The organism is Micromonospora sp. GCM10011542 (genome assembly GCF_042650685.1).
Classification (GTDB): Bacteria; Actinomycetota; Actinomycetes; order Mycobacteriales; family Micromonosporaceae; genus Micromonospora.
Genome location: NZ_JBHSBO010000033.1, coordinates 1 through 99,138, shown reverse-complemented (window position 1 = coordinate 99,138; position 99,138 = coordinate 1). Strand labels below are relative to the sequence as shown.

Genomic DNA, 99,138 nt, shown 5'->3' with positions numbered 1-99,138 from the left:
AGACCGACAGGCCGGACGGCGTGTCAACCAACACCGTGAACGTTCGTGGTCACGGCACTAGCGCTGTGATCAGACTCGCCGTCGCGGCGACTGCGCTGGCGTCTGAGGACCATCCTTCGGGACAGGCGCAGCTTGAATGCTGACTTCTGTAGACCGACTGAGCCACCCGGTCGGTAACGCGGCGTAACGAGCGACGTTCGATACAGAGCGCCGCCTGGTTACCGGATCTGCCGAGATGTGCGCACCCGATCACGGCGGCAGCGATGCCGACGACAGCGCGTGCGGGCCGTGGCGCACCCGGTCGCCGGGCTCGCCCTCTGGTCATTGGGTCTTCGTGGCACCATGTTGCGCTATGGATCATCAGGGGCAGTTTCGTCGTGCAGCGCTCGCGTTGGGCATCCCGGACGACGAGGTCAGCCGGTTCATCCAGCACCTCCGTTTGTCGATCCGGTTGAGCGGGGGATCCGGCGGTGTTCCGGTCGGGCAGTTCGGTGGGTTGCCCCGGCTGCCGGTGGGCATGGACTGGCCGTCCGACGGGGTCAGTCCGTTGCCGTTCATCTTCTCGGTCGACTGTGCGGCGCTGCCAAGAGTCGACGGCTTCGGCCTGCCGGCGGACGGCTCGCTGCTGTTCTTCCTAAACCACGAGCAGGCCGCTGCCACCGGGGAGCGAAGGTACGGGCGAGTCGTGTATGTGCCGGCCGGTACCGATACCGAGGTGGCGACAGGATCCACCGACGACGCGTTCGTCGGCGAGCAGTACGACGTCGGCGCCACGCTGCGCGCGGATTTCCCCGATTGGTTCGGGGCGGACGACGAGGACGAGGAGGACGAGGACGAGGACGACCTGTCGCCCTTCCAGCAGCAGTTGGCCCGTGACCTCGAGCGTGACCTGCCGCACCTGGACGAACTCTGTGCTCTGGCCAACGATCTCTGGCCGCCTGACAACGGGTACGCCAGCGCCTATATCGGCGGGTATGCCGACGAGGAGGTAATCAAGAGTATTGCGGAGCAGACCCTCGCGTGGCGCGAGAAGACCGGCGAGATCGTCATCCCGGTCGCGAAATGGTATTCCCATGTGGAGAAGGAGACGCACCGGCTGACGAGTGAGTGGGTGTCGCTCGCCCACTTTCCCGTAGACAACGAGCTCTATTACCGGAGTGACGGGAGTTTCGTGATCCGTCACGACGACCTGGCCGCTGGTCGGCTGGACGAGGCGCTTTCGGTGGCTGAGTTGATCCCATAGAACACCGGCGGCGTCAAGATCACTTTAGCGGTGGGTGGCGCACTCGGCCGTGAGGACAGCCGTGCAGGGGGCCGTCATGACGTGTATGGACTGCAGGGTTGAACATCCTGGAGCCATGCGGGACGCATCCCCCAAGAGTCCGTCGGCGTGCTGCCCCATTCGCACGCCGGTCCCGCGAGGTGATCGATCTCTAGAGGCGAGTTGTCAGGATCAGCCGCATACAGTTCCAGATCCTCGGCGTAGCGGACAAGCAGCTGTGTCCAGGAGGGAGCCAGCACGTCCCACGAGGCGCATTCGACATCAACCCGAACCACCTGTCCGGGCGTTCCCCCCGGTGCCGGATCAAAGTCGAGCAGCCACTGCACGTCGCCATTCATGTCGCCCACGACCACTGCGCCCGGCGAACCGATGATCGGTCGCACCGGTCCGTTCAGGCAGAGATGTTCGCCTCGGTCGACCAGGTATGCCCAGACTTGAGGATCGTCCCAGTCCGGCTCCGGATGATAGTTGTCGCGCCACATCCGGGTCATCTCGATGATCTTGTTGGTGTCGCAGAGGTAAGTCATCGGTACCGGGCTGGGCTCAGGGGGCGGCAGTATCGGGCCAGGGTCGGTTCCGTTGTGGATGCGGAGACTGGCGCGGAAATCCTGCGGCAGTAGCACGGCCAAGGCGGCCTCCACCGCATCGATTGCCTGTACCGGGGCCGGCGCTGCGAGCTGCCGTAGGGAAGCCGGCAGGATGCGACTCAGGCCAGCCTCGATTCGCGCCCACGCTTCGGCAACGCGCTTGTCGACGTCGACTCCAGTGTCAGTCACGACGCAGACTCTAGACATCGCCACCGCAGGCGCAACTGCCTCATCTGCCGCCGACCGTGCGCTAGGTTCTCTCGCCGTCGCCCGACGGGTTGCGCCACGCGCTCGTGCCGGTGTGCGGATACCGCAGCAACGGGAAGGCGCGACGTCGGTGTGCATCCGGCCGTCGTGCACCATGCTGCCTGTGCGTATCGAGCGTCTGAGCTTTTTCGTGGAGTCTGTCGGGGCCGCCGCTGAAGGCTGGCGTCTGGAGGGTGAGCCGGGGTATCACCCACGGCACTGGGCTCGTCCTGGAGACCGCTTCGATCGTGCATGCGACGAACACGGCACACAGGAGCGGGACGTGGACCTGGTCGTGGTGGAACTCAGCGAGTCTCACGCCATCGTCACCGGTTCCGGCGGCGACCAACTCCGACCCGACGACATCCTCTCCGGAGAACGCGTAGCTGAGCATGAGGACCCCCGGCTGTCGAGAGATCGCAGCACCGGGACTGACGTGACCGAGGCCCTAGCCGGGCTTCTGGGTTTACCGGCGCTTGAAACTGCAGCCGGGGGCGGATTCGACTGGTCACCTGTCGAGGCGGAGCTGGGCGTCACACTTCCGAAGGACTACAAGCGGTTCACCGACGCTTACGGTGCCGGCCTCGTTGACGGTCACGTCACCGTGTGCGCCCCCGACGAACCGCGCGACTGGGCAGACCTGGTGCAGCACAACGCCTGGGCCCACGAGTGCGTTCGCTTGGACTTCGGAGGACCCGACAACGCCTCCGGGGGCTGGCACCTGGGTGACTCGTCGCAGTGGGAACCGCAGCGCGACGACGTCCCATCCTGGTTCCATCCCGGTGACAACCTCATCTCGTGGGGACACACCGGCCACGGCGACCTGCTCTTCTGGCACGTCAAGCCTGGCGCGGCTCCCGAGGACTGGCCGGTGGTGTTCAAGGAGGAAGGGCCGTATTGGGAGCAGTACCAGGCCGGCTTCTCCGCGGCCCTCGTCGGCTTACTGACGGGCGAGATTCAGTCCGATTACCTGAGCCGTTGGTTTGGAGGGCCCCACTCCTACACGCCCTGAAGCGAGCCGTCGGACCATGTCAGGCATCCGGGCGAGGAGCGGATCAAGTCGGCCTGCCCGCTGTTCGACTGGTGTGTCAAGCCGCATCTCGACTCCCCGTCCTTCCCCAACCGGGACGAGGCATGGGCGGACCGGCTGGCGGCGAGCGCGGACTTCCCGCTCTACCTGCTCGACGACGACTCCGCAATCCGGGTCCGCGGCGACAAGATGGACGTCGTCTCGACCGGGCGCTGGCGGCTGTTCGGGCGATGACGGGCCCGAGCCTGCCGCGCGAAAGTCGGAGGACACCCGCGGTCGCCTACGGGAGGATGGCGGCATGACGATGCACGCCGACCAGCTCCACGTCGACGCGCAGACCGTCCGCCGGCTGGTCGAGGTGCAGTTCCCTCAGTGGCGCGGACTGCCGATCACCGAGCTGCGCACGCCCGGGACCGTGAACGCGATCTTCCGGATCGGCGACGACCTGGCCGCCCGCTTCCCGCTGGCAACCCGGCGCAGGCCCGCGCGTCGCTGGCGGCAGAGGCCGAGGCCGCGCGTGAACTGGCCCACGCCGCCACCGTGCCCACCCCGGAGCCGGTGGCGTTCGGGGAGCCGGGCGCGGGCTATCCGCTGCCGTGGAGCGTCCAGACCTGGCTGCCCGGCCACGACGCGACGGTCGAGGACCCCGCAGGGTCGAACGCGTTCGCCCATGACCTGGCCGAGCTCATCGCCGGGATGCGCGCCGACGACACCCGCGGGCGACGCTTCGACGGCGTCGGTCGCGGCGGGCACCTCCCGGACCACGACGAGTGGCTCGAGACCTGCTTCCGGCAGAGCGAGGACCTGCTCGACGTACCCCTCCTGCGGCGGATCTGGGCGGAGCTTCGGACGCTGCCCGAGGTCGACGAGGACGCGATGTGCCACCGCGACCTCATCCCGCCCAACGTCCTCGTCGAGGACGGCCGTCTCGTCGGCCTCCTGGACGGCGGCGGCTTCGGTCCGGCGGACCCGGCGCTCGACCTCGTGGCGGCCTGGCACCTCCTCGACGAGACCCAGCGCGGCATCCTCCGCCGCGAGCTCGGATGCGGCGACGTCCAGTGGGGGCGCGGGATGGCTTGGGCGTTCCAGCAGGCGATGGGGCTGGTCTGGTACTACCTCGACTCCAACCCGACGATGAGCCGGTGGGGCAGGCGCACCCTGGACCGCATCGTCGACGCCTGGGCCGCCCGAGCGAGCACGATTCCCCTGGAGGCTGACCGAGTTCGGTGAGTGTGTGAACGCACGCATCTGCCGCGATCCGCACGATACGCAGGGTTACTTGACCGCTCGCGGCTTGCGGTGCTGCTCTGCAGACGACCGGATGTCGATCGGGTGCCGTGACGCGGGTGCTTTTCCGGCGAACGCAGAGGCGGTCTCGACCGCACGCATGAGCTGACGTCCGGCCCAGATGTGCGCCCTGCCGATGGGCTGACCGGCGGGCGCGGTGCCTCAAGCCATCGCGGGAAGGATGACCCGTTCCAGCACCGTGAGCGGGGTCCGCCACTGGTCGGGTTCGTCGTAGTTGCCGGCGGTGATGGCCGCGGTGAGGTCCAGGTGGGGCAGGACGAACAGGCGCTGGCCGCCGTTGCCCATGCCGGCCAGCAGCCGATGGCCCTCGATGGATTCGATGTACCACTGGTAGCCGTACTGCGCGCCCCAGCTGGTCTGCAGGCGTGGCTGGAGCATCATGCGGATCCAGTCGGCGGGGACGACCCGCTGACCGTCCCAGGTTCCCTCGGCCAGCACCAGCTCGCCGAGCCTGGCCAGGTCGCGCGGCGCGAGTCGCAGCCCGGACGCGGCGGAGGCCACTCCGTCCGCGCCAGTCATCCACTCGAAGCTGCCGATGCCCAGCGGCGCGAACAGCACGGCCTGCGCGTACTGCGGCAGCGACTGCCCGGTGCCGTCGGCGATCAGTCGGCCGAGCAGAGCCGTGGCGCCGCCGCAGTAGGTCCATTGGGTGCCGGGCGGCTCGAGGATCGGCCGCTCCAGGATGTACCGGTATCGGTCCGGTGCCAGCTCCATCGCGATCTCGGCGTTGGCTGGGCTGTTGTACGGGAGATCTTCGCGCCACTCCACGCCCAACGCCATTGTCAGCGCGTGCTCGACGGTGAGCCGGGCACGCCGGGCGTCGGCCGCCAGGTCGGGGTACTGCGGGAACCGCTGCAGGAGCGGCTCCGCTGGCGGCGGGACCAGTCCTTCGCCGAGCGCGATGCCGTACAACAGGACGGTCACGCTCTTGGTGACGGACCGGATGTCGTGCAGGACCCCGGGCCCGAACTCGACGACGCCCAGCGAGTCGCCCCAGGCGAAATCTTCGCCGGCCCTGTAGTACTCCAGCACGGTGTGACCACCGCGAACCGCCGCGACGGCGTGCAGACCGCCGACCTGGCCAGCTTGGAGTATCTGGTCGAGACGGTCACGCAAGTGCGTCGTCATGAGCACTCCGAGGGGGCGATGTCGGCCAGCGGAACAACACGCTCGTTATAGCGGAATTTTCGCTTCTGAAGCGACCCGGTTGGGAGGAGGCCCAGCCCGGCCCGCGCAGCTGGACCGCTGCAGCCATGATTCAGTCGTGAGACGGCCACACGCTGGCATAGAGCCTCGACGTCGACGTCCAGGACGTGCCGGCCCATTTGATGAGATCGCTGTCGACGGTGCGCGGGGTGGGAGCAGCACAACCCGCCACACCCAGCGGGAGCTGCGGCCGCGCATCCGCATCTGCCGCCGATCGAGTCCCCTGCGAATCCGCCGCACACAGCCGATGACCGCGAGCGCACTACTCACATCGGCCGGCCGAGCACCTGCCATCCGCGCCGTAGCCAAGGCTCCGTCCCTTGCCGGAGCAGCTCCGCGCAATGCTGCGCCGTGGTCCTGGCAAGCTCGGCGTCGTTCGGGTTCATCCAGCCGTTCCGGCAGGCGTCGTCGTACTCGTCCCAGTCCTCGATCTCGACTCGTCCGTCCGGCTCGTGACACACCGGGTCGAGCTCAAGGTCGACGTACTGCCAGCCGGCCTCGGTGATCTCCGGTGGGAGACATACATCGACCTCCAGTCGTCGATCGGTGAGATCACCGACCCACCACGCGACCCACGGCCGATCCGCTGCCAGCAACACCACAACGGGCACGGACAAGGTGCCGCGGTCGTGCGGGGCGCCCCATGCCGAACCGACCGGACCTCGCAGCCACGTCCCGTCACGATCCTGCCCGACGCGCTGCAGGTCGTACCAGAAGACGCCACCGGGGCGCTTGATCTTGAAAAGACGTACGGTCTCGACGGCCGCGCTGTCGTTCACGTGAGCAGCCTAGGGAGAGACGGAGCGGCCGGCACCTCTGAGGGGTTGTGTGGCGGTCAGCGGACGGCGTCGGTGAGTCGGGTGGCGAGGTCGCGGATGTGTGCGACCAGTTCGGGTGGTTCGTGGATCTGGAAGCGGAAGCCGAGCAGTGCGACGTAGATGGCGAGTTCGTCGAGGGAGTTGGATCCGGTGTGCAGTAGGCAGGTGTGCGGGTCGACGGCTTCGATGACACCGACTGTGGGCGGGATCCGTTCGGCGGCGGTCGTGGCTGGCACGTGCAGGGTGATCCGAGCCTGGTAGCGGTAGGGGGCGGTGGAGACGCCGTGGGTGAGGTAGCCGGCGAGGTTGACGTCGGGTGCCGGTCGGGGGGTGAAGCGAGGGCCGGTCGGGATGCGGGGATGGATTCGGTCGACCCGGTAGGTGCGCCAGTCGCGCCGGTCGGTGTCCCAGCCGACCAGGTACCAGCGCCGGCCGGTGTGGACCAGCCGGTGAGGTTCGGTGTCGCGTACCGAGTCGGTGCCGTCGTGGCTGCGGTAGTCGAAACGGAACCGCTGGTGGTCGCGGCAGACGGCGGCGAGGACGGTCAGCACGTCCGGGTCCACGGTAGGGCCGGCGGCGGGGACCGTGACGGTGACCGAGTGCAGCAGGTTGACCCGGTGGCGTACGCGCGACGGCAGTACCCGTTCGAGCTTGGCCAGCGCGCGTAGCGAGGTTTCCTCGATGCCGGTGACCGTGCCGCTGGCGGCGGTACGTAGCCCGATGGCGATGGCGACGGCCTCATCGTCGTCGAGCAGCAGCGGCGGGAGCTTCGTTCCGGCGCCGAGCCGGTAGCCGGCCGCGCCGGGGGTGGCGTGCACCGGGTAGCCGAGGTCGCGCAGTTTCTGGATGTCACGCCGCACGGTCCGCACGTCGACATCAAGGCGCTGCCCAAGCTCTGCGCCGGTCCAATCACGCGGGGTTTGCAGCAGCCCGAGAAGCCGCAGCAGTCGGGCGGAGGTTTCCAACATGCCCCAAGTTTGCCAGCGAGCTAGGGCCAGACCTGTCCTAGCTCGCCCGTAGCGTGATCTTCATGAGCGAACAGATCACCCCGTTCCGGATCGAGATCCCTCAGGGCCGTCTCGATGACCTGCGCCACCGGCTCACCCACACCCGTTGGCCGGACGAGCTGCCCGGCGCCGGCTGGGAGGCCGGAGTGCCGCTGGACTACCTGAAAGACCTGGCCGACTACTGGCAAACCAAGTACGACTGGCGCCCCCACGAGGCACGGCTGAACGAATTCCCCCAGTTCACCACCGTCATCGACGGGCAGCAGGTGCACTTCCTGCACGTGCGTTCACCCGAGCCGGAAGCACTGCCGCTCATCCTCACCCACGGCTGGCCCGGCTCGATCGTGGAGTTCATGAAGATCATCGGGCCGCTGACCGATCCCGCCCGACACGGCGGCGACCCCGCCGACGCCTTCCACGTCGTGGCCCCGTCACTGCCCGGCTTCGGCTTTTCCAGCCCGCTCGCCGCCCCGGGCTGGGACACCAGCCGAGTGGCCCGCGCCTGGGCCGAACTGATGAACCGCCTCGGCTACCACCGCTACGGCGCGCAGGGCGGGGACACCGGAGCGATCGTCTCCCCCGAGCTCGGCCGCATCGATCCCGATCACGTGATCGGCGTGCACGTCAACAACCTGGGCACCTTCCCCTCCGGCGATCCGGCCGAGCTGGTCGGCCTCACCGAGGCCGACCAGGCCCGCCTCGCGCTCATGACGACCTGGGGCCGGGACATGTCCGGGTACGCGATCGTCCAGTCGACCCGGCCGCAGACGATCTCCTACGCCCTCACGGACTCACCGGTCGGCCAGCTCGCGTGGATCGTCGAGAAGTTCAAGGAATGGACAGACCCGAGCGCCGGCCTACCCGAAGACGTCATCGACCGCGACCTGATCCTCACCGACGTCTCGGTGTACTGGCTGACCGGCACCGCCGGATCCGCCGCCCGCATCTACTACGAAGGCGCCCGCACCTGGGGCCAGGCCCAGGCGCGCTCATCGGTACCGACCGGGGTAGCGGTGTTCCCCAACGACCTCACCATCCGGCCCCTCGCCGAACGCGACCACAACGTGGTGCACTGGACCGAGTTCAACCGCGGCGGGCACTTCGCCGCCATGGAAGCACCCGACCTCCTGATCGGCGACGTGCGGGAGTTCTTCCGCCAGTTCCGCTGACGGCACCGAGGAGGTCGAGGTTGGCTGTGGCCAACCTTGACCTCCTCCGCCGCAGCGCCCACACGAACCACGACACCGAGAGACTTGCTGCATGACCAACCGTTCCATCGTTGTGCCGCGGCTGTCCTGGCCCGATGTGTGGGGCCGGCGGCTCGACCGGCACGGGCTGTCCGCTCCGCTACGCGACGGCAGACCCGCCGATGCTGTTGCCGCCATGTGCGGCGCGCACGCTCAAGTGCTTCCCGCCGCTGAGGTGTCCATCGGGCTGCGCGTAGCCGGTGCCACCCGCAACGACATCCGCAACGCGTTGTGGAACGAACGCGGCCTGGTCAAGACATTCGGCCCGCGCGGTACCGTACACCTGCTACCGATGCGTGACCTAACACTGTGGACCGGCGCGCTCGGCGCGCTCGGCGCGCTGCCACCACCTTCGAACAGCATGCCCGCCAACGCACGGCTGACCGCAGAACAGACCGACGAGGTCGTCGCGGCCATCGCGGAAGCACTGGCCGACGCGGAACTGACCATCGACGAACTCACCGCTGCGGTGGTCGCCCGCACCGGCTCCTGGGCCGCCGACCCGGTCGTGCCGGCGTTCGGGGGCATGTGGCCGCGCTGGCGGCAGGCGATGCACCTTGCCGCACACCGCGGGGCACTCTGTTTCGGCCCGAACCGTGGCCGGAAGGTCACCTACACCAGCCCGCAACGGTGGCTGCCCGGGCTCCAGCCTGCCCCGGCACCCGACGCCCTCGCCGGCCTGGTCCGGCGCTACCTGCACGCGTACGGGCCGGCCACGCCGCAGCAGTTCGCGCAGTGGCTGTCCACGCCTCGCCGCTGGGCGACCCAGTTGTTCAACTCCCTCGCGGAGGAACTGCAACAGGTCGACGTCGCCGGCACGGTCGCCTGGGTCTCGGCCGGCGACACCGCGCCGGCACCCGTGCCACCGTACGGAGTGCGGCTACTGCCGTACTTCGACGCCTACACCGTCGGCTGCCACCCGCGCGAGCAGCTCTTCCCCGGACCTGCCGCGCAACGCGCGCTCTCCGGTGGCCAGGCCGGCAACTTTCCGGTACTGCTCATCGACGGCATCATTGCCGGGATCTGGCACTACCGCCGCTCCGGACGCAAGCTGCACATCACGGTCGAGCCGCCTACCCCGCTCACCCTCGCCGATCGTCGGGATCTCGACGACCAGGTGGAACGTATCGGGGCGATCCTGGAGGGCAGACCACAGCTGACCATCGGCACGGTGACCGTAGGCAGCCACGCCTAACCACGCCAACGCCAGCCGATACTGGGCACATCCGATCGCCGCGGGCCGGGAATTGTTCGATGCGGCTCGGGAGGCCGGTGACCCGGACGTGGGCAGTCACGGGAAGGCGGACATGGCCCAGGCCGAGGCGCGGACTTCGGGCGACGGGCGTACGTCTGCGACGTTGACGCCCGCCTCTGGGGCAGTCGCGGAACGTCGACCACGCTCGGTGCGCCGCCTGCTGGGCGGTCGATCGGTAAGTGCGTGGCGTGCTGTTGCGCGTGTTGGGACACTGCGGCGGTGACCGGCGCTGCACTGCCTCAACTGCTTCGACCTCGTGCCCTGCGGCCCGGGGAGCTCGTCGTCATCGCATCGCTGTCCGGGCCGCTGCACGCCGTCTACGAGCCCGACCTCGATCGCGCGGTGGTCGTGCTCGAACGGATGGGCTTCCGCGTGCGTCGGGCACCGCTCCTCGAAGCGGGGCGGCACCACTGGTGGAGCGCGGATACGCCGGCGGAGATCGCCACGGAGTTCAATGCTCTGCTGCGTGATCCTGAGGTGCGCGCCATCATCGCGCATGACGGCGGGCAGACGGCGCTGGGCTACCTCGACCTGATCGACTTCGAGGCGGTCGCTGCCGACCCCAAACCGATCCTCGGCTACAGCGACATCTCACTGCTGCATCTGGTGCTCTACGCGCGCACGGGTCTGGTCGGGTTCCATGCCGACCTGGCCACGCCGGGACTCGGCGGGGCGTGGCAGGCCGCGCCGGCAGCGCGCCGAGCGGAACTGGAAAGGCTCTACTCGACGTTGCTGACCGGTACGGAGGCGATCGGGGCGCTGCCCGCCACCCCGTCGTGGGAGTGCTGGCGTGCCGGTCGTACCGAAGGCCGGCTGATCGGCGGGGTGATCAATCGCATCGTGCTGGCGCAGGCGACGCCGTACGCGCTGCCGCTCGAATCGTTCGACGGCGCGGTGCTGTTCTGGGAGGAGATGGGCGGCCAAGCCTCGTACGTGTGGAGCTATCTGCACGTGCTGCGGCACTGCGGCATCCTCGATCGGATCTCCGGCATGGTCGTCGGCGTCCCGTACGCGATCGACGGGCTCGGGGCGCCCGACTCATCCCCGACCCTGCCCGAGATGGTCCTCGACGTGCTCGGCGATCGCGACATCCCGGTCCTGGGCAACGTCGAGTTCGGACACGCCGGCCCGAATCTGCCGATGCCGGTCGGCATCCGCGTCGGCCTCGATGCGCGACAGCGGACGCTGTCGCTGCTCGAACCGGCGGTACGGTCGCACACCGCAACGGGACCGGTCGGCTGAGCAGCGCGGGTCCGGTGAGTGCCAAGGCACGGCCTGCGGTGTCCGCGCGGCCCTGCTGGGGTCTGTAGCGTCGCGGACCAGGATCATTCGGTGAACACAGGGGGTCGTGTGGCCGAGGCGGCGGACAGTCCGTTCGACCAGTGCCTGCAGGAGCTGACGGCCGGTGAACGATCGTCTGGCCGCACTTCGTGAGAGGTGCTACCGGCTCGCGAACCACCTGCGCGCTGAGCTTCGTCGCCCCTGAGTTGCTGGGCCGTCCGGGCGTGGCAGGGCCGTCAAGTGACGTCCGGGTGCGACCGGTCGCCCGTACCGCGATTGGCCAGGTGGCCCGCGCTCACCCGGCGCCGGCCGGCGTGGCGCGCCTGGCGTCGCTGGTCGGCCTGATTCGACGACCGGCCACCGCCTCGCCCGACGGATGCCGTCGCCCATGGGAGACGGCCGTCGCTGTTGCGTCTCGACCATGATCACCGATTCATGGATGTAACGCTGTCGCATCCCGAGGAGAGGTCTCATGTCGATCGCTCGAAAACTCGCCGGCACCGCCCTGGCCGCCGCGCTCGTCGTCGTCGGCGCCGCGACACCCGCCCAGGCAGCCGTCACCGATCCGTTGTACGACAAGCAGTGGGGCCTGCGGCAGATCCACGCCGAGCAGGCCTGGGCGACCAGCACGGGTGCCGGTGTGGTGATCGCGGTCGTGGACACCGGTGTCGACCTCAACCACCCGGATCTGGCGTCCAAGCTCGTGCCCGGCGCGACCTTCGTCGACTGTGGCTCCATCTCCTGCGGCAACGGCGACTGGCGGGGCCCGAACGGCCAGCCCGACGCCAGCGACGAGCACGGCACGCACGTCGCGGGCATCGCGGCCGCCGCCACCAGCAACGGGGTCGGCGTCGCGGGAGTCGCTCCCGCCGCGCAGATCATGCCGATCAAGGTGCTGGAGGCGGGCAGCGGCAGCTTCGCCGACATCGCCGCGGGCATTCGCTACGCGGCCGACCACGGTGCCAAGGTGATCAACCTCAGCCTCGGTGCGCTGCCGGGATCCCAGGCACTCACCCTCACCGGCCTGGAGTCGGCGGCGACGGAGGCGATCGCGTATGCGCAGGCGAAGGGCGTCGCGGTCATCGCCGCCGCCGGCAACGAGACGGCACCGCTCTGCGACACCCCGGCCTGGGAACCGGGCGCTCTCTGCGTCGCCGCCACCGACCGGAATGAGGCGAAGCCGTGGTATTCCAACCTTGGCGTGAAAGCTGACCTGAAGGCGGTTGCCGCCCCCGGTGGGGCCGGCCTCGTCAATTGCGACGACGACGTGTGGTCCAGCGTCCCGGTGGGCGCCGGCACGGCCACCTGCGGGCAGGGCGACTACGACGCCTACGCCGGCACGTCGATGGCCACCCCCTACGTGGCGGGAGTCGCGGCCCTGCTCTTCGCCCAGCAGCGCAGCCTCGACAACGTTTACTCGGTCCTGATGGCGACCGCCCGCACCCCGGTCGTCGGCCTGCGCGGTGTCTACACGCCGGTCTACGGCTGGGGCATCGTCGACGCCCAGGCCGCCGTGACGGCCCCCCGCACCTGACGCCGACCCGGACGTACCGGCTGCGGCTCACCCCGTAACAGCATTTCGATCATCAGCGCCTGTCCCTTGAGAGAGGTCGGCGTAGGCCACCTCCATGGCGGGCGGGACCCCGACCCCCGGTCCCGCCCGCTATGGCACGGCCGACGCCGGGACGACCCGGGCCGCGACGGACGGACCGGGCCGGAGGCACAAGGTGAATAGGAAGGTTTCTCCCACTCGGCTCTGAACCGTTGCAATCGGCGGGAGGCGCTGGTTTACTCCACAACCGTGTCGAAACACGAGATAACCGATAGGTCGGATAGATCGTGAAACACCAAGCTGTGGCAATGCACTCGATGGACGGCGATCCCGCGACGTGGCGACAACGGTTGGCCAGATGGCTCGACCCCGGCGTCGCGCAGCGGGCGGTAATTGAGGCGCCTGAGCCGACCCCACCGGACCCGTCGCCACGGCCGGAGCGTGTGGACAGCCTGTGGCCGGCGATCTGCGAACAGTTCGCGCTGCGCATCCTCGCCTCGGCGTACCAGATGGGCAGCCACCTCGAGGTCGTCGAAGCCGACGAGCAGAACCCGGAGCGGCTCGAACGGCTCTACCGCATCGACCACGCGAACACCCGTATCCGCCGCCATGCCGAGAACCTGCAGGTTCTCCTCGGCCGGCGGGTCGAGGACGCCGACCGGCAGACGGTCTCACTGGTGGACGTGGTGCGGGCCGCCACGTCGGCCACCGAGCACTACCCGCGCATCCAGGTCCGACATGTGGTGGACCTCGGGGTTGTGGAGTTCGCCGCCGACGACGTGATCCGCGTGCTGACTGAGCTGCTGGACAACGCGACCCGCTTCTCGCCGCCCAGCTCGCCGGTGATCGTGTCCGCCTTCATCACCGAGGACGGCAGCGTGCTGCTGCGTGTCGAGGACGCCGGCGTCGGTGTCCGACCCGACCAGCTCGCGGGACTCAACGCCATGCTGGCCGGCGCCGCACCCGCACCCGTCGCAGACAATCCCGCCGCGCATCTGGGCCTTGTCGTCGTCTCGTACCTGGCCCGCGCCCATCACCTGAGGGTCGCTCTCACCAACCGGCCCTCGGGCGGCACGACCGCGACCGTGCTGGTGCCCGCGCCGCTGCTGTGCGAGATGGCGCCCGCACCGCAGGCGCGACCCGCGCCGCCACCGCCGTCGCAGCGACCGGCCGGGACGACCTCCCGCCCGCCGACGCAGGGCCGAGCCCGGCAGGGAAGTGGGCCGCCGGGGGCGCCCTTCGGCGCACATGGTCCCACCTCGCGCCTGACACTGGTCCACGGCCAGCCGACCGGCGACGGCTCCCGTGCCGCAGCGCCCCAGCCGGTGGCCAGCGGCGGCGGCCTGCCCCGTCGGGTACGCGAGAGCGTGCGCGCCGGTGGCCGCCCCGGCGGCGGAGACCAGCCGCGGAACGCCGATCCGGCACCAGGGCACCGATCCTCGTCGGATCGGGACACGTGGCCGGACGAGACGGCGGCCTTCGCCGCCGGCATCACCGACGCACAGGCACCTCCAACCGTGAAACCCGAAGGACACCTGCCATGACTCACCCCAGCAGCGGTAACGGGGGACCGCACGCGGCAGCCTCCGGGCACCAGGACTTCGGGTGGCTGGTGCGCCAGTTCGCCGACGACGTGCCAGGCGTGACCCACGCCCTCATCGTGTCGCTCGACGGTCTGCAGCTCGCCGCATCCCGCGAGGTCTCCCGCGACCTGGGCGACCAACTCGCCGCCCTGACCGCGGGACTGCTCAGCATGGCCGACCGCAGCGCGGACCTGCTCGACCTCGGCGCGTCCGAGTACCTGACCGTCCGGCTGCCGCGCGGACACCTCATGTTCATGCGGGTCGGCGAGTCCGCCGGCCTCACCGTGGCCGCTGCCGCCGGCTGCGACCTGCGGGTCGTCTCGTATCACATGACGCAGTTCGTCAGCGCCGTCGGGCACGTCCTGACCCCGCAGGTCCGCCACGACCTGCACCGTCTCACCGTCAGCCAACCACCCCGCTGAGTGGCCAGAGCCAAGGGAGCGAACGTGCCCACCACCTACTGGAAGGTGCGGCCCTATGTGTTGACCGGGGGACGCACACGCACCCGACAACACCTGCTGGTGCACACGCTGGTGTCGGTGCCGTTCTACGACGCGGTCTTCGCCTCGGGCCTGCTGCCCGAGGCGCGCTCGCTGTACGAGCAGGCCCGGCAGACCAGGTCCGTGGCGGAGCTGTCGGCGGTCTGCGGTGTGTCGCTGGGCGTGACGCGCGTCGTGGTCGACGACCTGGCCGCCACCGACCGGCTGCAGATCCACGCCGGCAGCTACACCTCCCCCTTTGATCTTCACCTCCTGGAGAGACTGCGCGATGGCCTCCGCCAGCTTGCCTGACAGCCCCCTGCTGACCTCCGCGAAGATCGTCATCGCCGGTGGCTTCGGCGTCGGCAAGACCACCTGCGTCCAGTCCATCTCCGAGATTCCCCCGATCAACACCGAGGCGTGGATGACGGCGGCGAGCGAGACGGTGGACCGGCTGGACCCCGGGATCGACAAGACGACCACGACCGTGGCCATGGACTTCGGTCGGCTGACGATCGGCTCGGACCTGGTGCTGTACCTGTTCGGCACACCCGGGCAGCCACGGTTCTGGCCGATGTGGGACGACCTGTGCCGAGGTGCCGTCGGGGCGCTCGTCCTGGCCGACACCCGGAACCTGGAGGCGTCGTTCCCCGCGGTCAACTACTTCGAGCAGGACAGCGACGTGCCGTTCGTGGTCTGCGTCAACCTCTTCGACGGGATGCTGACGCACGACCTCGAGGACGTCCGCGCCGCCCTCACGCTGTCCGCCGACGTTCCGCTGATCGCCTGCGACGTACGCGACCCGGCGTCGGTGGCGAGGGCCCTGTTGGCCGTCGTCGAACACACCATGACCCGTACCGCCGGTTTGGTCCCGGGCGCGCTCGCGCTCCGGTAGCTCACTCACCTGGAGGCATCAGTTGCGGAAGATTCTGATCGTCGGGGCCGGCCAGTCCGGCTTGCAACTCGGACTGAGTCTGCTCGCCGAGGGATACGACGTGACGATCATGTCGGCCCGTACACCGGATGAGATCCGTCGGGGCTGGGTGATGAGCACCCAGGCCATGTTCGCCGCGGCGCTGGACACCGAGCGCCAGTACGGGCTGGACCTCTGGCAGGAGCAGGCACCACGCGTCGAGGGGCTGCACGTGTCCCTGTCCGCCCCACCCGGCGAGCGTGCCCTGCGCATCCCGTGCCCGCTGGATCGTCCGGCGCAGAGCACCGACCAGCGCCTGAAGATGGCCGCCTGGCTGGAGTTGTTCGAGCAGCGCGGTGGCACCGTGCACTACCAGGGTGTGACGACCGCGGACCTGGACGGCCTGACCAGGCTCGGCCGTTACGACCTGACCATCGTCGCCGCCGGCAAGGGCGACCTGGTGGGCGTCTTCGACCGGGACGCGCAGCGCTCGAAGTACACCGCGCCCCAGCGGGGACTCGCCGTCGCCTACGTGCACGGCATGTCACCGGATCCGCTGTGGCCGGTCCCACACGTCAGCTTCAACGCGGTGCCGGGGCTCGGGGAGCTGTTCGTCATCCCCGCGCTGACCCTGTCCGGGCCCTGCGAGATTCTCTTCTGGGAAGCGGTCCCCGACGGCCCGCTCGACCTGTGGAAGGACCGCCTTGACCCGGCCGAGCACCTCAAGCTGACCCTGGATCTGGCGCGGCGGTACACGCCATGGATCTACGACCGGTGCGCCGACGTCGAGTTGACCGACGGCCGAGCCACGTTGTCGGGCCGATACACGCCGACCGTGCGCCAACCTGTGGCGGAGCTGCCCTCGGGCGGTGTCGTCCTCGGCATGGCCGACGTCGTCGTCGCCAACGACCCGATCACCGGCCAGGGCAGCAACACCGCCGCGAAGTGTGCGTACTCCTACCTGGGCTCGATCGTGGAGCGCGGTGACCAGCCGTTCGACCAGGAGTGGATGCGCCAGACGTTCGAACGGTTCTGGGAGGGCGCCGGGCGGGCCGTCACCGCCTGGACAAATGCCATGCTCCAGCCGCTGCCTCCACACGTGCAGCAGATCCTCGGCGCCGCCTCCATGAACCCGACCATCGCCCGCCGGTTCGCCAATGGCTTCTCCGACCCCAACGACTTCCAGAACTGGTTCATGACACCCGACGCCGCGGAGCACTATCTGGCCTCGGTCGCTGCCAGCTGATCCGTCACGGGGGCGGCCCTTCCCCGCTGCGCCGGCACGGGCGCGGTCACGGATGCGTACGGCGCGTTCGGAGCCGCGCGGGAATGAGGGGACGGCGAGCGCATCCCGGCATGGCTAGAAGCGGGCGAGTTTGGTGGGGTTGAGCACGATCAATACTCGTGCGATCCCGTCGGGGGAGGCATCGATCGTGCACAGCGCCACCGCCGACCCTGCCCGGCGGGCGAGGACGGCCTCCTGGCCGTTGGCCTCGGTGAAGTCCAGCGAGACCTGCGCGCCGAACTTCGCCGCGAGGCCGACGAGGTAACGGGCGACCTTGGTCCGGCCGGTGACCGGCACCCGGGCCGCGCTGACGGTGCCGCCGCCGTCGGCGTAGGAGACGACATCTTCCGCCAGCAGGTCCTCCAGTTGGCCGAGGTCACCGGAGCGTGCGGCGGCGAGGAAGGAGTGGAGCAGGCGACCGTGGTCGGCGGGGGCGACCGGCGCGTGCCGTTCCTCCGCGAGATGGGCGCGCGCCCGGCGCCCGAGTTGCCGCGCGTACGCCTCGGTGATGTCGAGGACCTCGGCGATCTGCCGGAACGGGTAGTCGAAGGCCTCGCGGAGCACGTACACGGCGCGCTCGATGGGGTTCAGACGTTGCAGCAGGAGCAGCAACGCGAGTCCCAGCGCTTCGCCCTGCTCGGCTCGGATCGCCGGGTCGGCGGAGGTCTGGATGGGCTCGGGCAGCCACGAGCCGACGTAGGACTCTCGACGGGCGCGAGCCGAGGTCGCCGCGTTGAGGGCGAGCCGGGTCGTCGTGGTGACGAGGAACGCCGTCACGTCCCGTACCGCGCTCCGGTCCGTCTGCTGCCACCGCAGCCAGGTGTCCTGGACGATGTCCTCGGCGTCGTGGACGCTGCCGAGCATCCGGTAGGCGATGCCGAACAGCCGGGGCCGGACGGCGTCGAAGGCCCGTACGGCATCCGTCGAGGCCTCGTGGTCGAGCATGACGTCTCTTTCCTCCCGTTGGCTGCCGCCCGTCCCCGTTGCCGGGTTCCGCTGTCCACCTGGTTGCGGTGCGCCGGTTGCCGCCCGAGGGCCGGCATACCCGTTCTGTGATCCGAATCGCTGCGGCGCGCGGTGCGGGGGCCCGTTCGGTTGTCACGAATCCCCGGGCCACCTGGTCCTTGATGGCGAACCCGCGAGAGATCCGGAATTGTCGGAAAGGCGGCCCACCATGACCACCAGCGAGCGAAAGCAGTCGAGCCCACTCGATCAGATCCCGGACCGCGACCCCGAGGAGACCGCCGAGTGGGCCGCCTCCCTCGACGCCGTCACCGCGGCGGCCGGGCCGCACCGCGCCTCGTACCTCCTGCGCCGAACTCTCGAACACGCCGAGGGCTCCGGCCTCGCGCTGCCGAAGCTGCTCGAGACCGAGTACGTCAACACCATCCCGACCGGCGCGGAGCCCGAGTTCCCGGGCGACGAGGAGACGGAACGGCGCATCACGGCCTGGAACCGCTGGAACGCCGCCGCCATGGTCACCCGTGGCAGCCGCTACGGCCTGGGCGGCCACATCGCCACCTACGCCTCCGCCGCCTGGCTCTACGAGACCGGCTTCCAGCACTTCTTCCGGGGCAAGGAGGCCGACGGCTCCGGTGACCAGCTCTACCTCCAGGGCCACGCCGCTCCCGGCATCTACGCCCGCGCCTTCCTCGACGGACGGCTCACCGAGGGCCACCTCGACCGGTTCCGGCAGGAGGCCGGCGGCGACGGGCTGCCCTCCTACCCGCACCCGCGCCGGCTGCCGTGGCTCTGGGAGTTCCCCACCGTGTCGATGGGCCTGGGCCCGCTGTCCGCGATCTACCAGGCGCGGTTCAACCGCTACCTGCAGCACCGTGGCATCAAGGACACCTCGGCCTCACGGGTGTGGGCGTTCCTCGGCGACGGCGAGATGGACGAGCCCGAGTCGACCGCCGCGCTCGCCCTCGCCGCTCGCGAAGGCCTGGACAACCTCACTTTTGTGATCAACTGCAACCTGCAGCGGCTCGACGGACCTGTGCGCGCCAACTTCAAGATCGTCCAGGAGCTGGAGGCCCAGTTCCGCGCGGCGGGCTGGAACGTCGTCAAGTCGCTCTGGGGCTCGGCCTGGGACGACCTGTTCGCGCTCGACACCACCGGTGCGCTCGTACGCCGACTGCGGGAGGTTCCCGACGGGCAGTTCCAGACGTACGCGGCCCGTGATGTCGCCTACATCCGCGAGCACTTCTTCGGAGCCGATCCCGCGCTCGCCGAGATGGCGAAGGTGCTGACCGACGCGAAGATCGCCGAGTGCTTCCGCGCCTCACGGGCGGGCCACGAACCCCGCAAGGTGTACGCCGCCTACCGGGCCGCGGTCGAGCACCGGGGCGCACCGACGGTGATCCTCGCCCAGACGGTGAAGGGGTACACGCTCGGCCCCAACTTCGAGTCGCGCAACGCCAACCACCAGATGAAGAAGCTGACCGGCAACGAGTTCCGCGCGTTGCGCGACCTGCTCGAACTCCCCATCCCCGACAGCAGGCTCGACGGTGACGTGGTGCCGTACGTCCACCCCGGCGCGGACTCGCCGGAGGTCCGTTACCTGCACGAGCGCAGGGCCGCGCTCGGCGGCCCCGCCCCGGCTCGCCGGGTCCACCCGGTGGTGCTGCCCGCGCCGTCCGCCAAGCCCTTCGAGGCCCTGGCCAAGGGGTCCGGCAACCAGGAGATCGCGACGACTATGGCCTTCGTCCGCCTGGTCAAGGACCTGATGCGGGACCAGGAGACCGGCCGGCGCTGGGTGCCGATCGTCCCGGATGAGGCGCGCACCTTCGGCATGGAGTCGCTCTTTCCCACCGCCGGGATCTACTCGCCGCACGGCCAGACGTACGACCCGGTCGACCGCGACACGCTCCTGTACTACAAGGAGGCCACGAACGGCCAGATCCTCAACGAGGGCATCACCGAGGCCGGATCGATGGCCGACTTCACCGCCGCCGCCACGTCGTACGCCACCCACGGCGAGCCGATGATCCCCTTCTACATCTTCTATTCGATGTTCGGCTGGCAGCGGACGGCCGACCAGATGTGGGCGCTCGCCGACCAGCTCGGCCGCGGTTTCCTCATCGGCGCCACCGCCGGCCGTACCACGATGACCGGCGAGGGCCTGCAACACGCGGACGGCCATTCCCACCTGATCGCTTCGACCAACCCCGCGGCCATCGCCTACGACCCGGCCTTCGCGTACGAGATCGCCGTGATCGTCCGCGACGGTCTGCGCCGGATGTACGGGCCGGATGCGGAGAACATCTTCTACTACCTGACCGTCTACAACGAGGCGAAGGTCCAACCGCCCATGCCGCCGGGCGCGGCCGTCGAGGAGGGCATCCTCAAGGGCCTGTACCGGTTCCAGGAAGCCGATGCCGAGGCGTTGGCGGCGGACGCCCCGCGTCTGCAACTCCTCGCCTCCGGCACCGCCATCCACTGGGCACTGGAAGCCCAGCGGCTCCTCGCCACCGACTGGGGCGTGGCGGCCGACGTGTGGTCCGCCACCTCCTGGAGCGAGCTGCGCCGCGACGCTCTGGACTGTGACGCCGCGCAGCTCAAGGGCGAGGACCGGATTCCGTACGTCACCCGGGTGCTGGACGGCGCCCCCGGCCCGGTGCTCGCCGTCAGCGACTGGATGCGGGCGGTCCCGGATCAGATCAGCCAGTGGGTGCCGCAGGACTGGCACTCGATCGGCACGGACGGCTTCGGCCTCTCCGACACCCGCGAGGCCGTCCGTCGCCACTTCGGGGTCGACCCCCGGTCGGTCGTGGTCGCGGCCCTCGCAGCCCTGGCCCGGCGCGGCGAGGTCAAGCCCGAGATTGTTCAGGAGGCGCGCGATCGCTACGGGATGACCGACAACGACTGACCCCTGCGGTCCGGGGACCGAACTGGTCCCCGGACCGCCGTCACGTCAGAGCGTGAGCGGGCTCCACGTGTGACCGCCGTCGACGGTGCGGTACACGGCGGCTCCCGACCATGCCGGCCCACCCCAGACCACCACGCCGTGCGCGGCGTCCTGGAAGTCCAGGTCGAGCATCGGAAGCTGCGCGTCGAAGATCGCCAGGGGCGACTCCCACGTGACGCCGTTGTCGAAGCTGGCGTGCAACCAGCTCGCACCCCCACCGACACCGGCCACGACGGCGGAACCGGTCGAGGCCGTCGCGAACCCGGTGGTGATCCCCGGGTACGGCGCCTGGCCCAGCACGACGGGCGCAGCGCCGCCTGTCGACTCGACCAGCAGCTTCTGCATGTTGCCGCGCTCCGCGTTGAAGCTGCACATGCCCTCGACGTCATCGGGCGTGGTGCTGCTCAGCCGTACCGCGGTGCCCGCCGAGCAGACCGGCTGCGTCTCGGTCCAGTCGCTGCCGTTGGCCGTCGACCACTGCCGGAGCGACGTGTGGATCACGCCGAGGGCGACGTGGGCGGCCGAACCGTTGGTGGTGATGTCCCACCCGCCGCTGCCCGGCACCGCGACGCCGGCAACCGGCTGCCAGTTGTCCTCGCCGAGGGGCGACGAGTAGAGCTGGGTGGTCATGGCGCCTCTGGCCCCGTAGGTGACGATCGCATAGGCGTACCGGTCGGTCGACGCCAGCTTGGAGATGCTGGCCGAGCCGGCGGCGCCGGGCAGCCGCACGCGTTGCCACGTGCCGGCACCGTCGTGCGTGGCCAGGAGTACCCCGCTGTCGGTGGCCCACCCGTCGAGCTTGTTGGCGAAGTGGATCTTCGTCTGGTCGGGGGTGGACGACACCCGTGGCGCGGTGCGCTGCTGCCAGGTCCGCGCGTCGTCGGAGGTGCTGACCAGGGTCGGGCACGAACCGGCGCGGCACGACGCGAAGCCCAGCACCCAGCCGTCGGTGGGACTGGTCCACGACGTGGACGTGGGAGCGAAGCCGGCCGGCACGCCGGTGGTGGCCACCGTGGTCGTGCTGGCCGCCGGCGCACCGTCGGTCGTGCTCGCCGAGGCGCCCGACGGCGCCACCAGCACGGCGAGGGTCGCCGCCGCGCCGGCGAACACGGACCACCGGGAGTACGACGACCTGCTGGTCAGGGGTGCGCCAGCGCTGGCGGTGTCTCTCATGCTCTCTCCACCCTTGTCGATCACATCGGTGCGGGACACGGTCATCCGTGAAGGGAACTGTCACCCGTCGAGGTGGGCAACGGTGGGGAACTGGCGCTTTGGCGCCATGGCGCATCCCGGCCACACTGCCAAGCGACCCACGAGCATCCGACCAGGAGCCTCGCGAGGCGGCCGGAGTCGGTTTCCCCTCCGGTGGTGAGGTGCTCCGGCTGGTTTCTGGTCGCGTAGATAGCGTCTCGCGCGTCAATTTCGTTTCATTGCCCCAGACCAGGATCGCCCTGCGAAACCTCTGTCGGACAATCGCAGCGATTCAACCAGCAGAATCAACGCCGACCCGCACTTCAGAGGTACACACAAATGTGTCCGGCAACGGCTTGCTCCGATATGGATGCAGGTCTAGCATCGCGCCTAGACGATCTTGAATGGGGGCGGAAATGCGGATCGCTAAACGTATGAAAGCGGGGCTGGTCGCGACGCTGACACCGATTGTGGTGCTCGGCGTCGTCGCGCAACCCGCGCGGGCGGACTCGCCCGCGCCGCCGATCACGTCCTATGAGGGCGATCCCGGCCGGCTCGGTGACCCGGCGAGCTGGCGTACCCCGGAGTTCAACCGGGACGCCGGCCTGGTGTCGATGGGAGCGGAGTTCGCCTACGCCGCCGGCTACTCCGGCACGGGAATGAACGTCGGCGTCGTCGACTCGGGCGTCTTCGCCGGGCACGTCCGGGAGCACGGCAGCCTCGCGACGAACTACGCGATCGGCGACCGCTACTTGTCCGTGGAAACCCAGGGTGGCGAGACCGGCCCCACGTCGGGGTTCTACGACCCGGCGTTCAACGACAGCCATGGCACGCACGTCACCGGGACCATCGGTGCGAGCCGCGACGGCGTCGGCGAGACGCAACCCTCCGGACCCGCCGCCAACATGCACGGCGTCGCGTTCAACAGCAACGTGTACATGGGCAACACCCACAAGACGGACGGCGTGCTCTACGGTCTCCTGCCGGCGACCGCGACCGCCGCTCAGCGGCCGGACGACGCCTACCTCGCCAACGTCTACCGGGCCGTGAATGCGGCCCAGACGGCGAACGGCAAGCCCATCAGGATCATCACCAGCAGTTGGGGTAGCCAGCCCAACACCGAGAACTACAACACGTATGACGCGCCGCCCGGCAGCCCGGCGGGCTTCGGTCTGAACACGGCGTGGCGCCTCTGGTCCACCCCGGACGGCGTCGTCGACGCGAACGGCGCGACCGTCCGCTGGCTGAACGGCGCCCTCGACACCGCGCGCACCGGCACCGTCATCCAGTTCACCGCCGGTAACAGCGGCTACGTGAACCCGTCGCCGCGAGGCGCCGCGCCGTACTTCCTGCCCGACCTGGAGGGCCGCTGGTACACGACGTCGGGGATCAACCCCTCGCTGGGGCGTACGTTCAACCCTGACGGCTCGGTCCTGGTCCCCGGCCAGCAGGCGTTCAACCAGTGCGGTGTGGCGAAGTGGTCCTGCGTGACGGCGCCGAGCAACGGCATCAACAGCACCACCGTGTCGGTCGTCAACGGCGTGCCGCAGGCCCGCTACGGGAGCTCGTCGGGAACGTCGATGGCCGGGCCGCACTCGGCGGCCGCCCTGTCGCTGATCATGCAGCGCTTCCCGTACATGACGAACGAGCAGGCGCTCTACACGATGTTCACCACCGGCCGGCAGAACAACACGATCAACGACGCGGCCGGCATTGCCGTGCAGAACCCCACCCGCGGCCAGATCGTGCAGGTTCCCGACAACCGCAACGGCTGGCACACGGTCAGCCTGCGCGAGGCCATGAAGGGCCCGGGCCAGCTGCTGGGGCCGTTCGTGGCCGACCTGCGGGGACAGAACGACGTCTGGTCGAACGACATCTCCGACGTCGCGATCCGGGCACGCCAGCAGGAGGACGCCGCCGAGGCGGCCGCCTGGGAGGCGACCAAGGTCGCCAAGGGATGGACGCAGGGCCTGCCGGCCGACGCGAGCGACGTCGACAAGTCGGACTTCGCCATCGGGACCCGCCGCGAGCAGGCCCGCACGGCACGCGCCTACGAGGGCAGCCTCACGAAGCAGGGCGACGGCACGCTGTTCCTCACCGGCTCCAACACCTGGCACGGGACGAGCACCGTCCAGGCCGGCAAGCTGTCGATCGCCGGCGCGCACACCAGTTCGATCGACGTCCGCGGCGGCACGCTCGGCGGCAGCGGCAGCGTGGGGGACAGCGTCACCGTCACCAGCGGCGTGCTGCAGCCCGGCCTGTCGTCCGAGGAGGCGGAGCACATCACCGACGTGCCCGCCACCGCCGGCAAGATCTTGAACGTCGGCGGGAACGTGAACATCGGCCGGGAAGGTCGCCTCGCCGTGACCATCTCGGGCGACCACGACTACACCAGCGTCCGGGCCGCGGGCCAGCTGGCGCTGGCCGGTGAGCTGGACCTGGACGTACGCGGATCGCTGACCCCGGGCACCGTGTTGACGATCATGAGCGGCAGTTCGGTCAGCGGCAGCTTCCACGCGCTGCCCGAGAACCGGGTCCTGAACGCGGGCGGCCGCCTGTTCCGGGTGTCCTACCAGAACAACAGCGTGACGCTGACGGTCCTGCGGGCACTGCCGCAGGAGAAGTAGTCAGGAGAGGGGATTGTGGGCCGCGACGCCGGGATCGGTGTCGCGGCCCACCTGTCCGCGGCACGTGTCCTGCCTTCGGTCCTACCGGCAGGCGTACGACACTAGAGTGACTGGTGTGCGGATCCGGATCGACGGCACCGACCTCCCGGGGCGGCGCGCCGGCGCGGATGCCGACGCGCTGCGGCTGCGCAACGTGCACGTCGGGGTCCAGTGCAAGGCCGACGTGGTCGACCAGGTGCCGGCCGACGCGGCGCGGGCGACGTGGAGCTTCGAGGTGTCCAGCCGGGAGATCGACGGGATGCTGGATGTCGGCGGACCGTGGGTGCACGGGCGCCCCGGAGCACGGTTCCTGTACCTGAGCTGGGGCGCGGTGACCGATGACGGCTTCGCGATGTTCAGACGGGCGAAGTTGATGTTCACTGATATTCCGACCGAACTGCTCCGCGCCGCACACGAGGACACCGGGATGCTGGTCGGCCGGCTCGGGTTGACCGATGCCGCCGGCGGGCCCCTGTGCGCTCGGGTCCGCCCTCCCGCGATCGCCTGGACGGTGGAGTGATCGCGCGTGTCGACGGGCGCTGTCGCGAACCGGTGAAGCTCCTATTCGTTGGAACCAGCCGTCGCCTCTGCGCTTCCGGAAGGCGGCGCGGGTGGGTGGTCGACGGGGTTGAGCTGCTCTGCGGTACGGGCGAACGCTCGGATCAGCTCGGTTTCGTTGCCGGTACGCCAGATGAGGCCCCATCGGGCCGGCGCGGCGTCACGGATCGGCACGTAGGCGATGTCGGGCCGCGCGTAGTAGCGGGCGGCCTGGGCGTGGACGGGTGAGACCGCCTCGCCGGTAACGAGGATCGGGATCATTTCTTGGAAGTTGGACACGGACGGGCCGATCCGGATCGGATGTCCGCTGGGGGTCCGTAGGGGCACCAGGATCTCTCGCCAGTAGTCGGGCCGGGCACCACCCATGACGGTTTCGTTCGCGAGATCGTCGTAGGTGACCGAGTCGCGACTGGCCAGGGGATGACTCGCCCCGACGGCCAGCACGATGGGTTCGGTGTAGATGACCGGGCCGACGGTGAGGTCCGGTTCCTTGACGGGGAGCCAGACGATCTGGATGTCGACGCCCCCGGCTCGCAGCCGTCCGAAGGGGTCGCCGAAGTCGATGTGCCGGAGCTGGACCTCGCATTCGGGATGGCTTTCGGCGAACGCGTCGAACAGCGCGCGGAAGTCGTGGAGATTGACGGCGATGGAGCCGAGGCGCAACACTCCGGTCTTGCCCCGAGCGGCGAGTCGTGCCCGGTCCATGCCGTCGTGCAGGCCGCGGTACATGGGCTGGATGTCGTCGAAAAGCTGTCGGCCGATCGGTGTCAGCGTCACCTGACGGTTGCTGCGCTCGAACAGAGCAGCCCCGATGCTGCGTTCCTGCTTCTTGATGGCCTGACTGACGCGGGCCTGGGTGACATGGAGCCGTTCGGCGGTCCTGGTGAAGTGCAGTTCCTCCGCCAGCGTGAGGAAGATTTCGATGTCCCGGAGCTCCACCGCTGCTGCCCGTTCATGTATTAGCGGAATGTTATGGCACGTTACCAGAGGTGACCTTGAAGCCCGGGACGCCTCCGAGCAGGCTTGGGCAGGCCGGACCGAGGAACAGTCCGGCCCTCAACCAAGGAGATGGTCGTGCGTAAGCTCGTGTACTACATCGCTGCCACCCTGGACGGCTTCATCGCCGGGCCGGACGGCGCGGACCCTACCGGCCCCGGCGGGTTCTGGCCGATCCCGGACGACTACCTGCACCACCTCATCGCCGAGTTCCCGGAGACACTGCCGGGCCCGGCCCGGCAGGCGTTCGGCATCACCGCCGAGGGCGCCCGGTTCGACACCGTGCTGGAGGGCCGCCGATCCTATGAGGTGGGGTTGGCGGCCGGCGTGACCGATGCCTACCCGCACCTGCGCCATCTGGTGTTCTCGCGCACCCTGGGCACGAGTCCGGATCCCGCCGTCGAGGTCATCTCCGAGGATCCCATCGCCACCGTGCGCGAGCTCAAGCGGCACGACGGCCGGGACGTCTGGGTGATTGGCGGCGGCGCGCTGGCTGGCGCCCTCTACCCGGAGATCGACAGGCTGATCATCAAGCTCGCTCCGTTGACCATCGGTGCCGGCATCCCGCTCTTCGGTCGCGACGCCGTCTTCACGCCGCGCAGCTGGCAGCTGACCGAGCACACCGTCCTGGACAGCGGCGCGCTCTTCCTCACCTACACCCGCACGCGCGCCGATCAGGAGTCAGCATGACCAGCAGCGCCACCGCTCCCGACGGCGTCACCATCCGCCCCGTCAATGGGCCCGACGAGATCGATCTGTTCAACAGCCTGCCGTACACCATCAATCACGAACTCGCGGACGATCTCGCCGAGCACCGGCGCCGACCGGAGTGGATGTGGATGGCGCTGCACGGTGACCGCCTGCTGGCCAGGGTCGCCTGGTGGGCCCGCAGCGGCGACAGCACCCCGCTGCTGCTGGACATCCTCGACCTCGACGACAATGCCGAGGACCTCACCGACGTCGCACAAGCGTTGTACGAGACGGCGGCGGCCACGGTCGTACCGTCCGGTGCCACCCCACCCGAGTACGGCCGCTTCATTCCGGCGGACTGGCGGGAGGACCCGGTCACCTACCGGGCGGTGCGATCCAGGATGGCCGTCCTCGAGAACACCGGCGCCAGGCTGACCGTCGAACGGCTGCGCCTGGAATGGCGCTCCGGCGCGGGTCAGCCCGCGCCGGATTCGCGCCTGACCTTCCACCCGGCAGACGACACCGACCACCTGATCGCGCTGATGACGAGCGCCCTGGACGGCACCCTGGACGCGCACAGCCGCACCGACCTGGCGCGGATGTCCGCCCACGAGGCCGCTGTGAAGCACTACGAGGAGGAACTCGCCACCTACTCCAGTCCCCGCTCCTGGTGGCGGATCGCCAAACTGGGCGACAGCGGCGAAGCGGTCGGGTTCATCGTCCCGGCCCGCAACGCCTACCACCCGGTGATCGCCTACCTCGGCGTCGTCCCCGAGCACCGCGGCCACGGCTACGTCCACGGTCTCCTCGCCGAAGGCACCCGCATCCTGGCCGACGAGCACGTCACACACATCCGTGCCGCCACCGACCTGGGCAACGCCCCCATGGCGAGCGCCTTCGCCCGCGCCGGCTACGTCAACTTCGAGCGCGCCATCAACATGGCCTGGCACTGAGCAGATCGACCCGGGGAGAACCTGCGCGTCAGCGCTGGCCGGTTGGACTGCCCCCACCTTCCCGAAATCGGTCTCATGCTCCGATTTCAGGGCATACCGTCATCGTGGCGGTCGCGCACCGCCCGGCCGCTGTTCGGTGGCCGCCGGGTGGTCGCGCTCCGCGTGGACGTCCGGGCCGACGAGCAGAGCGGAAGGGACGCACGTGGACCGTGTCGACGGGGTACTCCTGCCGGAACTGGACGGGTCGGAGCCGAGCGTGGCGCTGCCCCGAACGCTGGGCTGGCTGAGTCTCGCGCTCGGCATCGGCGCGCTGGCCGAGCCGGGACCGCTGGCCCGGCTCACCGGGGTCGACGACGACCCGAGGTCCTGGGCCGTCATCCGGGGCGTCGGCGCGCGCGAGTTGGGGCACGCCGCCAGCCTGATCGCCGGGCGGCGTCCCGGCCGCTGGGCGTGGACCCGGGTGGCCGGCGACGCGATGGACCTGACCCTGCTCGGCCAGGCGCTGACCGACCGGTGCGGTGAGCGGCGCCGGCGGGTCGCCCTGACCACCGCCGCCATCGCCGGCATCACCGCGCTCGACCTGGCCGTCGCGATCGGCGCCACCCGCGCCCGCCGGGCCCGGGAGCGCATGATCCGGATCAGCATCGGGGTGACCGTCAACCGCTCGCCGGCCGAGGCGTACCGGTTCTGGCGCGACGTGGAGAACCTGCCCCGATTCATGTCGCACCTGGAGTCGGTGCGGGCCGACGACCTGCGCCGCTCGCACTGGATCGCGCGCGGGCCGGCCGGCCGGCGGATCGAGTGGCAGGCCGAGATCCTCGACGACCAGCCCAACCGGTCGATCGCCTGGCGGTCGGTGCCGGGCGCGCGGGTGCCGAACGCCGGCCGGGTCCGCTTCGATCCGGCGCCCGGCGACCGGGGGACCGAGGTACGCGTGCAACTCGGCTACGCGCCGCCCGCCGGGAAGCTCGGCCGCGCGGTGGCCAAGCTCTTCGGCGAGGAACCCGAGCAGCAGGTACGCGACGACCTGCGCCGGTTCAAGCAGGTGCTGGAGACCGGCGAGGTGGTCCGCTCCGAGGGCAGCCCGAACGGCATCTCCGTGCACCAGCAGGTCATGCAGCGCCCGGCCCAGCCGCTGCCGACCGCCCGCCGCTGACCGTCCCCCGACTCCGAAAAGGATTGACCATGAAGGCCACCGCCTGGATGGGCACCGACCGCGTCAAGGTCATCAACGTGCCCGAGCCGACGATCATGAACGCCCGGGACGCGATCGTGAAGATCTCCACCACCGCGATCTGCGGCTCGGACCTGCACCTCTACCACGGCTACGTCCCGGCCATGCGCAAGGGCGACATCCTCGGGCACGAGTTCATGGGCGAGGTGGTCGAGGTCGGCCCACAGGTGCGCAACCTGCGCGTGGGCGACCGGGTGGTGGTGCCCTTCCCGATCGCCTGCGGGCACTGCAATTCCTGCCAACGCGGGCTCTACTCGGTGTGCGAGAACTCCAACCCCAACGCTGGTGTCGCCGAGAAGATCATGGGGCACTCGCCGGCTGGCATCTTCGGCTACTCCCACCTGCTCGGCGGCTATGCCGGCGGTCAGGCCGAGTACGCGCGGGTGCCCTTCGCCGACGTCGGCCCGATCAAGGTGCCCCACGAGGTGCCCGACGACCAGGCCGTCATGCTCGCCGACGTCTTCCCGACCGCCTGGATGGGCGCCGAGATGTGCGACATCAAGCGCGGCGACGTCATCGCCATCTGGGGTGCGGGCCCCGTCGGGCTGCTCGCCGCCGCGAGCGCCCGGCTGCTCGGCGCCGAACGGGTGATCGTCATCGACCGGTACCCGTACCGGCTGCGGCTGGCCCGGGAGCACGCCGGGGCGGAGACGATCAACTACGAGGACACCGACGTGCTGGACACGCTCAACGAGCTCACCGCCGGCCGCGGCCCGGACGCCTGCATCGACGCGGTCGGCCTGGAGAGCCACCACGGCAACGCCGCCATGTACGCGTACGACCGGGGGAAGCAGGCGGTACGGGTGGAGACCGAGCGGCCATTCGCGCTGCGCCAGGCGATCCTGGCCTGCCGCAGCGGCGGGGTCGTGTCGGTGATCGGCGCGTACGGCGGGTTCGTCGACAAGTTCCCGATGGGCGCGTTCATGAACCGGTCACTGATCATGCGGACCGGGCAGTGCCACGTGCAGCGCTACACCCGGCCGCTGCTGGAGCGCATCCAGCGCGGCGAGATCGACCCCAGCTTCATCGTCAGCCACCGCATGCCGCTCAAGGACGCCCCGAAGGGCTACAAGATCTTCCAGAAGAAGCAGGACGACTGCACCAAGGTCCTGCTCAAGGTGTGACCCGGCGGCATGGAGGTGGCCGGGGCACCGAGTACCACGCGGCGCCTTTGGAGCTGATGTCGTAAACGCATCGGCTGCCGCACCCGCCCAGTCAGCGGGACCGTCCGGGCGGGCCGGGGCGGCTAGCGTGTCGGCAATGGAGAGCGGTGGCGTGCCGGGCGTGGTGCATGAGGCGGACGGTCTCACCATCCGGCTGCGGCCGGTCGCCGAGACCGACCTGGAGATGTTCCGACGGTTCTGCACCGAGCCGGGCCTCATCGGGCTCGACTGGGCGGGCTTCCGGGACGCGGCGGCGCCCGCTCGGCGGTACGCCGTCGACGGCTACCTCGGCGAGGACGACGGCCGGCTCATCGTCGAGGTCGACGATCCGCAGCCCGTCGCCGCCGGCCTGGTCAGCTACCGGGCCGGGGTCTACGGCGGGACGGCGAAGTACTGGGAGATCGGGGTCGCACTACTACCGGAGTGCCGAGGGCGGGGGATCGGTTGGCGCGCCCAGGCGCTGCTCTGCGACTACCTGTTCGCGCACACTCCGGCGCAGCGGATCCAGGCCGGCACGCACCCGGAGAACGTCGCCGAGCAGCGCGCGCTGGAGAAGGCCGGCTTCCAGCTCGAGGGGGTCGTGCGGGCGTGCGAGTTCCGGGCCGGCCGCTGGCGCGACGGATACCTCTACAGCCGGCTGCGCGACGACCCGTCACCCTGGGCCCGCCCGAGGGAGTGATGGTGGGTCAGGGGATGGGCCACTCGTGCACAGGCCGGTTGCTGTGCATGAGCGTCACGTAGTGCCGGACCACCTCGCGCAGCGCCGCCGGGCGGTCCAGGTGGTCGGCGGACTCCAACCGGTGCAGCGTCTCCACCTGCCAGCTCGCGCCGTTGCGGCCGGTCAGGCAGCGCTGCTCGATGATGCCGAGCAGCCGGTCGCGCTCGTCCGGATGCAGGCCCCACCGGTCCAGCCCGTGGTGCGCCAGCGGCAGCAGCCGACGCAACACCAGCTCGGTCACCGGCAGGTAGCCCAGGCCCGGCCAGAAGACCTGAGCCTCGATGCCGTACCGGGCGCAGCTGTTGAAGTTCTCCTCGGCCGCGCTGAACGACATCTGCGACCACAGTGGCCGATCCGACTCGGCCAGCGCCCGGACCAGCCCGAAGTAGAACGCCCCATTGGCGACGGTGTCCAGCACCGTCGGCCCGGCGGGCAGCACCCGGTTCTCCACCCGAAGGTGCGGCCGGCCGCGCGACACGTCGTACACCGGACGGTTCCACCGGTAGACGGTGCCGTTGTGCAGCCGCAGCTCGGCGAGCCTCGGCACCTCGCCGGCCGCGAGGGTCTGCGCCGGGTCCTCCGGGTCGCAGACCGGCAGCAGCGCCGGGAAGTAGCGCACGTTCTCCTCGAACAGGTCGAACACGCTGGTGATCCAGCGTTCGCCGAACCAGACGCGCGGGCGTACCCCCTGGGCCTTGATCTCCTCCGACCGGGTGTCGGTGGCTTGCTGGAACAGCGGGATGCGGGTCTCGCGCCACAGCTCCCGGCCGAAGAACAGCGGCGCGTTGGCGCCGACCGCCACCTGGATGCCGGCGATGGCCTGCGCGGCGTTCCAGTAGTCGGCGAACTGGGCCGGGCTGACCTGCAGGTGGAACTGGGTGCTGGTGCAGGCCGCCTCCGGGGTGATGGTGTCGGCGGTGGTGGCGAGCCGCTCGATCCCGTTGATGGCGATCCGCAGGTCCTCACCGCGGGCGGCGAAGATCTGCTCGTTGAGCAGCGCGTAGCGCGGATTCGCCGAGAGCGTCCCGGCGGTCAGGTGCTCCGGGCGCAGCGTCGGCAGAATGCCGATCATGACCATGTGCGCGCCGATCTTGCGGGCCTTCTCCTCGGCCGCGTTGAGGCTGGCCCGTACGTGGTCCTCGAACTCCGCGGTGCCGGTGCCGGTCAGCCGCCGGGGCGCCACGTTGATCTCCACGTTGAACTGGCCCAGCTCGGTCTGGAAACTCGGGTCGGCGATCGCCGCGAGGACGTCGGAGTTGCGCATCGCCGGCATCGACTCCTCGTCGACGAGGTTCAGCTCGATCTCCAGCCCGGTCATCGGCCGGTCGATGTCGAACCGCGCCTCGCGCAGCATCTCGGCGAAGACGTCCAGGCAGCTGCGGACCTTGTCCCGGTAGCGGGCCCGGTCCTCACGGCTGAAGGTCCGTACGCCGACATCCTCGCCCATGGTCACCACCCTGTCACCGCTGGTCCCCCTAACCTCGCACGTGTCAGGCGGGCGGGGAAGACCCAATGGTCCCTTCCTACCCAGCCGCGGGCCCGGTGACCCTCGTCGCGTCCCGCGTACTTTGCGCCGTCGCGGGCGGGCCGCACCGCTAGCATTGCCGCCCGAGAGGTGGTGGCGGTGGATATGCGCGAGAAGGTGACCCGGCTGTTCGTGGCGGCGGCGATCGCCGAGGCGTGCTCCTGGCTGGCCCTGCTGGTCGGCATGGTGGTGAAGTACGGTCCGCCGGGAAACGAACTCGGCGTCAAGATCTTCGGCCCGATCCACGGCGGGCTGTTCATCGCCTACGTGCTGCTGGTGCTGGCAGTCGCCCGGCTGCACCGGTGGAGCCTGCCGGCCACCGTGGTGGCGCTGGCCTGCGCGGTGCCGCCGTTCGCCACCCTGGCCTACGAGCGTTGGGCCCGCCGTCGCGGGATGCTGGGCGCCACCCGGCGACAGGTCCGCGAGCCCGCCCCGGTCGGCTGAGCCACCGCCGGGCGGGCCGTACGTCGCGAGCCGTCAGCCGGCCAGGAAGTCGGCCAGGATCGCGGTGAGCGCCTCCGGCGCCTCCTCGGCCATGTGGTGACCCGAGTCGACCGAGGCGACGCGTACGTCGTCGGCCCACTCCCGCCAGATCGCCGCCGGGTCGCCGTACAGGTCGACCATGTCGTCGCGCTCGGAGTACGCGAACAGCACCGGACAGTCGATCCGCCGCCCGGCCGCGCGGTCCGCGTCGTCGGCCGCCCGGTCCGGGCCCAATCCGGCCCGGTAGTCCTCGCACATCGCGTGCACCGTTGCCGGGTCGTGGATGGCCCGGTGGTAGTCGGCGTACGCCTCCTCGCCCATCTCGGCGGGGGAGCCGCCGTACCAGGCGTCCGGATCGGCGTTGATCACCCGCTCCGCCGGCTTGCCGGTCTGACCGAGGAAGAACCAGTGCCACCAGCGGGCGGCGAACCGGGCGTCGCAGCGGGCCAGCGCCGCACCGATCGGCACCCCGTCGAGCACACCGAGCCGGCTGACCCGCTCCGGGTGGTCCAGTGCCGTGCGCATCGCCGCGTACGCGCCGCGGTCGTGGCCGATCACCGCCGCCCGCCGGTGCCCGAGCGCGTCGAGCAGCGCCACGACGTCACGAGCCATCGCCCGCTTGGCGTACCCCGAGTGGTCGGCGGTCTCCGGCGGCTTCGTCGAGCCGCCGTAGCCGCGCAGGTCCGGGCAGATGACGGTGTGCCGCTCGGCGAGCAGCGGCGCAACCCGGTGCCAGGTGGCATGGGTACGGGGATGGCCGTGCAGCAGCACCACCGGCGGGCCGGACCCGCCGTGGCGCACGCGCAGGCGTACCGGGCCGACGTCGATCTGTTCATGGGTGAATCCGGGAAACATGCCCGAGCCGGTGCCCACCGTGCCCGGGCGGGAAACGCGGGCCGACCGCTCAGGTGAGCGCGGAGCAGGCCGCCACGCCGGTGAGCAGCAGCGCGCCCAGCACGGCCTGGAGCAGCAGCGGCGGCCCGAGGTGCGACCAGAGTGTCGCCGTACGCGGAGTGAGCAGCTGACCGGTGGTCAGGTTGACGATCCGCTCGATGCGCGGCGGCAGCTCGGGGTCACGCTGCGGGCGCAGGGTGAGCTGCACGTGGTCGGCCGGGTGCAGGGCGCTCTGCGGAAGGTGGCCGTGCAGCTCGACCTCGCAGAGCCGGCCGGCGGCGTCCCGCAGGCGCAGCGGGGTGACCAGGTACTCCGGGCCCTGCTTGAGCTCCTTCCAGCGTCGACGGGCGCCGCCACCGCCGCCGGGCAGCAGCGAGCGCAGCAGCACCATGAGCAGCCCCGCCACCCCGGCCGCGGCCAGCACCGCCACCAGCACCGGCTGGCCGATCCGCACCTCCCGGGAGTAGCCGTCGACGAGCCGGACCACCCGCCCGGTGACGATCCGCTCCGTCGGATGCACGATCCGTCGGGTGTCGAGGCCGCCGTCCATCATCACCACCCAGAGTCCGGTTGCTGTCACCGATCGTATCGGCGTCCCCGGTTGAACGACGTGAATGAAACCTGGTCACGGGCTCATGGCCGCGAGGTGACAACCCGGGCGACCCGGGTATGCGGAGGGCCGAGCTGGAAAGGGGTCGAGCATGCAGCTGTCCTTCCTGCGCCCGCTCTACGACCGACCCGGGCCGTGGTGCTCGGTGTACGTGGACGCCTCCGCGAACACGGAGGACGCCCATCCGGCACTGGACCTGCGCTGGCGCGCTCTACAAGGCCAACTGACCGACCAGGGGGCCGACGAGGCGACCGTCGCCGCGCTGGACCGGGTGGTCCGCGGGCACGATCCGAAGGTGGGGGGCTACGGGCTGGCGCTCTTCGCGACCCGTGGCCGGGTGGTGCTCTCGGAGTTCCTCTCCGCGGCGCCGCTGCGGGATCTGGCCCACTACGGCCCGCTGCCGCACGTGATGCCGCTGTTGGCACAGCGCGGCGAGCAGGTGGCCTGGGTGCGGGTGCTGGCCAACCGCCTCGGCGCGGACGCCATCGCCATCAGCGCCGGCGGAGTTCCCCGACGCGCGCACGTCGTCGGCCGTGAGGACTTCCAGCTGCGCCGGGTGCAGCCCGGCGGCTGGTCCCAGTCGAAGTACCAGAAGTCCGCCATGGAGGCCTGGCACACCAACGGCGGCAACGTCGCCGCGGCGACCGTCGAGCTGGCCGAGAAGGTCGGCGCGGAGGTGGTGGTGATCGCCGGTGACGTCCGGGCCACCGGCGTGGTGGCCGCCCAGATGCCGGAGCGCTGGCAGGACGTGATGGTGCGGACCGACGCCGGTTCACGGGGCGACGGCTCCGACAACACGTTGCTGGACGACCTGACCGTGCAGACCATCGCCGAGGTCGCCGACCAGCGGATCAGCGCCAAGCTGGACCTGTTCGGCATGCAGGAGGACGTCGGCGCCGGGCTGGACGCGGTCGTCTCCGCCCTGCAGCGCAATCAGGTGGACACCATGCTGATAGTGGACGACCCGTCGGCCAACGGCGAGCTCTGGATCGGCCCCGAGCCGACCCAGATCGCCACCGACCCCGGGCAGCTGGCCGCGATGTCGGTGCCCGACCCGCAGCGGGTCCGTGCGGACGCGGCGTTGGTGCGGGCGCTGGTGGGCACCGATGCCGAACTCACCGTCCTCGGCCCGGACGAGGCGCCCGACCTCACCGACGGCGTCGGCGCGGTGCTCCGCTACACCGACGCGAGCACCCCGGGGCGCGGCAATGGCTGAGCGGATCGGCGCCGACGTGGTGGTGGACCGGCTACGCGCCTGGCGGGTGCCGCGCGCGTTCGGCTACCCGGGCGAGGCGATCGCCCCGCTGGTCGAGGCGTTGGACCGGGCGGGCGGCGACCCGGCGTTCATCCCGGCGCGGCACGAGGAGACTGCCTCCTTCATGGCCACCGGGCACGCCAAGTTCACCGGCGGCATCGGGGTCTGCCTGGCCACCCAGGGGCCGAGCGCGGTGCAACTGCTCAACGGCCTGTACGACGCGAAGCTGGACAGCAAGCCGGTAGTGGCGATCGTCGGGGAGGACATCTCCGGCCCGCTCGGCGGCGCCCACCAGGAGATCGGGCTGAGCCGGCTCTTCGGCGACGTGTGCAACCAGTTCGTCCAGTACGCGCGCAGCGCCGAGCAATTGCCGACGTTGCTGGACCAGGCGTTCCGGACCGCGGCGGCGACTCGCAGCCCGACCTGCGTGGTGCTGCCCCGGCACGTGCAGGAGACCCGGGTGCCCGACCTGCAACCGCAGGCCGCCGGGGTGCTCTCCGCGACGCCCGGCGAACCGCTGGCCCGGGTGCTGCCGCACGAGGCCGACCTGGCCGCCGCCGCGCAGGTGCTGGGCAGTTCCCAGCGCACCGCGATCCTGGTGGGCCAGGGCGGTCGGGACGCCGCCGAGGAGATCATCGCGTTGGCCGACCGGCTCGGGGCGGGGGTGGCCACCTCGCTGCTGGGCAAGCCGGTGCTCGACGAGCGGCTGCCGTTCCACACCGGCGTGCTCGGCGAAGTCGGCACCCCGGCCGCCGCCCAGCTGATGGGCGGCTGCGACACCCTGCTCATGATCGGCACCAACGACCCGTGGACGGGCTACTTCCCGATGCCGGGGCAGGTGCGCACGGTGCAGATCGACATCGACGGCCGCCGGATCGGGACCCGGTACCCGGTCGACGTGCCGCTGGTCGGTGACGCCGCCGAGACGGTACGGGCGCTGCTGGGCCGGGTACCGGACCGGCCTAACCGGCAGTGGCGGGCCACGGTGGAGAACTCCGTCGACCGGTGGCGGATGGCCGCCGTCGAGCGTGCCTCCGCGCCGGCCGAGCCGGTGAATCCGCAGCTCGTCCTTCAGGAGCTGTCCAACCGGTTGCCGCGCAACGGCGCGGTGGCGGTCGACGTGGGGTCGGTCATCTACTGGTACGCCCGGCACCTGGAACTGCCGCTCGGGGTGAACGCCCAGCTCTGCGGCACGCTCGGGTCGATGGGCTGCGCCCTGCCGTACGCGGTGGCCGCCAAGCTCGACGCTCCCGACCGGCCGGTGATCGCGCTGATGGGGGACGGCGCCATGCAGCTCAACGGGCTCGCCGAGCTGATCACGGTGTCCCACCACTGGCAGAAGTGGGCCGATCCGCGGCTGGTGGTGCTGGTGCTCAACAACCGGGACCAGTCCGGAATGGGTGGCGGCCGGCAGCCGTCGAGTGACCCCGCCGCGCGCCGCCCCGACGTGCCGTACGCCGGCTGGGCCCGGCTGCTCGGGCTGCACGGCGTGCGGGTGGACCGCCCGGAGCTGGTCGGCGCGGCCTGGGACGAGGCGCTCGCCGCGGACCGCCCGTGCGTGGTGGAGGCCGTGGTCGACGCGGCGGTGTCGCTGTCGCCGCCGGAGCCCGCCTTCGCCGACCTGCGGTCGGTCTTCGACCACGGGGAGGCCGCCCGGCGGGTGCGCGAGCAGGTGGAGGTGACCGTGGCCGCCGAGGACCTCGTTTAGCTGGTCCCGGCCAGGGCATGAGAAGTCGGCCAACGACGCTGGAGGTCACATGCCCGATCCCACCGACCGCCGGTACGGTCCCGCGCCCCTTCCGCAGCCGCGCGGCCCGCTCTCCGCAGCGGTGGTGGCGGCGCTGCGACAGCCGCCGCACGACCTGCCGGCCGAGCTCGGTGCCGACCTGGACCCGGTGGACCCGCTGACCGACGAGGACCTCCAGCTCACCCTGTTCCTCTGCTACGAGCTGCACTACCGCGGCTGGCACGGGGTGGACGAGGCCTGGGAGTGGCAGCCGTCGCTGCTGGCGCTGCGGGCCCGCGCCGAGGCGCCGTTCGAGGCGTCCCTGCGCGAGTTGGTCGGCCCGCTGCCGGCGGTGCCACCCGGCGGCGTGCCGGCCGGCCTGGCCGAGGTGGTCGCCGCCGACGAGGGCCCGTCGCTCTCCAGTGCGCTGCAACGGCGCGCCGACCTGGCCCAGTTCCGCGAGTTCCTCACCCACCGGTCGGTGTACCACCTGCGCGAGGCGGACCCGCACAGCTGGGCGCTGCCCCGCCTCGGGGGCCCCGCCAAGGCCGCCCTCGTGGAGATCCAGGCCGACGAGTACGGCAACGGCCGGCTGGACCGGATGCACTGTGAGCTGTTCCGGCGCACGCTGGACCGGCTGGGCCTGGACACCGGCTACGGCGCCTACCTGGACGCGGTGCCCGCGGTGACCCTGGCCGTCAACAACGTGATGTCGCTGTTCGGCATGCACCGACGGCTGCGGGGCGCGCTGCTCGGCCACCTGGCCGCCTACGAGATGACCTCGTCGTTGCCGAACCGCCGCTACGGCAACGGGCTGCGCCGGCTCGGCCTGGACGAGGTGGCGACCGGCTTCTACGACGAGCACGTGGAGGCCGACGCGGTGCACGAGCAGATCGCCGCGCACGACCTGTGCGGCGGCCTGGTCCGGGTGGAGCCGCAGCTGGCCGGGGACGTGTTCTTCGGTGCGGCGGCCGCGCTCGCGGTGGACCGGCTGTTCGCCGGGCACCTGCTGGACAGCTGGGCGGCCGGGCGCAGCTCCCTGCGCGACCCTTCGCCGCCGGCGCTGAGCCGGTCGGTGCCGGCCGGCCCGTCCGCGCCCGCCACCGTACGGGGCCTGCCAGCAGTCGCTTGAGCCCGGGCACCCGACGCACCGCGGCGGGCCGAAGATCGGGCGATGCCCTCAGCCCTGTCGGCTGGTACCGGCGCGGAAGTTGATCGCCTTGTGCGTACCGTCGCAGAACGGCTTGAGCGCCGACTTGCCGCACCGGCACAGCGCGACCGTGCCCCGGCGCCCGTCGATCCGCTCGCCGTCGGGGGTGACCAGCTCGAAGTCGCCGCGGACGAGCAGCGGCCCGTCCTGGTACGGGGTGATCGTGGCGGCGGCCTCGTTGGTCCTCTCGCTACGCATGGACCCGGAAATGCCCGCCCTGGCACGGGCGAAACCCGATCACCTCCGCCGCCCACTGCGGCATCGTCGCCGAACGCCGCTGATGACCGGCGCACCCCGCTGACCTGCGGGATTGGTGCCGCCGGGTGGGGATGCCCCGTTTGAACCCCATCGGGACGGGAAGCCGGGCCGCGTGGTGAGCGAACGAGGCAAGGTGGGGCCGGTGCACAAGGTGCACGAGGGGCCGACGGCCGAGGGCGCCGGTCTGGCCGGCGACCGGGTCGTGGCGGTGGGCAGCGCCGCCCGGATTCTGGTCGCCGCCACCGCCCGCGCGCTACGCGGGGAGGACTGCGCCGACCTGGGGCACTCCGGGCCGGTGTCGCGCTTCCCGGGGGCCCCGGAACCGGTGCGGCGCGCCGCGGCCACTCGGGCCGCCGGCCGGGTCGCCCTCACCGTGGCCCAGGCCGGTGAGGTGGACGCCGCGCGGGTCGCCCGCTGGTTCGCCGACCAGTACCCCCGCCAGCGCTACCCCGGGGTGGTGCTCGGCTCCCCGCACGGCGCGGCGGCGCACCTGGCGGTGGCCCTCGGCGTGCCGTGGCTGCCCGCCGGCTTCGAGATGAGCGTGCACTGGACCGACGGCGCGGTGGACCGTCCGGGGGCGGCGCTGGAGCACGGGGCCGCGCTCGCCGCCCCGCTGCTCGCCGCCAACGCCGACGTGCACCTGCGTCAGGTGCACTGCCCGGCCAGCCGTGGTCCGCTGTCGGCGGTGACGGTCTCGCTGACCGCCCGCTGGCGGACCCTGCCGGCGGCGTACGCGCGGTTCCTGGCCGAGCGGCTGGCTCCCGGCGCCCCGGTGCTGCTGCTGCGCGACGCGCGGACCTGGCCGGTGCTCGACGGCGGTCAGGGGCACAGCTTCCAGGTGGGCTGCCCGGGCAGCGGGCTCGACCCGGTGGACTTCGACCCGGACAGCCACGCGCTGCGGCAGGTGCTGCGCTCCGCCGGCGGGGACGACACCTGCTGGGAGCCGCCGGAGGTCTCCGCCGCGTCGGGCAGCGCCGAGCACGGCGTGGAGTCCGGTTTCGAACTCGCCGCGCGGGACTTCTCGACCCGCCAGGGTCACCCGTTGCACCGGGTGCTGGTCCCGCGCCCGGCCGCGCTGAGCGCGGCGGTCGCCGACCTGTACCGGCGTTGGCTGCGCGGCGCCGGCAAGACCGGTGACCGGTTGGTGGTCGAGTGTGGCCGGCTGCTCGATCCGTGGCAGGTGGTGCGGGCGGGGATGGTGCCGTACTGGTGTGAGAACGCCACCCGGCGCAGCGTCGACGAGGCGGAGTGGTGGCTGGCCGGCAGCGAGCCGTTCAGCTCGGTGGACGTGCTGCCCGAGCCGCCGGGGATGCGCTCGCCGGCCCTGGCCGGGCTGCCGCAGTGGCTGGCGGTGGCCGGGTTCGGCCGGCGGCGTCGGGCGCTGGACCGCGCCTCCGCCCGGGGGTACCCGGTCACATCGGTGCCCACCCGCCGGGCCACCGAGGTGCTCCGGGCCCAGCCGTACGACCTGCCCGTGCCGCCTGCGTTGGGAGTCACCGAGGCGCTGACCGTACTCCGCGACAGTGCCACCTACCAGGGACTTCTCGTCTCCTGAGGCGGAGGCGGCGAAACATCCTCGCGAACCCGCAGTCCCGTGATTGAGTACCTACGGAGCGGGAACATCGCTGGCTGCGACGGCTTGAACACGCTGCGCAGAAGCGTTGTCGCCCGCTGGCATCCCAGTCACTGACCCATTTCCGGCCCGGTGCGTTGCTCGACCATGCGCACGACCGGTTTCCCAATCCGGGCGGGGGACCTTCCTGAGGGAGGCGCGGATGTTCGGACAGACCACCACGACCACACCACCACCCACCGATCGGGGCCTTGAGGATCTCGACGCTGCGGCGTTGGCGTACGCGGCCCGGATCGAGGGCCTGCCACCCGAGCGGCGGCAGGAGGCGCGTGACGATCTGGTGCGCTTCGCGCTGCCGTTCGCCGGCCGGCTGGCTCGCCGGTACCGGGGGCGGGGAGAGCCGTTGGAGGATCTGGAGCAGGTCGCCCGCCTGGGCCTGGTCAACGCGGTCGACCGGTACGACCCGGAACGGGGCTCGTTCACCGCGTACGCCGCGATCACCATCGTGGGCGAGATCAAACGGCACTTCCGCGACCGCACCTGGGGGGTGCACGTACCCCGCCGGCTGCGCGACCTGATCCTCGAGGTCGGGCAGGCCACCTCGGCGCTGACCAGCGAGCTGTCCCGGGCGCCGACGGTCGCGGAGTTGGCCGCGCGGCTGGAGACGCCGGAGGAGGAGATCCTGGCCGCGCTGGAGTCGGCGGCTGGGTACAGCCCGGCGTCGCTGAACGCCCCGGTGGGTGGCGAGAGTTCCGCCGAGTTCGGTGACCTGGTGGGCGAGTCGGACAACGCGCTGGAGTCGGTCGACGACCGGGTCACCGTCAGCGGCCTGCTGCACCGCCTGCCCTGGCGGGAGCGGCGGATCCTGGCCATGCGCTTCTATGGCAACCAGACCCAGGCGGAGATCGCCGCCCGCTTCGGCATCTCGCAGATGCACGTCTCCCGGCTGCTGTCCCGGGCGCTGACCTGGCTGCGTCAGGCCATGCTGGCCGACGCGCCGCCGCCCTGGCAGAACGGCGCCGCCGAGCCGGACCCGGGCAAGACCCGGATCTCGGTGAAGCAGAACGGCGACCGGGTGGTGGTCGAGGTGGGCGGGGAGGTCGACCGGGACGGCGCGGACCAGCTGCGCCGGGCGATGCTGGAGGCCGTCACCGGCCAGCCCAGCGAGGTGATCGTGGACCTGGTCGGCGCGGGCGGCTTCGACGCCGGTGGGATCGCCGCCCTGTTGGCCGGCCGGGAGGCGGCGGCCCGGACCGGGGTGCCGCTGCGGTTGACCCGGGTGCAGCCGGCGGTGCGCCGGTCGCTCACCGCCGCCGGCCTCGCTCCGGCCCGGGAGTAGGGCGGACCGGCCCGGCCGCGGGCCGAGGACATGAGGGGCGGGGCCGGCACCTGAAGAAGGTGCCGGTCCCGCCCGCGTACCTCGTCAGTGTTCGTCGCGGTCGCCCTCGCTGTGCGGGTGCCGCCAGCGCTCGTGCGGTTTCGGCCCTTCCTCGCGGTCCTCAGGTGCGTCGCTCTGTTCGAAGCTCGGACGACGGACGCCCTCGGGCTCCGGCACCTCCACCGGCCGGGCGCCGGACTCGGCCGCAGGCTGGAACGCCGTGGCCTCGCGGGCGCCGTGTGCGCCCTCGGCGGCGGGTGACTCCGGTGCGCGGTGCTCCACGTGCAACTCCTCGGTGAAATGCTGCGGTGGCTTGGTGGTGCGCTGTGGCAGGTCCCGGCCCAGGTCGGCGACGAGCGGGCCGTACTTGAGGTCGAACGCCGGGCGCTCGGAGCGGATCCGGGGCATCCGGTCGAAGTTGCGCAGCGGCGGCGGGCAGGTGGTGGCCCATTCGAGCGAGTTGCCGAAGCCCCACGGGTCGTCCACATTCACCATCGCCCCGTACCGCCAGGACTTCCAGGCGTTGTAGATGAAGAACAGTGTGGACAGGCCGAGGATGAACGCGAAGATGCTGGAGATGGTGTTCAGTACGGTGAAGCCGTCGGTGGGCAGGTAGTCGGCGTACCGGCGGGGCATCCCCTCGCTGCCCAGCCAGTGGTGCACCAGGAAGGTGCCGTGGAAGCCGATGAACATGGTCCAGAAGTGCGCCTTGCCGAGCCGGTCGTCGAGCAGCCGGCCGGTCATCTTCGGCCACCAGAAGTAGTAGCCGGCGAAGAGTGCGAACACCACAGTCCCGAACACCACGTAGTGGAAGTGCGCCACCACGAAGTAGGTGTCGTGGGTGTGGAAGTCGGCCGGCGGGCTGGCCAGCAGCACCCCGGTGAGCCCGCCGAGCAGGAAGGTCACCAGGAAGCCGATGGCGAACAGCATCGGTGTCTCGAAGGTGAGCTGCCCCTTCCACATGGTGCCGATCCAGTTGAAGAACTTCACCCCCGTGGGCACCGCGATGAGGTAGCTCGTGATGCTGAAGAACGGCAGCAGCACCTGGCCGGTGGTGAACATGTGGTGCGCCCACACGGTCATCGACAGCACGGTGATCGCGACGGTGGCAAGCACGATCCCGGTGTAGCCGAAGAGCGGCTTGCGGGCGAAGACCGGGATGACCTCGGTGACGATGCCGAAGAACGGCAGCGCGATGATGTAGACCTCGGGATGGCCGAAGAACCAGAACAGGTGCTGCCAGAGCATCGGCCCACCGGTCGCCGGGTCGTACACGTGCGCGTTGAGCAGCCGGTCGGCCATCAGGGCCAGCAGCGCCGCGGCCAGCAGCGGGAAGACGAAGATCACCAGCACGCTGGTGAAGAGCATGTTCCAGGTGAAGATCGGCATCCGGAACATGGTCATCCCGGGCGCGCGCAGAGTGAGGATCGTGGTGATCAGGTTCACCGCGCCGAGGATGGTGCCCAGCCCGGAGATGACCAGGCCGACCACCCACATGTTCGCGCCCACCCCCGGTGAGTGCTCCACCGAGCTCAGCGGGACGTACGCGGTCCAGCCGAAGTCCGCCGAGCCTTGCGGCGTGAGGAACCCGCCGACCACCATCAGGCCGCCGAACAGGTACAGCCAGTAGGCCAGCGCGTTGAGCCGGGGGAACGACACGTCCGGCGCGCCGATCTGGATCGGCACGATGAAGTTGGCGAACCCGAACGCCGCCGGGGTGGCGAACAGCAGCAGCATCACCGCGCCGTGCGAGGTGAACAGCTGGTTGTACTGCTCAGAGGAGAGGATCTGCAGTCCCGGCCGGGCCAACTCGGCCCGGATCAGCATCGCCTCCAGCCCGGCCAGCAGGAAGAAGCCGAACGAGGTGAGCAGATAGAGCACACCGATCTGCTTGTGGTCGGTGGTGGCCAGGAACTTGATCAGAGAATTCCCGGGGACCGGCGTACGTAGTGGCCCGGGGTAGCCTCCGAACCGGGCCGGTGCCAGGATCGCCGGGCCGCGGTCGCGACCGGGTTCCGTGGTTACCCGCTTGGGCATGTCTTCTCACCCCGTCGTGACGACAGAAAGGACGGGCGTGCCTACCCGACCCTCTGCCCATGTAACCAGGCCGAAGCGGTAATTTCGGTCAGAACGACGGTACCGGCGCGACGACTCAGGTCGCGGGCAGCATGGCCCAGACGGCCTTGCCGTCGCCGGCCGCCACGCTGCCCCAGCGCTGCGCCAGCTCGCGGACCAGCAGCAACCCCCGCCCACCCTCGGCGCGCGGGTCGGCGTCGCGGGCCCGCGCGGCCGCCGGGCTGCCGTCCACCACGGCGAGGTGTAGGTACGGCCGGCGCAGGGTCAACGTGACCTGCATCGGCGTGCGGGCGTGCCGGACCACGTTGCCGACCAGCTCACTGAGCACCAGCGACGCCGGCCCGGCAGCCTCCGGCAGGTTCCACCGGGCGCACGCGTCGCCGACCAGCTCGCGGGCCCGCCGGCAGGCCTCGGCCACCGGCTCCAGCCGGGTGCGCAGCCGGGGAACGCAGGCCGCGCCCGCCGTCCGGGTCGCCTCGGCGCAGTCCGGACGCACCGGCAGCACCCGGCAGGCGGTCGACTCGGCCAGCCAGCGGGCGGCGGCCGGTCCCGGGGCGCAGAGCACCACCGGCACGGCCGGCCACTCCTCGGCCCGGCGGGCCGTCGCGGCGAAGACCGACAGGGCCAGGCGGTCGCGGACCGTGACGTCGGCCAGGTCCACCACGAGCGCCTCCGGCTGGTTCGCCAGCGCGCCGTCCAGCGCCTGGTGCACCGAGCGCATGGTGCCCAGGTCCAGCGCGCCGGTGAGCCGGACGACCGCCACCGGCGCCGCGGTGCGCAGCTCGCAGGTGATCCGGCTGGACATCGAAACCTCGCTTCGCTGCTGGGTCGGGACCTGCCAACTACCCGAGCCCCAGCCTGGTCAAACCGGACCGACGGGACGTGCCGTCACGTCAGCGTCGCGCCCGCCCGGTCAGCGCGCCCAGCCCGATCATGCCGAGCCCGAGCCCGAGGTGCAGCCAGTCGTCCGCGTCGTTGACGGGAAGCACGTTGGCGCCGCTGGCGTGGTCCACCGCCAGCCCGTAGAGCCAGAGGACCAGGTAGACCGCACCGCCGCCGATCAGGTAGGCGCGCGCCCCGGTCACCGTCCGGGCCAGCGCCAGGCCGGCCACCCCGAACAGCAGGTGCAGCAGGTTGTGCAGCACCGACACCTGGAAGACCCCGAAGAGGTACGCGCCGGAGCCGTGCCCCGCGAAGCCCAGGTCGCCGGTGCCGCTGGTGATCCCGGGTACGAAGCCGAGCACGCCGACCAGCAGGAACAGCACCGCCACGGCGCTGGCCGCCCGACGTACCGGCGCCTTGCCTTCGGCCGGGTTGTGCCGGGCGCGGGCGTGCGCCATCGGTCCGACCATCACCGACTCCTTGCTGCGCGGCGGGCGTGAGCACCGCCGCGTTCCCGCCGCCGACGGGGGCAAACCCGGCGGCGGCGCGGCCGGATCACACCGGTTGCAGGCGCGGCGCGGCGGCCAGCTTGCGGACCCGCTCGTACAGCTCGACGTAGCGCTCGGCCATCACGGCCGGGGTGAACCGGGTCGCGGCCACCGCCCGGCACTCGTCCGGCTCGAGCAGCCCCGCCGCCAGGACCAACTCGCCCAGCTCCTGCTCGTCGTCGGTGAGCAGGCCGGTGCGGCCGTGCTCGATCAGCTCCGGCAGGCAGCCCCGGGCGGTCGCCACCACCGGCGTGCCCAGCGCCAGGGACTCGACCACGGCCGTGCCGCCCGGCTCCTCCCAGCGCAGCGGGAACAGCGAGGCGCGAGCGCCGGCGAGCAGGTCGTCGCGCTCCTGGCCGGCGACCGTGCCCACCCAGCGGACCAGGTCACCGTCGACGTGCGGGGCCACCTCGTCGAGGAAGAACCGCACGTCCGGGTTCTGCCGGGCGTCATCGCCAGCGGCGGCCAGGTCGGCCGGGCGATGGTACGGGCCGACCGGCCCGGCCAGCACCAGCGGGAAACCGATCTGGTGGGCGAGTCGCACGCCGACGTCCTGCCCCTTGCCCGGGTTGATCCGGCCGAGGATGAGCAGATAGTCGCCCTTGTCCGGGCGGGGGCGCCGGTCGGCGTCCACAGCCAGGGGGGTGGACAGGTGCACGTGGCCCACCGAGTGGTCGCGCAGCGCCTGTGGGGCGCGGGCGAGCTGCGAGGCGGAGACCCCGTTGACCCGGACCCGGTCGCCGCCGTCCAGGGTGCCGTAGAGCGCGGGGTGCTTGGCCAGGTCCCAGTGCAGGGTGTGCAGCGTCGGCGGCCCGGCCGGTCCCATCGCGGTGAGGGTGGCCAGACCGACGGCCTCGACGTGGTCGTGCACCAGGTCGATGTCGTCGCGGGCGTGCAGCTCGCGGACCACTCCGGCCAGGTGCGCCTGGGCGATGCCGCAGACCTGGTTGTACGGCCGCTGCAGGGCGGCGAACTGGCCGTCGGGGAAGACCGAGACCAGCTCCTCCACCGGCAGGTCGCTGGTGCCCACCGAGGCGAGCACCACCCGTACGCCGAGCCGGCGCAGCTCCGGGACCAGCGTGGCGATCACGTTCTCGATCCCGCCGTAGCCCGGTGGCGGCACGGACAGCCACGGGCCGGCGTTCATCAGCACGGTCAGGCTCATCGCGCCCGCCCCATCCGGGCGCTCACGCCGCCGCCACCCGTCGGCGCGGCACCCGGTGCCGCAGCTCGGCCAGCGGGGGGCGCTCCTCGATCGACACGTCGCTGACCACGATCTCGCGGTCCAGGTTGGGCAGCGCCTCGGAGCCGCCGCGGCGGAACTGGGTCAGCAGCGGATCGGGTGAGGTGCCGGGGCTCGCCCAGCCGCGCCGTTGCAGCCGCGACCAGGCGGTCAGCATGATCTGCGCGGACATCCGGCCCAGCGCCGCGGTGTCCTGGTGGCGGTGCTTGCGCTCGCCGAGGTCGACCTGGGCGAGGGCGTCCAGGCCGACGAGGTCGAGCAGGTCGATCAGCATCGCGGTCTCCACCCCGTACCCGGAGACGAACGGCACCTGGGCGAGCACCTCGCGGCGGCCGGCGTACTCGCCGGCCAGCGGCTGCACGAAGCCGGCCAGCTCGGGCCAGAAGAGGTTGAGCAGGGGGCGGGCCATCAGCTCGGTCACCCGGCCGCCACCGTCCTGCTCGACGCTGGACGGGCCGACCAGCGGCCGGTGGTAGAAGCCCTTGACGAAGTCGACCGAGGGGTCGGTCAGCAGCGGGCCGAGCAGCCCGGTGACGAAGTGCGGACGGAACTCCCGCAGGTCGGCGTCGATGAACGCGACCACGTCGCCCTCGGCCGCGGCGAGGCCGGCCCAGAGCGCGTCGCCCTTGCCGGTCAGCCGGGGCAGCCCCCGGGTCATCGCGTCCTGGCTGACCACCTCGGCGCCGGCGGCCCGGGCCACCTGGGCGGTGCGGTCGGTCGACCTGGAGTCGACGACGATGAGCTCGTCCACCAGGGTGACCCGTTCCATCAGGTGTTCGCGGATGGTCGACACGATCGCGCCGACGGTGGCTTCCTCGTTGTGAGCCGGCAGCACCACGCTGACCCGGCTGTCTCCCTTGGCGCGCAGCAGCCGCCGGGCCGGCCAGTCCGCCGAGGACGTGGTCCGGTAGGTGGCCCACGCCTCCACCACCGGTGACACGGTCGTTGTCGAATCCCGCACGGGCACCCCTCCGCTTCCATGGTGGAAAAACCGGAGAGAGTAGTTCCCACTCCCCGCCACCCGCTAACCGTTCCCAGGGCAACAGCTTGATCACAAGGGTGACGCCCCCCGGTTCCCGGGGGATGAACGTTTGATTGCGCACACCCTGGGGGACAGCTTCCGTCACAGTCGAAACGTTCTCAGAGGGGTTGTTGCATGCGCAGGTGCCGGGTGGGACTGGTGGGAGCCGGCGGGGTGGCACAGCGGCACGCCCGCGTGCTGACCGGGTTCGACGACGTGGAGCTGCTCGGGGTCACCGACGTGGCACCCGAGGCGGCGGCCGCGCTGACCACGTCGTCCGGTGGGCGGGTCTTCGCCGACGTCGCCGAGCTGCTGGAGGCCGGACCGGACGCGGTGTACGTCTGCGTGCCGCCGTTCGCTCACGGCCCGGCCGAGGAGGCGGTGATCGCCGCCGGCGTGCCGATGTTCGTGGAGAAGCCGGTCGCCGTCGACCTGGCCACCGCCGAGCGGATCGCCGACCTGGTCGCCCGGCGCGGGCTGCTCACCGCGGTGGGGCACCACTGGCGCTACCTGAGCGTGATCGAGCCGGTCCGCGAGCTGCTGGCCGGCCGGCCGATCCGGATGGTCGGCGGCGCCTGGCTGGACAAGGTGCCCCCGGTGGCCTGGTGGGCCCGGCGGGAGCACTCCGGCGGACCGGTGGTCGAGCAGGCCGCCCACGTGCTGGACCTGATCCGGGCGCTGGTCGGCGAGGCCACCGAGGTGACCGCGTACGGCAACGGCACGCCACCGGCGGTGGACGGCGCCGACATCGACTCGGTGACCACCGCCACGCTGCGCTTCGCCGGCGGCGCGGTGGGCACGCTCAGCGCCGCCTGCGTGCTGGGCTGGAAGCACCGCGCCGGGCTGGAGATCCTCGCCGACGGCCTGGCCCTGTCGCTGACCGAGGACGGCGTGGTGATCTGTGACGCCGATGGTGAGCGGCGGATCGCCGCCGACCCGGAGGCGGCCCGGGTGGCCGTGGACCGGGCCTTCATCGACGCGGTACGCGGTATCGGCGACGACGTGCGCGTCCCGTACGCCGAGGCGCTGGGCACCCAGCGGCTGGCCCTCGCGGTCGCCGACTCGGCCCGCACCGGACGTACCGTGCGGCTTACCGCGCCGGCCGCGGCGCCGCTGCTCAGCAGCGGGGTGACCGTCGATGCGTGACCGGGTGGTGGTGGTCTCCGGCCCGGGCCGGGTGGAGCTGACCGAGCAGGACGCGGCGCCGCTGCGGCCCGGCGCCTTCCGGGTCCAGACGCTGTTCAGCGGCGTCTCCGCCGGCACCGAGCTGAGCTTCGTCAAGGGCACCAACCCCTACCTCAACGTCACCTGGAACGCCGACCTTGGGCTCTTCCAGCCGGGCGCGGCGAGCACCCCGTACCCGGTGACCCGGCTGGGCTACATGCAGGTCGGCCGGGTGGTGGAGAGCGACACCCCGGCGGTGCCGGTCGGCGCGGTCGGTGCGATGACCTACGGGCACCGCACCGGCTGGGTGGCCGACCCGGTGGCGGAGCGGTTCGTCCCGCTGCCCGACGACCTCGACCCGCTGCTCGGCGTGTACGTCGCCCACATGGGCCCGATCTGCGCCAACGGGCTGCTGCACGCCGCTGCCGACCTGCACGGCCCGGACGTCCGCGCCCTGGGCGACGGGGTACGCGGACGCCGGGTCGCGGTGGTCGGCAGCGGGGTGGTGGCCCTGCTCACCGCGCTGCTCGCCCGGCGACACGGCGCCGCCTCGGTGGTCGTGCTCGACCCCACCCCCCAGCGCCGCGAGGTTGCCGAGGCGCTCGGCCTGGAGACCCTCGACCCGGACGCCGACGACCCGGCGGTGGTGCTCAAGACCCGCTGGGCGCACAGCGCCGGCGACCGGGGGGCCGACGTGGTGTTCCAGTGCCGCGGCCAGGCGTGGGCCCTGCACCTCGCGCTGCGGCTGCTGCGCCCCCAGGGCACCGTGATCGACCTGGCCTTCTACCAGGACGGAGCGGATGCGGTGCGGCTCGGCGAGGAGTTCCACCACAACGGCCTGTCGCTGCGCTGCGCGCAGATCGGCCGGGTGCCCCGCGGGCTCGCCCCGACCTGGGACCGGGAGCGACTCTCCGCCGAGACCATCGACCTGCTGCGGGCGTACGGCGACGTGATCCGCAAGCACCTGGTGTCGGCGGTGGTGCCGTTCGACGAGGCGCCCGCCCTCCTCACCGACCTGGCCGAACGCCGCCGCCAGGAACTCCAGGTGGTGCTGGCCTGCTGAGCACGCCACCGGACGGGTGACCGGGCCGACTACCGTTCCCCGCATGAGCACCCGTGAGGACCGGCCGGTCGGCCTGGCCGCCCTGCTGCCGTACCTGCGCGCCCACCGCGGCACCCTCGCCGTGGTGGGCGCGCTCTCGCTGGCCGGGGCGGCGGCGTCGCTGGCGCAGCCGCTGCTCACCCGCGCGGTGCTCGACCGGGTGAGCACAGCCCAGGGGGTGTCGAGGCTGGTGGCGGTGCTGGTCGCCCTGGTGGTGGTCAGCGCGGCGATCGGTGGGTTGCGCGACTACCTGCTGCAACGCACCGCCGAGGGCCTGGTGCTGGGCACCCGGCGCCGGCTGGCCGGGCACCTGCTGCGGCTGCCGATCGCCGAGTACGACCGCCGGCGCACCGGCGACCTGCTCTCCCGGGTGGGCTCGGACACCACCCTGCTGCGCGCGGTGGTCACCTCCGGGCTCTTCGAGACCGTCACCGGGGCGGTCATGGTGCTCGGCGCCGGCACCGCGATGGTGCTGCTCGACCCGCTGCTGTTCGGCGTCACCCTGCTCGGGGTGGCCCTCGGGCTGGGCTTCGCGGCGACCTTCGCCCGGCGGGTCCGGGCCCTCGCCCGGGCCGCGCAGGAGCGGATCGGCGAGATGACCTCCGCGGTCGAGCGGGCCATCTCGTCGGCCCGGACCATCCGGGCCAGCCGGGCCGAGACCCGCGAGGCGGAGACGGTCACCGGCAGCGCCCGGGCGGCGTACGACGCGGGGCTGCGGGTGGCCCGGGTGCAGGCGGTGGTCGGACCGACCGGCACGGTCACCGTGCAGGGTGCGTTCCTGCTGGTACTGGGCATCGGCGGGGCCCGGGTGGCCGCCGGGGCGATCACCGTCGGCGACCTGGTGGCCTTCGTCATGTACCTGTTCTTCCTGGCCCTGCCGCTCGGGCAGGCGCTGCACGCGTACGCCCAGTTGCAGACCGGCCTGGGCGCGCTGCAACGGATCGAGGAGATCCTCGGCGTACCGGCGGAGGGCGTGGACGACCGGTCGGCGCCGGCCGCCGCCACGGCCACCCCGCGCCATCCCACCCCGATGATCGAATTCGACCGGGTGGCGTTCGGCTACCCGGGCGGCCGGCCGGTGCTGCACGAGGTCAGCTTCGCGGTGCCGGAAGGCACCCGTACCGCCCTGGTCGGCCCCTCCGGCGCCGGCAAGTCGACGCTGCTGGCCCTGGTCGAGCGCTTCTACGAGGTCACCGCCGGAGCGGTGCGGGTGGCCGGGACCGACGTGCGAGACCTGCCCCGCGACGCGCTGCGCGCCCGGCTCGGCTACGTCGAGCAGGAGGCGCCGGTGCTGGCCGGCACCCTGCGGGAGAACCTGCTGATCACCGCACCGGCCGCCACCGACGACCAGTTGCGCACCGTGCTGGACGAGGTCAACCTCGCCCACCTGGCCGAGCGCGCCCCCGAGGGCCTGGACGTGCAGGTGGGGGAGGGCGGGGTGCTGCTCTCCGGCGGCGAACGGCAGCGGCTGGCGATCGCCCGGGCGCTGCTGGCCGGTCCTCCGGTGCTGCTGCTCGACGAGCCGACCAGCAACCTCGACGCGCGCAACGAGGCCGCGCTGCGCCGAGCCATCGACGCGGTGGCCGTCCGCCGGACCCTGTTGATCGTGGCGCACCGGCTCGCCACCGTGGTCGACGCCGACCAGATCGTGGTCCTCGACGGCGGCCGGGTGGTCGCCGTCGGCACCCACGACGAGCTGACCGCCAGCGACCCGCTCTACCGCGAGCTGGCCACCCACCAGCTGCTGGTCGGCTGACCCTCCGATATTCCCGGTCGACATGCCGGCGCCTGGCCGGCGGCCGGGCCGCGCAAGCCGGCTCGAATCGCGTACCGTTGCCGCTCATGGGTGTGTCGCAACGGTTCAAGAGCAGGTTCCGGCGTTTCCTCGAGCGCCCGGGCACGACCGTGGAACTGGCTCCGCTGGAGAAGCTGCTGCCGGCGATCGAGGCGCGCGGGGACGACCTCGCCGCGCTCGACGACGCCGAGCTGACCGAGGCCGCCGGCACCGCCACCGGCTACGAGGAGATCTGCGCGATCGGCCGCGAGGCCGCCCGCCGCGGTCTCGACCAGCGGCCGTACGACGTGCAGCTGCTCGGCGCGATGGCGCTGCTTTCCGGCAAGGTCGCCGAGATGGCCACCGGTGAGGGCAAGACCCTGACCGCGACGATCGCCGCGTACGGGCACGTCCGGCTCGGAAACGGCCCGGTGCACGTGCTCACCGTCAACGACTACCTGGCCCGCCGTGACGCCCAGTGGATGGAGCCGGTCTACACCCTGCTCGGGCTGACCGTGGGCTGGGTCAACGAGGCCTCCACGCCCCAGGAGCGGCGCGACGCGTACGGCTGCGACGTCACCTACGTCTCGGTCAGCGAGGCGGGCTTCGACTACCTGCGCGACCAGTTGGTCACCGACGTGGAGGACCGCGTCCAGCCGCCGCTGGCCACCGCGATCGTGGACGAGGCCGACTCCATCATGATCGACGAGGCCCGGGTGCCGATGGTGCTCGCCGGCGCCGTCGCGGGCGAGCAGGACCCGGTGCACGCCGCCGCCGCGCTGGTGCGCGGGCTGCGCAGCGGCCGGCACTACACCGTCGCCGAGGACGGGCGCAACGTGGCGTTCACCGCCGCCGGCCTGGCCGCCGTCGAGGCCAAGCTCGGCATCGACCTGTACGACGAGGAGCACGTCGCGCAGCTCTCCGCGGTCAACGTGGCGCTGCACGCCCACGCCCTGCTGCACCGCGACGTGGACTACATCGTCCGCGACGGCTCGGTCGAGCTGATCGACGAGATGCGCGGCCGGGTGGCCCAGCGCCGTCGCTGGCCGGACGGGCTCCAGGCGGCGGTGGAGGCCAAGGAGGGCCTGGACGCCACCGCCGAGGGTGAGGTGCTGGGCACCATCGCCATGCAGGCGTACATCGCGCTCTACCCGAAGGTCTGCGGGATGACCGCGACCGCAGTGCTGGTCGGCGACCAGCTGCGCGAGTTCTTCGGCCTCGAGGTGGCGGTGATCCCACCGAACACCCCCTGCGTGCGCGAGGACGAGCCGGACCGCATCTACGCCACCCGGGCCGAGAAGGAGGAGGCGCTGATCGACGAGATCAAGCGCAACCACGAGCGCGGGCGCCCGGTGCTGGTCGGCACGCTGGACGTCAAGGAGTCCGAGGGGCTGGCCGCCGGCCTGAACGCGGCCGGGGTGCCCTGCGTGGTGCTCAACGCCAAGAACGACGACGAGGAAGCGTCGATCATCGCCGAGGCCGGCGCGTACGGCGCGGTGACCGTCTCCACCCAGATGGCCGGTCGGGGCGTGGACATCCGCCTCGGCGGCAGCGACCAGACCGACCGGGACCGGGTGGCCGAGCTGGGCGGCCTCTACGTGATCGGCAGCGGCCGGCACGACAGCCGCCGGGTCGACGACCAGCTGCGCGGTCGCGCCGGCCGGCAGGGCGACCCCGGTGGCTCGGTCTTCTTCGTCAGCCTGGAGGACGACCTGGTGGTGCTGCACGCCGCCGACGCGGTGCCGCCGTCGCCGCGGATGAACGCCGACGGCCTGGTCACCGACGACGAGGTCGTCTACGCCGTGGAGCACGCACAGCGGGTGGCCGAGGGCGTCAACCACGAGATCCACCGCAACACCTGGCGCTACAGCGTGGTGATCGAGCAGCAGCGCAAGGCCCTCGCCGAGCGGCGGGAGCGGCTGCTGACCAGCGACGTGGCGGCGCTGATGCTGCTGGACCGGGTGCCGGAGAAGGCCGGGGAGATGGACGAGGACCTGCTCGCCCGGGTGGCCCGGTCGATCGCGCTCTACCACCTCGACCGGCTGTGGGCGGAGCACCTCGCCGAGCTGTCCGAGGTCCGCGAGGGCGTGCACCTGCGCGCGCTGGGCCGGCTCGACCCGCTCGACGAGTTCCACCGGGCCGCCGTGCCGGCGTTCAACAACCTGGTCCCGGAGATCGAGGCGCGCACCATCGCCACCTTCACCGAGACCGAATTTGACGAGGACTGGCAGTCGGACGACGGCGCCCTGGTCCGGCCCACCGCCACCTGGACGTACCTGGTGCACGACAACCCGTTCGGCTCCGAGCTGGACCGGTTGATCGCCTCGGTCGGACGGCGGCTCAGCGGCGCCTCCCGCTGACCCGTCCGGGCCGACGCCTTCGGGGTCCGTGCCACGCGCCCACGCGCTGCACGGAACCCGATTTACCCCGTTTCGACCCGGGTTCGTGGGGGTAGTAGGCCGGGTCCGGGGAAGCGGGAGAGAGCAGACGATGACACAGGTGACGGCACCGGCCGAGCGCGCGCCGGGGCGTACGGGGGCTGCGGACCGGTGAATCTGGACATGCGGGAGCCGATGGTGGAAAGCGTCGGCGTCCTGGAGACGGCCGCGCTGTTGCGGGAGTTGACCGCCGGCCTCATCGCAGTGACCGACTTCGATCACGGCCTGCAGGCGCTGGTCCGGATCACCCGGGACGCGGTGGCCGGGGTGCACGGTTGCGGCTTCACCGCCCTGCGCGCCGGCGAACCGGCCAGCGTGGCCGCCTCCGACCCGCGGCTGGCCGGCCTCGACGATCTGCGGCACGGGCCGGACTCTCCGGCGATGAGCGCGATCCGGCGGCGGGAGATGATCCTCTCCGCCGACCTGGCCGGCGAGGTGCGCTGGCCGGCGTGGACGGCGCGGGCCCGCGACCTCGGCGTGCACGGGGTGATCTCCGCGCCGGTGGACATCGACGACCAGGTGATCGGCGCGATCAACCTGTACGCCGGTGCGTCGGACCTGCTCACCCCCCGGCACCAGCTCACCGCGATGCTGCTGGCCGAACACGCCGGTCTGCTGCTCGCCGCCGTCCGCGACCGGGCCCGGCAGGCCACCCAGGCCGGCGAGCGGGACGCCGCCCTGCTGCACGACGGAGTGGTGGGGCAGGCCGTCGGCGTGATCATGACGCAGCGCGGGTGCCCGCCGGCGGAGGCCCTGGAGGTGCTGCGCAGCGCCGCGTCGTCGCTGGACATCCCGCTGCGCGAGGTGGCCGAGCGGCTGGTGCGCACGGTCTCCCGCCAACGCGACTCCTGACGCCGGCCGCTATCCGCTGGCCGGGTCATGATCGCCGCCGTGTCGAGGCATAGGGATGCCGACACGCCCGAGTCCAACCCCTCTGACCTGGATGCCGTCGCCGGCCGCCCGTTCTCGCGGCGGTCGGCGACTCGGGCGGTGTCGTTTCGCCCCGCCGCCGCCCGGGTAGCACCCTGAGCTCGTGAGCTGCGCCGACCCGAGGGAGGACCGATGCAGAGCCGACTGCGGGTGCAGGGGCAACCGATCCAACCGATGCTGGTGACCTTCCCGTACGGACTCTTCGTCAGCGCCACCGTCTTCGACCTGGCCGACGTCGCCGGCGGGCCGGCCTTCCTCGGCGAGGTGGGCTACTGGACGGCGGTGGCCGCCCTGGTCGCCGCCGCGCTGACCGTCGTGGCCGGGATGGTGGACCTGTGGGACGTACCCGGCGACCGGACCCGGCGCACCGCGGTCGCCTTCAATCTGGTGAACACGCTGATGGCCGGCATGTTCCTGCTCGCCTGCCTGATCCGGGCGGACTCCCCGCAACGCGGCGCCTCGGCCGCCATGCTGATCACCGAACTGGTCGCGCTCGCGGTGGGCGGGCTCGGCGTGCGACTGGGTGCCCGCCTGATGCGCCAGTTCGACAAGGGACGGGCCGAGGCGGGCAGCTTCGACGCCCTCGGCGGCGTCGCCACCTCCACCGCCGAGGTCGTCCGCCCCGGCCCCTGAGCCGTCCGGCCACCCACCGCAAATGCTTTGCCGTCCGGCGGGTGGCCGGACAGGCTGGCCGTCGTGGACAGTGAGCGTGACGCCGAGGACCTGATCGCCGAGGGCGCCGCGGCGTCGGTCGACGGCTGGGGTTTCGACTGGCTGGCCGGGCGGGCCACCGAGGAGCGCCCACCCTGGGGGTACGCGCGCCTGCTCGCCGCGCGGATGGCCGACGCCGACGCGGCGCTGGACGTGGACACCGGCGGCGGTGAGGTGCTCGCCGAGGTGCCCAGGCCGCCCCGGCTGCTGGTGGCCACCGAGGGCTGGCCGCCCAACGTGCTCGTCGCCCGGCGCACCCTGGGCCGCCTCGGCGCGACCGTGGTCGCGGTCACGCCGGACGCGCCACTGCCCTTCCGCGACGCTTCCTTCGACCTGGTGGTCAGCCGGCATCCGGTCCGCACCGACTGGGCGGAGACCGCCCGGGTGCTGCGCCCTGGCGGGACGTACCTGTCCCAGCAGATCGGGCCGGGCACCATGCGGGAGCTGAGCGAGGCGATCCTCGGCCCGCTGCCCGCGCCGGCCGAGCGGCACCCGGAGCAGGCGGTGGCCGCCGCGCGGGCCGCCGGGCTGCGGGTGGTCGACCTGCGCCCGGCCACCCTGCGGGCGGTCTTCCACGATGTCGGGGCGGTGGTCTGGTTCCTGCGCAAGGTGGTCTGGACGGTGCCCGGCTTCACCGTGCGGCGCTACCGCCCGCAACTGCTCGCCCTGCATCACCGCATCCGCGCCGAGGGCCCCTTCGTGGCGTACGCCCGACGCTTCCTGATCGAGGCCCACCGCCCCTGACCGTCGCCGACGTCAGTGGGGGTGGGACCGGTGGTGGGTGGCCAGGACGTCGGCGCCGAAGTCGCTGGCGGGGCGGCGCAGCACGGTGTGGGCGTGGTTGCCGTCGTCGGTGGTGTTGTCGTACTCGATCAGCAGGTCGTCGCCCTGCACCCGGTAGTAGTGCCGCTGCCCCGCCCGGGTGGGGCCAGCCCAGGCGAAGTGCAGCTGGCCGCCGTCGAGCCGGCGTGCCTCCCGGATCGCCAGCTCCGGGGGCAGCCGGTCCAGGTAGAGCGCGACGAGGTGGTCGAGCAGCGCCCGGCCGGTGGGTCCGAGCCGGTCCGCGGGTACGCCGAGCGGCTCCAGCGGCGCGTCCACCCGGGCCCGGGTGGCGCTGATGATGTCCCCGGGCGCCTCGTCGGCGATGATCGCCGCGGCCCGCCCGGCCGGGTCCATCGCGTCGAGCAGGGCCCGGGCCAGGTCCTCCTCCACGCCGAGTGGCCGGGAGACGGGACGGCCGGCGTACCGGACCGCGGCCGGGTTGGCGCCGAAGAAGATCGGGGCGGGGGAGACCTGGTCGTCCACCACGGTCATGCTGACCGACAAGTGGTGTCCCTCCAGGCGCCACGCCCACCGGTCGTCGCGCCCCGGGTCGCCGAAGACGCTGACCCAGTAGTCGCCGCTGTGCCGGCCGCGCCGCCACCCCTCGGCCCGGTCGAGCACCTCCTCGAGCGCGACGATCGCCATCGCCTGTGCGTACGCCGGCGGGCTGAGCGCGGTGGCCAGCAGCCGGTGCGCGGCCTTGCGCCCGGCGACGTCCAGCTCGGCCAGGCAGGCGCCGGGCCGGGGGCGGGGCCGGTACTCCAGCCAGCGCCGGGCCGCCTCGTCGTCGAATTCGTGGGTCGCGCGGTCGCGCGCCGCCGGGTCCAGCGCGGCCAGCAGCGCGGTGCCGGCGGCGCGCATCTGCTCGGGCAGGGGATCTTCCACCGACCCTGTATACCGGCCCGGCGGTGCCCGCGTCAGTCGGTGCGCGGCAGTGCGGTCCTCTCGGGCACGCCCGTCCGCGTCCTGATAGGTTGCTCGGCCGGCGCGAGGGGAGGTCCGATGGACGAGACGGTGTACGTGGGCAACGCCGGCGTCGACGGGGCCACCAACGCGGGGTGGCTGCTGGGGCACTTCGCGCCGCCGGGGGAGATCCGGCACAGCACCGACGTCGAGGTGAAGTGGGGCGTGCACCGGCCCGGCGAGGCTCGTTCGCGGTGGGCGACGGGGGAGCGCCGCACCACGCTGCTCGTGCTGGTGCACGGTCTCTTCCGCGTCGAGCTGCCGGACCGGACGGTACGGCTGGCCGCGCCGGGCGACTACGTGGTGTGGGCCCGCGGTGTGGACCACTCGTGGTACGCCGAGCACGAGTCGGTGGTGCTGACCGTGCGCTGGCCGTCGGTGCCCGGCTACCGGGTCGACCCTCCGGTGCTGCGCTGAGCCACCCGTCCGGCCGCGCCTGGCGTCCCGAGGCGTGGAATTACCTACTAAACCCATAGGCTTTACCGGCTAGAGTGGGGCATCCGCCGAACGACCCGCTACGGACTCGTCGACGGGCGGCTGCGCATCGCCGAGGTCGCCGAGGCGTGGACCGTACCCGCTGACGGCGGTGTGCTCGGCGCGGCGGACCCGGCTGCGGGGGCGCCGCGCCGACGCCTTCCGGACCGGGGCCCGGTGCCGGGACACGTACGTTCCAGTTGGGAGCGTGCCCGCACCGCCACCCGGTCGCGTGAATCGGGCTCATTCCGCTCATCGATTCCGCCGCGGCGGTCAAGGTGAACCGGGCGGGCACCCCCCGTATCGGGTCATCTTCACGGCTCTGCTGTAATCATCAGGCTTCGTACGCAGAGCGAGCACTTGGCTCCGATGTGTTCGTCAATTGTCACATTCATGCAACGCAGCCGCCCCTTGACCCTCGCACACGTGCCGGGAAGCATCGATGAAGCGGCGTCCCGGGCCGTGGGGAGTCACCCGGACCAGCCAAGGAGGACCATGTCGGTCAGCCCCGCCTCGTCGCGCGCCGGATGGCATACGTCCCAACCCGCGGTCCCCGGTCGACCCCCAGGCGGCCAGCGCCGCCCGGCGAACACCGCCACCGCCGTGTTCACCGTGACGCTCTCCATCCCGTTGGCGTGTGAGGAGTCGCTGACCCCGCCGGCCCGCCGCCTCCTCGAGGCCGCCCGCGAGATGCTGGAGCGCGGCGAGGCGGTCGTCGCCACCACCGTCCCCGCCGAACGCCGCCCCGACCCGGTGCCGGCCGGCCGTACGCCGGCACGGGCGCTGAGCCCCACCATCCCCGCTCTGCACATCCTCGCGTCGTCCCGGTCGGTGCTGCGCGACGGCGAGCCGCTGCCGCTGACCCGACTGGAGTTCGACCTGCTGCTGCACCTGGTCGCCCACCCCCGGCGGGTGTTCACCCGGCTGCAACTGCTCAACGCCGTGTGGGGCTACGAGCACGCCGGCGTCCGCACCGTCGACGTGCACGTCCGCCGGCTGCGCGGCAAGGTCGGCGTGGACGTCCCACTCGTCACCACCGTCTACGGAGTGGGCTACCGCCTCGCCGACGACGCCCGCGTCACCATTGACCGCACCGGCTGACCCGCCGACGAGATCGCGGCGGGGCAGGATGGTCCGGTGCGGATCCGACCCATCACCCCCGAACTCCTCGTCACCGAACTGACCGGTCGGCTGGCCGACGGCGCCGCCCGGGCCGGCGCCGACGGCGGGCGGTTGCGGGTGGGGGTGGACGGCGCGCCCGCCGCCGGCCCGGACGAGCTGGCCGCCGCGCTCGTCGACCCGCTGCGCGCCGCGGGCCGTCCGGTGCTGCACGTACGCGCCGCCGACTTCCTGCGGCCCGCGTCGCTGCGCTTCGAGCACGGACGCACCAACCCCGACTCCTACTACGAGGGCTGGGTGGACGAGGCCGGGCTGCGCCGCGAGGTCCTCGACCCGGCCGGTCGCGGCGGCTCCGGGCTGCTGCTGCCCTCGCTGTGGGACGCCGCCGCCGACCGGGCCAGCCGGGCTCGTCACGTCGACCTGCCGACCGGTGGCGTGGTGCTGGTCAGCGGCGCGCTGCTGCTCGGCGGCGGGCTGCCCTTCGACGTCAGCGTCCACGTGGAGCTCTCCCCGGCGGCGTTGCGCCGGCGCACCGACCCGGGGCAAGAGTGGACCCTGCCGGCCTTCGACCGCTACGCCGAGGAGGTCGCGCCGGCCAGCTTCGCCGACGTGGTGGTGCGGGCCGACGACCGCCGCCGCCCCGCGCTCGTGGAGCCCGATCCGGCCGGCTGAGCGGGCACCGGAAAATTCCCCGGTTTGATCGACTCTCCCGGTGGGTACTCGCCCGGCTCACAGAGCGCGGGTGACCGCCCGCGCACCAGACGCGACCGTGACCGGGGCCGGTGCCACCGGCACCCCGGTTGACCTGAGGCCCAGGAAAGGCAGGCAGCGATGCTCGTCCAAGACACGGTCGGCACGGGCCGTCCCCAGGCGGAGACCGACCAGATCCGGCTCTCCCTCCAGGCGCGCTACGACGAGCTGTCGGCGGAGTACGAGCAGGCCGTGCTGCAAAGCCAGGTGCTGCGGCTCGTCGAGGTGGGCGACACCGCCGGTGACGACCAGGCCGACAGCGGCACCAAGACGGCGGAACGGGACACCGCGCAGTCGCTGCTGCGGACGATCCTCGACCGCCGCGCCCAGTACGAGCACGCCCTGAGCCGGCTGGACGAGGGCACCTACGGCTGGTGCGAGGGCTGCTCGGCGGCCATCCCGGTGGAGCGGCTGGAGATCTTCCCCTCCGCCACGACCTGCGTGACGTGCAAGCAGACCCGGGAGCGTCGGGCCGCCTGACCGACGCCAGCGGTTGCCGGTCGGTCCGCGACGCGATGGACTCCACCCATGGGTGACATCCTGGTGGGGACCGCGTCCTGGACCGACCGCACACTGCTCGACTCGGGCTGGTACCCGCAGACCGCCGACAACCCGGAGAAGCGGCTGGCGTACTACGCCAGGAAGTTCCCGCTGGTCGAGGTGGACGCCACCTACTACGCGCCGCCGGCCGAGGCGACCGCGCGGCTCTGGGCCGAGCGCACCCCGGCCGGGTTCACCTTCAACGTCAAGGCGTTCAGCCTGCTCACCGGCCACCCCACCCGGGTCGGTGCCCTCTACAAGGACCTGCGGCCGGACACCGAGAAGAAGAACATCTACCCCGACGACCTGCCCGCGCAGGCGTACGAGGAGGTGTGGACGCGCTTCCTGTCCGCCCTGGACCCGCTGGTCGAGGCGGGCAAGTTGGGTGCGCTGCTGTTCCAGTTCCCGCCCTGGTTCACCATCAAGCGGGACAACAAGCAGTACCTGCTGGAGGTGGCGAAGCGCTGCGCGCCGCTGCGGCCGGTGTACGAGTTCCGGCACGCCTCCTGGTTCGACGGCGCCAACGCCGACGAGACGCTGGCCTTCCTACGCCAGCACCGGCTGCCGTACGTGGGCGTGGACATGCCGCAGGGGCACCGATCGTCGCTGCCGCCGATCCTGGCCGCCACCGCGGACCTCGCGGTGGTGCGCTTCCACGGGCACAGCGACAAGTGGACCAGCAAGGACATCCACGAGAAGTTCGGCTACCGCTACTCGGAGAAGGAACTGGCCGACTGGGCGCCGAAGCTGCGCGAACTGGCCGACTCCGCCGAGCGGACGCACGTCCTCATGAACAACTGCTACCGCGACTACGCGCAGCGCAACGGGCAGCAGTTGCAGGCGCTCCTGGAGGGGTGAACGGGCCTACTGCGCGTCGCGTCGGGTGACGAGAGCGGCCAGGCTGTGGGCGCCGACAGTTCACCCGGTTCGGGTGGGGCCACGTCACCCATCTGCCCGGCAGGGTGGCAGGAGCGTGCGGCCGCGGACGCGGTCGTCGCCGGTGACGACACGGAGGTGACACCAATGGCGGTTCGGTTGGTGGCGGATCGACGGCGTGGCGCCGTCCTGCACGTGGTCGGCACGGCCGACGGTGGGCGACGAACACCGCAGGGCACTCCGGTACGGGCCCGACGCGGCCCGGTGGGCCCGCCGCGGCGCGACGACGAGCGACGGTGGGAATTTCAGGAGGGAGGGTCGACCGATGGCTGACACCTTGATTTCGGCGTTCGAGTCCTCGTTGGACAAGACCAACCTCATCCTCAAGGACATCGAGAACGCCTACGGGTGGCCGAAGGACCAGCGCAACCAGTCGTACGCGGCGTTGCGTACGGTGCTGCACCTGCTGCGCGACCGGATGCCGGTGCAGGAGAGCGTGGAGTTCGCGCAGCAGTTGCCGGTGCTGGTCCGAGGGATCTACTTCGACGGCTGGAACCCCTCGAACGTGCCGATCAAGCTCAACCGCGACGACTTCCTGTACGAGGTCCGCCAGGGCTTCCCGTACGACGTGGAGGGCGGTCCGGAGAAGGTGGCGCAGGTGGTGCTCGACACCCTGCGTCGGCACGTGACCCAGGGCGAGTGGCAGGACGTCAAGGAGACCATGCCCAGCGACCTGGCGAAGATGCTGCCCTGACGTCCGAGCCCGGTGGCTGGCGGCACGTCCCGCGTCAGCCGCCGGGCGCGTCCGCGCCGACCGGCCCGGCACCGGAGGTGTCCCCACCGGTCGGCACCCGGGACACCGGATGGCCGGCCCGGCGGGCCAGCCCGGCGAAGGTGATCGCGTCCACGATGGCGGCACCGCCCGGGTCGTTGTTGAAGTAGACGTACGCCGGCTCGTCCGGGCCGAAGGAGTCGGCCAGCCGGCGCACCCAGGAGCCCAGCGCGGTGCGGCCGTACCGCGGCCAGGGCCGCGCCCGCCCCTCGTGCAGCCGCAGGTAGCCGAAGTCGGTGGTACGCCACCGGGGCGCCACCGGCCGCCCCAGCCGGTCCGCCCAGACCAGCGCCGCCCGTCGGCGCTCCAGCACCGCCCGGGTGGCGTCGGTCCACCACGACGGGTGCCGCGGCTCGACCGCCACCCGCACGTCGGCCGGGAAGAGGCGCAGCGTCGCGTCCAGCGCGTCGACGTCGGCGCGCAGGTTGGGCGGCAGTTGCAGCAGCACCGGGCCGAGCCGGTCGCCGAGCGCGGTGGCCCGGCCGAGGAACCGCGCCACCGGCTCCGCCGGGTCACGCAGGCGCTTGATGTGGGTCAGGTAGCGGCTCATCTTCACCGCCACGCAGAAATCCCCGGGGGTACGCGCCCGCCAGGCGGCGAAGGTGTCCCGCTCCGGCAGCCGGTAGAAGGCGTTGTTGACCTCCACGGTCGCGAACCCCGCGGCGAAGTGCTCCAACCAGAGCCGCTGCGGCAGCCGCTCCGGATAGAACCGGCCCCGCCAGTCCCGGTACTGCCAGCCGGAGGTGCCCACCAGGATCACCGCGACCTCCCGTCGGGCCACCTCGTCACCGTCCGCGTCACCGCTCCATCCTGGCACCGGTGCCGCCGGCACGCTCAGCAGCGCGGGCCGCCGCCCAACGGCCCGACCGGGGTGCGTCCCCGCCCGCGCCGCCTCACCACCAGCCTTGGTCGAGCCCTCGCGAACCGCCCGTGCCGTCCCGATTCGGCGTCTACGGTGTGGGTTAGAGAAGATCGCGCGTGGGGTACCACCCGCTGCACGACGGACCCCGGCGTACGGCGGGGCGGCACACCCGAGGGAGTACCGATGGCACTCAACGACGACGACATGCAGACCACGGGCGGCGGCGGCCTGGAGGGCCCGGCCGACGGCGGTGCGACCCCGGGCCACCAGGACGGCGGCGCCGACGGTGGCGCCGACCGCGGTGCCGAGCGGGGCGCCGACCAGGGCGCCGACCGGGGCGCCGAGGGTCCGGCCGACGGTGGTGCGACGCCGGGCCAGCAGGACGGTGGCGCCGACGGTGGCGCGGAGGGCCCCGCCGACGGCGGTGCCACCCCGGGTCACCAGGACGGCGGCGCCGACGGCAGCGCCCGGTAGCGGCACCGTCGTGACGCACCTCGATCCGCCGGGCGGCCACGGCCGCCCGGCGGTTCCGTCCGCGACCGGCGCCGCGGCGCTGGCGCGCTGCGTCTCGGTCGAGCCGGCCAAGTTCGCCGCCGCGCACTGGGGGCACACCCCGCTGCTGTCGCGCGCCGCCGAACTGCCCGACCCGCCCGGCTTCACCGACCTGTTCAGCCCCGCCGACGCCGACGAGCTGCTCAGCCGGCGCGGCCTGCGTACCCCGTTCCTGCGCATCGCCAAGGACGGTCAGCTCGTGCCGGCGGCGCGCTGGACCGGCGGCGGCGGCGCCGGCGCCGAGATCGGTGACCAGGTGCTCGACGAACGGGTCCTGGAGCAGTACGCCGGCGGCGCCACCCTGGTGTTACAGGGTCTGCACCGGCTCTGGCCGCCACTTGTCGACTTCGCCCGCGACCTGGGTCTCGCGCTCGGCCAGCCGTTGCAGGTCAACGCCTACCTCACGCCGGCCGGCAACCAGGGCTTCGCCACCCACTACGACACCCACGACGTCTTCGTGCTCCAGGTGGACGGCCGCAAGCACTGGCGCATCCACCCGCCGCTGCTGCCCGACCCGCTGGAGAAGCAGACCTGGGGCGGACGCGCCGACGAGGTGTCCGCCACCGCCCAGGGCCCCGCCGCGCTGGACGTGGTGCTCGCCCCCGGCGACGCCCTCTACCTGCCCAGAGGCTGGCTGCACAGCGCGCAGGCGCAGGAGGCCAGCTCACTGCACCTGACCGTGGGCATCCGCGCGCTGACCCGCTACGCCCTGGTCGAGGAGCTGCTCGCGCTGGCCGCCGAGGACCGCCGGCTGCGCGCCAGCCTGCCCTTCGGCACCGACGTCGCCGACCCGGACGCCATCGAACCGGAACTGACCGAGACGGTCGAGGCGCTGCGGGACTGGCTGCTGCGCGCCGACCCGGCCGCCGTCGCGGCCCGGCTACGGCAACGGGCCTGGCCGGCCGCCCGCCCAGCGCCGATCCGTCCGCTGGCCCAGGCCAACGCACTGGCCACGCTGGACGCCGACACGCGGCTGGCCCTGCGCCCGGGCCTGCGCTGGCAGCTTGTCCCGCACGGGCCGGACACGGTGGCGCTGCGGCTGTTCGACCGCACCATCACCCTGCCGGCCGACTGCGGGCCGGCGGTCCGCGCGCTGCTCACCGGCGCGGTCACGCGGGTCGGGGACCTGCCCGGGCTGCCCGACGACGCCGACCGGATCACCCTGGCCCGTCGGCTGCTCCGCGAGGCGGTAGTTGTGCCGACCTGACTGGACCTACCGGAGCCCGCGCTCGCCGGGCGCCTCCGGCAACATCGTGCCTAACTGCTGATCAGCCACCGGGTCGTCGGAGAGATGTCGAACGTGGTGCGGGAGCCGGACACGATGCCACCGCGATTGATCTCCTCGTGGTTGGCGAAGTAGATGTCCGGATTCCCACCGGCTCTGACTGAATCACGCAACGCCTGAAGCGCGGTGACCTGGGCAGGTGTGGGGCGCAGTTCGTACACCTCGGCGACGATCAGCTGAGGACACTGCGAATACCTGTCGAACCTGAGCGGAAGATGGCGGACGCCCAGGAACGTGCAGTCGAAGTAGGGAAAGTCCGCAGGGTTGAGGATCTTCGTACCCACGAGTTCCTCGTAGAACTCCCGCCATGGGAACAACTCCCGGTCCTTCTTCGAGTCGAACCACCGCAGCAGCTCCGAAACATCCCTGCCGGGGAGCCGGAGTCGGAGATCCCCCGAACTCTTTTCATCGGGAGTGAAGCGCGAATCGGTCCTCGCGTTGAAGCGCCGGGACAGTTCGGCCTCGCTCAGGTGAACCTTGAACACCCCGCCGACCGGCTGGAACTGCGTCGTGATGCGGTGCCCGCGGATCAGGAGCTGCTCGCCACCCACGGAAATGCCGATCAAATACGCGATGGAGACGCGAACCTCCCGATAACGGTAGAGGGTGCGGGCGAGGAATGCGGGCCAGAAGAGCCCGTTCCGCACGCCGGCGAGCCGGGTGACCACGACGGTGATGGCATATCCGGCGAAGGCCATCGCCACCCCGAGAACGTACTCGTCCTCCCTCTTCAAGTAGCCCAGAACGAGGCTGGCGACCAGTATCACCACAGCCAAGGTGCCCACCGAAGTCCTACTTTCTCAGGCCACGTCCTGGCTGCTCAGGGGCGCTTCGAGCCGGAGGAGCGGCCACGTGGACAGCCACCCCTTCTCCTCAACCCGGCGCGCGACGAGTTTGACCATGTCGGCGTCCGCGGACGTGGGGCGGACAATGAGCGCGAAGAGATCGTCGAGTCCGTGGGGAGCAAGGACGTCGAAGGACGAGCCCGTCCAGGCGACGGCCACGGTCGTGCAGGTTTCAGTCCACCGGGAGATGGCGTCAGCCGATGAGAGGTACGGCTCGTGCCCGTTCCGTCGGTGCATCCGGGCCTGGTTGCGGAACGAGAACCGCTCGTGTGGAAAATCGCGTTGGACGAGTGCGGCATGCGCGGCCTCACTCGCGTAGCTCGTGTCCGCCCGGTCGTAGTAGACGACGTCCACGTCATTGAGCGGTGTGGGGCGGGGGTGGTGATGGAGGGCGTCCCATACCGCGTTGCGGACGAAGCCGGCTCCGATCCAGCAGTCCGGGAGGCCGAGTCGTGCCACCCGTGCCGCGATCTCGACTCGGCGGTGCAGAGAGCTCATTATCTGTCGTACCGCGCTTTCCATCACCGGCTCCCCAGGGTCAGACGTACACCGCTTCACGCGGCAAGGATCCGGCTGCTGTGAACTTGCAGAACGTGCGCCGAAAGCTCAGCGGCCGTGTCGAGGGTCTGCTGTGGTGGGTCGCCACGAAGCACGCCGGAACAGAACACACCGGCCGCGGTGTCGCCGGCGCCCGAGGTGTTCACGATCTGCGAGGGGGCGATCGGGACCGCGTCGGCAAAAACGTAGTGCCCATCCCAGTGACACGCCAGGCCCTGGGTGCCGAAGGTCATCAAGGCGAACGGCACCACTTGCCGGATCGGGTGGTGGCGAAATCCGGAGGGCCTGCACAACGCCGGGTCGACTTCGGGGAAGAGTGCCTCGTACTCCTCCGCGTTTCCGCACAGGATCGTCAGCCGCCGCGCCGAGACGTAGCGCCGCAGTTGCCGCCGGAGGTGGCCGTGCAGGAGGTGGCGGTTACCCAGGGATAGAGCGATGGGAGTGACCGTCCGGGAGATGCACTGGTGCAGGAACTGGCTGAGCTCCCCACCGAGCAGTTCGTAGGTGTCCAACAGGATGAGCTGCGGCGAGAGGCCGGTCAGGTCGAAGCCGTCGAACCTCTCGGCCACCCCCGGATACATCGCCAGCATCTTCTCGGGGTTGGTGCTGCTGCTGAGGACGAATCCGATCGGATTGCGTCCCTCCGCCAGGAAATAGCGATGCTGGACCTGCGCTGCCTCCAACGACGATATGAAGAACCGGGAGAAGGAATCCAGCACGCCCTCGGTGCACCCGACCGAGGAGACGTACGTGGACGAGCGGCGCACCTCGGCTGGCATGGCGCTCAGCATGCCGAGGGTGGAAGACCCGGCTGTCACGGCAAGCCCCAGGCGTGCGAGCAGCGTCGGCAGCTCTGCTCCAAGGGGGATGTCTCGTCCGGTCAGCTCCCTGATGAGCAGCCGGACCGTCCCGTAGTCGTGGATCCGACGCCACTCTCCCGCCGTCGCCCCCAGCAGCAGCCCGCAGGAGTCGAACCGGTCCTGCGGCAACCTGGCGGCGATGTCGACGAGGCTCGGCCCGAAGGCGACCAAGTCAGCCATGTGAGGGCCGAGACGTCAGGCAGTTGTCGCGGAAGACGGCCAGTCCCTTGAGCTCTGCCTCGTAGGACATCCACAGCAGGTCGCGGACGTCGGCCACCGTGGCGCTCTGCGGCAGATTCACCGTCTTGGACAGCGACTCGTCGAGAAAGGACTGGAACCCGCCCTGAACCGCGAGGTGGGCCCGGGGAGAGATGTGACCCGCGCTGCGCAGGTAGGGCGGAAGGCCTGCGACGCCGGCCACGGCCTGGTCCGCACCGCCCAGGTCACTTTCAAACCGCAGGACCGTCGCGAGGCCGAACTGCCGGACGAGTTCGGCCCGGGCTGCCGGCGGAAAGTGCCCGGTGGGGTCGAGCAGGGACAGATGCGGTTCGAGGCTGGTCGACGAACCGACGATGGCGCTGGGCGTCTCCGCCGGAGGCATGGCGGTCGTCGTCGCATGGCGTAGGCCGTGTTGGCCCGCCGCCTCGAACAGCGCCTCCCACTCCTCCGCCGGGACGGCTCCGGAGGAACGCTTCACCTTGCGGCGCAACCATGCGGGATCCTGATAGCGGCTCTCCCTGAAGGCGGGAAACGGCCCGCGCTGCTGGGCCAGGAGGACCGACTCGGCTTTCGACGCGAAGTCGGCCATCTCGGCGAGGGCGCGAGCGAGTGCTACCGCCTCGGGGCTGTCGTAGCTGATCCGCAAGCTGATCAACAGGTCCGCGAAGCCGGTGAGGCCGACCCCGATACGACGCTTCGTGCCGACAAGGGCGAAGAGGCCGTCGTCCGCATGCTGGACGGTCATCTCGACCGCCGCGTCGAGGATCCTGGTGACCACCCGGACGGCGGTCATGAAGAGCGCGGTGTCCAGCCGCCCCTCGCGCGCCATCGCGGCGACGTTGACGTAGCCGAAGTGACAGGCTTCTCCCTCGGCCATAGCCACCTCCGCACACGGGGCGGTGCTGAGGTACGGCCATTGCGGAGTCGGATTGTCGGTGTCGATCCGGTCCTTGAACAGGATGCCCGGCTCACCGCAGTGATGGGCATTCTCCGCGATCTCGTCGATCAGTTGGGCGGCATCCACCGATGCGACGCGGCGGTCGTGCTGGTCGACGAGGGGAAAGGATCTGCCCTGCGCGGCAGCGACGAAGAGTGCTTCCGTGACGAACACAGACAGGTTGAGCCGCCACCCGGCGAAATCCACGTCCCGTTTGGCGCGGATGAAATCCCGTATCCGGGGGTGATCGACGCGGAGCGTGGCCATGCTGGCCACGGGGCGTCGTTCGCGGGCAACCAACTGGTCGTTGATGCCGTCCAGCGTGGCGTTCAGCGCACCGAGCGCCACGTCCGGCCGGTCGAGTTCGGACAGGTCGTAGCCAGTGCCGACGGCTCTGCTCAAGGCGTCGTATGACACGTGGGCGAACGTCGCCAGGTCGACCGACCGGGCGGCGGTGGGGAGCCGGAGCACGGTGCACGATGCTGTGGGGTCGTCGCTATGTCCGGCGTTGGCCAGAAGCGCGGTGCCGAAGGCCAGAATCCCGCGACTGATAAAGCTGTTGACCTGCTCGCGGAATTCGTCGTCCGGCCCACCGTTGAGTTTCTCGTCGACATCCAAGAGGACGCATTTCGCCCGCATAATCGCGTCGGCGGTCCGTTCCGACCCGCGAAGAACACCACGCCGGCGCATTGCAGAATCTGTCTCGACCCGAGGGACCATCATTCGCTGATGCCTCACGCTTCTGAGCGGCGCAGTGTCAACGGTTGGGCAAGGGTACCCCATTCCGGCTGGATGCTCATCACCTGAAAAGGTCGGAAAGCTTCTGATTGCGCTATTGACGACGTGCTATCTGGCGCGGACGCCGTGGCCACCGGCGTCCCGTTTCGACCGATCGGGTGACGGACACCGCGGGTCGACGGTGCCTGGCGAAGGACGGACCGGCGCCGTTGCGCCGGGTCAGCGGCCGAGCACCAGCAGCAGGACGGTGGTCAGCAGGCCGGTGCCGAGCACCACGGTGATCGGCCGGGGCCCGAGCACCGCGTGCCGGCGGTCGGCCAGCACCCGCGCCGGTACCAGCCCGATCAGTGGTCCGAGCAGCGTCACCATCAGCGCCAGCACCGGCAACCCGACTGCCAGGTCGCCGCCGTAGCCGACGCCCAGCGCGCGGGCGCCGGCCCCCAGGGCGTACGCCAGCACAGCGCCGGCCACCCCGCAGAGCGCCAGCAGCGGGTTCACCGACCCGGGCAGCTCGCCCGGCTGCCCGGTGCGATCGAGCAGGTCGCGGGCCCGCGCCAGGGGCAGCACGGGATCGATCGACCCGTTGCCCGCTGGCGCCGGTGGGCCGCCGAGCCGTCGGCCGCCGCCGAGCCGGGCGCGTAGCTGCTGCCACAGGTGCGCCACCTCGGCGTCCACCCGTTCCTGCTGCTCCCGTGCCGCGACCAGTTCCTCCTCGGCCCGGTGCAGCTGCTCGACGGCGTCGGCCACCGCCCGGTCGGCCGCCGCGCACTGCCGGTCGTACCAGGTGTGCGCCTCGGCCCGCTGCTCTGCCACCCGTGCGGTCAGGTCGGCCAATCGCCGCACCTGCGCCGCGTACGTCTCACTGGCCACCGGTTCGTTCATCGCGACAGTCCATACGGGATGATGACCTGTCCGGTGCGGTGCACCGCCCGGTCAAAGAAGAGCCCGCGCCACGGGCGGGGGTACCAGTCCGGGCCGCCGGTGCCCGGGTAGAGCGACGAGCCCAGTTCACCGCCGTGCGCGTCGAGCGCCACCCACGCGCCGATGTGGTCAGTGCGGGCGGCCGGCCCGCCCAGGTCCGCGCGCATCCGGGCCACCCCCCGCCACCAGGCCAGCACGTGGGTACGCCGCTCCGGCCCGTCGTGCAGGATGCGGCGCAGCTGCTCCAGCCCGGTACGCCGGCCCGCCCGCGCCGCCAACGCGCCGGCCGCCGCGTCGACCGCGAACAGCAGCAGGTAGTGCGCGCCGCCCGGAGCGGCCAACCCGTCCGCCGTCTCGGCCATCAGCTCGCCCACGGTCTCCTCGTCGTACCAGGCGGCGTCGTCGGCCAGGTCCTCGTAGAGGGCGCGGGCCACCGGGTCGGCGTCCGGGTCCAGGCAGGCGATGGAGAACCGGGCGGTGCCCGGCGGGTGCTGGCGGGCCAGCGAGCGGGCCGCCGCGTCCAGCACCGCGCACGCCTCGTCCACGCGGGTGCCGAGCACGGCAAGGTTCCGCCCGGGGGCGCGCGGCAGCCGCAGCGCCGCCGAGCGGGCCTGCACGTCGATGATCTCGCCGAGCAGCGCGACCGGCCCGCGCGGCGCGGCCCCGTCGGCCGGCACGGTGAGCGCCCGGAAGTCCGGTGCCTCGGCGAGCCGGGGCACGGCGTCGCCGTCGAAGAGCCGGGCCGGTGCCGCGTCGGCCGGGCGCATCCGCCACAGCCGGTGCTGCAGGCCGCTCCACGTCTCCCAGTCGCTGGCCGACGGGATCCGCGCGATCTCGTTGCCCTCCGCCATGCCCGACTCGGCGTTGACCACCGCGTGCCAGCGGGGCAGCGACTGCGCCGCGTCGTTGCGCTCGGCGAGGATCCGCAGCGCCTTGGGCAGCGCGATGCGCAGCGTGAACTGGGCGACCAGCGCGGGTCGCCCCCACAGCGCCTCGATGCCCCGCACGTCCTGCGAGGCGAGCACCAGGTGGATGCCCTGCGAGCGGCCCCGCCGCGCCAGGTCCTCCAGCAGGTCGGCGGCCTCCCGGGCGACCACGTCCCGGCCGGCCAGCAGCATCTGGAACTCGTCGACCACCGCGACGATCCGCGGCCAGTGCCCGGTCGGGTCGACCGCGCGCAGCTCGGCCAGCTTGGTCACCTCGTGCTTCTTGGCCGCGTCGGCGCGGCGGCGCAGCTCCTCGGCGAGGAAGCGCAGCAGCGCCAGGCCGAACTCCCGGTCGGTGTTGACGTTGATCCCGACCAGCCGCATGTGCGGCAGCCAGCTCGGGTCGCGCCGGCCCTGGGCGAACCGGGCGAAGGACACCCCCTCCTTGAAGTCCAGCAGGTAGAACTCCAGCTCGGCGGGGGAGTAGCGGGCCGCCAGCGCGCCGATCCAGGCGAAGATCAGGTTGGTCTTGCCGGTGCCGGACGGCCCGCCGATCAGCGCGTGCGGCGGATAGTCGCCCAGGGTGACCCGCACCGGCCGGCCGTGCGGTCCCTCGCCGATCGGCGCGGTCAGCCCACCGGCCGAGTCCTCCCGCCACATCAGCTCGGGCGGCGGCAGCAGGTCGGTGAACGGGGTCGGCGGCGGCCCGGCGTTCACCCGGGCGGCGATGTCCCGGCAGGTCTCGGTGACGAGTGCCGCCGGCGGCGGCGGGTCCAGCCGTACCGGCAGGCCGGGCGGACCGCCGATCCGGGCGTCGGACGCCTCGGCCACCACCCGGGTCACCGTCGGGTCGTCGGGCAGCGGTACGCCCCGCACCACCAGGTGCACCCCGCAGGCCGCTCCGGCGCGGACCACCCGTTCCAGCTGGCCGCGCTCGTGCCGGCTCAGCTCGTCGCCACCGAGCAGCACCGCGACCCGCCACGGCTCGGGCCGGCGGCCCGTGGCGGCGGCGAGTTCGCGCAGCGAGCCGTACTCGCCGGCCAGCACCGTCTCGTTGATCCGGCGGATCTGCTCCACCAGGTCGTCGAGCAGCGGGCCCAGCCCGCCGGGGCCGACGAAGGTGAGCAGCCCCGCGGTGCCGAGGGGGGCGAAGCCGGCCAACCCGCCGCCGAGGTGTTCCGGGTCGTACCCGATCAGCCGGACCGCACCCGGATCGGCGCGGCCGACGGCGCGCAGCAGCAGCGCGGCGACCACCGCGTCGCAGCCGGCGCGGTCGGAGCCGGTCAGCTGCACGTGCCCGGCGTCGAGGAGTGGCACCAGCGCTGGCACCGGGTCGGCGCCGGCGATCCGCACCGTGCCGACCCGCAGCGCGCCGGGCGGTTCCGCGCGCCGCGCCGGGGTGGGCGTCCACCCCGGCCAGTCGGCGGACGCGGACCCGGGCGCCTCCCTGCGCGCGGCGTCGGCGGCGCGGCGGGCCAGCTCGGCGATCCGGGCGGCGTGCCGGGCCTCGATCTCGGCCAACCGGCGGTCCCTCTGGGCCCCGACGCGCTCCGGCACGGCCGCGGCCGCCGCGCGGACCCGGGCCAACCGCTCCCGACCGGCGGTCAGCTCGGCCTGCGCGGAGGACAGCCGGGCACGGGTGGCGCCCAGCGCCTCGGCGAGGCTGTCCCGGACCCGGGTCACGAGCTGCGTACGCCGGTCAGCCATCGGAGTCCCGCCGTTGGTCCCGGACCGGCCGATGCTCCCGGGCGCCGACCGGGGCGGGGTCGGCCGGCGGCCGGCCGCCGTTGGCCGGCAGGTCCCGACCCAGCCGGGCCAGCAGCACGCCGGTCAGTACCCCGGCGGTCACCGCGGAGTCCGCGGCGTGCGCGGGCTCCCCGGAGCCGCGCGGCGGGGGCATGCGGCAGACCCTGGTCAGCAGGGTCTCCAGCACCGGGGCTGGCAGCCCGGGCAGCAGGTCGCGGACCCTCCCGTCCAGCTCGCCGCGCAGCCGGCCCAGATCGGCCGCGCGCGGTGGATGGCCCAGCAGCTCGCCGGCCAGCTCTCGTAGCAACGGCGGGGCCAGCGCCGCCAGACCCAGCCCCACGTCGGCGGAGGCGCGGCGCAGCTCGGTGCGCAGCCGGTCCCGGTCGCCGGCGCGCACGCCGCCCACCACCCGGCGCAGCAGCTCGCCGGAGTCGTCGAGGCGCTCGTCGGGCTCGTCCGCGCCGCCGTCGCTCCCGCCGGTCAGCTCGGCCACCCGTACCGCCCACCAGCGGCGCAGCCGGACCTGGGCGGCCGGTTCGGGCGCCACGGCGGTCGGCCCGGCGGCCGGCGCGGCGTCGTGCCGGGGTTGGCCCGGTTGCGGACGGGGCGGCGGTGCGCCGCCGTCGGCGGCCAGCCCGATCGCGGCCAGGTACGCCGACAGCTGCTCCTGGGCCACCCGCAGCGCGTACCCGGCGGTCTCGGCGTGCTCGGTGGCGGCGGAGAGCTCCGGTACCCCCATCGGGTTGGCCGACTCCTGCCGTACCCAGCGCAGCCGCTCCGCGGCCACACCGAACTTCTCCAGTGCCTGACCGAGCAGGCCCAGCGGGAACTCCTCGCTGGCGGCGCGGACCTGTGCCCCGACGTCCTCCACGATGGACACGACGGCCTACAGCATGGAGACGTAGAGCTGGGCCTGCTCCACCGCGATCAGTGTCGCGGCGAGACACTCCTCCAGCTCCTGGCCGGCCTGCGTCAGTGACGCCTGGGCCGCCTCCACCGTCTCGTGCCCGCTGCCCTCCAGCGCCCCGGCGAGGGTCTGCTGCGCCTCGGCCAGCTTCTCGCCGGCCGCCTGCACGGCTGTCTGCCCGTCGCCGATCTGTTGCAGAGCGACATCGATGGCAGCCTTCAGCTCGGCGACGCTCGCCACGGCGGAACCTCCTGGGGCGGGGAGGTCTTTATTAGAGCCTATCGTCGGCGGTGGGAGAACATCCGCCCTGTCGGTGTTCCTGCCCGGCTTTCCGGTAGCCGCCCGGAAGCGCCGGGAGTCCGTTGTGTGGGACTCCCGAGGCGAGAGGTTCTCACTCCGCGCGGTCGGTGGGGACCTCCCGCAGCCAGCGCGGCCCGTACACCTCGGCGCCCAGGGCGGTGACGCGTTCGCGCAGCTCACGGTCGGCGGTGACCACCAGCCGGCGGCGCCGCGGCGCGTCGGCCACCAGCTCCACGATCGCGTCGTCGCCGGAGCGCGCGGCCGCCACCACCCGCACCTCGTCGGTCCCCGGCACGTCCCGCGCCGCCCCCTCCAGGACCAGGACCACCTCGACCGGGGCGGCCAGTCGCGCGGGCAGCCCCGCGGCGGCCACCGGCGCCAGCGCGTCGCGCAGCCGGGCGGCGGCCCCGGCCCGGTCCCGCCACCACCCGTCCGGCCGGGAGCCCACCACGTTGGCTCCGTCGACGATCAGCAGCGGGGTCTCATCCATCCCGCCAGACTGCCACCGCCGGGCGCCGCCGGCCCGCGCCACCCCGGCGCGCCGCCCGGACCGCCGTGCCGCGGCGTTTGTCGGGCCGAGCGCCGGGTAGCCCCTGGCGACCGTGCCGCGCCCGACTGCGGAGGACAAACATGATGGGACCCGGTGACCTCGGCTCCGACCCGTGGGACGAATTCCTGGCCCGGTACTTCGGCCGGGGCGAGGGTGGACGTCGGCCGCCGCACCGGGTCGACATCACCCGGCTGATGACCGCCGACGCCCGCGAGATGCTGGCCGACGCGGCCCGCCGCGCGGCCCAGCGACAGAGCACCGACCTCGACACCGACCACCTGCTCTGGGCGGCGCTGCAACGCGAGCCGCTGCGGGACCTGATCCGCCGCGCCGGCGCCGACCCGGACACCCTGCTCAACGCCCTAGGCGGGCGGGGCGACGGGGCACCGCGCGGCGAGGTGCCGCCCAACCTGTCGCTGACCCCGGCGGCGAAGCGCGCGCTGCTCGACGCGCACCAGCTCTCGCGCGCGATGGGCGCCAACTACATCGGCCCCGAGCACATCCTGATGGCGCTGCCGTTGAACCCGGAGTCGCCGGCCGGTCGGATGCTGGCCGCCGGCCGGATCCAACCCGAGTCGTTGCAGGCGGCCAACGCCGAGCGGGGGCCGGGCACCGGCCCCCGGCCGGACCGTGGCACGCCCACCCTCGACCAGTACGGCCAGGACCTCACCGAGCTGGCCCGGATGGACCAGATCGACCCGGTGATCGGCCGGGCCGACGAGATCGAGCAGGCCGTTGAGATCCTGTCCCGCCGCACCAAGAACAACCCGGTGCTGATCGGTGAGGCCGGCGTCGGCAAGACCGCCATCGTGGAGGGGCTCGCCGAGCGGATCTGCGACGGCGACGTGCCGCAGACCCTGCTCGGCAAGCGGGTCATCCAGCTCGACCTGGCCGGTCTGGTCGCCGGCACCCGCTACCGGGGTGACTTCGAGGAGCGGCTGAAGAAGGTGATCGAGGAGATCCGGGCGCACCGGGAGGAGCTGATCATCTTCCTGGACGAGATCCACACCCTGGTCGGCGCGGGCGGCGCCGGCAGCGAGGGCGGCATGGACGCGTCCAACATGCTCAAGCCCGCGCTGGCCCGCGGCGAACTGCGGGTGATCGGCGCGACGACGCTGGACGAGTACCGCAAGAGCATCGAGAAGGACGCCGCGTTGGCCCGCCGGTTCCAGCCGGTGCTGGTGCCGGAGCCGAGCGTGGAGGACACCGTGGCCATCCTGCGTGGCCTGCGCGACCGGTACGAGGCGCACCACCAGGTGCGGTTCAGCGACGAGGCGCTCGTCGCGGCCGCGGAACTCTCCGACCGGTACGTCACCGACCGGTTCCTGCCGGACAAGGCGATCGACCTGATCGACCAGGCCGGCGCGCGGGTCCGGTTGCGCACCCGCACCCCCGCCTCGGACGTGCGCGAGCTGGAACAGCAGCTCGACGACGTACGCCGGGACAAGGAGCAGGCCGTCGCGGACGAGCAGTACGAGCGCGCCTCGGCGCTGCGCGACCGCATCGCCGAGTTGGAGGGGCAGATCGGTCGCGCGCACGGCGACGAGGCCGGCACCTCGCAGGTGCCCGAGGTGGGGCCCAAGGAGATCGCCGAGGTGGTCTCCCGGGCCACCGGGATCCCGGTCAACCAGCTCACCGAGGAGGAACGGGACCGGCTGCTGCGGCTGGAGGGCTACCTGCACGAGAAGGTGGTCGGCCAGGACGACGCGGTGACCGCGGTCGCCGAGGCGGTCCGGCGCTCCCGTACCGGGCTGGCCGATCCGGAGCGGCCGATGGGCAGCTTCCTGTTCCTCGGCCCGACGGGCGTCGGCAAGACCGAGCTGGCCCGCGCCCTCGCCGAGGCGCTGTTCGGCGAGGCCGACCGGATGGTCCGGGTGGACATGAGCGAGTTCCAGGAGCGGCACACGGTCAGCCGGCTCGTCGGAGCGCCGCCCGGGTACGTCGGCTACGAGGAGGCCGGCCAACTCACCGAGGCGGTGCGCCGCCGCCCGTACGCGGTGGTGCTGCTGGACGAGATCGAGAAGGCGCACCCGGACGTGTTCAACATCCTGCTCCAGGTGCTCGACGACGGCCGGCTGACCGACAGTCAGGGCCGGACGGTCAACTTCAAGAACACCGTACTGATCATGACGAGCAACCTCGGCTCGGAGTTGATCACCGGTACGCAGCGCAGCGTCGGGTTCGGCACCGGCGCGCCGGGCAGCGAGCAGGAGAGCGACGAGCTGCGCGAGCGGCTGATGCGCCGCCTGCAGGAGAACTTCCGCCCGGAGTTCCTCAACCGCATCGACGAGGTGATCATCTTCCGTCGGCTGGAGGCCGAGCAGTTGCGCCAGATCACCGGGCTGCTGCTGGAGGAGACCCGCCGCCGGATGCACGCGCAGGACATCCAGCTGGAGATCACCACGGCCGGCACCGACTGGCTCGCCGAGCACGGGTACCAGCCGGAGTTCGGCGCCCGGCCGCTGCGCCGGGTGATCCAGCGGGAGGTGGACAACCACCTGTCCCGGATGCTGCTGGAGTCGGCGATCTCGCCGGGGCAGAAGGTCACCGTGGACGCCCGCGACGGAGCGCTCACCTTCGACGTGGCCGCCGGCGAGCGGGGCTACACCCCCGCCACGACCTCGCATCCCCGATGAGCCGCGCGGGGCGGGACCCGGAACCGGAACCCGAGGAGCCCGCTGAGTCGCCGGAGGAGTCCGACCATCCCGCCCCGATCCTGGCGCCCCCGACGGCCAACCCCGCCCGGGTGCGGGTGCCGCCGGAGGGCCTGCACCCGAAGACCGACCAGGAGGACCCGGAGAGGTCCGGGTCGCCGCCCGGAGAGGAGACCTGATGGTACGCGAAGCTCGGCTCGAACCCGAGGTGGCAGTGCTCTGGGACGACTTCCACGCCGAGGTCAACGTCCCGTCCGAGCAGTTGCGCCAGTGGCTGCTGACCCGGGGTTCCGGCGAGGAGACGTTCGGGGCGAACCCTGATCTCGACCTGCCCCAGCCTGGCCGCGAGATCCTCAAGGTGTTGTCGAAGCGCAAGGTCGACCTCACCCCGGAGGACATCGAGGTGATGCGGGAGGCGGTCGACCGGATCCGCGAGCTGATGGACGCCAAACCACCGCGCGGCAACGCCGACGACGAGTGGCGACACTCCCTGCTCGACCTGGGCCACGACCCACTGGTGGAACGCTAGGGCCACGCCCGACGCGGTGCCGTCCCCGAGCGGGGACGGCACCGCCGCATCGACCGGCCGGGTCAGTAGTGGCCGGGCTCCAGGCTGCCGATGGTCAGCCCGGCCGCGTCGGCGGCGGCGTCCCGGTCGCCGCGCGCCCGCTCCTCACGGCTGAGCAGGTTGGCGTACTCGGTGACGTCGGCCGGGTCGGGCACCTGCGGCAACCGGCGCAGGAACGCCTCCAGGTTGCGGGAGGCGGCGGTGTGCGCGGCGGCCGCCTGCTGCAGGATCTCGCGGTCGTCGGCGGGCGGGATGAGGTCGGTCATGTCCGCCAGATACCCGGCCGGCGGCGGTTCGCACCGCCACCGGCCGGGTATTACCGGCCGAATCGGCCGGCGCCGGGTCAGCTCGTCACGGTCAGCCGCCACCGCTGGTTGGCCGCGCCGTTGCAGGTCCACTGGATGAGTAACGCGCCGTCGGCGGTGGAGTTCCCGTTGACGTCGAGGCAGAGCCCGCTGTGCCGCGCCTTCAGCTCGTACACCCCGGCGGTGGCGGTGACCGTCGCCTGCCACTGCTGGCTGGTGGCCGTACCGCAGGTCTGCTGCACGACCTGGGCCCCGGCGGTGGTGGCACCGCCGGTCACCGCCAGGCACTTGCCGCTGTGCCCGGCCCGCAGGGTGACCGCGCCGCCGCCGGCGTCGACCGCCTGCCACTTCTGGTTGGCGCCGCCGGTGGCCGTCCACTGGTGCACGACGGCGCCGTCGGCGGTGGACACCCCGTTGACGTCGGCGAGCTTGCCGCTGTGCTGGGCGGTGAGGGTGTACGTCTTCCCGGCGATCCCGCCGGCCGGCGTGGTGCCTACCCCGGCCCCACCGAAGGTCATCGCGTCCAGGTCGAAGGAGTTGCTCTGGCTGGACCGGAAGACCACATAGAGCTTGTGGGTGCCGGCGAGCGCGGCCACGTTCACCGCGGGCTGCTGCTGGTAGACGTCCCAGCCGCCGGTGTTCGGCACCGCCTGGGTGGCGAGCAGCTGCCCGGTCGGCGAGTCGGCGCGCAGCTCGACCGAGCCACCACCGTACGGCGAGGAGACCCGCAGGCCGACCGTGGTGATGCCCTGCAGGCTGATCGGATCGAACATGATCCAGTCGCCGTTGCTGATGTCGCCGACCCGCTTGCCGCTCTCGGCGCCGGCCTGCTCGACCACCCGCACCCCGGACTGGCCGGTGAAGAACTCGGCCTGCTTGTGCTTGGGTTGCAGGATCGCCCGGCCGTACCCGGTGAGCGCGGGCACGGTCCCCGCTCCCTTGTCCTGGTAGCGGGCGTTGAGCACGTAGTACAGGTTGGCGCCGTCGGGGTGCCCGCCGAGCAGGTCGGTGGCGATGGTGCCCGAGCAGCCCGCGTAGTCGGTGGTGCCGTGTTCGTGGTCGTCGTGGCCCAACGCCGGGTTGACCAGGACCTTCGTACAGTCGGTCGAGGTGTCCTCCGGGTCGGTGACGGTCACCGTGTACGCCACCTGCTGACCGAAGTCGAGCATCCCGCCGCTGGGCGGACCGGTGATCCGCACCGTCGGCGCGGTGTTCCCGACGGTGATCGGCACGTTGGCGAAGGCGCTGCGCCCGGTGTTGTCCCGCACCGTCAGCCGCGCGGTGAAGACGCCGTTGCCGGTGTACGTGTACGACGGGTTGGCGGCGGTCGAGTCGGTGCTGCCGTTGCCGTCGAAGTCCCAGGCGTAGGTGATGGTGTTGCCCGGATCCGGGTCGGCGGAGCCGGCGCTGGAGAACTGCACCGTCAGCGGCGCCCTGCCGTTGGTCGGGGTGCCGGTCGCCTTCGCCACCGGCGCGCGGCCACCGCTGACGTAGTCGATCCGGTAGAGCCCGGAGTCGTTGTTGCCGCCGCCGAAGTTGGAGCCCCACTCCAGCAGGTAGAGCGAGCCGTCCCGCCCGAAGCGCATGTCCATCGGCTTAACGAAGTTGCCGCCGGGCAGGAACGGGTTGATCTTCACGAGCGACCCGGCGCTGTCGAAGTGGATCTCCTTGACGTAGTTGCGGGACCACTCGTAGAAGAAGTGCACCCCGTTGTAGTACGCGGGGAACTTCGTCGGCGAGGGGTTGGCGGCGTCGTAGCGGTAGACCGGCCCGCCCATCGGCGCGGCCCCACCGGAGCCCACCTCCGGGAACTGGGGCGACGCGCCGTAGCCGTACCAGATCTGCGGCTGCACCAGCGCCGGTAGCGTGGTCAGGCCGGTGTTGTTGGGGGAGTTGTTCACCGGGCTGGCGCAGTTGAACTTTGCGCCCACCACGCCGGTGTCCGGGTTGTACGGCGCGTACGGCTGGTTGTTGCCGTGGCAGAACGGCCAGCCGAAGTTCCCGGCCTGCTTGATCACGTTCAGCTCGACCAGCCCCTCCGGGCCGCGGTCGGTGGTCGGCCCGCCGCGGTCCGGCCCGTAGTCGGCCAGGTTGACCCAGCCGGTCGCCGGGTCGACGGAGAACCGGAACGGGTTGCGGAAGCCCATCGCGTAGATCTCCGCCCGGGTCTTCGCGGTGCCCGGAGCGAACAGGTTCCCGCTCGGCACGGTGTACGTCCCACCCGGCTCGGGGTGGATGCGCAGCAGTTTGCCGCGCAGGTCGTTGGTGTTGCCGGCGGAGCGGGCCGCGTCGAGGAAGCTCTTGCCCGGCCGCCAGTCCAGCGGCGCGTAGCCCTGCCACGCCGGGTCGTAGTTCGGTGGGCTGTCGTCGCCGGTGGACAGGTAGAGGTTGCCTCCGGGGCCGAAGGCCAGGTAGCCCCCGGTGTGCCCCGGCTCGGGGAAGCTGCGGTCCCGGTACGCCGGCACGTCCAGCAGCACCTTCTCGCTGCCCAGGTCGAGCGTGTCGCCGGTGACCGTGAAGCGCGACAGCCGGTTGACGTCGGTCGGGCTGGCCTGCGGTGAGTGGTACAGGTAGACCCAACCGTTGGTGGCGAAGTTCGGGTCGAGCGCCATCCCGACCAGGCCGTCCTCGCCGCCGGTGTAGACCGGCAGGGTGGCGGCGGTAACGGTGCTGCTGGTGGATGGCTTGAAGACCTTGACCTGCCCGGCGCGCTGGACGTAGAAGACCCGCCCGTCGGCGGCCACGTCGACGGCCATCGGGTCGACGGTGTTCTGGTCCAGCGACACCTTCTCGAAGTTGCCCCAGACCGTGCCGCCGCAGTCACCGGCGGCGACTCCGGCGGCCCACTGCACGCCACCGAGGACGTGCTGGCGGAAGAACGGCTCGGCGTAGGAGCCCTTGGCGTGGCCCATCGCGGTGGTCCACACCCGCGCCCCACCGACCTGCCGGCACCAGGAGATGGGGTGGTCGGCGCCCATCGCGGCGCCGCCCGGGGTGTAGGTGTGCTCGTCCGCGGTGACCAGCACGTGCACGTCCCCGCGCGGGTTCTTGTCGAAGTTGTACCACTCCTCGCTGCGCTGCCACCGGTCCGGCAGTCCACTGGTGGACGGGTGGGCCTTGTCGGCGACGTGCGCGGTGCCGGCCAGCACGCCGGGGGAGTGCTCGGGCATGTGCGCGCCGGCGTTGACCAGGTCGTCCCACCACGGGAAGGAGCCTTCGATGCCCATGTCGGTGGCGTTGTGGATGGCGGCGATCCCGCCGCCCGCGGCGACGTAGTTCTGCAACGCCTGGCGTTGGGCGTCGTTGTCCCACACCATGCCGGAGGTCTGGAACATCACCACCACGTCGAAGGTGGCCAGGTTCGCGGCGTTGAAGACGGTGGAGTCCTCGGACTGCACCACGGTGAAACCGTTCTGCGCGGCGAGGTCGTTGAACATCGCGATGCCGTCGGGAATGGAGTCGTGCCGGTATCCGGCCGTCTCGGTGAACAGCAACGCGCGGAACGGGGCCGCGGCGGCGGCCGGGCCGGCCGGTGCCACCAGCAGGGACATCAGCAGTACGGACAGGGCGCCAAGAACGAGGTGTCGGCGGCGCATGCCGGCTCCCTTCCTTCGAGTGCGGAATGGCCGCCCGGCTGGCCGGGCGGAGGGCTCGCGACCGCCGCCGAATGGGGTTTCCCCCGCGCTCGCCGGTGGGGTCGGCCGCCGGCCGGCGCCACCTCCTGCTCTGCCGTCACCCTCCACGTAGCATTGACGAGTGTCAACGTAATATGCAGAGAATGTGAATTCGCAGAATGCGTCGCGCCATTTCTGGACGTGATGCGCCGAACCGTCGGCACAATGGGATCCGACGGGTCCGGCGCCGCTGCTGTCGACTTACCCGGCCGGTGCGCCCGCCCGGTCGAGCAACGCTTTCAAGAAGGCCAACCCGGCGGTGGCGAGCTGGTCCTGGCTCGGTGCGAGGGGCCGCCAGATGGCGGCCGCCGTGGCGATCGTGCGATTTTCGGCGGTGAACGACTCGATGCACAGCGGCCCGGTGTAGCCCACGTCGCGCAGCGCCTCGACGATGCCGGCCCAGTCCAGGTGGTCGTTGCCGGGGGCGCCACGGTCGTTGGCGCAGACCTGCACGTGCGCCAGCCGGTCCCCGGCGGTGCGGATCGCGGTCGGGATGTCGCGTTCCTCGATGTTCATGTGGAAGGTGTCCAGGGCTATGCCCAGCCCGTCGATGCCGTCGACCGCCTCCAGAGTCTGCTCGGCGGTGTTGAGCAGGCTGGTCTCGAACCGGTTCAGCGGCTCCAGGGCGAAGGTGACCCCCGCCGCGGCGGCCTCCCCGGCCAACGGGGTCAGTCGCTCCCGCAGGCGGCGCACGGTCGCCGCCCGGGCGTCCGCGTCGAGCAGCCAGGTCCGGCCGACCGGCGCGTACATCGGCCCGGCCACCACCCGCGCGCCCACCCGGGCCGCCGCCCGTACGCAGTACCGCAGGTAGTCTCCGGTCCGCTCGACCACTTCGGCGTCGTCGGTGACCAGGTCGCGCCCGGGCGGCATCACCGCGCAGACGGTCGCGCCGAGGCACAGCCGTTCCAGCAGGTCCGCGGTGCGGTCCGGGTCCCAGTCGCCCGGCGACTCGATGGGCAGCTCGATGGTGTCGAAGCCCCAGTCACGGATGCGCGGGGCCAGCTCGGCCAGCCGCGCGTCGGTCAGGGGCGACACCCAGATCCAGGTGTTCGCGCCGAGGGCGTGCACGCCGCGCTCCTCACCACTCGTCGGTACGGGGGACACCGCCGGCGCGCACTGTCGAGTGCGCGCCGGCGGCGCGGGTCACTGGTTGCCGCCCCAGTTCTGCGGGAAGCCGGGCATGGTCTCGCAGCCGCACAGCGCGTAGTGCAGCGGCGGCAGCTGCGGCAGGACGTACCGGGTCAGGTTGTCCTGGGTGATCGTCGGCTGCGGCAGCACCCACTCCTTGGGTACCTGCCTGCCGGCCAGGATGTCCAGCGCCGCGATGATCGGCGTACGCCACTGGTAGGTGGGGTAGGTCGGGGCGATGGCGGTCAGCTTCTTGTCCTGCCAGAGCCGCAGGAAGTCCTGCTGGTCCTCGCCGGTGATCACCGGCACCTTCTGCCCGGCGTCCTCGAACGCCTCGGCCGCCGCGACCGAGGTGGCGCCGGCGTCCATCCAGACACCGTCGATGCTGCCGTACCGCTCGATGTAGTCGTTCACGATGGTCTTCACCTTGGCCGCGTCGCCGTCGGTGAACTCGACGCCCACCACGTCCACGTCCGCCTTGTCGAAGATCACCTTCGCGGCCGACCAGCGGGTCTCCAGCACATCCACGCCGGGCAGGATGCGCAGGGCGAGGATCTTGCCGTCCTTCTTCACCTTGTCGGCGAGGAACTCGGCGGCGGTGGCGCCGAAGGCGTACCCGCCGATCGGGTGGATGAAGGTGACCGGGCACTGGGTGTTGACCCCGCGGTCGAAGACGATCACCGGCAGGCCGGCCTGGCAGGCCTTCTCCACCGCCGGGGTGAGCGCGGCGGTGGTGTTCGGCGAGACGATCAGCGCACTGCACTTCTTGCTGGCCAGCAGGCTGTCGATGTCGCTGATCTGCTTGTCGTCCTTGCCCTCGGCGTCCACCGCCGTCAGCGCGGCAATCTCCGGGTGCAGCTTCGCCTCGGCCTGCATGGTGGTCCAGCCGACCACCCGCCAGGGGTTGTTCACGGCGGCGTTGGAGAAGCAGATGGTGTGCTTGCCGGCCTTCTTGTACTTCGCGGTGTCGGTGAGCTGCGGGTTGATCGCCTGCAACCACGGCTTGTCGGCCGGCCCGGTCGGCGCGGTGTCGCGCTGGGCGATCTGCTCGTCGTAGTCAGCCTGGACGAAGAAGGACGACTGCTGGCCGGTGCCGCTGCCCGCCGGGCCGTCGTCCTCCTCGTCCGGGGCGGTGGAGGTGCAGCCGGCGGCGGCGAACAGGACGGCGGCGCCGAGCACGGCGAGTCGGGATCGCATCGGACGTCTCATGGGCTATCTGTCTCCTCGCGACGGGTCGGAGGCGCTGGCGTCAGCCGGACCGGCGTAGCCGGTGTGCGGCGTACGCGGCCGCGCCGATGATGATCAGGCCCTGCACCGCGTCGCGCAGCGACTTGGCCAGGCCCAGCAGGTTGAGCAGGGTGAACACCGACTGCAGGGTGAGCGCGCCGGCGACGGACGCGCCGACGCTGCCGCGCCCGCCGCCGAGCACCGCGCCGCCGAGCACGACGGCGGCGATCGCCTGGAACTCGTAGCCCGCCCCCGCCTCGGCGGTGACGCCGGTGAAGCCGCCGAGCAGGATGCCCGCGACCACGGCCGAGAGGCCGGAGATGACGAAGGCCGCCGTCCGCACCCGGCGCACGTCCACACCGGAGAGCGCGGCGGCCCGGGGGTTGCCGCCGGCGGCGTACACCTGGTGGCCGAAGCGGCTGCGGGACAGCAGCAGCCACAGGCCGACGCCGACGGCGGCCAGGATCAGCACCGCGTACGGCAGCTGGCCCAGCCCCGGCAGCTGCACGCCGAACCGGCCGAACTGCCGGAAGTTGTCGGCCAGCGAGCCACGCGGCGCGCCGCCGGACCAGAGGAACACCGCCCCGCTGAGCACCAGCAGCATGCCCAGCGTGGCGATGAACGAGGGCACCCGCAGGCGCGTGGTGACCAGCCCGTTGACCAGGCCCACCAGCGCGCCGCCGGCGAGCAGCAGCGGGATCAGCCACCAGGTGTTGGCCGCGTCGCCGTCGGAGAGCCGGGCGGCGACCACCACCACGGCGGTGACCAGCGCGCCGACCGAGAGGTCGAACTCGCCGGCGATGATCACGAAGACCTGGCCGGCGGCCAGCACGGCCAGCGGCGCGCACCGGCGCAGGAAGGCCAGGAACGGCGCCGGCTCGACGAACGTCGGGTTGCGCCAGGCGATCAGCACGATCACCGCCGCCAGGACCAGCCAGATCGGTGGCACCGCACGCAGCAGCCGCCGGGTCCGCGCCGGCGACGCGTCCGGTACGGCCGGCGGCGACGCTTCCGGCGCGGCCGGTTGCCCTGCGGTGGTGGTCATCTCAGAAGCTCCCCTCGTCGCGCCGACTGCGCAGCGCGTAGAGCGCCACCGCGCCGACGATGATCACGCCGCGGATCAGCGTCTTGAGGAAGGCGTTCACCTCGAACTCGTTGAAGACCTGGTCGATGACGGCGAGGATCAGCACCCCGGCCAGGGTGCCGGCCACGTGGCCCCGGCCGCCGGCCAGCGCGGTGCCGCCCACCACGGCGGCGGCGATCGACTCCAGGTCGTAGCCGCCGTCCGGGCCCACCCACGGCGCGCCGGAGCGCAGCCGGCTGACCAGGAACAGCCCGGTCAGCACGGCGGTCAGGCTGCACAGCACGTGCGCGAGCACCACGGTCCGGTCGGTACGCACCCCGGAGAGCCGGGCCACCTCCGCGCTGCCACCGACGGCGTACAGGTGGTAGCCGAAGCGGGTGCGGCGCAGCACGTACCAGGCCAGGGCGACCACCGCCAGCAGCAGGATCACCGCCACCGGCACCGGCCCGAGCGCGTTGTAGCCCAACGCCTGGAACTGCCGGGGGACCGAGCCGGTGAAGTTGGTGAACAGCGCGTTGAGCACCCCGCTCATCATCAGCGACGTGCCCAGCGTGGCGATGAACGCGTTCACCCCCAGCTTCGTGATGATCAGGCCGTTGCCCAGGCCGATCAACGCTCCGAGCGCGAGGGTGACCGCCACCCCGAGGACCATCCGGTCCGGGTCGCCCTGCATGACGAACGAGGCGCTGACGGCGGTCACGCTGACCATGTACGCCACCGACAGGTCCAGCGAGCCGCCGATCAGCACGATGGTTTGACCCACCGCCACCAGGCCCAGCGCGACCGAGCGGACTGCCATGTTCTGCAGGTTGTCCACGGTCATGAACTGGCCGCCGTTGAGCTCGACCAGCAGCCAGGCGACGGCGAACACCCCGCCGAAGACCAGCCAGACCGGCGCGCTGGAGCCGGCGCCGACGTCGCGGGCCAGGCCCACCCGGCCGATCCGCCCGGGCATCGTCTCGGCGATCATGCGGTACCGCCCTCCCTGCTCGCCCCGGCCCCGGCCCCGTCGGGCTCCCCGGTGGCCAGCAGCATGATCTCGGCCTCGCTCGCGCCGGCCGGCAGCTCACCGGCGACCGTGCCATGGCGCAGCACCACGATCCGGTCGGCCATGCCGATCACCTCGGGCAGCTCCGAGGAGATCATCAGGATCGCGGCGCCGGCGTCGGCCAGCTCCCGCATCAGCTCGTGGATGCTGGCCTTGGCGCCGACGTCGATGCCCCGGGTCGGCTCGTCGAAGATCAGCACCTTCGCGCCGGTGGCCAGCCACCGGGCCAGCACCACCTTCTGCTGGTTGCCGCCGGAGAGGTAGCGGACCTCCCGATCGGTGCCACCGCGCAGCCGGACCCGGTCGAGCAGCGCGCCGAGGCCGACCCGGCGGGTGGCGCCGCGTCCCAGTGACCGGACGGCGAGCAGGCTGTTGTCGCGCACCGACAGTTGCAGCACCAGGCCCTCGCTCTTGCGGTCCTCGGTGAGCAGCCCGATGCCGCAGCGGATGGCGTGCCGGGGTGAGCGCAGCCGGCGTTCCCGCCCGTCCACCGTCAGGCTGCCGCCGGCCATCCGGGTGGCGCCGAAGAGCAGTCGGGCCAGCTCGGTGCGGCCGGAGCCGGCCAGACCGGCCAGCCCGACGATCTCGCCGGCGCGCAGGTCGAGGTCGATGTCGCGCAGGATGCCGGCCCCGGCGCCGCGTACGGCCAGGCGCACCGACCCGATCCGGTCCGGGGTGGCCCGCGGCGGGTAGTAGTGGTCCAGTTCCCGGCCCACCATCAGGTGCACCAGCCGGCGGGTGTCGACCTCGGCGGTGTCCACCGTGTCCACCCTCCGGCCGTCCTTGAGCACGGTGATCCGGTCGGTGAGGTCGAAGACCTCCCGCAGCCGGTGCGAGATGTACAGCACGGTCAACCCGTCGGCGCGCAGCCGGCGGATCCGGTCGAACAGCGCGTCCACCTCGTGTGGGCTCAGCGCGGCGGTCGGCTCGTCGAGCACCAGCACCCGGGGCTGGAAGGAGAGCGCCTTGGCGATCTCCACCAGCTGCTGCTGCGCGACTGGCAGCCGCCCGACGAGGCTGCGCGGGGAGATGACGTCCTCGGCGCCCAGGCTGGCCAGCAGCCGGGTCGCGGCCTGGTCCATGGCGGCCCGGTCCACACCGAACCGGCGCCGGGGCTCCCGGCCGAGGAAGATGTTCTCCGCCACGGTGCGCTCGGGCAGCAGGTTGAGCTCCTGGTGGACGATGCTCACCCCGGCGGCCAGGGCCTGCCGGGGATGCTGGAAGGCGACCGGCGCGCCGTCGAGTTCGATGCGTCCGGCGTCGGGCTGGTGCACACCGACGAGGATCTTCATGAGGGTGGACTTGCCGGCGCCGTTCTCGCCCATCACGGCGTGGATCTCGCCCGCCCGACACTCCAGGAGCACGTCGTCGAGGACCGTCACGCCGAAGAACCGTTTGCTGATGCCGTACATGCCGAGCACCACCGGGGCGGGTGGGTGAGGGTCAGCGGCCATCCGGTCACCTCAAACGGATCGACGACTGTGACATCGAACCCTAGGCATGGGGCGTCGGCGGTGTAAAGCAGAAGTTAAGCTCGTTCCCACGATACTTTTGCAGCTCTGACCAAAAGTATCGGCCTGACCGGGACATGGTGGACGGTCGATCGTCGAACGCCGCCCGCGGCCCGTCGCTCAGACGCCGCTCGGCTGCCGGACCCCGAACGCGGGGTTGCGCAACAGCCAGGCCAGATAGCCCGGATGCGGGGCCAGCGAGTCGATGTAGGCCGCCTTCGCCAGCTCCAGCACCAGCTCGGCGACCCGCGCCGCGGGGGAGTCCGGGTGCCAGCCGAGCAGCAGCCGCCAGCGCAGCGGGATCCCGGCCAGCCGGCGGGTGACCAGCCCGTCCACCGGCCGGAAGGTGGCCTGGCACAGTGCCACCGCCTCGCCGGCGTCGACCAGGTCGACGCAGCCGCGCACGTCGGTCTCGTACACCTTTCGGGGCGTGAAGCCGGCGCGGGCGCAGGCGGCGGCGAAGCAGTCGCCGAAACAGCCGTCCCCCGGCGCCGCCACCCACTGCTCCTGGCGCAGGTCCACCAGGCGCACCTCGTCCCGCCCGGCGAGCGGGTGGGTCTGCGGCAGCAGCACCAGCACCGGGTCGACGGCCACCTCCCACCAGCTCAACCCGAACTCCGCAGACGGTACGGCGTCACCGCAGACGCCGGTGAGCGCGAAGTCCAGCCGGCCGCCGGCCACCAGTTGCGCCAGCTCGTCCACCGACCAGGAGGCGTACGTCGTGATCTGCGCGGGCGGCTGCTCGGTGGCCAGCCGGTGCACCAGCCGTCCCAGGATCGGGCTGTTCACCCCGCCGAAGCGGTAGCGCCGTGGCGCCTCGCCCGCCCCGGCCAGCCGGGCCGCCTCGTCCTGCAGGCCCTTCATCGCCGGCAGCAGCACCCGGGCCCGGGCCAGCACCAGCTCGCCCAGCGCCGTGGGCCGGGCGCCGCGCCGGTCCCGCTCGAACAGCGGGCCGCCCAGCGTCCGCTCGATCCGCTGGAGCTGGGCGGTGAGCGCCGGCTGGGCCAGGCCGAGCGCGGAGGCCGCCTTGGTCACGCTCCCCGTCTCGGCGATCGCGCAGACCACCCGCAGGTGTCGCAACTCCAGGTTCATGAAGTGACGGTAGGGCCACGCCGCAGTCGGCGGAAGAGCCTGAATTGATCGGTGACGTTGAATGCGTCAACGGGCGTCGGCGTGGGTCAGCCCCGCGGCGGCTCCGGCAGGTCGGCCAGGTACGTCGGCCGTCGGGTCACCGCGTCGCGCACCTTGTCCACCACCCCGACCGCCGGCTCGACGATCCGGTTCCACGGCGGGGTGGCCGGGGTGCCGGGGTGCGGTCGGGTCGGGGCGGCCTCCTCGGCGATCTCCAACCGGTTGCCCAACCGGATCAGCTCCTCCTCGGTGGCCACCGCCCGCAACTCGGCGACCAGCCGGCCGACCGAGTCGACGTGCCGGCGGACCCGCTCGGCGACGTCGGTCAGCCCGTCGTCACCCAACGCCTTCAGCGCGGCCAGAAGCGCGGCGTCGGCGTCGATCTCGGCGTCCACCCGCCCGGCCGCGTCCGGCAGTGCCGCCCGGACGGCCGGCAGCAGGTACTGCTCCTCGGCGGACAGGTGTCGCGACAGGGCTGCGGTCAGCACCGCCAGCCCCTCCTGCGGCGTGGCGTCCGGACCGGTCAGCTGGTCCAGCAACGCCAGCAGCTGCCGGTGCTCGGCGTCCACGATGTCGGCGATGCTGCGCCCGCCCGGACGGTAGCCCTCCTCGGGCGCCGGCGGCAGCGGTGGCAGGGGAACGGTCATGGTGCCCTCCTCGACTGGCGGGCGGAGCTCCCGGCAGGGGACGTGCGGTCGCCGGCGGCGGTACCCGAACCCGCGCGCGGCGAAACCGTTGCCTGGATGGGCCGGTCTCGATGCGTCGGCCCGCCATGCCGGTGCGCCGACCCGACCAGCGGGCACGACTGGTATGAAGAGGCGATGACGAGCGACGCCGCCTCCGCCCGACCCGATCCCACCGCCGAGGTCGTCGACCTCTGCCGCGACCTGCTGCGGATCGACACCACCAACACCGGGGACAACGACACCAGCGTCGGCGAACGCCGCGCGGCCGAGTACGTGGCGGAGAAGCTCGCCGAGGTCGGCGTGGAGTCCGTGCTGCACGAGTCCGCACCCGGCCGGGCCAACGTGGTGGCCCGCATCCCCGGCACCGATCCCGGCCGGGGCGCGCTGCTCGTGCACGGCCACCTGGACGTGGTGCCCGCCGACGCCGACGAGTGGTCGGTGCACCCGTTCTCCGGCGAGGTGCGCGACGGCTACCTGTGGGGCCGCGGCGCGATCGACATGAAGGACTTCGACGCCATGGTGCTCGCCGTGGTGCGGCACTGGCAGCGCACCGGCGTACGCCCGCCCCGCGACATCGTGCTGGCCTACACGGCCGACGAGGAGGCCGGCAGCGACTACGGCGCGCGCTTCCTGGTGGAGAACCACCGGGACCTCTTCGACGGATGCACCGAGGCCATCGGTGAGGTGGGCGGCTTCTCGTACTCGGTCAACGACAGCCAGCGGCTCTACCTCATCGAGACCGCCGAGAAGGGCATCGACTGGCTGCGGCTGCACGCCAAGGGCCGCCCCGGGCACGGCTCGATGGTGCACGACGACAACGCCGTCACCGCGCTCGCCGAGGCGGTGGCCCGGATCGGGCAGCACCGCTTCCCGGTGGTGGTCACCGACACCGTGCGGGCCTTCCTGGAGGAGGTCTCCGACGTGCTCGGCGTGGAACTGGACCCGGAGGACCCGGAGACCGCCATCGCCAAGCTCGGCCCGATCGCCAACATCATCGGCGCGACCATCCGCAACACCGCCAACCCCACCCGGCTGACGGCCGGCTACAAGGACAACGTCATCCCCGGCCGGGCCACCGCCACCATCGACTGCCGCAGCCTGCCCGGTCAGTCCGAGCTGCTGGAACGGCAGCTGCGCGAGCTGATCGGCCCCGACATCGCCATCGAGTACGTCCAGCGGCAGCCGGCGCTGGAGACCACCTTCGACGGTGACCTGGTCGAGGCGATGTCCGCGGCGCTGCGCGCGGAGGACCCGGGCGCCCGGCCGGTGCCGTACATGCTCTCCGGTGGCACGGACGCCAAGGCGTTCTCCCAGCTCGGCATCCGCTGCTTCGGTTTCGCCCCGCTGCGGTTGCCGGCCGACCTGAACTTCTCCGCGTTGTTCCACGGCATCGACGAGCGGGTTCCGGTCGACGGACTACAGTTCGGCGTGCGGGTACTCGACCGGTTCCTCCGCACCTGCTAGCCGTGTCCGGCAACTGAACTCGGCACGCAACCTCCCCATCGTGAAGGGACTGCCCCACATGACCGACCAGCACGGTGAGCTGGACGCCGCTCTCGAGCGGGTGATCGAAGCGGCACGCCACCACCTGACCGCCGTACGCGCCGCGCAGGGCCGCGTCGACGACGACGACGTCTGGCAGGCGTACGTGGCGCTCAACAACGCCTCGTACGCCTACGACGAGCAGCTCCTCGACGCCTTCGGCGAGGTGACGCCCTGGGACGTCGACTCGATCGACCCGGACGAGGCCGACGAGCGCTTCGGCGGCGCCGAGGGTGTCGAGGCCACCGACCCGCACCCGCGCGTGATCTCGGTGCGCCAGCGCCGCGACTACCGCGTGCCGAGCGTGTCCGCGTTGATCCGGGTGGCCGAGGTGGCCCGCCGCGAGGGCACCCCCGAGGACGACGAGCCGGCCCCGGTGGAGGGCGTCGGCGAGGCGGTGCTGGAGCTGCTGCAGAGCGGCGACGGCTCGCTCGGTGCGCTGGACATCCCGGAGCTGGAGCCACTCGACGGGGTGGTCATGGTCAGCGAGGTCGGCACTCCGGTCGACCTGGAGTCGTTCGACGACGAGGACGCGCTCGGCCCGTTCCAGCCGGCCGCCGACGACCGGCTGGTCGGCCGGCTCGACGAGCATCCGTTCGTGGAGCTCGACGACGACCACGACCACGCGGGTCACCAGCACTAGGCACGACACGCCCGGGGCCCGACCGTACGCGGACCGGGCCCCGCGGTGTGTCCGCACCCGTGCCGGCACGGCCCGACCTCTTTCGGTCGGGCCGTGGGCGTCAGTAGGACAGGCCCGGCTGCGGCTGGTTGACCCGCCGCCGGCGCAGCACCACCTGGCGCGTGCCGTCGCGGAACAGCCGTACCCGGGCCAGCTCCCATCCGGAGAACTCCGCCTGGATCGCCAGCTGCGCCGCGGCGGTCAACCGGTCGACGTTCGGCGGCAACCGCAGCGGCGCGTATTCGTAGTCCATGAGACCTATGCTGCCCAGCCCGGCGGCGGTTCGCCACCCCTCGCGGGGTGACCCCGGACGCGGCCGTGAGTGGTTCCCGCCCGGTTGGGCGCCACCGCCCGTATTCCCCTCAGCCGGTCGGCGCGTTCGCCCTGAGCAGGGCCGCCAGCGCGGGCGCGGCCAGCGCGAGGGCCCGGTCCCGGCCGGGGTCCACCGCCAGCCCCCACGACGCGTCCGGCCAGTCCTCGAGCAGCTCGGCGCAGGGCAGCGCGACGAACGGCACGCCGTCCCCGGCGAACGCGGCCAGGGCCTCCGGCGAGGTGAAGACCGGCAGCAGCGGTGCGCCGGTCGCGTCACCGACGACCGTCCACGGGAAGTCGCCCTCCGCCGCCGGTTCCCGGGCCAACGGGACGCACACCGTGGCGCCGGCCAGCACGGCGAGGTAGCCCGGCAGGTCACGCCGGGCCACGGCTGCGGCGAGCAACGCCACCACCGCCGGCTCCGACGCCTCGACGGGTGCCGACCGCACGGTGGCCGGCGCGGCCGGCGCCTCGACGGGTGCCGACGGGACGCTGGCCGGCGTGGCCGCGGGCGCCGACGCCTCGGCGGGCGCCGACCCGGCGGTGGGCGGTGCCAGCGCCGGTGTGCGGTGCGCGGGCGGGGGCGCCGGCCGGCAGGAGAGCGCCCCCGGATCGTCGGTCAACACCTCGGCGGCCGTGCGAGCCACCAGCATGCTCAGCCGGTCCAGCTGGTCCGGGGTGCGCGGAGTCTCGTACCACCAGTGCCCGTCGTTGGTGCCACGGTGCCAGCCGAGCGCGACCAGGCGTGCCTCGTCGTAGCCGGGGCAGACCACCCGCACCACCTCGCGGCGCACCAGCAGCCGGATCGCGCGCGGACCGGCGCGAAGCTCCAGGTCGGTGTCGCGGTCGCAGCCGGCGACCGTGCCCCGCAGTCGCGCGACGATCTCCGGCCAGCTCGGCGAGGTCACGCCGGCGAACCCGGCAGGTGGTCGTCGAGCCGCCCGAGCCGGCCGATGGCCTCCTCCAGACGGCCCAGCGCCGAGAAGTCACCGGGTTTGCCGAACAGGTCGCCCAGGCCCGCGCCGAGCTCGACGTCCAGCCCTTCGGTGTGCTCCTCGACCTGTTCGCTCGTCGCGGTGCGGGCCCGCCGGTACGCGTCGAGCACCAGCTCCGCCAGCCCCTCGGTGCCGGCGCGCAGGGCGGCCGGTGCGAAGGTGAGGCCGGTGAGCCCACCGGTGGCGTCGACGGTCGCGGAGACCAGCCCGCTCGCGTCGGTCGCGGTGCCGGTCAGCTCGCCCAGATCGTCGCGGAGCCCCGCGAAGCGGCGTTCGATGTCGGCGATCCGTCCGGCGAGCGCGTCGAACGCGGACGTCGGGTCAGCCATGGATCCTCCCCCGTGGACCGTGCACCGGGGTGGTGCCCGGTGGCCGGGAGATCGTATCGTCGGTGCGCTCGACTCATGGGGGAGGAACGGCATGCCGCCGGACATCGATGTCGACGTGCAGGCGGTGCGTCGACTGCAGACGGCCGCCAAGCAGGTCGCCAGCTCGCTCGCCGCGCTGGAGAGCCAACTCGCCTCGGCCGGCGACGTGCCGTCGGACGCCTTCGGCCACCTGCCCTTCGCCAGCGACCTGCTCCGTGACAAGTACGCCGAGCAGGTCACCGGCGGCAGGGAGTTGTTCGCCGCCGCGGAGGCCGCGTTCGGCCGGGTCGCCGGTGCGCTGGCCGACACGGTCGACGCGTACGAGCGCACCGAGCAGGACATCGACGGCGGCTTCAAGGCCATCCAGTCGCGGATGCCCGGATGAGCGGGCCCGCCGGCAGCGCCGTCCAGCTCTGGAACGGCCTCGACAGTGCCCTCTCCGGCGTCGAGGACGCGGTGAACAGCGTCTGCCGGACGCTGGCCTGGCCGCTCATCCAGCTCGTCGACATGGTCGACGGCGAGCCCGCCGTGCTGCACGCCAAGGCCGCCGAGTGGGACGCGCTGGGCGCGCAGCTGCGCGACCTGGCGCAGGGGCACCGCGGCGCCCGCGAGGCCGCCCAGATCGGGTGGCGCTCGCCCGCCGGTGAGGCGTACGCCCGGCGGATGGCCGAGGTCGAACAGCAACTGCTCGACGTCGCCGAGCAGTTCACCGCGACCGCGGAGTACCTGCGCGGCGTCGCCGACGCCCTGCAGACCGTGCACGACGTCCTCGTCGACCTGTGCGTCGAGTTCGTGAACTGGCTGCTGGTGACGCTCGTGACGGCGTTGCTGATGGCGCCGTTCACCGCCGGGGCGTCCTGGGTGGCCGGCATGGGGGTGGCCGCCACGAGGGGCCTGATCGTGCTCACCCGGATGCTGAAGATCATCCGACCGCTCGCGGCGCATTTGCAGAAGGTCATCCGCCTGCTCCAGCGGGTCCTGGTCTACCTGCGCAAACTGCGCAGCCACCTGGACAAGCTGGTCGACATGCAGAAGAAGCTGCGCACCGGCCAGAAGTACGCCGACAAGCGGCGCGCCGCCGGCAAGGCCGACAAGTGGCACCACAAGCTCCTCGACCCCACGAAGGGCACGTACAAGCTCGGCAAGTCCGGTTCGCCGTTCGACATGGGAGCCCTCGACCGGGCCGCCGCCCTGCGGGCGCACGGCGTCGCCGACGGCGCCCGGGTGATCGCCCGGGACTGGGCGACCAACCTGCCGTGGAACGTGCCGAACTCCGTGGTGCACGGTGTCACCTGGGGGACCGTCGCGCTCACCACCGGCCTGTCGGTGCCCGGCAGCGACCAGATCAGCGACCAGGTGGACAAGGCGGTGCAGGGCGGCGCCGACTGGATCGACCAGAATGTCTTCGGGCAGCCGCCCGCCGCCCGTTAGGCCGATCGAGGAGGTAACGCGTGACGTCAGGGGAGCGGGGTCGGCTCGGCCGGTTCGCTGACGCGGTGCTCGGCGGGGCGCGGAACGCCCGGGACAAGGCCCGCGAGCTGCGCGACGAGTTCCGCACCAGCGACGAACCCGAGCGTGCCCTCGTCGCGCCGTTGCTGCCCGGGGAGGAGCTGCGCTACGTGGGGCTCGCCCCGGTCCGTACGCCGGAGACGCACCGGGCCGGCCGGCAGCTCGCCGACGGGATGGCCGGCGAACTGGCCGAGGCGCTCGATCCCCGGGCGCTGTTCGGGCTGCTCAACATCGTCAACCCGGTGGTCTGGGTGGAGGCGGTGCTGACGCCGGTGCGGCTGGCTGCGGGCGTGCTGCTGCTGCCCGGCAAGGCCGCCGCCGTCGCCGCTGGCCTACCGGCGGCGGCCGAACCGGAGCCGGGCCCGCCACGGCAGCGGGCGCAGCGCGAACCGATTCCGCTGACCGAGGAGCAGGAGGCGTTCCGGGCGTTGTTCCGGCTCAGCCAGTACCGCCCGCTGGCCGACCAGCTCGCCGAGATCGCCTATCGGCGTCGGTACGTCTTCAGCGGCGACCTCGCCACCCTCGCCGGCAGCCTGCTGCTCTTCCTGGAGCGCTACACGGGCACACCGCTGGCGGTGACCGACACCCACCTCCACCTGCTGCGGATGGGGCAGCGCCCCGACGCCGACCGGCCCGACCGGCGCCAGCCGCGGGTGCTGTGGAGCGTGCAGCGCTCCCGGGTGACCCGGGTCGACTCCGAGCGGGGCGCGGCCGGGCTGGTGCAGTTCACGCACACCATCTTCTTCGACGACGGCTCCTGGATCCGGATCGTCCAACCCGCACTCCGCGACGATCAGGCCCGATTCCTGACCGCGATCCGCGACCTGCCCGGCCAGCGGCCGACGCCGTGAACCGGCCGGCGGGTCAGCCGTCGCGTTCGGGGTAGCCGACCGGCACCGCGGCCACGTCGTCGAGCGCGGTGGTGATCTCCTCGGGCAGGGTCATCCGCTCCACCTGAAGCGCGCCGAGCAACTGCCCCACCGTCCGAGCGCCCAGGATCGGGGCGGTCACCCCGGGCCGGTCCCGGATCCAGGCCAGCGCCACCTCCAACGGCGACACGCCGAGGCCGCCGGCCGCCGTCGCCACCGCCTCCACGATGCTGGAGCAACGCGGCTCCAGGTACGTCGCGACGAAGCGCTCGAAGTGCGGCGAGGCCGCCCGGGAGTCCGCCGGCCGGCCGTGCCGGTACTTGCCCGTGAGCACCCCCCGGCCCAGCGGCGACCAGGGCAGCACGCCGAGGCCCAGCGCCGCGCAGGCGGGCAGCACCTCCCGCTCCACCCCCCGCTCCAGCAGCGAGTACTCCACCTGGGCGGCGACCACCGGCGCCCGGCCCGGCCAGGCCGTCTGCCAGGCGGCGGCCCGCGCGGTCTGCCAGCCGGAGAAGTTCGACACCCCGACGTAGCGGACCCGGCCACTGGCCACCGCGTGGTCCAGCGCGGCCAGGGTCTCCTCCAGGGGAGTGTCCGGGTCGTACCCGTGCACCTGGAACAGGTCGACGTGGTCGGTGCCGAGGCGGCGCAGGGACGCGTCGAGCGTGCGCAGCAGGTGCCCGCGGGAGCCGTCACGGCGCCGGCCGCTGCCCGGGCGCAGGCCCGCCTTGGTGGCGATGAGCAGGTCGTCGCGGGGGACCAGGGTGCCCAGCAGCGACCCGATCACCGCCTCGGCGTCCCCGTCGCCGTACACGTCGGCGGTGTCGATCAGGTTGCCGCCCGCGTCCAGGTAACTCTTCAGCTGGGCGGCCGCATCGTCGGCGTCGGTGTCCCGGCCCCACGTCATGGTGCCGAGCGCGAGCCGCGAAACCGCCAGCCCGCTTCGGCCGAGCGGTCGCTGTTGCATGGGTGAACCTTATTTCGAACCTGCCGCCACGGATATCCTCGCTCCCGTCATGTCTGCCGGTTCTACCGGTTCCGCCGGTGCGGAACGCCGTTACGGCCCAGTGATCACCGGAGGAGAGCCGGTGATCGAAGCCACCATCGGCATTGCGTAACCTGATGCGACCTGTGGTGCGGATGGGGGAGGACCAGTGCGACTAGGGCTCAGCCTCGGATACCAGACGGCATGGAGTACGCCGGCCGACCACCTGGCTCTGGCCCAGGAGGCGGACCGGCTCGGCTACTCGGTGGTGTGGGCGGCGGAGGCCTACGGCTCCGACTCGCCCAGCATGCTCGCCTGGATGGCCGGCCAGACCGAACGAATCGACGTGGGCAGCGCGGTGATGCAGATCCCCGCCCGTACCCCGGCCATGACCGCGATGACGGCGGCGACCATCGACGCGCTCTCCGGCGGCCGGTTCCGCCTCGGCCTCGGGGTGTCCGGGCCGCAGGTCTCCGAGGGCTGGCACGGGGTGCGCTTCGGCAAGCCGCTGGCCCGGACCCGCGAGTTCGTCGACATCGTCAAGCTGGCCGTGGCGCGCAAGGAGGTCGCCTACGACGGCGAGTTCTACACGCTGCCGCTGCCCGACGGCCCCGGCAAGGCGCTGCGGCTGGGCTTCCACCCGCCGCGCGAGCACATTCCGATCTACCTGGCCGCGGTCGGCCCGAAGAACCTCGAACTGGCCGGCGAGATCGCCGACGGCTGGCTGGCCGTCTTCTACGCCCCGGAGTTCGCGGAGGAGCAGCTCGCCTCCGTACGCGCCGGCCGGGCCAAGGCCGGCAAGGAGCTGGTCGGCTTCGACGTGGTGCCGTCGGTGCCGGTGGTGGTCGGCGACGACATCGCCAGCTGCGCCGAGCTGGTCCGCTGGTACGCCGCGCTCTATGTCGGCGGGATGGGCAGCCGGCAGCAGAACTTCTACAACCAGCTCGCCACCCGGATGGGCTACGGCGACGCCGCCCGCGAGGTGCAGGACCTCTACCTGGCCAAGCGGCAGCGCGACGCGGCGGCCGCTGTGCCGATGGAGTTCATCGACCGCACCTCGCTGCTCGGCCCCAAGGAGCGTATCGCCGAGCGGATGCGGGAGTACGCCGCCGCCGGCGTCACCACCCTTTCGGTGACCCTGTTCGTGGCCGACAGGGACAGCGGCGTGCAGACCCTGCGTACCGTCGCCGAGGCGCTCGACCTCTCGGGAGCCGGCGAGTGACCTGGGTCGAGGCCATCGTCCTGGGCATCGTCCAGGGACTGACCGAGTTCCTCCCGGTCAGCTCGTCGGGGCACCTGCGGATCACCTCGGCGATCTTCTTCGACCGGGACGCCGGCGCGTCGTTCACCGCTGTCACCCAGCTCGGCACCGAGGCGGCGGTGCTGATCTACTTCGCCAAGGACATCTGGCGGATCACGCGGACCTGGCTGGTCGGGCTGCGCGACAAGTCGGTACGCGCCAGCCTCGACTACCGCATGGGCTGGTACGTCATCGTCGGCTCGATCCCGATCGGGCTGTTCGGTTTCCTGTTCAAGGACCAGATCCGCACCGCCGGCCGCAACCTGTGGGTGGTCTCCACCACACTGATCGTCTTCGCCTTCGTGCTGGCCTTCGCCGAGTACTGGGGCCGGCAGACCCGCACCCTGGAGAACTTCCGGATGCGCGACGGCGTCGTCATGGGCTTCGCCCAGGCGATGGCGCTGATCCCCGGGGTGTCCCGCTCCGGCGGCACGCTCACCGCCGGACTGCTGCTCAACCTCACCCGGGAGGCGGCGGCCCGGTACTCGTTCCTGCTGGCCATCCCAGCGGTGGTGATGTCCGGCATCTTCAGCGTCGGGGATGTCTTCGAGCCGGCCGCGCCGGGCACCTCGGTACCGACCGTGGCGCAGATGATCGTGGCCACCGCGATCGCCTTCGGCATCGGGTACGCGGCCATCGCCTGGCTGCTGCGCTACGTCGCCCACCACACCCTGTACGTCTTCGTGCTGTACCGGGTCGCGCTGGGCACCCTGGTCCTGGCCCTGCTGCTGACCGGCACCATCAACGCCACCTGACCGCACTGCGCGTACGACGCTGGCCGGCACCCGTGTTCGGGTGCCGGCCAGCGTGTTGTTCATGCCTGTGTCAGTTCCGGGCTTGCGTGTGTCAGTTCCAGTGCTTGGCGACCAGGTCGGCGGCCTGCTGCTCCCACTGGGCGTAGGCATCCGGGTAGGCCGAGACCTGCACGGTCTGCGCGGCGTCGGTCAGCGGCATGTCCTTCCAACCATCAACCTGACGCAGGCCCTTCAGGAACGCCGTCGTCGAGTACTGCGGGTCGGTGA

Annotated in this window: 92 protein-coding genes; 52 read left to right on the top strand and 40 right to left on the bottom strand. The window is 72.0% G+C overall.

Features of this window, described 5'->3' with window-relative positions:
* Positions 1 to 352 precede the first annotated feature (352 nt).
* Positions 353 to 1,243 (top strand): DUF1963 domain-containing protein, encoded by an 891-nt coding sequence (locus tag ACFOW4_RS12465; RefSeq protein ID WP_377527258.1) that lies wholly within the window; start codon positions 353 to 355, stop codon positions 1,241 to 1,243.
* 74 nt (positions 1,244 to 1,317) lie between these two features.
* Here the strand turns inward: ACFOW4_RS12465 and ACFOW4_RS12460 are convergent, their stop codons facing one another.
* Positions 1,318 to 2,058, bottom strand: a complete 741-nt coding sequence (locus ACFOW4_RS12460) for an SMI1/KNR4 family protein (protein ID WP_377527256.1) — start codon at positions 2,056 to 2,058, stop codon at positions 1,318 to 1,320.
* A gap of 181 nt (positions 2,059 to 2,239) precedes the next feature.
* On the opposite strand from ACFOW4_RS12460, the gene ACFOW4_RS12455 reads away from it, so the two are divergent.
* The 3 genes from ACFOW4_RS12455 (at position 2,240) to ACFOW4_RS12445 (ending at position 4,375) form a co-directional block, all read left to right on the top strand.
* Complete coding sequence (locus ACFOW4_RS12455; protein WP_377527255.1) at positions 2,240 to 3,127, top strand: SMI1/KNR4 family protein; 888 nt, start codon at positions 2,240 to 2,242, stop codon at positions 3,125 to 3,127.
* A 42-nt stretch (positions 3,128 to 3,169) separates the two neighbouring features.
* Entirely contained in the window at positions 3,170 to 3,379 is a 210-nt protein-coding gene (locus tag ACFOW4_RS12450; RefSeq protein WP_377527267.1) for a Type 1 glutamine amidotransferase-like domain-containing protein, read from the top strand.
* Positions 3,380 to 3,517: 138 nt separating this feature from the next.
* A complete protein-coding gene (locus tag ACFOW4_RS12445) occupies positions 3,518 to 4,375 on the top strand; it encodes a phosphotransferase (RefSeq protein WP_377527253.1) in 858 nt (285 codons plus the stop codon).
* 219 nt (positions 4,376 to 4,594) lie between these two features.
* Here the strand turns inward: ACFOW4_RS12445 and ACFOW4_RS12440 are convergent, their stop codons facing one another.
* The 3 genes from ACFOW4_RS12440 to ACFOW4_RS12430 all read right to left on the bottom strand — a co-directional run bounded on the left by ACFOW4_RS12440 (position 4,595) and on the right by ACFOW4_RS12430 (position 7,445).
* Complete coding sequence (locus ACFOW4_RS12440; protein WP_377527252.1) at positions 4,595 to 5,581, bottom strand: serine hydrolase domain-containing protein; 987 nt, start codon at positions 5,579 to 5,581, stop codon at positions 4,595 to 4,597.
* Positions 5,582 to 5,925: 344 nt separating this feature from the next.
* The gene (locus ACFOW4_RS12435; protein WP_377527250.1) at positions 5,926 to 6,438 is read right to left on the bottom strand and encodes a DUF402 domain-containing protein; all 513 of its coding nucleotides are present in this window, start codon (positions 6,436 to 6,438) and stop codon (positions 5,926 to 5,928) included.
* Between the two features lie 56 nt (positions 6,439 to 6,494).
* Entirely contained in the window at positions 6,495 to 7,445 is a 951-nt protein-coding gene (locus ACFOW4_RS12430) for a helix-turn-helix transcriptional regulator (RefSeq protein WP_377527248.1), read from the bottom strand.
* A gap of 62 nt (positions 7,446 to 7,507) precedes the next feature.
* Here ACFOW4_RS12430 and ACFOW4_RS12425 point away from each other — a divergent pair, with 62 nt between their 5' ends.
* From ACFOW4_RS12425 to ACFOW4_RS12385, 9 genes are all read left to right on the top strand, one after another.
* A complete protein-coding gene (locus ACFOW4_RS12425) occupies positions 7,508 to 8,653 on the top strand; it encodes an epoxide hydrolase family protein (RefSeq protein WP_377527246.1) in 1,146 nt (381 codons plus the stop codon).
* 91 nt (positions 8,654 to 8,744) lie between these two features.
* A complete protein-coding gene (locus ACFOW4_RS12420) occupies positions 8,745 to 9,926 on the top strand; it encodes a winged helix DNA-binding domain-containing protein (protein ID WP_377527244.1) in 1,182 nt (393 codons plus the stop codon).
* Positions 9,927 to 10,205: 279 nt separating this feature from the next.
* On the top strand, positions 10,206 to 11,228 hold the full coding sequence (locus ACFOW4_RS12415; protein WP_377527243.1) for an LD-carboxypeptidase: 1,023 nt from the start codon (positions 10,206 to 10,208) through the stop codon (positions 11,226 to 11,228).
* Between the two features lie 511 nt (positions 11,229 to 11,739).
* Positions 11,740 to 12,801, top strand: a complete 1,062-nt coding sequence (locus ACFOW4_RS12410) for a S8 family peptidase (protein WP_377527241.1) — start codon at positions 11,740 to 11,742, stop codon at positions 12,799 to 12,801.
* A gap of 461 nt (positions 12,802 to 13,262) precedes the next feature.
* A complete protein-coding gene (locus ACFOW4_RS12405) occupies positions 13,263 to 14,363 on the top strand; it encodes a sensor histidine kinase (RefSeq protein ID WP_377527239.1) in 1,101 nt (366 codons plus the stop codon).
* On the top strand, positions 14,360 to 14,824 hold the full coding sequence (locus ACFOW4_RS12400) for a roadblock/LC7 domain-containing protein (RefSeq protein WP_377527237.1): 465 nt from the start codon (positions 14,360 to 14,362) through the stop codon (positions 14,822 to 14,824). The genes ACFOW4_RS12405 and ACFOW4_RS12400 overlap by 4 nt, the downstream gene beginning before the upstream one ends.
* Positions 14,825 to 14,848: 24 nt before the next feature.
* Complete coding sequence (locus ACFOW4_RS12395; RefSeq protein ID WP_377527235.1) at positions 14,849 to 15,193, top strand: DUF742 domain-containing protein; 345 nt, start codon at positions 14,849 to 14,851, stop codon at positions 15,191 to 15,193.
* Entirely contained in the window at positions 15,171 to 15,776 is a 606-nt protein-coding gene (locus ACFOW4_RS12390) for an ATP/GTP-binding protein (protein WP_377527233.1), read from the top strand. Before ACFOW4_RS12395 ends, ACFOW4_RS12390 begins: the two co-directional genes overlap by 23 nt.
* 22 nt (positions 15,777 to 15,798) lie before the next feature.
* Positions 15,799 to 17,040: a styrene monooxygenase/indole monooxygenase family protein gene (locus tag ACFOW4_RS12385; RefSeq protein WP_377527232.1), complete on the top strand. Its 1,242-nt coding sequence runs from the start codon at positions 15,799 to 15,801 to the stop codon at positions 17,038 to 17,040.
* 114 nt (positions 17,041 to 17,154) lie between these two features.
* On the opposite strand, the gene ACFOW4_RS12380 is transcribed toward ACFOW4_RS12385, so the two are convergent.
* The gene (locus tag ACFOW4_RS12380; protein ID WP_377527230.1) at positions 17,155 to 18,024 is read right to left on the bottom strand and encodes an RNA polymerase sigma-70 factor; all 870 of its coding nucleotides are present in this window, start codon (positions 18,022 to 18,024) and stop codon (positions 17,155 to 17,157) included.
* Positions 18,025 to 18,253: 229 nt separating this feature from the next.
* Between ACFOW4_RS12380 and aceE the strand changes: the two genes are divergently transcribed.
* Entirely contained in the window at positions 18,254 to 20,947 is a 2,694-nt protein-coding gene (gene aceE, locus ACFOW4_RS12375) for a pyruvate dehydrogenase (acetyl-transferring), homodimeric type (RefSeq protein ID WP_377527228.1), read from the top strand.
* A gap of 45 nt (positions 20,948 to 20,992) precedes the next feature.
* Here the strand turns inward: aceE and ACFOW4_RS12370 are convergent, their stop codons facing one another.
* The gene (locus tag ACFOW4_RS12370; RefSeq protein WP_377527226.1) at positions 20,993 to 22,159 is read right to left on the bottom strand and encodes a hypothetical protein; all 1,167 of its coding nucleotides are present in this window, start codon (positions 22,157 to 22,159) and stop codon (positions 20,993 to 20,995) included.
* A gap of 452 nt (positions 22,160 to 22,611) precedes the next feature.
* On the opposite strand from ACFOW4_RS12370, the gene ACFOW4_RS12365 reads away from it, so the two are divergent.
* Together ACFOW4_RS12365 and ACFOW4_RS12360 are read left to right on the top strand one after the other, a co-directional pair.
* Positions 22,612 to 24,804, top strand: a complete 2,193-nt coding sequence (locus tag ACFOW4_RS12365) for a S8 family serine peptidase (RefSeq protein WP_377527224.1) — start codon at positions 22,612 to 22,614, stop codon at positions 24,802 to 24,804.
* 115 nt (positions 24,805 to 24,919) lie between these two features.
* On the top strand, positions 24,920 to 25,363 hold the full coding sequence (locus ACFOW4_RS12360) for a DUF5990 family protein (protein WP_377527223.1): 444 nt from the start codon (positions 24,920 to 24,922) through the stop codon (positions 25,361 to 25,363).
* A gap of 41 nt (positions 25,364 to 25,404) precedes the next feature.
* Here the strand turns inward: ACFOW4_RS12360 and ACFOW4_RS12355 are convergent, their stop codons facing one another.
* Positions 25,405 to 26,340: a LysR family transcriptional regulator gene (locus ACFOW4_RS12355; RefSeq protein ID WP_377527221.1), complete on the bottom strand. Its 936-nt coding sequence runs from the start codon at positions 26,338 to 26,340 to the stop codon at positions 25,405 to 25,407.
* Positions 26,341 to 26,475: 135 nt separating this feature from the next.
* On the opposite strand from ACFOW4_RS12355, the gene ACFOW4_RS12350 reads away from it, so the two are divergent.
* The 5 genes from ACFOW4_RS12350 to ACFOW4_RS12330 all read left to right on the top strand — a co-directional run bounded on the left by ACFOW4_RS12350 (position 26,476) and on the right by ACFOW4_RS12330 (position 31,116).
* Positions 26,476 to 27,087, top strand: coding sequence for a dihydrofolate reductase family protein (locus ACFOW4_RS12350; RefSeq protein WP_377527219.1), 612 nt, complete (start codon positions 26,476 to 26,478; stop codon positions 27,085 to 27,087).
* The gene (locus ACFOW4_RS12345; protein WP_377527217.1) at positions 27,084 to 28,040 is read left to right on the top strand and encodes a GNAT family N-acetyltransferase; all 957 of its coding nucleotides are present in this window, start codon (positions 27,084 to 27,086) and stop codon (positions 28,038 to 28,040) included. Before ACFOW4_RS12350 ends, ACFOW4_RS12345 begins: the two co-directional genes overlap by 4 nt.
* Before the next feature lie 202 nt (positions 28,041 to 28,242).
* Complete coding sequence (locus tag ACFOW4_RS12340) at positions 28,243 to 29,196, top strand: SRPBCC family protein (RefSeq protein WP_377527215.1); 954 nt, start codon at positions 28,243 to 28,245, stop codon at positions 29,194 to 29,196.
* A 29-nt stretch (positions 29,197 to 29,225) separates the two neighbouring features.
* The gene (locus ACFOW4_RS12335; protein ID WP_377527213.1) at positions 29,226 to 30,398 is read left to right on the top strand and encodes a zinc-dependent alcohol dehydrogenase; all 1,173 of its coding nucleotides are present in this window, start codon (positions 29,226 to 29,228) and stop codon (positions 30,396 to 30,398) included.
* Positions 30,399 to 30,534: 136 nt separating this feature from the next.
* Positions 30,535 to 31,116 carry a GNAT family N-acetyltransferase gene (locus ACFOW4_RS12330; RefSeq protein WP_377527211.1) on the top strand — a complete coding sequence of 194 codons (582 nt, stop codon included), beginning with the start codon at positions 30,535 to 30,537 and terminating at the stop codon, positions 31,114 to 31,116.
* A gap of 7 nt (positions 31,117 to 31,123) precedes the next feature.
* Here ACFOW4_RS12330 and ACFOW4_RS12325 read toward each other — a convergent pair whose 3' ends face one another.
* On the bottom strand, positions 31,124 to 32,602 hold the full coding sequence (locus ACFOW4_RS12325; RefSeq protein ID WP_377527209.1) for a glutamate--cysteine ligase: 1,479 nt from the start codon (positions 32,600 to 32,602) through the stop codon (positions 31,124 to 31,126).
* A 183-nt stretch (positions 32,603 to 32,785) separates the two neighbouring features.
* On the opposite strand from ACFOW4_RS12325, the gene ACFOW4_RS12320 reads away from it, so the two are divergent.
* The gene (locus ACFOW4_RS12320; RefSeq protein WP_377527265.1) at positions 32,786 to 33,124 is read left to right on the top strand and encodes a DUF3817 domain-containing protein; all 339 of its coding nucleotides are present in this window, start codon (positions 32,786 to 32,788) and stop codon (positions 33,122 to 33,124) included.
* A 33-nt stretch (positions 33,125 to 33,157) separates the two neighbouring features.
* Here the strand turns inward: ACFOW4_RS12320 and ACFOW4_RS12315 are convergent, their stop codons facing one another.
* On the bottom strand, positions 33,158 to 34,018 hold the full coding sequence (locus tag ACFOW4_RS12315; RefSeq protein ID WP_377527207.1) for an alpha/beta fold hydrolase: 861 nt from the start codon (positions 34,016 to 34,018) through the stop codon (positions 33,158 to 33,160).
* 49 nt (positions 34,019 to 34,067) lie between these two features.
* Positions 34,068 to 34,607, bottom strand: coding sequence for a hypothetical protein (locus tag ACFOW4_RS12310; RefSeq protein ID WP_377527264.1), 540 nt, complete (start codon positions 34,605 to 34,607; stop codon positions 34,068 to 34,070).
* A 151-nt stretch (positions 34,608 to 34,758) separates the two neighbouring features.
* On the opposite strand from ACFOW4_RS12310, the gene ACFOW4_RS12305 reads away from it, so the two are divergent.
* From ACFOW4_RS12305 to ACFOW4_RS12295, 3 genes are read left to right on the top strand one after another with little or no spacing between them, the layout of a single operon-like run.
* Positions 34,759 to 35,883, top strand: a complete 1,125-nt coding sequence (locus tag ACFOW4_RS12305) for a Vms1/Ankzf1 family peptidyl-tRNA hydrolase (RefSeq protein ID WP_377527206.1) — start codon at positions 34,759 to 34,761, stop codon at positions 35,881 to 35,883.
* Positions 35,876 to 37,630 carry a thiamine pyrophosphate-binding protein gene (locus tag ACFOW4_RS12300; protein WP_377527204.1) on the top strand — a complete coding sequence of 585 codons (1,755 nt, stop codon included), beginning with the start codon at positions 35,876 to 35,878 and terminating at the stop codon, positions 37,628 to 37,630. Before ACFOW4_RS12305 ends, ACFOW4_RS12300 begins: the two co-directional genes overlap by 8 nt.
* Positions 37,631 to 37,679: 49 nt before the next feature.
* Positions 37,680 to 38,780 carry an iron-containing redox enzyme family protein gene (locus ACFOW4_RS12295; protein ID WP_377527202.1) on the top strand — a complete coding sequence of 367 codons (1,101 nt, stop codon included), beginning with the start codon at positions 37,680 to 37,682 and terminating at the stop codon, positions 38,778 to 38,780.
* Between the two features lie 48 nt (positions 38,781 to 38,828).
* Here the strand turns inward: ACFOW4_RS12295 and ACFOW4_RS12290 are convergent, their stop codons facing one another.
* Positions 38,829 to 39,056 carry a CDGSH iron-sulfur domain-containing protein gene (locus tag ACFOW4_RS12290; protein ID WP_377527200.1) on the bottom strand — a complete coding sequence of 76 codons (228 nt, stop codon included), beginning with the start codon at positions 39,054 to 39,056 and terminating at the stop codon, positions 38,829 to 38,831.
* A 211-nt stretch (positions 39,057 to 39,267) separates the two neighbouring features.
* Here ACFOW4_RS12290 and ACFOW4_RS12285 point away from each other — a divergent pair, with 211 nt between their 5' ends.
* The gene (locus ACFOW4_RS12285; RefSeq protein ID WP_377527263.1) at positions 39,268 to 40,671 is read left to right on the top strand and encodes a hypothetical protein; all 1,404 of its coding nucleotides are present in this window, start codon (positions 39,268 to 39,270) and stop codon (positions 40,669 to 40,671) included.
* A gap of 220 nt (positions 40,672 to 40,891) precedes the next feature.
* The gene (locus tag ACFOW4_RS12280) at positions 40,892 to 42,028 is read left to right on the top strand and encodes a SigB/SigF/SigG family RNA polymerase sigma factor (protein ID WP_377527198.1); all 1,137 of its coding nucleotides are present in this window, start codon (positions 40,892 to 40,894) and stop codon (positions 42,026 to 42,028) included.
* Positions 42,029 to 42,112: 84 nt separating this feature from the next.
* On the opposite strand, the gene ctaD is transcribed toward ACFOW4_RS12280, so the two are convergent.
* The 5 genes from ctaD to ACFOW4_RS12255 form a co-directional block, all read right to left on the bottom strand.
* Positions 42,113 to 44,104 carry a cytochrome c oxidase subunit I gene (gene ctaD / locus ACFOW4_RS12275; RefSeq protein WP_377527196.1) on the bottom strand — a complete coding sequence of 664 codons (1,992 nt, stop codon included), beginning with the start codon at positions 44,102 to 44,104 and terminating at the stop codon, positions 42,113 to 42,115.
* Positions 44,105 to 44,219: 115 nt separating this feature from the next.
* On the bottom strand, positions 44,220 to 44,948 hold the full coding sequence (locus tag ACFOW4_RS12270; RefSeq protein ID WP_377527195.1) for an ATP-binding protein: 729 nt from the start codon (positions 44,946 to 44,948) through the stop codon (positions 44,220 to 44,222).
* An 88-nt stretch (positions 44,949 to 45,036) separates the two neighbouring features.
* Complete coding sequence (locus ACFOW4_RS12265; RefSeq protein ID WP_377527193.1) at positions 45,037 to 45,495, bottom strand: DUF4383 domain-containing protein; 459 nt, start codon at positions 45,493 to 45,495, stop codon at positions 45,037 to 45,039.
* Positions 45,496 to 45,580: 85 nt separating this feature from the next.
* Positions 45,581 to 46,738 carry a glycosyltransferase gene (locus ACFOW4_RS12260; protein WP_377527191.1) on the bottom strand — a complete coding sequence of 386 codons (1,158 nt, stop codon included), beginning with the start codon at positions 46,736 to 46,738 and terminating at the stop codon, positions 45,581 to 45,583.
* Positions 46,739 to 46,760: 22 nt separating this feature from the next.
* Complete coding sequence (locus ACFOW4_RS12255; RefSeq protein ID WP_377527261.1) at positions 46,761 to 47,744, bottom strand: glucosyl-3-phosphoglycerate synthase; 984 nt, start codon at positions 47,742 to 47,744, stop codon at positions 46,761 to 46,763.
* Between the two features lie 228 nt (positions 47,745 to 47,972).
* Between ACFOW4_RS12255 and ACFOW4_RS12250 the strand changes: the two genes are divergently transcribed.
* From ACFOW4_RS12250 to ACFOW4_RS12220, 7 genes are all read left to right on the top strand, one after another.
* The gene (locus ACFOW4_RS12250) at positions 47,973 to 48,983 is read left to right on the top strand and encodes a Gfo/Idh/MocA family protein (RefSeq protein WP_377527189.1); all 1,011 of its coding nucleotides are present in this window, start codon (positions 47,973 to 47,975) and stop codon (positions 48,981 to 48,983) included.
* Complete coding sequence (locus ACFOW4_RS12245) at positions 48,976 to 50,064, top strand: zinc-binding alcohol dehydrogenase (protein ID WP_377527187.1); 1,089 nt, start codon at positions 48,976 to 48,978, stop codon at positions 50,062 to 50,064. The genes ACFOW4_RS12250 and ACFOW4_RS12245 overlap by 8 nt, the downstream gene beginning before the upstream one ends.
* 43 nt (positions 50,065 to 50,107) lie before the next feature.
* Entirely contained in the window at positions 50,108 to 51,859 is a 1,752-nt protein-coding gene (locus ACFOW4_RS12240) for an ABC transporter ATP-binding protein (RefSeq protein WP_377527186.1), read from the top strand.
* Positions 51,860 to 51,945: 86 nt separating this feature from the next.
* On the top strand, positions 51,946 to 54,237 hold the full coding sequence (gene secA2, locus ACFOW4_RS12235; RefSeq protein ID WP_377527183.1) for an accessory Sec system translocase SecA2: 2,292 nt from the start codon (positions 51,946 to 51,948) through the stop codon (positions 54,235 to 54,237).
* Positions 54,238 to 54,426: 189 nt separating this feature from the next.
* The gene (locus ACFOW4_RS12230) at positions 54,427 to 55,167 is read left to right on the top strand and encodes a GAF and ANTAR domain-containing protein (RefSeq protein ID WP_377527180.1); all 741 of its coding nucleotides are present in this window, start codon (positions 54,427 to 54,429) and stop codon (positions 55,165 to 55,167) included.
* Between the two features lie 210 nt (positions 55,168 to 55,377).
* The gene (locus tag ACFOW4_RS12225; RefSeq protein ID WP_377527177.1) at positions 55,378 to 55,878 is read left to right on the top strand and encodes a DUF2231 domain-containing protein; all 501 of its coding nucleotides are present in this window, start codon (positions 55,378 to 55,380) and stop codon (positions 55,876 to 55,878) included.
* 63 nt (positions 55,879 to 55,941) lie between these two features.
* A complete protein-coding gene (locus ACFOW4_RS12220) occupies positions 55,942 to 56,700 on the top strand; it encodes a class I SAM-dependent methyltransferase (RefSeq protein ID WP_377527174.1) in 759 nt (252 codons plus the stop codon).
* A gap of 12 nt (positions 56,701 to 56,712) precedes the next feature.
* Here the strand turns inward: ACFOW4_RS12220 and ACFOW4_RS12215 are convergent, their stop codons facing one another.
* A complete protein-coding gene (locus ACFOW4_RS12215) occupies positions 56,713 to 57,663 on the bottom strand; it encodes a DUF3500 domain-containing protein (protein ID WP_377527172.1) in 951 nt (316 codons plus the stop codon).
* Positions 57,664 to 57,780: 117 nt separating this feature from the next.
* Here ACFOW4_RS12215 and ACFOW4_RS12210 point away from each other — a divergent pair, with 117 nt between their 5' ends.
* From ACFOW4_RS12210 to ACFOW4_RS12185, 6 genes are all read left to right on the top strand, one after another.
* Positions 57,781 to 58,158: a signal peptidase I gene (locus ACFOW4_RS12210; protein ID WP_377527169.1), complete on the top strand. Its 378-nt coding sequence runs from the start codon at positions 57,781 to 57,783 to the stop codon at positions 58,156 to 58,158.
* 552 nt (positions 58,159 to 58,710) lie between these two features.
* A complete protein-coding gene (locus tag ACFOW4_RS12205) occupies positions 58,711 to 59,316 on the top strand; it encodes a winged helix-turn-helix domain-containing protein (protein ID WP_377527166.1) in 606 nt (201 codons plus the stop codon).
* Positions 59,317 to 59,352: 36 nt separating this feature from the next.
* On the top strand, positions 59,353 to 60,006 hold the full coding sequence (locus ACFOW4_RS12200; RefSeq protein ID WP_377527164.1) for a uridine kinase: 654 nt from the start codon (positions 59,353 to 59,355) through the stop codon (positions 60,004 to 60,006).
* A 159-nt stretch (positions 60,007 to 60,165) separates the two neighbouring features.
* Entirely contained in the window at positions 60,166 to 60,564 is a 399-nt protein-coding gene (locus ACFOW4_RS12195) for a TraR/DksA family transcriptional regulator (protein ID WP_377527162.1), read from the top strand.
* A gap of 48 nt (positions 60,565 to 60,612) precedes the next feature.
* Positions 60,613 to 61,482, top strand: a complete 870-nt coding sequence (locus ACFOW4_RS12190; RefSeq protein WP_377527161.1) for a DUF72 domain-containing protein — start codon at positions 60,613 to 60,615, stop codon at positions 61,480 to 61,482.
* A gap of 343 nt (positions 61,483 to 61,825) precedes the next feature.
* A complete protein-coding gene (locus ACFOW4_RS12185) occupies positions 61,826 to 62,254 on the top strand; it encodes a DUF2267 domain-containing protein (protein ID WP_377527159.1) in 429 nt (142 codons plus the stop codon).
* 34 nt (positions 62,255 to 62,288) lie between these two features.
* Here ACFOW4_RS12185 and ACFOW4_RS12180 read toward each other — a convergent pair whose 3' ends face one another.
* Positions 62,289 to 63,113, bottom strand: a complete 825-nt coding sequence (locus tag ACFOW4_RS12180) for a DUF72 domain-containing protein (protein WP_377527157.1) — start codon at positions 63,111 to 63,113, stop codon at positions 62,289 to 62,291.
* A gap of 264 nt (positions 63,114 to 63,377) precedes the next feature.
* On the opposite strand from ACFOW4_RS12180, the gene ACFOW4_RS12175 reads away from it, so the two are divergent.
* Both ACFOW4_RS12175 and ACFOW4_RS12170 read left to right on the top strand, forming a co-directional pair.
* The gene (locus ACFOW4_RS12175) at positions 63,378 to 63,668 is read left to right on the top strand and encodes a hypothetical protein (protein WP_377527155.1); all 291 of its coding nucleotides are present in this window, start codon (positions 63,378 to 63,380) and stop codon (positions 63,666 to 63,668) included.
* Between the two features lie 10 nt (positions 63,669 to 63,678).
* Complete coding sequence (locus tag ACFOW4_RS12170; protein WP_377527152.1) at positions 63,679 to 64,953, top strand: cupin domain-containing protein; 1,275 nt, start codon at positions 63,679 to 63,681, stop codon at positions 64,951 to 64,953.
* Positions 64,954 to 65,003: 50 nt separating this feature from the next.
* Here the strand turns inward: ACFOW4_RS12170 and ACFOW4_RS12165 are convergent, their stop codons facing one another.
* From ACFOW4_RS12165 to ACFOW4_RS12125, 9 genes are all read right to left on the bottom strand, one after another.
* Positions 65,004 to 65,816 carry a hypothetical protein gene (locus tag ACFOW4_RS12165; RefSeq protein WP_377527151.1) on the bottom strand — a complete coding sequence of 271 codons (813 nt, stop codon included), beginning with the start codon at positions 65,814 to 65,816 and terminating at the stop codon, positions 65,004 to 65,006.
* A 15-nt stretch (positions 65,817 to 65,831) separates the two neighbouring features.
* A complete protein-coding gene (locus ACFOW4_RS12160) occupies positions 65,832 to 66,398 on the bottom strand; it encodes a nucleotidyltransferase family protein (protein ID WP_377527149.1) in 567 nt (188 codons plus the stop codon).
* 32 nt (positions 66,399 to 66,430) lie between these two features.
* Positions 66,431 to 67,474, bottom strand: coding sequence for a carbohydrate kinase family protein (locus tag ACFOW4_RS12155; protein WP_377527146.1), 1,044 nt, complete (start codon positions 67,472 to 67,474; stop codon positions 66,431 to 66,433).
* Positions 67,467 to 69,068 carry a hypothetical protein gene (locus ACFOW4_RS12150; protein ID WP_377527144.1) on the bottom strand — a complete coding sequence of 534 codons (1,602 nt, stop codon included), beginning with the start codon at positions 69,066 to 69,068 and terminating at the stop codon, positions 67,467 to 67,469. The genes ACFOW4_RS12155 and ACFOW4_RS12150 overlap by 8 nt, the downstream gene beginning before the upstream one ends.
* A gap of 339 nt (positions 69,069 to 69,407) precedes the next feature.
* Positions 69,408 to 70,070, bottom strand: a complete 663-nt coding sequence (locus ACFOW4_RS12145) for a hypothetical protein (RefSeq protein WP_377527142.1) — start codon at positions 70,068 to 70,070, stop codon at positions 69,408 to 69,410.
* Positions 70,067 to 72,742 carry an FtsK/SpoIIIE domain-containing protein gene (locus ACFOW4_RS12140; protein WP_377527141.1) on the bottom strand — a complete coding sequence of 892 codons (2,676 nt, stop codon included), beginning with the start codon at positions 72,740 to 72,742 and terminating at the stop codon, positions 70,067 to 70,069. Before ACFOW4_RS12140 ends, ACFOW4_RS12145 begins: the two co-directional genes overlap by 4 nt.
* On the bottom strand, positions 72,735 to 73,661 hold the full coding sequence (locus tag ACFOW4_RS12135) for a hypothetical protein (RefSeq protein WP_377527139.1): 927 nt from the start codon (positions 73,659 to 73,661) through the stop codon (positions 72,735 to 72,737). Before ACFOW4_RS12135 ends, ACFOW4_RS12140 begins: the two co-directional genes overlap by 8 nt.
* Before the next feature lie 6 nt (positions 73,662 to 73,667).
* The gene (locus ACFOW4_RS12130) at positions 73,668 to 73,928 is read right to left on the bottom strand and encodes a hypothetical protein (RefSeq protein WP_377527137.1); all 261 of its coding nucleotides are present in this window, start codon (positions 73,926 to 73,928) and stop codon (positions 73,668 to 73,670) included.
* 151 nt (positions 73,929 to 74,079) lie between these two features.
* Entirely contained in the window at positions 74,080 to 74,478 is a 399-nt protein-coding gene (locus ACFOW4_RS12125; RefSeq protein WP_377527135.1) for a hypothetical protein, read from the bottom strand.
* A 140-nt stretch (positions 74,479 to 74,618) separates the two neighbouring features.
* Between ACFOW4_RS12125 and ACFOW4_RS12120 the strand changes: the two genes are divergently transcribed.
* From ACFOW4_RS12120 to ACFOW4_RS12110, 3 genes are read left to right on the top strand one after another with little or no spacing between them, the layout of a single operon-like run.
* Positions 74,619 to 77,174: an ATP-dependent Clp protease ATP-binding subunit gene (locus tag ACFOW4_RS12120; protein WP_377527133.1), complete on the top strand. Its 2,556-nt coding sequence runs from the start codon at positions 74,619 to 74,621 to the stop codon at positions 77,172 to 77,174.
* Entirely contained in the window at positions 77,171 to 77,371 is a 201-nt protein-coding gene (locus tag ACFOW4_RS12115; RefSeq protein ID WP_377527132.1) for a hypothetical protein, read from the top strand. Before ACFOW4_RS12120 ends, ACFOW4_RS12115 begins: the two co-directional genes overlap by 4 nt.
* Entirely contained in the window at positions 77,371 to 77,721 is a 351-nt protein-coding gene (locus ACFOW4_RS12110; RefSeq protein ID WP_377527130.1) for a DUF3140 domain-containing protein, read from the top strand. Before ACFOW4_RS12115 ends, ACFOW4_RS12110 begins: the two co-directional genes overlap by 1 nt.
* A 62-nt stretch (positions 77,722 to 77,783) precedes the next feature.
* Here the strand turns inward: ACFOW4_RS12110 and ACFOW4_RS12105 are convergent, their stop codons facing one another.
* From ACFOW4_RS12105 to ACFOW4_RS12065, 9 genes are all read right to left on the bottom strand, one after another.
* The gene (locus ACFOW4_RS12105) at positions 77,784 to 78,026 is read right to left on the bottom strand and encodes a hypothetical protein (protein ID WP_377527128.1); all 243 of its coding nucleotides are present in this window, start codon (positions 78,024 to 78,026) and stop codon (positions 77,784 to 77,786) included.
* 77 nt (positions 78,027 to 78,103) lie between these two features.
* A complete protein-coding gene (locus ACFOW4_RS12100) occupies positions 78,104 to 81,661 on the bottom strand; it encodes a ThuA domain-containing protein (RefSeq protein ID WP_377527126.1) in 3,558 nt (1,185 codons plus the stop codon).
* 279 nt (positions 81,662 to 81,940) lie between these two features.
* Positions 81,941 to 82,807 (bottom strand): sugar phosphate isomerase/epimerase family protein, encoded by an 867-nt coding sequence (locus tag ACFOW4_RS12095; RefSeq protein ID WP_377527125.1) that lies wholly within the window; start codon positions 82,805 to 82,807, stop codon positions 81,941 to 81,943.
* A 75-nt stretch (positions 82,808 to 82,882) separates the two neighbouring features.
* On the bottom strand, positions 82,883 to 84,076 hold the full coding sequence (locus tag ACFOW4_RS12090) for an ABC transporter substrate-binding protein (RefSeq protein ID WP_377527123.1): 1,194 nt from the start codon (positions 84,074 to 84,076) through the stop codon (positions 82,883 to 82,885).
* A gap of 40 nt (positions 84,077 to 84,116) precedes the next feature.
* Positions 84,117 to 85,139: an ABC transporter permease gene (locus ACFOW4_RS12085; RefSeq protein WP_377527122.1), complete on the bottom strand. Its 1,023-nt coding sequence runs from the start codon at positions 85,137 to 85,139 to the stop codon at positions 84,117 to 84,119.
* 1 nt (position 85,140) lies between these two features.
* Positions 85,141 to 86,148, bottom strand: a complete 1,008-nt coding sequence (locus ACFOW4_RS12080; RefSeq protein WP_377527120.1) for an ABC transporter permease — start codon at positions 86,146 to 86,148, stop codon at positions 85,141 to 85,143.
* Complete coding sequence (locus ACFOW4_RS12075) at positions 86,145 to 87,680, bottom strand: sugar ABC transporter ATP-binding protein (RefSeq protein WP_377527118.1); 1,536 nt, start codon at positions 87,678 to 87,680, stop codon at positions 86,145 to 86,147. Before ACFOW4_RS12075 ends, ACFOW4_RS12080 begins: the two co-directional genes overlap by 4 nt.
* Before the next feature lie 177 nt (positions 87,681 to 87,857).
* Complete coding sequence (locus ACFOW4_RS12070) at positions 87,858 to 88,829, bottom strand: LysR family transcriptional regulator (RefSeq protein ID WP_377527116.1); 972 nt, start codon at positions 88,827 to 88,829, stop codon at positions 87,858 to 87,860.
* 86 nt (positions 88,830 to 88,915) lie between these two features.
* Positions 88,916 to 89,515, bottom strand: coding sequence for a hemerythrin domain-containing protein (locus tag ACFOW4_RS12065; RefSeq protein ID WP_377527114.1), 600 nt, complete (start codon positions 89,513 to 89,515; stop codon positions 88,916 to 88,918).
* 174 nt (positions 89,516 to 89,689) lie between these two features.
* On the opposite strand from ACFOW4_RS12065, the gene ACFOW4_RS12060 reads away from it, so the two are divergent.
* Positions 89,690 to 91,018 (top strand): M20/M25/M40 family metallo-hydrolase, encoded by a 1,329-nt coding sequence (locus ACFOW4_RS12060; protein ID WP_377527113.1) that lies wholly within the window; start codon positions 89,690 to 89,692, stop codon positions 91,016 to 91,018.
* A gap of 58 nt (positions 91,019 to 91,076) precedes the next feature.
* A complete protein-coding gene (locus ACFOW4_RS12055) occupies positions 91,077 to 91,739 on the top strand; it encodes a hypothetical protein (protein WP_377527260.1) in 663 nt (220 codons plus the stop codon).
* A gap of 100 nt (positions 91,740 to 91,839) precedes the next feature.
* On the opposite strand, the gene ACFOW4_RS12050 is transcribed toward ACFOW4_RS12055, so the two are convergent.
* The 3 genes from ACFOW4_RS12050 to ACFOW4_RS12040 form a co-directional block, all read right to left on the bottom strand.
* A complete protein-coding gene (locus ACFOW4_RS12050; RefSeq protein ID WP_053655860.1) occupies positions 91,840 to 92,031 on the bottom strand; it encodes a DUF5703 family protein in 192 nt (63 codons plus the stop codon).
* A gap of 109 nt (positions 92,032 to 92,140) precedes the next feature.
* Positions 92,141 to 92,998, bottom strand: coding sequence for an SseB family protein (locus ACFOW4_RS12045; RefSeq protein ID WP_377527111.1), 858 nt, complete (start codon positions 92,996 to 92,998; stop codon positions 92,141 to 92,143).
* Positions 92,995 to 93,414: a YbaB/EbfC family nucleoid-associated protein gene (locus ACFOW4_RS12040; protein ID WP_377527109.1), complete on the bottom strand. Its 420-nt coding sequence runs from the start codon at positions 93,412 to 93,414 to the stop codon at positions 92,995 to 92,997. The genes ACFOW4_RS12045 and ACFOW4_RS12040 overlap by 4 nt, the downstream gene beginning before the upstream one ends.
* 91 nt (positions 93,415 to 93,505) lie before the next feature.
* Between ACFOW4_RS12040 and ACFOW4_RS12035 the strand changes: the two genes are divergently transcribed.
* From ACFOW4_RS12035 to ACFOW4_RS12025, 3 genes are read left to right on the top strand one after another with little or no spacing between them, the layout of a single operon-like run.
* On the top strand, positions 93,506 to 93,838 hold the full coding sequence (locus ACFOW4_RS12035) for a hypothetical protein (RefSeq protein WP_377527107.1): 333 nt from the start codon (positions 93,506 to 93,508) through the stop codon (positions 93,836 to 93,838).
* Positions 93,835 to 94,884 carry a WXG100 family type VII secretion target gene (locus tag ACFOW4_RS12030; RefSeq protein ID WP_377527105.1) on the top strand — a complete coding sequence of 350 codons (1,050 nt, stop codon included), beginning with the start codon at positions 93,835 to 93,837 and terminating at the stop codon, positions 94,882 to 94,884. The genes ACFOW4_RS12035 and ACFOW4_RS12030 overlap by 4 nt, the downstream gene beginning before the upstream one ends.
* 20 nt (positions 94,885 to 94,904) lie before the next feature.
* Positions 94,905 to 95,813, top strand: a complete 909-nt coding sequence (locus tag ACFOW4_RS12025) for a hypothetical protein (protein ID WP_377527103.1) — start codon at positions 94,905 to 94,907, stop codon at positions 95,811 to 95,813.
* A gap of 13 nt (positions 95,814 to 95,826) precedes the next feature.
* On the opposite strand, the gene ACFOW4_RS12020 is transcribed toward ACFOW4_RS12025, so the two are convergent.
* Entirely contained in the window at positions 95,827 to 96,798 is a 972-nt protein-coding gene (locus ACFOW4_RS12020) for an aldo/keto reductase (protein ID WP_377527101.1), read from the bottom strand.
* Positions 96,799 to 96,985: 187 nt separating this feature from the next.
* On the opposite strand from ACFOW4_RS12020, the gene ACFOW4_RS12015 reads away from it, so the two are divergent.
* Both ACFOW4_RS12015 and ACFOW4_RS12010 read left to right on the top strand, forming a co-directional pair.
* A complete protein-coding gene (locus tag ACFOW4_RS12015) occupies positions 96,986 to 98,038 on the top strand; it encodes an LLM class F420-dependent oxidoreductase (protein WP_377527100.1) in 1,053 nt (350 codons plus the stop codon).
* Entirely contained in the window at positions 98,035 to 98,871 is an 837-nt protein-coding gene (locus ACFOW4_RS12010; RefSeq protein ID WP_377527098.1) for an undecaprenyl-diphosphate phosphatase, read from the top strand. Before ACFOW4_RS12015 ends, ACFOW4_RS12010 begins: the two co-directional genes overlap by 4 nt.
* Positions 98,872 to 99,138 lie beyond the last annotated feature (267 nt).

Coding starts and splice junctions, on each gene's coding strand:
- ACFOW4_RS12140 (WP_377527141.1), bottom strand. CDS start 72,742: ATGGCTGACCGGCGTACGCAGCTCGTGACCCGGGTCCGGGACAGCCTC.
- ACFOW4_RS12365 (WP_377527224.1), top strand. CDS start 22,612: ATGAAAGCGGGGCTGGTCGCGACGCTGACACCGATTGTGGTGCTCGGC.
- ACFOW4_RS12465 (WP_377527258.1), top strand. CDS start 353: ATGGATCATCAGGGGCAGTTTCGTCGTGCAGCGCTCGCGTTGGGCATC.
- ACFOW4_RS12440 (WP_377527252.1), bottom strand. CDS start 5,581: ATGACGACGCACTTGCGTGACCGTCTCGACCAGATACTCCAAGCTGGC.
- ACFOW4_RS12050 (WP_053655860.1), bottom strand. CDS start 92,031: ATGGACTACGAATACGCGCCGCTGCGGTTGCCGCCGAACGTCGACCGG.
- ACFOW4_RS12345 (WP_377527217.1), top strand. CDS start 27,084: ATGACCAGCAGCGCCACCGCTCCCGACGGCGTCACCATCCGCCCCGTC.
- ACFOW4_RS12400 (WP_377527237.1), top strand. CDS start 14,360: ATGACTCACCCCAGCAGCGGTAACGGGGGACCGCACGCGGCAGCCTCC.
- ACFOW4_RS12205 (WP_377527166.1), top strand. CDS start 58,711: ATGTCGGTCAGCCCCGCCTCGTCGCGCGCCGGATGGCATACGTCCCAA.
- ctaD (WP_377527196.1), bottom strand. CDS start 44,104: ATGCCCAAGCGGGTAACCACGGAACCCGGTCGCGACCGCGGCCCGGCG.
- ACFOW4_RS12300 (WP_377527204.1), top strand. CDS start 35,876: ATGGCTGAGCGGATCGGCGCCGACGTGGTGGTGGACCGGCTACGCGCC.
- ACFOW4_RS12115 (WP_377527132.1), top strand. CDS start 77,171: ATGAGCCGCGCGGGGCGGGACCCGGAACCGGAACCCGAGGAGCCCGCT.
- ACFOW4_RS12120 (WP_377527133.1), top strand. CDS start 74,619: ATGATGGGACCCGGTGACCTCGGCTCCGACCCGTGGGACGAATTCCTG.
- ACFOW4_RS12430 (WP_377527248.1), bottom strand. CDS start 7,445: ATGTTGGAAACCTCCGCCCGACTGCTGCGGCTTCTCGGGCTGCTGCAA.
- ACFOW4_RS12335 (WP_377527213.1), top strand. CDS start 29,226: ATGAAGGCCACCGCCTGGATGGGCACCGACCGCGTCAAGGTCATCAAC.
- ACFOW4_RS12080 (WP_377527120.1), bottom strand. CDS start 86,148: ATGATCGCCGAGACGATGCCCGGGCGGATCGGCCGGGTGGGCCTGGCC.
- ACFOW4_RS12100 (WP_377527126.1), bottom strand. CDS start 81,661: ATGCGCCGCCGACACCTCGTTCTTGGCGCCCTGTCCGTACTGCTGATG.
- ACFOW4_RS12320 (WP_377527265.1), top strand. CDS start 32,786: ATGCGCGAGAAGGTGACCCGGCTGTTCGTGGCGGCGGCGATCGCCGAG.
- ACFOW4_RS12290 (WP_377527200.1), bottom strand. CDS start 39,056: ATGCGTAGCGAGAGGACCAACGAGGCCGCCGCCACGATCACCCCGTAC.
- ACFOW4_RS12055 (WP_377527260.1), top strand. CDS start 91,077: ATGACCGACCAGCACGGTGAGCTGGACGCCGCTCTCGAGCGGGTGATC.
- ACFOW4_RS12155 (WP_377527146.1), bottom strand. CDS start 67,474: ATGGCTGACTTGGTCGCCTTCGGGCCGAGCCTCGTCGACATCGCCGCC.
- ACFOW4_RS12020 (WP_377527101.1), bottom strand. CDS start 96,798: ATGCAACAGCGACCGCTCGGCCGAAGCGGGCTGGCGGTTTCGCGGCTC.
- ACFOW4_RS12250 (WP_377527189.1), top strand. CDS start 47,973: ATGCGCAGGTGCCGGGTGGGACTGGTGGGAGCCGGCGGGGTGGCACAG.
- ACFOW4_RS12425 (WP_377527246.1), top strand. CDS start 7,508: ATGAGCGAACAGATCACCCCGTTCCGGATCGAGATCCCTCAGGGCCGT.
- ACFOW4_RS12160 (WP_377527149.1), bottom strand. CDS start 66,398: ATGGAAAGCGCGGTACGACAGATAATGAGCTCTCTGCACCGCCGAGTC.
- ACFOW4_RS12060 (WP_377527113.1), top strand. CDS start 89,690: ATGACGAGCGACGCCGCCTCCGCCCGACCCGATCCCACCGCCGAGGTC.
- ACFOW4_RS12210 (WP_377527169.1), top strand. CDS start 57,781: ATGGACGAGACGGTGTACGTGGGCAACGCCGGCGTCGACGGGGCCACC.
- ACFOW4_RS12175 (WP_377527155.1), top strand. CDS start 63,378: ATGGCACTCAACGACGACGACATGCAGACCACGGGCGGCGGCGGCCTG.
- ACFOW4_RS12185 (WP_377527159.1), top strand. CDS start 61,826: ATGGCTGACACCTTGATTTCGGCGTTCGAGTCCTCGTTGGACAAGACC.
- ACFOW4_RS12410 (WP_377527241.1), top strand. CDS start 11,740: ATGTCGATCGCTCGAAAACTCGCCGGCACCGCCCTGGCCGCCGCGCTC.
- ACFOW4_RS12325 (WP_377527209.1), bottom strand. CDS start 32,602: ATGGGCGAGGATGTCGGCGTACGGACCTTCAGCCGTGAGGACCGGGCC.
- ACFOW4_RS12315 (WP_377527207.1), bottom strand. CDS start 34,018: ATGTTTCCCGGATTCACCCATGAACAGATCGACGTCGGCCCGGTACGC.
- ACFOW4_RS12420 (WP_377527244.1), top strand. CDS start 8,745: ATGACCAACCGTTCCATCGTTGTGCCGCGGCTGTCCTGGCCCGATGTG.
- ACFOW4_RS12105 (WP_377527128.1), bottom strand. CDS start 78,026: ATGACCGACCTCATCCCGCCCGCCGACGACCGCGAGATCCTGCAGCAG.
- ACFOW4_RS12085 (WP_377527122.1), bottom strand. CDS start 85,139: ATGACCACCACCGCAGGGCAACCGGCCGCGCCGGAAGCGTCGCCGCCG.
- ACFOW4_RS12090 (WP_377527123.1), bottom strand. CDS start 84,076: ATGAGACGTCCGATGCGATCCCGACTCGCCGTGCTCGGCGCCGCCGTC.
- ACFOW4_RS12075 (WP_377527118.1), bottom strand. CDS start 87,680: ATGGCCGCTGACCCTCACCCACCCGCCCCGGTGGTGCTCGGCATGTAC.
- ACFOW4_RS12035 (WP_377527107.1), top strand. CDS start 93,506: ATGCCGCCGGACATCGATGTCGACGTGCAGGCGGTGCGTCGACTGCAG.
- ACFOW4_RS12270 (WP_377527195.1), bottom strand. CDS start 44,948: ATGTCCAGCCGGATCACCTGCGAGCTGCGCACCGCGGCGCCGGTGGCG.
- ACFOW4_RS12145 (WP_377527142.1), bottom strand. CDS start 70,070: ATGAACGAACCGGTGGCCAGTGAGACGTACGCGGCGCAGGTGCGGCGA.
- ACFOW4_RS12070 (WP_377527116.1), bottom strand. CDS start 88,829: ATGAACCTGGAGTTGCGACACCTGCGGGTGGTCTGCGCGATCGCCGAG.
- ACFOW4_RS12310 (WP_377527264.1), bottom strand. CDS start 34,607: ATGGACGGCGGCCTCGACACCCGACGGATCGTGCATCCGACGGAGCGG.
- ACFOW4_RS12330 (WP_377527211.1), top strand. CDS start 30,535: ATGGAGAGCGGTGGCGTGCCGGGCGTGGTGCATGAGGCGGACGGTCTC.
- ACFOW4_RS12305 (WP_377527206.1), top strand. CDS start 34,759: ATGCAGCTGTCCTTCCTGCGCCCGCTCTACGACCGACCCGGGCCGTGG.
- ACFOW4_RS12110 (WP_377527130.1), top strand. CDS start 77,371: ATGGTACGCGAAGCTCGGCTCGAACCCGAGGTGGCAGTGCTCTGGGAC.
- ACFOW4_RS12260 (WP_377527191.1), bottom strand. CDS start 46,738: ATGAGCCTGACCGTGCTGATGAACGCCGGCCCGTGGCTGTCCGTGCCG.
- ACFOW4_RS12030 (WP_377527105.1), top strand. CDS start 93,835: ATGAGCGGGCCCGCCGGCAGCGCCGTCCAGCTCTGGAACGGCCTCGAC.
- ACFOW4_RS12380 (WP_377527230.1), bottom strand. CDS start 18,024: ATGCTCGACCACGAGGCCTCGACGGATGCCGTACGGGCCTTCGACGCC.
- ACFOW4_RS12240 (WP_377527186.1), top strand. CDS start 50,108: ATGAGCACCCGTGAGGACCGGCCGGTCGGCCTGGCCGCCCTGCTGCCG.
- ACFOW4_RS12370 (WP_377527226.1), bottom strand. CDS start 22,159: ATGAGAGACACCGCCAGCGCTGGCGCACCCCTGACCAGCAGGTCGTCG.
- ACFOW4_RS12265 (WP_377527193.1), bottom strand. CDS start 45,495: ATGGTCGGACCGATGGCGCACGCCCGCGCCCGGCACAACCCGGCCGAA.
- ACFOW4_RS12190 (WP_377527161.1), top strand. CDS start 60,613: ATGGGTGACATCCTGGTGGGGACCGCGTCCTGGACCGACCGCACACTG.
- aceE (WP_377527228.1), top strand. CDS start 18,254: ATGACCACCAGCGAGCGAAAGCAGTCGAGCCCACTCGATCAGATCCCG.
- ACFOW4_RS12225 (WP_377527177.1), top strand. CDS start 55,378: ATGCAGAGCCGACTGCGGGTGCAGGGGCAACCGATCCAACCGATGCTG.
- ACFOW4_RS12390 (WP_377527233.1), top strand. CDS start 15,171: ATGGCCTCCGCCAGCTTGCCTGACAGCCCCCTGCTGACCTCCGCGAAG.
- ACFOW4_RS12245 (WP_377527187.1), top strand. CDS start 48,976: ATGCGTGACCGGGTGGTGGTGGTCTCCGGCCCGGGCCGGGTGGAGCTG.
- secA2 (WP_377527183.1), top strand. CDS start 51,946: ATGGGTGTGTCGCAACGGTTCAAGAGCAGGTTCCGGCGTTTCCTCGAG.
- ACFOW4_RS12040 (WP_377527109.1), bottom strand. CDS start 93,414: ATGGCTGACCCGACGTCCGCGTTCGACGCGCTCGCCGGACGGATCGCC.
- ACFOW4_RS12065 (WP_377527114.1), bottom strand. CDS start 89,515: ATGACCGTTCCCCTGCCACCGCTGCCGCCGGCGCCCGAGGAGGGCTAC.
- ACFOW4_RS12295 (WP_377527202.1), top strand. CDS start 37,680: ATGCCCGATCCCACCGACCGCCGGTACGGTCCCGCGCCCCTTCCGCAG.
- ACFOW4_RS12125 (WP_377527135.1), bottom strand. CDS start 74,478: ATGGATGAGACCCCGCTGCTGATCGTCGACGGAGCCAACGTGGTGGGC.
- ACFOW4_RS12195 (WP_377527162.1), top strand. CDS start 60,166: ATGCTCGTCCAAGACACGGTCGGCACGGGCCGTCCCCAGGCGGAGACC.
- ACFOW4_RS12280 (WP_377527198.1), top strand. CDS start 40,892: ATGTTCGGACAGACCACCACGACCACACCACCACCCACCGATCGGGGC.